The sequence below is a fragment of the Mesorhizobium sp. P171375 genome, assembly GCF_057786075.1.
This window is the reverse complement of the sequence record NZ_JBYNWF010000001.1, coordinates 2,261,985-2,377,327: the sequence shown is the minus strand read 5'-3', so window position 1 is coordinate 2,377,327 and position 115,343 is coordinate 2,261,985. Positions and strand designations below refer to the sequence as shown.

Below are 115,343 nucleotides of genomic sequence, written 5' to 3'. Positions count from 1 at the left end.
GGAAGTGCTGGTGCCTGGGCCTGAGCTCGCGCTGCGCCGCACGGCCGACATCGATCTCATCGGCAACGAGTTCGGCTTCGGCCGCGAGTTGTTCGCCGGCTTCCGCCAGTTGGTCGGCCGCGCCGATCATGGCGCCAGCGCTTTCGGCACGGCCTGACGCATTGTTGCCTCGTATATGAAAAAGGGCGGCTGGTGGCCGCCCTTTTTGCATTCGTGCGAACGATCCTATTGCACCGTGAGCTCGGCTCGCTCGCCGGCCTTGACCGTTACGGTGCCTTCCTTCGAACTGTTGTCCGACTTCTCCGAGACGACTGCATAATCGCCGGCCGCTATCGCCGCCTGATACTTCTGATCGTAGGCGTAGCCAAGTGACTTGCGATTGCCGTTGATGTCCTTCTTGGCCTCGAAAATCTCGATCTTCGATGCGCCGGGCGCGGTGATTGCCAATACACCGGCGTTCATGGCGACCTTCACATCGTCGAACTCGCCGACCTTGACGGTGAACGGCTGCTCGACGACGGCGAGGTCGACCGTCGTGATCAACACGTAGTCATCGGGCGGCAGATCGAACTTGCTGTCTGGACCATAGGCATAGGTCACTTCTTGCCGCGTTCCGTCGATCTTCTTTTTCGCCTTGAGCACCTTGAAGCCGATGCCGGAACCGTCGGCCTTGTCGCCGCCGGCGACATAGTAGGCATTGACAACGACATGTCCGACGCCGGCGATCATGTCCTTTTCCACGGTCTTGCCGGCAGCGAGCGGGATTGTTTCGCTTACCACGCCCTGCCCGATCGTGACTGTCACCTTCTCGTCGCCGGCCGGCAACACGACTTTCGTGGTTCCGTAATAGGTCGCCGGATTGTCAGCGCCCGGATAGTCGACCACCACAGCCGCGCCATCGACGACATCCGCCCCCGCGCTGGGACGCGGATGGATGATCAGCGTGCCAGCGTTCAGCGTGAACAATGGGCTGTAGACCTGGCCTGCCTCGATCTTGAGCTTTTGTTCGGTCTTGGCCTCGCCGTCACGCGCGACGATGATGTAGTCGCCCGGCTCCAGATTGCCCTTGTAGGCCCCGTATTCGGTGGTGACGTTGTCTCCACGCGTGCCGTCGGATTTTGCCTTGTAGATTTCCCAGGCATTGCCGTCGGTAACCGGATCACCGCCTTCTGCAAGCACCAAGGTCGGCAGTAGGTTGAATTCCGGCTTGGCCGGTTCGGGCGCCGGTGCCGGAGCAGGCGCCGGAGCGGGTTCAGGCGCTGGTGCTGGGGCCGCGACGGTTTCGACCAGCGCTTCCTGCAGCGCCTGCTCGTCCGAAGCCTGGATGTATTTTCCGCCGGTGTTGTCGGCCAGGCATGCGATCTGCTTGCCTTCGTCGGCGGTCAGGCCGAAGCCGACGACATCGGCGGTGAAGTCGACGCCTGACGCTTCCAGCTCCTTGCCAAGCGCGCACGGGTCACCTTCGCAGGTTTCAAGCCCGTCGGTGATGAGAACGACGGTCGCCTTGTCCTCGGTGTATCTCAAGGCCTCAGCCGCCTGCTTGACGGCAGCGGTCAGCGGCGTCTTGCCGAGGAACTTCAGGCTGTCGGCAGCGGCCGAAATGGCGCTTGCCGAGCCGGCCTGTGGCGGCACGATCAGCTCGATGTCCTCGCAGCTGCCCTTCTCGCGATGGCCATAGGCCATGAAGCCGATCTCATCGTCGGCCGGAACCGACTGCAGCACGGTTCTGAGCGATTCGCGCGCGATTTCGAGCTTCGGCTTGCCGTCGATCTGGGCCCACATCGAGCCTGAAGCGTCAAGGATGATGATGACCTTGTTCGCGGCAAAGCCGAGCGACGTCATCGACAAAAGGAGCAGCGCCGCAGCGACGCTCCGCAAAAGTCCCGCCATTGGAATCTCCTTGAGGCCGCCCTCTGGTCCGCGCCGGAAGCTATTTGACGGCGCGTTCGGACACAAGCCTAGAGCGTGTCACGAACGGTTGCAGTGTAACAGGATCGGCCCCGGGCCAAGGCCTGTTCCGAGGCTGGCTCAGCACCGCATCAGTAGGTGGTGCGCCGCTCCTCGGAAGGCGGACGGCCGAACTGCAGCCGGTAGCTCTGCGCGAAATAGGAGTGCGAGGTGAAGCCGGTGGCGATCGCCACATCGAGGATCGGCATGTTGGTCTGGCGCAGCAATTCGCGCGCCCGCTCGAGCCTGAGCCGCATGTAATAGCGGCCGGGCGTGACGCTCAGATGGCGCAGGAACAGCCGCTCGACCTGGCGCACCGACAGGCCCGCCGATTTGGCGAGCTGCACCGCCGACAGCGGCTCGTCGAGATGGTCCGCCATCAGTTCGACGATGCGCCTGAGCTTTTCCGACTTGCCGGTGAGATCACGTTCCGGCCCGACGCGCTGGCGGTCTCCGGCAGAGCGGATGCGCTCATGCTGGAACTGGTTGGCGACGCCATTGGCGAGGTTCGAGCCGAAATCGCCGCGCACGATCTCCAGCATCAGGTCGATCGAGGTAGTGCCGCCGGCGCAGGTGTAGCGCTTGCGGTCGATCTCGAAGACATTGCCGGTGCAGTTGATATCGGGAAAGCGCTCTACGAAGCCGGCGCGGTTTTCCCAATGGATGGTGCAGCGATAGCCTTCGAGCTGGCCGGCTTCGGCCAGGAGATAAGAGCCGACCGACAGCGCGCCCAGCGCGTTGCCGCGCCGGCCCCAGCTGCGCAGCGCCGCCAGCACCTTGCTCTTGCCGGGGAATTCGATAGACAAGCCCACCGACACGAACAGGATGTCGACCGGCGGCAGGTCGGCGACGGCGTAGTCGATCTTGAGCGGCAGACCGTTGGAGGCCATGACCGGATCACCGTCGGCCGAGACGGTGGTCCAGCCGTAAAAATCGCGGCCGAGCAGGCGGTTGGCCGAGCGGAAAGTGTCGATCGCCGCGGCCAGCGAAAACATCGAAAACTTGTCGACCAGCAGGAACGCGAATTGCCGGCCGCCTTGAACGGGATCATCCATGACCGGCCGTTCAGAGGGAATACTGGGGTTCGGCAAAGAAGCTGCTTTCTGGGTCAGAAGGAAGGCCGCTTCAAGCCGGCCGCAAGGTAGGCTGAGGCTAACGTATTGGCCATCAGCATGGCAATGGTCATCGGTCCGACACCGCCGGGCACCGGGGTGATGGCGCCAGCCACCTTCGCCGCCTCGGCATAGGCGACATCGCCGACGAGGCGGGTTTTGCCTTCGCCCTTCTCGGGTGCCGGAACGCGATTGATCCCGACATCAATCACTGTGGCGCCCGGCTTGACCCATTCGCCCTTGACCATTTCAGGCCGGCCGACGGCAGCCACCAATATGTCGGCGGCACGGGCCAGCGCCGGCAGGTCCTTGGTGCGGCTATGGGCGATGGTGACGGTGCAGTTGGCGGCAAGCAGCAAATTGGCCATCGGCTTGCCGACGATGTTGGAGCGGCCGACGACCACGGCATTGAGGCCGGAAAGGTCCTTCCCGCGCACGCGTTCGATCAAAAGCATCGAGCCCGCAGGCGTGCAGGGCACGAAGGCGGTTTCGAGCTCGCCGGTGCCGAGCTTGCCGACATTGATGAAGTGGAAGCCGTCGACATCCTTTTGCGGCGCGATGGCCTGAATGATCTTGCCGGCATCGATATGGACGGGAAGCGGCAGCTGCACCAGGATGCCGTTGACGGCCGGATCGGCGTTGAGCTCGCCGATGATCTTCAGCAATGCCTCTTCGGACGTGTCGGCCGGCAGCGTGTGCTGGAGCGAATGAAAGCCGCATTCCTTGGCGGTGCGCGACTTGGAGGCGACGTAGACCTGGCTTGCCGGATCCTCGCCGACGATGACCACCGCCAGGCCGGGCTTGGCCTTGCCCTTGGCGATCAGTTCCGAGGTCAAGGCCTTGACCTTCTGAACCACGTCTTCGGCGACGATCTTTCCGTCAATCACTTCGGTCATGAACCATCCTCGACATCATTCCAGCCAGGGCGCGGCGCGCGCCTTGAACGTTGTTTCGTGCATGTCGTTGTTCCAAACGTTCCGCGCGTTCGGGTCAAGCCCGACGGCAGCGCTTTTTGAGCGCCATGCTGCGCGGCATTTTCACGAAATTTGAGCCAGGCAATCCCGTCAAAGCGCCGTCAGATGCCGCTAACTCGAAACCGGCAGTTTTTATTCCGTGCTGACGAGCTCAGAAATAGCGGCGACGCGAACGGTTTTCGGTGAGCTCGCGCACCGCCTCCCGAAATTCGCGCAGACCGGCGCGGATATCGTCGATTTGCGCCTGCTGGTCGTCCGGCGACGCCTCGGCCGGCTGCGGAGAAGACCAACTCTCGTGCGCTGTCGGCATCGGCTGGGCCTGCGAATAGGCGTAGTCAGCCGGCTGACCGGGTTGCGCGTAGCTGGTCTGCTGCTCATAGGCGTGCGGAGCCTCGTGCCGGAAGTCCGGCTGACGATACGGCTCCTGCGCCGGCCTTGCATATTCAGCGGCGGGTTGGGCGCGGTAGGTCTCGACGGGCCGTTCCCCTGACGTCCTGCTGCCTGCCGTTGCTTTGCGCACAGCCGAGAACAGTCCACCGAACAGACCTGGGCCGCGGGCGGTGGGAGCGGTCTCGACCGGCAACACCGGAGGTGCTGCTGGCGGCGCCACAGGCAGCGGCGCGCGGTAGGACTTGTCTTCGAGGGGTGGCCGTCGCTCGTCCATTCTGTCGCGCGAACGCGAGCCGGTGGCGTCGCGCAGGCTTGCGAAGGCGCCGCGCATGGCGCCGAGACCGATGCCGGAAGCTAGGCCTAGCAGCAGGCCGGCAAGCGCGATCACAGCCCGCGACGGCCCGTTGGGTTCGAGTGGCGGTTGCGCTTTGGTCAGCACGTTGATGTTGGTGGTGTTGATGTTCTGCTGTTCGCCGGTCTCCTTGGCGCGCAGAAGATACTGTTCGTAGACCGAGCGCTTGGCGGTAGCATCGCGCTCCAGTTCGCGCAGGCTGACCAGATCGCTGTTGACGTCGCCGCTCTGGACCTTTGCCTGGGCCAGGCGGGAAGCGAGATCCTGCTCGAGCTGGACCGAGCGCTTCAAGTCGACCTGCAGCGACGAGGCAATGCGGCGCAGTTCCCCGGCGATCCGCTCGCGTGAGCCGTCAAGCTGGGCGTTGAGCGCCTGGTATTCGGGATGACGCGGCCCCAGACGCACGGCGGCGCGGTCGGCCTCCTGCTTCAACGCCGCATATTGCGCGCGCAGTTCGCTCATCGTGTTGGAATTGATTTCTTCCGGCAAGGTGCCGTTGATAACCGAATTGACGTCCAGCGAACGCGCCGACGCGGCGCGGGCATTGAGTTCCAGCGTGCGAGCCCGGGTGACGGAGAGCTGCTCGTTGAGCTTCAGCATCTGGTCGTCGCTGATCAGATGACCCTGCGCGTCGACGAGATCGTGCGTGGCCCTGAAATCCTCGACCTTGCGCTCGGCCGTCTCGACATCCTTGCGCAGGTCATCGAGCTTGGCCGTCAGCTGGTCCGTCGCGCGTCCGGCCATCCCGAACTGGTATTGGGCCGCCTCCTGCTGGAAAACGTCCCTCGTCGTGTTGGCGATCTCCGCCGACTTGTCGGCACTTTGGGTGGTGGCGCTGATGGAAACGACAAAGCTCTTGCCGCTGCGTTCGACCGACAGGCTCTTGGCCAGATTGCCAACCGCCAGCGCCTGGCGGCGCACTTCGCCGGCACCGCCAGGTCCATCCTGGCGCGACAGTATCGAGCGGATGAGCGACATGACGCCAAGGCCACCGGGCCCCTGTCCGTTGAACTCCGGATCGTCGACGAGATTGAGATCGGCGACGACCTTGTCGAGGACCTTGCCTGATGTCACCATCTTGATACGGGTTTCGACAACGGCCAGCGCCGCGTCGGGCTGCCCGACAGGTTGGGTGAGATCGTTGTCGGACAGCTTCAGGTCACCTGGCTCGATGACCATCTGCGTGGTGGCTTCGTATTTCTTCGGCGTCGAGACGGCAACGGCAACGCCAAGCACCGTTCCCAGTATCGTTGTCGAGACGATCAACAGCTTGGACCGGGTGATGCCGCGGACGACCTGCAGCGGATCGATCAGCGGCTTCCATTCCTGATCGTCGTCATCGTCGCGGTCCAGCCGTTGCGTGTCGCCGGCATAGCGGGGCTCGTAGGCGGCGCGAGAGCGATCGAACCCCCGGGCAGGCTCTTGACGCCGAACAGGCTCCTCGGCCGCGCCGGCTCTCGGATAGCGGACGGCTTCGTCTTGTTGAGACCATGTGCTGGCGGCCGAAGTGGACTCGCCGGCGGCCTGGAACTGCGGCGGCTCGGGCGGTGACGCTGGCGCGGGATTCGACCGCGCCTCGCGCTGCGAGCGGGCGATCCGGTGACGCGTGGCGGCGTCCTCGCGCCATGACGGATCGGCCCGGTCACCGATGGAGACCGGCGATGCATCCGCCGCCTCGTCGCCGCGCACAGCTTTGCCGAGCGCCAGGAGGGAGCGCTCGCGCCTCCAGTCTTCACGGTTTTCCCTGTCGACCATTGTCTTGAAACTTACCCTTGGCGGCTTGGGAGCGGCGGTCGGCCAATCGTTAAGGCACGCTAAACAGGCATGGGAAACAAAAGGTTAATTTCCTTGGCCCGAAGCCGAAGTTTCTCGCTTCTGCCGCACATTGTCGAGAGCGTGAAAGGGTGGTCAGAACCGCACGTTAAACTTTCCGGCCTATGCCTTCCTCGACATGATGCAGGCCAGCGACGACACGCAAAGGCGGACACTCGCCCGGATCGGTACCTTCGTGGCCGAACGACGAGGGCTGGTCCGCGACTATCTCTCAGCGATCAGCGGCGCCGGCGGGCGGCTGGTGTTCTCGCTCGCCTATTTCATCGCGCTCGCCAACACGCTGTCGATCGCCGAGTTCGGCATGTTCGCGACCGCTTCCGCCGCCGGCGTCATGCTGTCGCGCATCCTCGCCTTCGGCTTCATTTCGGCGCTCTACCGTACCGCCACCATCCGTCCCAACCTGATCGGCACCTTCACCGCCGGCTTCCTGCTGCTTGGCGCGGTGTCCTTGCCGTTGCTGACGGCGGCCTCCTGGGGTGTCTACCTGATCTTCTTCGCCAGCACCGTGCCCCTGGCCGTCTTTGCCGCAATCGTCTTTGCCGAAGCGCTTTTGTGGCGGCCGGTCGAGGTGGTGCTGATCGTCAACAACGGGCTTGGCAAATTCGGCCGCGCCGCCGTGCTGTCGATCGTGACCACGGCGTTCCGCGCGCTCGGCGCGGTGCTGTTCATGCTGTCGGGGCAACACAGCGTCTGGGTGTGGTCGTTGTTCTATATCGGCGCCAACGCCGCCTCGCTGCTGCTCGCCTTCGGTTTCTACTATCCGCGCCAGCGGCTCAGGCTGCGCACTGAGCTCTATCTCAGGCGGCTTGCCGATTCGATCTATGTCGCCGGCGCCGAAGTGCTGTTCTACCTGCAGTCGGAATTCGACAAGCTGCTCGTGCTGGCGATCGGCGGTCCGCATCTGGCCGGCATCTATGCCATCATCATGCGGCTGGTCGATCTGACCGCAATCCCGATCCGCACCTTCTCGATGATGCTGGTGCAGCGCATGATGCGGGCGCCGGAACTGTTGTCGCGACTGCGGGTCAAGAGCGGCATCGAAGCCGGCGTGTTCCTGGTGTCGACACTGGCGCTGGCGGCGCTCGGCATCGTGCTGCATTTCTTTCCCAATGCTCTGGGCCGGAACGTCGCCGAGGCCGCACCGCTGGTGGCATTGGCGATCGGCGTACCGGGACTGCGCAACCTGGTCGAATACCAGGCCGAGCTTCTGTTCGCGCGCGGGCAGACCGCGATCCGCGCACTCAATCTCGGCCTGCTGGCCGGGCTGAAGGCGGTGCTGTTGACCTATGTGCTGACCACGATCGCCGACACGCCCACTCTGGTGCTGTCGCTCAATGTCGTCTTCCTGCTGCTCTATCTCGCCTCGGCACTGCTGACCTACTCGGCGATGCGCAAGCCGGCGAAGGCTATCTAGGTGTTTGATCCCAGACTTTAACGGTGTGATGTTTTCCTCGGGCTGGAAGGAGGTACCATGGGCCGGGTTCTGTATCGGCGCGCCACGGGATACGAGCAATGACATCGTCGTACATCTCCCTAATCCCTAAGTTAGCCTGATATCCTGTGTGCCGTGCCGCCGCCTTGCGGCTAGCGACGATTCGCGCGAATGTTGTCTCTGGATTGGCCGACTTGAGACGCTGACCGGATTGGTCCATGCCGCTTGACATCGATACCCGGTTTCTCTGCCTGGCGGATTTTGAACCGGCGGCGCGGGAGCTACTGCCGCACGCGGTTTACGAGTTCATTGCCGCCGGTGCTGGCGAAGAAATCACCAAGCGTGACAATGAAGCCGCATTCGACCGCATCCGGTTAAGGCCGCGTGTGCTGCGCGATATGACAACACTTGATACCGGGATCACGCTTTTCAGGCAGAGTCTGCCGCATCCGATCATCCTGGCCCCGATAGCGTACCAGCGGCTGGCGCATCCGGAAGGCGAGGTGGCCGCGGCGCGCGGCGCTGGAATGGCGGAAGCGGTGTTCACTCTGGGAACCACGGCGACGGCGGCGATCGAGGATTGCGCGGCGGCGAGCCAGTCTCCAGTCTGGTTCCTGCTCTATTGGCAAAGCGATCGCGGTTTCAATGGCGAACTCGTATCGCGCATGGCGGCCCTCGGCGCAAAGGCGATCAGCGTGACGGTCGACATGCCAACGCCAGGCGATCGACGCAGGCAGTTCCGGGCAGGATTCAAAATTCCCGACAGCCTCGCAACGCCATACTTCAAGGACCGGAACACCGGCGTGCTCAAAGTTGGCACGGCGCAGCGGCGGGCCATGCCGACCTGGGCGGATATTGCCTGGCTGCGTTCGCTGACAACCCTGCCGCTTATCCTGAAGGGCATTCTCGATCCTGACGACGCCGAGCAGGCGATCGGAACCGGTGCCGATGCCATAGTCGTCTCGAACCACGGCTCGCGTAACCTCGACACCCTGCCGGCGACCATCGACGCCCTGCCCGCCATCGCAGAGCGGGTGGCCGGGCGGATTCCCATCATCCTCGACGGCGGCGTGAGGCGTGGCACCGACGTTTTGAAGGCAATTGCCCTTGGGGCAAGCGCAGTCATGATTGGCCGCCCCTATGTCTACGCACTGACGACGGATGGTGCCGAGGGCGTAGCCCATTGCGTCAACCTGCTTCGCCGGGACTTCGAGATGGCAATGGCGCTAACCGGCCGGGCGCGCATCGGCGAGATCGACCGGTCGGTAATCTGGTGAAGCCCGGACCTATTCCTCGGCCAAGCTCAGCCCTCCTCCCAGTCCGAGGAAAACATCCCGCCACTAAGGGCCGGGATCAAACACCTAGGTACGTCGTCCCTGATCGAGCCCGATCAGACGGCGGATGCGGCCGATATCTGTGCCGATAAAGGACTGCATGCCGATCGCCACCTGCTCCGGCGCCATGGCGGCGACAAAGCCTCGGAATTCGTCATCCGACAGCGCCTCGCCGGTCCAGTGCACGCGGCAGAATTCTTCCGCGCCGTGGAAATGGCCGGCACCTTGCAGCACATCGTCGACATAGCGGCCGTAGATCATGCATTCGGAGAAGCGGCGCGCCGAGCCGATGACTTCGACCCAGTCGCGACCATGGACCTTCTCGATCTCGGCGCACATCGCCACCACCGTCTGCCGGCGCCAGGCAATCAGCGTCGAAATATAGTCGTGCGTCGAAATCCTCGACGGATCGATGCCGAGCGCCGAAGCCGCATTGCGCGACCAGATGCGCTGCTCATCATGACCCTCGCTCGACAGCACGCCGTCGCGCCGGAACAGCCGCACTTTGCCGTCATGCCAGAAGACGCTCAGATCGAACGGCTTGACGAACGCGACGTCGGAATCGCAGAAGACCAGCACGTCTTCCCTCGCATGTGCAGCGATGGCGATGCGGCGCAGCTGCTGCACATGCCAACCGCGCAGCGGCTGGGTCTTGAAGCTTAGCCAGATGCGGCGGCGAAACAGGCTCATCGGATCGTCGAACACACGCAGCCAGCGCGGCAGCAGGTCGCGTTCGTCGACGACGGTGCGGCGGCTGTTTTGCAACTGGCGAAACAGCGCCAAGTCGCGATGCTCAACCAGTATGTAGTGATGCGCCACGCCGGAGACATGGCTGTCGAGGGTCTCGCAAAGAAGACGGCAGCGCTCGAAGTCCGGCGCATAGCTGGCGGTCACCACCGCCGCTGTCGGCGTCTGCGGCAGGATACCTGTGTCGGCTGCCGGGCTCGGAACGAAGCGGCTGTTCACCGCAGCTCTCCGGCAGGCCTGGGTCGATGCGAGAATTTCTGCTTGACGACACGCCACAGGAACACGGGATTGCCGACGACGTAGCGGCGCCACAGCCGGCCCGGCTCGATGCACAGGCGGAACAGCCATTCGAGCCTCAGCCGGCGCATCCACAGCGGCGCCCGCGGCACGGAGCCCGAGAGGAAGTCGAGCAGCGCGCCGACGGCGATCGGCAGCGTGCAGTGGCGAGCATCGATATGACGGGCGATCCACAATTCCTGGCGCGGCACGCCCATGGCGACAAGCAGCACGTCAGGCCGCAACGCCTCGATGCGGTCGACGATTGCCTGCTCTTCGGCGGGCGAGAAATAGCCGTCATGGATGACGACGAATTTGTGCTGCACGGCCAGCGCAGCCAGTTTGATCGACGCCGCCTCGGCATTGGCGCGGGTGGCGCCAAGCAGCCCGACGGTCAGCGGCCTTGCCGATGCCTGCAGAAAGGCCGGAATGAAATCCGTGCCGTTGAGATTGTCCGGGAATGGCGCACCGTAGAGCAGCTTTGCCGCCAGATCGACGCCGACGCCGTCGGGCAGGATGAGGAAATCGTCGAGCGCTTCGGCAAAGACCGGATCGGTATAGGCGATGTTGGCATTGTGAGCGTTGAGAAAACTGACCTTGGTGAAGCGGCGCTCGGCAATCAGCCGGGCCAGCAGGGCGATCGCGTCATCCCAGCGGATGGCGACGACCGAAATGCCGAGGATCGTCTTCAGCGTATCGAGCCCAAGGGCGGCGCGGGCGGTGTGCATGTTCATGCAAACACCTCCTGGCCGACCGATCCGAGCCTTTCCAGGCCGAGCCTGATGGCGGCATCGAGCGCCTTCATTTGACTGCGATGGAAGGCGCCGCCGTCGACATCCCTGACGTCAACCGCCGCTGCTTCCAAAGCGTCGGCGAAGGCGGCCGGATCATCCGACACCACGCAATTGGACGGGCGATGGTCGATGCCGCGCAGCGAGCGGCTGGTAGCGACCGACGGCAGGCCGAGCTCGAAGGTTTCGATGGTCTTGAGCTGCACGCCGCTGCCGGCGGTGCTGATCAGCGGGATGACGGCGGCGCCGCGCACGAAAGCCTGCGCGTCGGGCACGCGGCCGACGAATTCGACCCCGGGATGCGCGGAGATGATGTCGGATGGTATGTTACCGGCGATCCTGATGCGAAAATTCCGGCGAAGATGCGGCACGACCTTTTCCAGGAACCAGTCGAGACCGATGCGGTTCGGCTGCCAGGTCCAGGTGCCGATCAGCGCCGCGTCGCAATCGATGATGCGCGGCTTTCCCGGCTTCGGCGCCGTGGCCGTGGTCACCAGCGGCAACACCGCCGAGCGGTCATCGGAGGCAACGCCGAGTGCGGCGCGGTCTTCCTCGGCCAGCGTGAAGACGAAGCGAGCCCGGCGGCAGAGCCGCTCCTCCATGATCTTGAGGAGCCTCGCCTCGCGGGCAAACAGCAGGCGCTGGAAGCGACTGTTTGCAGCCGCCGCGTTCTCCCTGGCCGAAGCATGTTCGACATTGTGGGCGACGAAGATCGATGGGCGGTCGGCGAACAGTTTTTCAAAGGCGCCAGCGAACTGGACGGAATTCAGGACATAGCCGTCGAAAGGGCCGGCACGTTCGATGGCGGCGCGGACTTCGCTGTCGGAAACCGCGCGCAGCTTCACGGAAGCGAAGGTGAGTCCTGACAGCATCGCCTTGCCGAGCCAGGCGAGCTTCCGCATCGCCGATGCGCTTTCCGTGCGCACATCGACGGCGCCGAGCACGATGGTGTTTTCGGGGTCGCTTGCCGCCTTGCCCGGCCAGATAAAGCCGATGACGGTGACGCGCACGCCGGCGCGCCGCAAGGCGGCGATGATCGCAGCATTGGCGATCTCATAGCCCGAGGCGAGTGCGCCGTCGGGCACGATCGATGTGGCGAACAGCAGATGCATCTCACCTATCCAGGCGTCAGCCACTATCAAAGCTGGGTGAACCCTTGATTAAGTCACGCAACGCAACAGATGAAAGGCACCGATCAGCAGGCTCGCTGCGAAAGGTGATTAACGAAACGTTATCATCGCGGTGCTATCGGAAGCCAGATTTAATACATGCGGCTGGAGCGGATGATCCCTTTGCCATCGGATGGTTCGGTATCGATCGCGGGACGCTCTCCGGAGCTCGCCGCCGACACCATCGAAGCCGTCGTCACGCTGCCGACCTTCAAGCGGCCGCAACTGCTCCTGGAAACGCTGGCGTCGCTGAAGGCGCAAACGACTGCCAGGCGTTTTGCCGTCATCGTCATCGAGAACGAAGCCGATGCGCGTGAAGGCGCCAAGGCGGCAGTGCCGCTGTTCGAGCGCGGCGATATGACGGGCATGGTCATCATCGCGCATGAGCGCGGCAACTGCAGCGCCTACAATGCCGGCTGGCAGACCGCGATCCTGCATTTTCCGGACTTCAGGCATTTGCTGGTCATCGACGATGACGAGATCGCCGACGCCGACTGGCTGGAGCGGATGTGCAATGCGTCGGAGACACTCGGCGCCGACATTGTCGGCGGGCCGCAAGTACCGGTGTTTGCCAATCCGGCCCATGCGAAATGGGCCGAGCACCCGGTGTTTGCGCCGCCCTATCGCGAAACTGACCGCGTTGCGGCGCTCTATTCCTCGGGCAATCTTCTGGTCGGGCGCAACGTGCTCACCACCATGGGGCCGCCCTTCCTCGACCTCCGCTTCAATTTCATGGGCGGCGGCGATTCCGACTTCCTCAGCCGGTCGGCGCAGAAAGGTTTCGTGCTTGGCTGGTGCGCCGAGGCCAGGGTGCGCGAAGGCGTTCCGGCCAGGCGCGTCGAGGCCGACTGGATCCGCGCCCGATCCTTGCGCAACGGCGTGATCTCGACGCTGGTCGAGAAGAAGAAACGCTCCGGCACACCGTTGGCCGGCGTCAAGGTGTTTGCTAAAAGTCTGGCGCTGCTTGCCGCCTCGCCGCTGCGCGGTGCGCTCAAACTGGCGCGGACAGGCTCCCTGTCGACAGCGCTCTACCCCGTCTATGTCGCGCTCGGCCGCGTGCTTGCCGAATTCGGATACGCCAATGAGCAATACAGGCAGCCTGAGAAGAACTGACGAGTTGCTGCTGGGCGGCATCGTCACCCGCGACGGCGTGGCGACGGCGATTGCCGCGCTGTTGTTTGCCGTCATCATCGTGTCGTTCCGGCCGTTCCAGCCGGCGGGTGCTGAACTGACCGGCGACGGCGGCGACATCGTCAACCAGCTCGGCTTCAGTTCGCTCGGCGCCATTTCGATCTTCTCACTGCTGACGTTCGCCGACCCCAAGGTGGTGCGCTCGCTGCTCAGCCCGTCCTGGATCCTGATGCTCGGCTTTTTCATGCTTTCGGTCGTCAACGCGACCGACCCGTCCTCGGCGATGCGCGCGGCCTTCTTCACGCTGCTTGGCGTCTTGACGATAGCGACGGTCCTGGTGCTGCCGCGCGACGCCGACAGTTTTTCGAAAGTCATCATCTTCTGCGCGGTCGTCGTTATCGGCCTGTCCTATATCGGCCTCATCGTTTTTCCGCATGAAGCCCTGCACACGGCCGATTCGCAGGAGCCCGAACATGCCGGCCTGTGGCGCGGCGTCTTCGCCCACAAGAACATCGCCGGGCCGATCATGGCCTGCTTCAGTTTTGCCGGTCTCTATCTCTTCCGGCGCGGCCAGACATTCTGGGGCGTGGCGATCTTCGGCGCGGCGATGGTCTTCATGCTGCGCACCGGCTCCAAGACGACGGCCGGCCTGGTGCCGTTCTCGATCCTGATCGTGGTGCTGCCCGGCCTGATCGGCATGCGGTTCGGCACGCCGATCCTGTTTGCGCTGGCGATCATCGCCACGGCGGTCGGCACGCTCGGCATCGTCTTCATCCCACCGGTCAAGGAGCTGGCGGCAACCTACTTCCCCGACCTCACCTATACAGGGCGCACGACGCTGTGGGAGTTCTCGGGTGAGATGCTGGCGAAGAAGCCGTGGACCGGCTACGGCTATGAAAGTTTTTGGGGCACGCCGCTGCTGCTCAGCCAGGACCAGCCTTTCGACCGGCCCTGGGACATCAGGACCATCGTGCACGGCCATGACGGCTATCTCGACATCGCCGTGCTGATGGGCATTCCGGCGCTTTGTGTGGCCGTCTACACCTTCCTGATCGCGCCGCTGGGCGACTACATGCGCATCCCGCCGCGCAAGGAGAACATCTATCTCGGTGATTTCTTCATGATGGTGGTGCTGTTCACGGCGCTGAACGCCTTTCTCGAAAGCTTCTTTTTTCATCGCGGCGACCCGGTCTGGCTGTTCTTCGTGCTCGGCGTGCTTGGCCTGAGGCAAGTGTCGCTGCGGCCGATCGCGGTGCGCCGGCGACCTTGACCGGCTGGCCTGATCAAGCCAGCCTTGAGGGTCTTCCCCGCCCGTCGGTGAGCGTTTAAGGAGAAGCCTGTCTCGGAGGCTCTCAATGACGATCAGGCTAGTTCTCGCCGGCTGCGGCAATATGGGTTACGCCATGCTGGCGGGCTGGCTGAAATCCGGCAAGCTTGCGCCGCATGCCGTGTTCGTGGTCGAGCCCAATGCCGAGTTGCGCAAGCGCGCCGAGCATCTTGGCTGCGGTGTCGCTGCTGATGCCAACGGTATCCCGGCCGATGCGGAGCCCGACCTCGTCGTCATCGCGGTGAAGCCGCAAGTGATCCGCGACGTCACCGCTGCCTACAAGCGTTTCGCCGACGGCAGGACCACCTTCGTCAGCATCGCCGCCGGCACGCCGGTCGCCACGTTCGAACACATCCTCGGCCATCTCGCGCCGATCATCCGCTGCATGCCGAACACGCCGGCCGCGATCGGCAAAGGCATGATGGTGGTCTATTCCAACCCGCTGGTGACCGACGATGTCAGGCGTTTCGTCGCCGAGCTGCTGTCGGCGAGCGGGGTGGTGACGACGATCGACGATGAAGGCCTGATGGATGCGGTGACGGCGGTTTCGGGTTCCGGTCCGGCCTATATCTTCCACTTCATCGAAGCGTTGACGGTTGCCGCAGAGAAGGCCGGGCTGCCGACCGACACCGCCAGGCTGCTGGCCATGCAGACCGTCTATGGCGCCGCAGCACTCGCCGCCGAAAGCGGCGAGGAGCCCGGCGTGTTGCGCCAGCAGGTCACCAGCCCCAACGGCACGACAGCCGCAGCACTTGCGGTGCTGATGGGCGAAGACCGGCTGACGAAGCTGCTGACCGAGGCGGTGGAAGCGGCGCGGCTGCGGTCGGTTGAACTCGGGAAGTAGAGCTCAGGCCAGATCGGTGTGGGAAAAGTCTTTCCCTTTGTAGAGCAAGGGCATCCCACGGCGTTTTGCCGATGCATATGACAGGCAGTCGGCGAGATTGAGCTGGGCCGGGTGGCCGCGACCTTTGCCATAGTCCGAAAAAGCCTGGATCGCGAGCTTGGCATCACCACTTTCGATCGGAACCACCTCGATTGCGGCCTCGCGCAGGAAGCCTTCTATCGCCCTTTCGGCGAAGAGCGGCTCCACCACCAACTTCGATGAAAGGCGCATAGCCGCTTCGAGTACTACCAGCGGAGATGTTATCCGTATCGAGGACTGCTCGATCCGACGACTCCACTCGGCAGCGTCTTCCTCGCCCGCGAGGACAGCGATCACCACCGAGGTGTCGATGAACATCAGGAATGTCCCCACATCTCGTCGATCTCATCCTTGGTCAAATCTCTGCCGCCGCTTCCCGCTTTGGCCCTTAGGTCGTTCGAGATGGCGGCCAGCCGCTCAGAAAGTGGAATCTGTTCGCGTTCGCGCTGTAGCTCGGATTCAAGCGCTTCGATCACCGCCTCGGTCATTGAAATCTTTCGCTTTTCGGCGAGTTGACGGGCGAGGTCACGGGCGCGCGGGTCTCTGATCTGGAGATTCATTTAGAAGCCTCCGTTTTGCTGTCACTACAATATAGGGAATTTGTCATGACAAGGCCAGCCTAGCCTGTAATGCAATCTCAGCCCCCATAAAGCATCTCATCCTGTAGCCGCCGCAAGGCGTATAGCCTCGTCGTCTGGTCGGGCGTTGCATTATCCGTGGTCAGCAATTCGCCCTTCCTGACCGGTTTCAGCACCTTGCCACCCTCGAGCAAGCCGACCGGCACGGCGCGGTGGGCGCGCGCCTCTTCAGCCGTCATGGTCCAGGAACGGTAGCAGGTCTCGCCAATGGCATCGAACGTTTCGCCAGCGGCGAGATCGCGCTTGGCGACCGCGCAGACTTCGGCGACCGGCTTCGGCAGCGGCACCATGTCGGGCCGGCCATAGAGCATGATGCGCGCCGCGGTCAGCGGCACTTCCAGCGAGGTCAAATGATAGGGTCGGAAAAAGCTGTAATAGGGGCCGTGGCCGATATGCAGATCGTCCATGCGCTCGACGATGCGCGGATGCGTGGCCTCGACGATGACGAAGACGCCGGGCGCCACGCCCTTGCCGATCGTGTAATCGACCACGCCCTTCTTCGACAGGATACCGCCATCGGCGCGTGGAATGAGCACCTTTGCCAGTTGGTCGCGGTCGGCCTTGGGGCCGTGCATGCCAGGCACATCGGGCACCAGTCCGGTGGCGTTGGCGATGGCGCACATCTCGACCATGGTTTTCGAGCCGTCGACGAACTCGACCAGCATGCGCGGGTTCATGTTGCGGCGGATCGCTTCCTCGCGATAGTCGTCCGGCACGGCATCGTGGTTGAGCGGGTTGTTCTTGCCCTTGCCAGCCGAGACGATGGTGTAGCCGAGCGCCGAGGCGAACTCGATCAGCTCCATGCAGCTCGACGGCTCGTCGCCGGCGCCGACCGAATAGACGACACCGAGCCGGTCGGCCTGCTGCTTGAGATAACAGCCGATGGTGACATCGGCCTCGACGTTCATCATCACCAGATGCTTGCCATGCTCCATTGCCTTGAGGTCGAAATCTGCGGCGACACCGGGCCTTCCCGTGGCGTCGATGACGACGTCGATCAGCGGATTGGTGACCAGCGTCTCGTTCGAGGTGATGGCGATCTTCCCCGACTCGATCGCGGTGGTGACTTTCGATGCCGTGTCGGCCTCGACCGCCATCGCTTCGTCGCCGTACGCGATGCGGATGGCGTCACGCGCGGTGTGCGGGCGGCGCGTCGAGATGGCGCAGATCGAAATGCCCGGCATCAGCATGCCTTGCGTGACCAGATCGGTGCCCATTTCGCCGGAGCCGATGACGCCGATGCGCACCGGCTTGCCCTCGGCGGCGCGCCTGGCGAGATCGCGGGCCAGTCCGGTCAGGGCAACATTGGTCATGCAAGCGTGTCCACGGCTTCTTGATTTGCAGGCGGGAATAGCAGGGAACGGCCCTGCTTTGCCAACGAAACCGGCGGACTGCGGCAATTTCTCGAACAATAAGCTTGGCCGGCCAGGTTAACCCACTCCTGAAGCCGGATGGCCAAGCGTCCCTTCAAACCACCCTGATGTAGCTCGTCATTCCCGATTTCTGATGCTCGATGATGTGGCAATGCAGCAGCCAGTCGCCGGGATTATCGGCGACGAAGCCGAGCTGAATCTTCTCATTGGGTTGGATAAGATAGGTGTCGGAAATGACCGGCTGTACCTGGCGCGTCGACGACGACAGCACCTTGAAGCTCATGCCGTGCAGATGGATCGGATGCGATTGCGGCGTCAGATTCTCCATGTCGATGACATAGCTTTTGCCGAGCTTCAACTCGGCCAAGGGTGCGGTCGGGTCCGGTGTGTCGCCGGGCCACGGCACCTTGTTGATGGCCCAGAAACTGTAGCCGAGCGAGCCGCATACGCCGTCGCTCGGCACGTTTTCCGCCGTGGCGCTGAGCGAGAGCGCAATATGCCTGGCGCTGGTGAGGTCCACCTTTGCCACCGGATTGGCTTCCAGCGGCGGGAGGTCGCGCAGGTCGCGCTTGAGCGAGCTGCCGGTGCTGCGCAAGGTGGCGAGCGTCTTGGGCTTGGTGCCCCTGACATCGCCCAGATTGACGATGGCGCCCTCCTGGTCGGGCATGCGAATGGCGAGGTCTATGCGCTGTCCCGGTCCAAGCAGCAAGGCATCGGGCGAAAAACGTTGCGGCACCGGATTGCCGTCGAGCGCGATGACCGCGGCCTCGGCGCCCTCGACGCGAAAGGCGTAGATGCGGGTGACGTCGGTGATGGCGACGCGCAGGCGCACCAGCCCGCCGGCCGGCGCGTCGAATTGCGGCTGGTCGAGCCAGTTGGCGGTGCGCACCGTGCCATAGGTTCCGGTTTTTGCGGCATCGCGCGGGCGGAACTGCTGGATGAACTGGGCGTCGTCACCGAGCCGCCAGTCGCGCAGATTGACGACCGCCTCGGCGTCGAATTTCGGATCGTTGGGATTCTCGACCACGATCACGCCGGTCAGGCCGTGGCCCATCTGCTCCAGCGTGTTGCAATGCGGGTGATACCAGAAGGTGCCGGCATCGGGCGGCGTGAAGGCGTAGTCGAAATGATCGCCGGTATAGACGTAGGGCTGAACCAGGAAGGGGACGCCGTCCATCTTGTTTGGAACGCGAATGCCGTGCCAGTGGATGGTCGTCGGATCGTCGATGGCGTTGACAAGGCGCGCGGCGAAGGGTTCGCCCTTTTTCATCCTGAGCACCGGAGGCATTCCGGCTTCACCATAAGTCAGCACGTCCCGGGTCTCGCCGACATCCATGAACTTCGCCTGGATCTTTGCCGTCTTGAGCACCACCGGCTCCGGAGCGGCCGCGGCCCAGCCGCCGAGCCTGGCCATCGCCGCAAAACCGACCCCGCCGACGCCGGCTACCGCGGCTGTTTTTAGAAGCCTGCGGCGGGTGAGTACGGTCATCTAGCGCTCCAACTGAACATAGTCGCGCCAGTGTCCTGGATGGTGACGGCAACCGGCGCAAGTGCCGATACTGCCACATCGCTTCCCTGTCATGCCATGGCGAGCCGATGACATTTGCTTGCGCTATAGCGTTAACGCCGGCGTCACGCCCATTCGTCCGCTCACCGGAGCCCGGCACCTCCAGTTTCAGTGCAGTTCGGCGAGCAGCGCCTGCGCTTCGGCGAGGTTCTTTTCCGATCCACCGGCGAGATCGTCCATCTTCTTGTCGCGGAAGATGCCGAGCGCCTCCTGACAAGCGGCGATGGCTTCCTCGGCCATCGCTTTGTCCTTGCGGGCCGCGCCCAGATCGACCAGCACGTCGCACAGGCTGTCCTGCGTGAAAGCGACAGCCGGCACCGAATTGATCTTCTTTTGCACCATGATCGCTTCACGCAGGACCAACACCGCCTCCTCGAAATGAGCGACGTTGTTTTCGGCGCGACCGGCCATGGTCAAGGCATAGCCCATCTCGTTGCGAATATTGGCCCAGCGTTCTGGATCGCGGTCGCGGCCGATCTGGTCGGCCAGCGCCCGCACGGCGCCGGCTGGCTTTCAGCTTGCGAGCGGATACTGTTCAGCATGGCCGCCGGATAATGCAATTCAGGCTTGACGGCTTTCTTAGGGGAGGGTTTGCAATGACAACGGATTACACGCCGAAATTCGACCTTGCCGGCAAGGTCGTGCTGGTCACCGGGGCCTCACGCGGCATCGGCCGCGCCTGTGCGCTGGCCTGCGCCGGCTCTGGCGCCGACATGATCGTGGGCGTGCGCAGCAAGGCCGACGGGGCCGAGCTTGTCGCCGAGATCGAGCGCATCGGCCGGCGAGCGCTTGCCGTGCATATGGATGCGACCGATCTTGCCACCGTGCGCAAGGCGGTCGCCGAGGCGCATACCGCCTTCGGCCGCATCGACGTTCTGGTCAACAATGTCGGGCTCGGGCCGGAAAACCTGGCCGAGAACGTCACCGAGGACGATTTCGACCTGACGGTGAACGTCAACCTCAAGGGCACCTTCTTCACCACCCAGGCAGTGGCAAAGCTGATGATTGCGCAGAAAGGTGGGCGCATCATCAACATCAGCTCGCAGGCTGGCACGGTGACGCTGAAGGGCGAGGCCATCTACTGCATGAGCAAGGCGGCGATAAACCATCTGACCCGCTGCCTGGCCGCCGAATGGGCGCAGCACGGCATCGCCGTCAACAGCGTGGCGCCGACCTTCATCTGGACCGATGGCACGCGGCCCTCGCTGGCCGAGCCGGAGTTCCACGCCCATGTGCTCGGCCACATTCCGCTCGGCCGCATCGGCGACCCGATCGACGTTGCCGGAACCGTGGTGTTCCTGGCCTCGCCGGCGGCATCGCTGATCACCGGCGCCAACATCCTGGTCGATGGTGGCTGGTCGGTGGCTTAGAGCGCCCGGCATCCGCGCCGCGGTCAAAAGCGCGGCAGGCGCGCCGGCGGAATGGATGGCGCCATTGGCGACGGCGACCAGGCCCACAGGTGGAAGCGGCCTTCGCGCCGGTGCTATCTCTTCGACATCGTCGAACGCAAAAGCGTCTGCATATGCACCGGAAGGTCAAGTTCGCCGCGGGCCTCTATCTCCAGGAGATATCGAGCCTTGGCCAAGCGGTCGCCTTCTCCAGCCGCGGGATAAGCGCAGATGGCCAGCAACGCCTTCTCCTCATCCCGGCTCGCTCTTTCGCGGTCTGAGCGATCAGCGCGCACGTCGCGAACGACCTTGCCGAAGGCAACGTAAGCTGCCCGGTGGGTTTCGATCAGCCCTTGCAGGTGATTGGACGATTGCTGTTCCTGTGGCGATGGCTTTGCGACGGCGGCTCTCGCCACAATGGTCGACGAGACAACGGCGCCACCCGAATGAAACAGCAAGGCGCGGCGATTGATCCTGGACGTGACACTATCTCCTCTTCATCGCAATGGCAGGCGCAACGTGGTGCGGCGAGCACCATCGGCACCGTAACACGACGGTCTGCGCGTTTTTGTCAGGATGGTAAAATGGCCACGCGGCGCTGAGGCCGTTGGGCCGCTCGCCTCGGCTTGCAATGGCCTCCGGCGCCACGCGCCGGAGGTTGGAATGCCGGAGGTCGGACATGATCGTCACCTCCGCCGGCGGCCTCGCCGGTGCGGTGTTCTTATTTGATCACGATCGTCGCGTTCGGGATTTTGACGCCGTTGCTGCCCGGGAAGGACGCGCCAAGAAACGCCTTCGAATGGCTTTGCCCGACGCTGTCCGGGCCTTTAATGTTATCCATGACACGAAGCGCGGTATTGTTACGGGTATAATGTGGATCGCATCTATTTGACCGACGATGCGGCCGGGGCCGACGCCAGGCCGTGGCAGAGCATCGCCGACAGCCTTGCCGGCGACTGGACGGTCCGCCGCACGGTGATCGATTTCCTTGCCGGTGCGACATACAATTTCACCGGCAACGCCGTGGTGACCGCGGATGCATTCACCGAGCGCGGCGTCATGCAAATCGGCGCTCATGCGATGCCGGCGAGCCGGGCCTACCGGCTTGAGCGGCGCGACCGTTCGATCCGGATTCTTCGTGCCGACGCCAGCGACTTCATCGAGCTCGAGCCGAAGGCAACACAGATCGTCCAGCATCATTGCGGCGCCGATGTCTATGCCGGGCGCTTCTTGTTTCGCGGCCCCGACGAATGGGCCGAGGCGTGGCGGGTCAAAGGGCCGCGCAAGAACTACGCGAGCCTCAGCCGGTTTCGTCGCCTAGATGCCGGGGATGTTGAGCGCGAAACCTCTTCCAGGTAATTGATAAAGACCCGGACTTTCGCAGGCAGGAATGTCCGACTGAGATAGATTGCGTAGGGGCTGAAGCCGGTCATGCTCCAGCCTTCCAGGATCGGTACCAGTCGGCCTGGATCACGAATGGCTGTTCTGGGACAACCAGGACCTGATGAACCAGCTTGGCCTAGGCAAGTAGATTTCGAGGTCATGACCTCGTAGATCCAGCCGGAAAGGCCCCATGCGTCGGGTTGAACGTCCCTCAAGAAACCCCGGCTCTGCCGGGGTTTCGCTTAATGGAAAACAGACAGGCTTGCCGCCGTTCAGCTTAGCGGTCGGCTTCAACCGTCTGCGCAAGGCAGCACAGCGGCGGTCAGGCCATCTTTGCCATTATCTTGGCCATATCTGCCGCATCGAACGCTCTCAATGTCTGCGTTCTGATGTTGCCTAGCGATGCGATCGATAAGGCTAGTGCGGTCGCAGCAATGTCGTCGTCGGCTTCGGCAATCGCCACAACATCATGTTGACCAAGCGTCCACAACAGGGTGTGAACCTTGATGCCGTTCTTGCTGGCCATCGCCTTGAAGGCCTCAGCACGTTTCTGAGTATCCTTTATGCTCTTGATACCTTGATCTGTGAAATTTGACAGCAATACGTAATAAGCCATTTGTTCCTCCCATGGTGGGAGCGGGCGGGCACTCACGGCGCGTCCGCCGTCTCCCGGACCTACGATAACACGAGTCAGGTGCGCGAACCACTTGCGGCAAGGAAGGCCATGACCGCCGCTGGATGGTCGCGACTGCCCCTGGAAGTTTCTTCGGCGCGGCGGTCAGCTCGGAGGGGCGTTCGAAGTTAGGTCCTTCCCGCCATGGCAGGGCGAAGGTCCTTCAGAATGACCGGCCGACCGTAGCAGCGACCGTCGCGGAATAAGAAATACCGATTGGCTCCGGGCCATGACGCTTGCAACCATTTGTTACGAATTTTGCAACAGACGGTGGGCGCAAGGCCTTGCAAATCAAGGGCTTCAATGATTTCAAGGAGATAGGATGGTGCTGCGAGAGAGGATTGAACTCTCGACCTCTCCCTTACCAAGGGAGTGCTCTACCACTGAGCTACCGCAGCCGCTGATGGCGGGGCTTCTGCCATATCGAACCGACAAGCGCAAGGCATCTGTGAAAGGCTTTGCCAGACAAGTTTCGCTGACATGCCGGCGCCACAATGCTAGCTATCCCAGAACGGCAAGCCTGCCAGTCACGGGTGGGACGGGACGATGAACGACAAGACAATTCCACCGAAAAGGGCCGATCCGGCAAAAAAGAGCGGCACGGACCGCAAGGACCGCCTGGCAGAGCAGTTGCGCGCCAATCTCATGAAGCGCAAGGCGCAGGCGCGTTCACGGCGCAACGGCGACGCTGACAAGCAGCGCGCCCGCGACACTGACAAGCAGCGCGCCGGCGACGCCGACCAGCGGACGGAAGGCCTGGCGGCTGCTGAAAAAATGCACAAGGACTAACCAAAAGCCGCCACACTGGCCCGCCACCTTGGCCAAAAGGGCAGGAAATCCTATTTCTTGAACCAAGCCGGCCAATGGTCTAGACGGGCCGATACTCAAACTGACGAAAACCGGCCTTTCGGGCCGAGGGGACATTCTCTCATGGATCGCATCAGAATTGTCGGCGGCAACAAGCTCGCCGGAAGCATTCCGATTTCGGGCGCGAAAAACGCGGCCCTGCCGCTGATGATCGCGTCGCTGCTGACCGACGACACGCTGACGCTGGAAAATGTGCCGCATCTGGCCGATGTCGAGCAGCTGACCCGCATCCTCGGCAATCACGGCGTCGATTATTCGGTCAACGGTCGCCGCGAAAAGCAGAATGAGGGCTATTCGCGCACCATCAATTTCTCGGCCCGCAACATCGTCGACACGACCGCGCCTTACGAGCTGGTGTCGAAAATGCGGGCGTCGTTCTGGGTGATCGGCCCGCTGCTGGCCCGCATGGGCGAGGCCAAAGTGTCGTTGCCGGGCGGTTGCGCCATCGGCACGCGGCCGGTCGATCTGTTCCTTGAAGGCCTGCAGGCGCTGGGCGCCGACATCGATGTCGACACCGGCTATGTCCTGGCCAAGACCAGGAATGGCCGCCTTGTCGGCAACCGCTATATCTTCCCGAAAGTGTCGGTCGGCGCCACCCATGTGCTGATGATGGCGGCGTCGCTGGCCAAGGGCGAGACGGTGCTGGAAAACGCCGCCTGCGAGCCCGAGATCGTCAACCTCGCCGAATGCCTCAACGCCATGGGCGCAAAAATTTCCGGCGCGGGCACGCCTGTTATCACCATCGACGGCGTCGAATCGCTGTCGGGCGCGCGCGTGCGCGTCATCCCCGACCGCATCGAGACCGGCACCTATGCCATGGCGGTGGCCATGACCGGCGGCGACGTGGTGCTGGAAGGCGCGCGCGCCGATCTGCTGCAGACCGCGCTCGACGTCATTGCGCAGACCGGCGCCGAGATCACGCCGACCAATTCCGGCATTCGTGTGCGGCGCAACGGCGCCGGCATTGCGCCGGTCGACGTGACCACGGCGCCCTTCCCGGCCTTCCCGACTGACCTGCAGGCACAGTTCATGGGCCTGATGACCATGGCCAAGGGCAAGTCGCGTATCACCGAGACCATTTTCGAAAACCGCTTCATGCATGTGCAGGAACTGGCCCGCCTCGGCGCCCACATCACGCTGTCGGGCCAGACGGCGATCGTCGACGGCGTCGCCAAGCTGAAGGGCGCGCCTGTCATGGCGACCGATCTGCGCGCCTCGGTGTCGCTGGTCATTGCCGGCCTCGCGGCCGAAGGCGAGACCACGGTCAACCGCGTCTACCACCTCGACCGCGGTTTTGAGCGGCTGGAAGAAAAACTGTCCAACTGCGGCGCGGTGATCGAGCGGATTTCGGCGTAAACCTCGCAAGGTCGGCGCCGCCCCTCATCTGCCTGCCGGCATCTTCTCCCCGTATAGTGACGGGGGAGAAGGGGCTGGTTGCGATGTCGGCTCCTCTGCTGCAACGCAGAAAGTTGGCGAAATCCTTCGGGGCAGCGTCCTTCTCCCCGTCCCTATACGGCGAGAAGGCCCCGCAGGGCGATGAGGGGGCAGCGCAAACCGAAGCTATTGGCGCGGTTGCACGGATCGCCAAGACCGCCTAACAGAAGGCTTCAGACCAACCTTAGGCACAAAATCCGCATGGCAGCCCTCAAACTCATTGCGCTCGACGATCAGGATCTGAGCATCGTCTCGGCCCATGTTCAGGACGCCGTGATGAAGGTTTCGGACCTCGAATATTTGCCTTCGGCCAAGCGTTTCCTGCTGACCATGAGCCGCTTCGTCTGGGAGGCGAAGTCCGGGCTGTTCAGACAGCACAATGAACGGCGCCAGGCGGTGCTGCATTTCGACCGCGTGCTCGGCGCCAAGACCAACGGCATCGCCCGCGACCGACCGGCTGAGGTGCTGTCGCTGCTGGCGATCAGCTTTGTCGAGATCAGCAAGCCCGCCGGCATCGTTGAGCTGGTCTTCTCCGGCGGCGGCACGATCATGCTCGACGTCGAGTGCATCGAGGCGCGGCTTGCCGACATAGGCGGCGCCTGGGAAGCCACCTCGCGTCCGGTGCACAGGGGCTAAGGCATGATCCCAAAAGGTGGGTACCGGTTTTTGGAAAAGATCATGCTCCAACAAAGGGTTAGATCATGGTGAGATTTCAACCAAATCTCATCATGATCTAGACGCAGCCGATGGCCATCACGCTCCGCCAGTCCGACGCCGGTTTCGAACAGCGTTTCGCCGCCTTCCTGACCACCAAGCGGGAGGTGTCGGAGGACGTCGACACCGCAGTACGCGCCATTATTGCGCGGGTTCGCGCCGAGGGCGATGCGGCGCTGATCGACTATTCGAGGAAATTCGATCGCGCCGAGCTCGACAGGCTCGGTATCGCCGTGTCGAAGGAAGATATCGCTCAGGCCTACAAGCAAGCCGATCCGCAGACGGTCGAGGCGCTGAAATTCGCCAGTGACCGCATCCGATCCCATCACGAACGGCAAATGCCCAGGGACGACCGCTACACCGATGCCGCCGGCGTCGAGCTAGGCTCACGTTGGACGGCGATCGAGGCGGTCGGGCTCTACGTGCCGGGCGGCACGGCGAGCTATCCGAGCTCGGTGCTGATGAACGCCGTACCGGCCAAGGTGGCCGGCGTCGAGCGCATCGTCATCGTGGTGCCGGCGCCGGGCGGCGTCATCAACCCGCTGGTGCTGGTGGCGGCCAACATTTCAGGCGTCTCGGAAATCTACCGCGTCGGTGGCGCGCAGGCGATCGCAGCGCTTGCCCATGGTACCGAAACAATAAAGCCGGTCGCCAAGATCGTTGGACCCGGCAATGCCTATGTCGCCGCGGCCAAGCGCCAGGTGTTCGGCACGGTTGGCATCGACATGATCGCCGGCCCGTCGGAAGTGCTGGTGGTGGCCGACGGCAGCAACGATCCCGACTGGATCGCCGCGGACTTGCTTGCCCAAGCCGAGCATGACGTGTCGGCGCAATCGATCCTGATCACCGACGATCCCGCGTTTGGCAAAGCCGTCGAACAGGCGGTTGAGCGCCAGCTGCAAAGTTTGCCGCGCGCAGAGACGGCTGCAGCCAGCTGGCGCGATTTCGGCGCGGTGATCCTGGTGGACACAATCGAGGCCTCGCTGCCGCTGGTCGACCGCATCGCCGCCGAACATGTCGAGTTGGCCATCGACGACGCCGAGGGTTTTCTCGCCAGGATGCGCAATGCAGGTGCGGTGTTTCTGGGCCGTCATACGCCCGAAGTCATCGGCGACTATGTCGGCGGCTCCAATCACGTGCTGCCGACGGCGCGTTCGGCGCGTTTCTCGTCGGGCCTGTCGGTGCTCGATTTCGTCAAGCGCACCTCGATCCTGAAGCTCGGGCCGGAGCAACTCAGAGCACTTGCGCCGGCGGCCATCGCGCTGGCCAAGGCGGAAGGCCTCGACGCGCATGGCCGCTCCGTCGCCATCCGGCTGAACATGTAGGCCACCATGTCGGACTACGATCGAACCCGCGCCAAGTTGATCGATGTCGAACTCGACGAATCGATCGGCCGTTCGACGCCCGACGTCGAACATGAGCGCGCGGTGGCGATCTTCGACCTGATCGAGGAAAACAGCTTTCAGCCGGTCAATGATGACGGCGCTGGTCCCTACCGGCTGAAATTGTCGCTGGCCGAATCCCGGCTGGTGTTTGCGGTCGCCCGCGAGGATGGCGCTGCCGTTGTCACCCACATCCTGTCGCTGACCCCGCTCAGACGCATCGTCAAAGACTATTACCTGATCTGCGAAAGCTATTACGACGCCATCCGCTCCTCGACGCCGAGCCATATCGAGGCGATCGACATGGGCCGGCGCGGCCTGCACAATGAAGGCTCGCAGACGCTGATGGACCGGCTGGCCGGCAAGATCGACATCGACTTCGACACAGCGCGGCGGCTGTTCACGCTGGTATGCGTGCTGCATTGGCGAGGCTGAACTGCCTGCCGCTCTGCCCCGTTCGATCCTGTTTTTGTGCGGCATGAATGCCGTGCGCTCGCCGATGGCCGAGCAGCTGGCGCGGCGCATGCTGCCGCCGGCCACTTTCGTTGCCTCTGCCGGCGTGCACAGGGGCGAGCGCGACCCGTTCGTCGATGCGGTGCTGGCCGAAGAAGGGCTGACGCTGGGCGAGCGCCAGCCGAAAGCAATGGACGATCTCGAGGACGACTATTTCGACCTGATCGTTACGCTGGCGCCGGAAGCGCACCACGCCGCGCTCGAACTCACCCGCTCGCTTGCCGTCGACGTTGAGTACTGGCCGATGCCGGACCCGACCGGTGTCGGGGGCAGGCGCGAGCAGATCATGGCCAGCTACCGCGACGTCCGCGAGCGGCTGAAAACGCGGATTAGCCGACGTTTTTTGCTTCCGGAAGCAAAAAACGCGGCGGATTAATGGATGTCGCTCAAAAGTGGTCCCGGTTTTGAGACAACGACATGCATAACAAAAGCTTAGATCGCGTCGCATATGACGCAATCTAAGCGTGTTCACAAGCGGACGATTATCATATAGGTTCCGCCGAAATTCCGGCCTGGGCACTCCAGGACGCCGGAACTGCAATCCAAGCAAAGGTATCGAATGCCGAAGGAAGAAGTCCTCGAGTTTCCGGGTGTCGTGACGGAATTGTTGCCCAACGCGATGTTCAGGGTGAAGCTCGAAAACGAACACGAAATCATCGCCCATACGGCCGGCCGCATGCGCAAGAACCGCATCCGCGTGCTGACCGGTGACAAGGTCCTGGTCGAGATGACGCCCTATGACCTGACCAAGGGCCGCATCACCTATCGTTTCAAGTAAGAATTAGATCCGGACCGCGATGAGCATTTTGCAGAAGCTGGTGCTTGCCTCGGGTTCACCGCGCCGGATCGAGTTGTTGCAGCAGGCCGGCATCGAGCCGGACCGCGTGCTGCCGGCCGATGTCGACGAGACGCCGCTGCGCGCCGAGCATCCGCGCTCGCTGGCCAAGCGGCTGTCGACGGAAAAAGCCGAGAAGGCGCTGGCTTCGCTGAAAAGTGAGGAAGACTATGCGCCGGGGTTCGTGCTGGCCGCCGATACGGTGGTCGCGGTCGGGCGTCGCATCCTGCCCAAAGCCGAGACGCTGGATGACGCCGCCAATTGCCTTGGGCTGTTGTCGGGCCGTTCGCACCGGGTCTATTCCGGCATCTGCCTGATCACGCCGGGCGGCAAACTGCGCCAAAGGCTGGTTGAATCCAGGGTTCGCTTCAAGCGGCTGCCGCGCGAGGAGATCGACGCCTACGTCGCGTCGGGCGAATGGCGCGGCAAGGCGGGCGGCTATGCCGTGCAGGGTCTCGCCGGTTCCTTCGTCGTCAAGCTGGTCGGCTCCTACACCAACATCGTCGGCCTGCCGCTCTACGAGACGGTGGCGCTGCTTTCCGGTGAAGGCTTCAAGGTCCACACCAACTGGCACACCGCGCGGCCATGAGCCTGGACGACAAGGTCACGCCGCTGCGCCCGAAGCGCCCCTGCCCCGAATGCGGCAAGCCATCGGCGCGCGAGACCTATCCCTTCTGCTCGAAGCGCTGCAAGGACATCGACCTCAACCGCTGGCTGAAGGGCGCCTATGTCATCACCGCGCGTGATGATGAGGAGAAGAGCGACGAGCCGAAGTAGGGTTTGCGCGGCGCCGGCCGCGACAATTTCACTTGGCCGACCTTGCGCGATTGCTGCTTTGCCGACGCCTATCGAGCCCCGTCACCTATCCGCGACAATTGCCCCGGAAAATCGGCGCTTAGGCGCTGGACAGGCCGGATTCCCGTGCTATAACCCACGCGCTTTCAAGGGGCGCCCACGGTGCTTTCCTGAAATCCGGCCAACGATATCTCGTTTGCCGGCGAGGCCCAGATAGCTCAGTTGGTAGAGCAGCGGACTGAAAATCCGCGTGTCGGTGGTTCGAATCCGCCTCTGGGCACCATCCCCTCTTCTCCCGACACTCCCTTTCGCCGAACCTTCTACGCTGCAATTTCTGCAAGCGACTGGAATTGTTAATCTTTTGCAGTCGCCTTGCGCAATTAAGCGGGACAGGGAGCGCTTCGGGCGCATTTGGTCCAACGAGGCGGGGGGATGGTATTTCCGTTGGTATTCGACATCCTGATGGTATCGAAACAGCCAGCCAAGAGAGACCTGACGAATGCCCCTCTCCGACGTGAAATGTCGAAACGCCCGCCCTGCTTCCAAACTCGTGAAATTGTCTGACGGGGGCGGGCTGCAGCTATGGGTACAGCCCACGGGCTCTCGCCTCTGGCGGCTCGCCTACCGCTTTGACGGCAAGCAGAAACTGCTCGCGCTGGGCAGCTATCCCCTTATCTCTCTCGCCGAGGCACGGGAGGCGCGCGATGATGCTAAAAGGCTCCTGCTAGCTGGCGTCGACCCTGGAAAGGAACGCAGCTTGCGGAAGGCCGATTCGGCAAAGGACTCCTTTCGCTCAATCGCGGAGGAATATGTCGACAAGCTAAAGAAGGAGGGACGTGCCGACCGGACGATCAGCAAGGTCAAATGGCTGCTCGACTTTGCCTACCCGATAATCGGCGACAAGTGCATTCGGGAGATCGATACGGCCAGCATCCTTACCGCCCTCCGTCGCGTCGAGGTTCGCGGTCGATATGAGTCGGCCAGGCGACTGCGCTCCACCATCGGCAGCGTGTTTCGATACGCGATCGCGACCGCACGCGCCGAGACAGATCCGACCTTCGCCCTCAGAGGCGCACTCATCAGTCCGAAGGTAACGTCTCGCGCCGCGATTACCGATCCGAAGGCCTTGGGCGGTTTGCTGAGGGCGATCCATGCATTTGACGGACAGCCTACAACCCGAGCCGGTCTGAAGCTGATAGCGCTGCTGTTTCCCCGCCCCGGCGAGCTTCGCGCCGCTGAATGGGAAGAGTTCGATTTTGAAAGCTCGGTGTGGACGATCCCTGAAGCACGCATGAAAATGCGACGGCCGCACCGCATACCCCTATCAAAGCAAGCGATCAGCGTCCTGACTTCACTGAGAGGAATCTCTGGTGATGGATCGCTGCTGTTTCCCAGTGTTCGATCGGCTTCGCGTCCGATTTCCGACAATACGCTTAACGCCGCACTGCGTCGTATGGGTTATAGCAAGGAAGAAGCTACCGCGCATGGTTTTCGAGCAACGGCATCAACTCTGCTGAACGAATGCGGCAAGTGGCATCCGGACGCGATAGAGCGGCAGCTGGCCCACATTGAGAACAACGACGTTCGGCGCGCCTACGCCCGGGCAGAGCATTGGGACGAGCGCGTCAAGATGATGCAGTGGTGGGCCGATTATCTGGATGAACTCAAGAGCAAAAACCTGATGAGGTCGCCCTCACAGCCGTGATGCGCGGTCGGGTAACGCCAGGTCGCATCAACGTGACGATCCGCTCTTATGCGCCCGCATTCGGTCGCCGATTCGACTTCGAAGGCTGTGATTGGCCAACATATGGAATTGACCGGCCCCGGTCACGCGCAACGACGGCGACAAGGGTTGACAATCAGCCTCCGGCCGTTGGTCACTGTCGACGCCGAGCACGTGCGCCTTGTGGAAGGCCTATGTGGCGCGGCACTGCCGAGCCAAGGCCAGATAGCGAAGATCGGCTCAGGACTCAGAAGCAGGACCCGACGGAACGATGATGACTTGCGACGTGAGATAGGAAAGGTTTCCGCGCTTCGTTAGGACAGGCTTTTTATAGGTCTTTTTCATACGGTGGCTCCCTCCCGTTCCCACCGAAGGTGCTTTGGGGCCATCAAGTTGTCAAGCTGATCTAAAATGCCCGCCACCCTCGGCAGCGGGCTTTGCGAAACGGCTAGAGAGTGCGTAGCCGTACAGCGATGCTTACGGTGCGGCTTGCCGACATACCCGCCGGTGGTCTCGCCCGCTACCAGGCTCTGCTACAACGGAGTGGTGGTCGGTAGCAGCTAGGTGCACCGCCGCCGTCGTTCGCAAGCGGATGCAAGCAGATGTGGATCGGATGTGAAAATCCAGCATGCGCGCTGATATCATGGCCGATGCTGCCCGCAAGGGCTGGAAAGATGGGCCTGAATTGATCGTCACCGGCTCAAAGAGACGTGCTGAAACTCCCATTAATCCACGTCGGTTACGAGGTACCGATCGGTCGCCGCCGGTCACGCAACGAAAAGAAGGAACCCTGCCTTGGTCAACGAAGCCCGCTGGCTTGCGCCAGCGGGCGATTTAGGACTAGCTGCTCGTCAGCAACCTTCCGTCGTCGTTTTCATCTGACCAGGAGCTGCAGATTTTGCCTCGGTGTCCTGCTGGCCGGGTGCGGCCTGTTTGGCGCTACCGCTCTGTTGACCCGGCGCGCAGTCCTTGGCCGAATTCGAGTTCGTTCCACTCGTGGTGGTCGAATCCGTTCCCTGGTCAGTCGTCGTTCCTTGGTCAGTCGTAGTGCTCGGCATCGTCGTGGTTGTCGTTGTCGATGATCCGCCTGTGGTTGTGGTGGTCGATTGTGCAACGGCGAACCCAGTTGACAATGCCGCAATGGTTGCGGCGAAAAGAAGCCGTTTCATGATTAACTCCAAATTGAACGCCCCTTCGGTCACCTAACATCGCAGCGTAACGACGGTTCCAAGAAAATCAGGGCGAGTTAAAAAGGCCGAGTTACCTGGCAGCGGGCAGAAGTGATCAATGCCTGGGCTCTGAAGTCTGCCTATCGCATCCTCTCTTCGGGGAAGAGGGCGTGGACAAATACCGATACGACAATCGTTCTCATCGCTGACGAAAGCGAACCGGTGCCAAGCATATCCCTGTTCCCGGCCTGACCGGTCTCGCCATCACATCGCGTCGCTCTTACACCTCATGGAGCCGATTGATCGGCTCGATCTGATTTTTGCTTCAGTGTCTCGTCTTTTGCGCAACTTACGCTGCAAGGTTCGGAGCATGATGCGCTGGATAGGTTCCCGCCATCTTGTTTGCCATCGCTACGCTCGCCACGCGCGCTGGCTTCCTGGCGAGCGCTTCGCAAATCGCTTCCGCGTCCACCGCATCATTCTTTCCGCGCTTCACATAGGGCTTCATAAAAGACGGTGGCATCAGGCGGACTTCATGGCCGATCTCCGTCAATTCTCGAGCCAATGATGCGATGTACCGCACGCCTCCCCAGAACTTGCGATCAGCGCAGTGCCTTGCGCACAACAACGTCTCCAGACGCGTCGACGGCGTGAGCTTGAAAAATGCGATTGGCCAGATCAAGGCCCACGGTTGTAATCTGCATGGCGGATAGCTCCTTGGCTCGGGGTTGCCTGACAGCAAACTCACTGTGGCATTGTGATGCCGGGAGCGGGAGCCATCCAGCTCTGCTTTCAGGCAGTGGCGAAGTTGACCTCTATGACCGTCATGCGGCGCGAAGCAGACGTCTGGCAGTGGAACTGCGAACGTCGTTTTCGGGTCAGGGCTCAGCCTTCAATTCCATTAAGGTCCGAATCCGGTCGTTTGAATTTTACAGCTGCGATCACCGCGGAAGTCACCGGCGTTTTAGTGGCTCCCCGCTGCAGGCTGTATAGTGAGCCGCCCTTGACGTTTATATGCTGCCCAAGCCTCGGCGGGCACTGCCGAATCCGCCCGGGTCAGCCAGTCCGCGCGCTCAGCCTCGGTAAGGGAATCCACGACTGCATACCGGCCATTTCGGCAGCAGTGGGATTCCGGATCAGTTCGGCTGCCATTTTCCTATTCTCGCATAAGAGTCGAGTGCCGGAGGCCTGGAACTATTCAGAACGGCCATAAGCCGGCCAAAAAAACCACATTTCGCTACCTCACTGCATGAGATTCGGCTCATCGACGCTGCAAAGGGGTACTTTGCATCGATTGCAGCCGATCTTAGTAGCGCTTTCGATCATATGAGGTGACGCCCTGCTGTTTTTGATCTCAACGTCGCAATTCCAGTGCCAAGCGCAATTGATCCATTGCTGGACAGCCGCACGCGGTTAGCAAAAAGCCCTGCCGCTCCATTTGCGGCAGCGGCAGGCGCTGGTTGGCTCGGGCGTTGGAAACCCGGCGGCAGGTCCAACCTGTAGAGTGCGCTATTGTTCCAGCCTGTTTTGGCGCATGAGACCTTTGCGCGATTGCCCTAAGACCTTGGCCCCCTACCTGCTTGTCTAGGAGCCTCGCCGGGCGCGGCCATGCGATCGTTGGGGTCTTTGGTTGCTCGGATTGCAAGGCCGCAGGCCGCGACCGAAGCCCGGTGTTCTTCACATGCCCTCCTGATTACGAAGGCCTCCAGGCGAAGCGCAATCGAGACAGAAAGCCGACGTTCGATCGAAGGGAACATTAGCGGCTTCTAACAGTTGATGCTTGCGTCAGGCGGTGCCCCCGTCGCCTGCCGAAAATCAGGCCTCGGAGAGGGAGCTTCCTACACCAGGAGAGAGATCATGAACAATATCATTTGGATCGTTGGAGCGATTGTCATCGTGTTGGCGATATTGAGCTTCTTCGGACTCCGATAGGTGGCGGCAAGCCGACCACAACCTGCGTCGTCAGCGTTCGAAAAGCCGTTCTGGCGCACCGTGCTGACCACCAAAGACAAGGCCCGAAGCACAGGCGCTTGAACAAGCGATGGTTCAGGAGTTCAGGACGGCGTAAAGGCCCAGGTCAAAGAGATCACGCCGAAGCCGCTGAAGGTGCGACGCTAGAGTCAATCAGCGCTGCTGTGCTGGCGCCATTTATTGAGCAATTGGCTTCAGGGCCTGACGCTTTCCCCACTGCAAAACGACGAGCCCCGCTTACGTGGTTCTCTATTTGCTGGAATTCTGTTGGCCGGTCGCCAAGCTCCTGCCTGCTTGCTCGATCACCTCGCGGCATTGCCCAACTTCGATTCGCAAGAAACCCGCAATCCGGGTAGGGGCGATCATCTCATTGGTTCGACCGGCGATGGATTAACCTATTAGGCTAAACTCCCCACCTGCCATGCGATCCAAACTTCAGCAGGACGAAGGCCTCCTCGTCGTCGCGCTGCTTGCCACCGAACGCTGCTGCAACGCTCGCGATGAAGGCGCCGATAACCATCGACAATGCGCCTATAAGCGCGAAGGATGCAGTGGCTTTCCTTGCTGTATCAGCCGCCTGCTTGGCCTTGACTTTGGCATCGTCGACTTTGGCGATCACCGCATCCACTCGGGTCTTCGCATCGGCGTCCGACAGGCCTGTGCGGGCGGCGACGAGTTGCGCCAGATAGGCCTTGTCCTCAGGCGATACCTCGCCATTTGCCGCCCCCGCTAGCAGGATGCCCGTTGCTTGGTCCGCAGCCGTGGAGCCGTTCTGTTCATTGGCAGGCGCTGCGGCGGGGTTCGCCGCCCGGAACAGAGAATCTACAAAATAGCCGGTCCATATGCCAGAAGATGGGGCATCTGTCGCTACCGCATTGGCGGCTGCCGTCGTTGCCCCCATCGCGGCGCCTGACGCCACTGAGGATGCAGCCTGCACACCCGTGCCCAGCGCCGCTGAAAGAGCTGAGCCGAGCACGCCGGCGACAAGCAACGTTGCCAGCGCCCACGCAAGGAAACCGTGTGCGGTGTCACGAAAATAGACTTCGTCGGTGTGGACATTTACCCACTTGGTGCGCAGCTGACCGGTGAGATAGCCGCCTATGCCAGCTGATAGCCATTGAACAATGACAAGCCAGGCCGCCGCCGAAACCGCGAAGGTCGTGGTCGAAGCGCTCGATCCGGTCCAGGGCGAAACCATGGTCAGTCCTAGACCCGAGCCGACCAGCATCAGGATCACCGTGAGCGTCGAGGCCGCGAAAGCGCCCGCGACGATCGGCGCCCAGCTGACAGCCGATGAGGATGATTCAGGGACCGGCGTGATGTCTGTCGATGAAAGCTCGGTTCCCATTTTCACCCCCTACCGCGCAAAAAGCATAATCAGAATGATGATTGGGATTGGAACCCCGAGCAACCAAAGCAAAATACCTCGGCCCATATCGACCTCCTTTAAGGTGCTGAGACGAAGTAACAATTCTCTATGAAGGCTTTCGTTCCATAGCTACTGAGAAGGCACAGATGCGACTGGTCTAGGCGCGTGACTTACTCGACTGGCGGCGAGCGACATCCCTGACGCCTGCCTCATGGTGGCTCACCTGTACACTAAACGAGCGTCCCTTGGCACCGCCGAGCCAGCAGACCGCCTACTAGAGGGCTTTCGGCGATTTCTTCGGCCCTTTGACTTTGATAGGAAATGTCGCGTCGCCTTTGTTGCCCGAAATGACCCGCGGATTGGCGCTAGCGAGTTGGGCGGCTTTGCGCGGCCCCTGTGCTCTTCAATGATTTCGGCGCTCTTCTCGGAACTGCCGCAATCGCTGCGCTGCAAGCGCTCGGCGCCTGACCAACGCGGCCGAAAACTCAAACAGGAGACATTCCAGTCGTTTGTAGACCAGTCGTTTATACTGCATGATCATGCCCTTCATCTCTCGGGACCGCCCCGGCGCTTTGGTCGCCGAGGCGGTTGGGTAGATGATCAATCAAGCTGCCTTCTGTCGGCTTCACCGAGGGCAGTCAATGCCTCGTCGGTGGCCTTCTCCTCCTCGAGTGTCGCATTTAGAAGCGCCGCCACGTCATCCTTGCCGAGCGTGGTAGCCCAAGCAATCAGGGTTCCATACCTGGCGATCTCGTAGTGCTCCACGACTTGCGCGGCACCGACCAGTCCCGCATCGAGCGAAGTCGAACCCTTGTATTCCTCGAGAATTTCAGATCCTTCCTCCAGGATGCCGTCGATCGCCGGGCAAGTTTTGCCGCGGGCGGCGACGCCGAGGATATCGAAGACTTCCTCCAGACGTTCGACCTGTCCCTCGGTTTCGGCGAGGTGGTTCTCGAATGCCGCCGAGAGCTGCTCTTCGTATGCGCCTTTGGCCATCTTCGGCAGGGCTTTCAGATTTTTCTTCTCGGCATAGTAGATGTCTTTGAGACCATCGAGGAAAAGGTCCTCCAGGTCCTTGTTGTTGCCATTGGCTTTTTTGGCAGTAGGCATGTGCCGGTCTTCTCTGTTGAAAATTGCCGTCGCGAGCATTTTCTAAACTCGGAAACCTGGGCCCGGTTCCGGCATGATGGGGATGAGCGGGTGCATATGCAACCAGATTACCTCTGAATGGTTTTTTGCTATGATTTTGAGCAGGGCCAGCTTCGACCTCAGTCCAAAGGTAGCCCGTTTCATGGACGTATCGGTTTCGCGAACTGCAGACGACAACATCAAAGCCGGCAAAAGCGGCTTGCTGCTTGTCTCGGACAACTATGACGCTTTCGCTGTGCGTGTGCTTACGGCAAGGAGCGCTTTGCGTACCCTCGACCTCATGTGCTACCTTTGGCACGATGACCACACCGGTCGCTTGCTGCTCCAGGAGGTTTTTCGGGCGGCTGAACGCGGCGTGCGGGTGCGCATGCTCCTTGACGACGTCAATCCGCGCAAAAACGATTCTGCATATCTAGCGTTAAACAATCATCCCAACATCGAATTGAGGCTGTTCAATCCGAGCGGTATCAGGCGCGGCCGGATCATGCGTGGCGTGGAAGTGCTCTTACGGCTTTTTGCACTGACGCGACGTATGCACAACAAGGCTTGGATCGCCGACGACAAGTTCGCCATCGTTGGCGGTCGAAATCTTGGCGATGCCTATTTCGATGCGGCGGAGACCAATTTCCGGGATCTCGACATGCTGCTCCTTGGCCCTGCGGTACAGCAAACCGTGCAGATATTCGATGCGTTCTGGGCTTGCGAGGAATCAAAGCCAATCGAAGCACTCGGTTCAGGGACCGAGCATAAGCAAGCTAGCCTGTTTGAAGGAAGCGATCCCGAAACCGAGTCAAGATTCTTGAACGGCATCGGCGAGCGGGGCTCAATCGCAGAGTTTATTGCGGCCAGCAACGAGGTTCATTGGGTGAAAGGAGTGCGGGTGATTTCCGATCCGCCGGAGAAGGTTCGTGGCTGGAGACGTCGCAGCTGGTTGATCAAGAAGTTGCTTCCCGTCATTCAATCGACGCGCCAATGTCTGGAAATTGTCTCTCCTTATTTCATCCCCGGCAAAAGGGGTTCCGCCATCTTGGTGGACCTTATCGTCAGCGGGGTTGACGTTTCGGTTCTGACCAATTCCCTGGCCGCTACAGATGTCGCCGCCGTCCATGGCGCTTACGCAAACTATCGCAAGCGGCTGCTGAGGAATGGCGTCAAAATTTTTGAGCTCCAGCCGTTCAGCCGGCAGCCGGCGATCTCGGTATTTGGGTCAAAGGGCGCCAGCTTGCACACGAAAGCTTTCACCGTTGACGAAAAGACCGGTTTCGTCGGCTCCTTCAATTTCGATCCACGGTCAGTGTCCTTGAATTCGGAAATGGGCGTGCTTTTTGAGGATGAGAAATTGGTGGCGAAGCTGCGGAATCAGTTCCAATCAGAGATATCTCCGGAAGCGAGCTATCGGCTCGAACTGAAACACAATGTTCTACACTGGCATGGTTGCTATGAAGGCAAGCTCCGAGACTATACCAGTGAACCAGAAGCCGGATTGTTTCGCCGTATCCTGGCGGTCTGCGTCCGTCACCTGCCGATTGAATCTCAACTCTAGCCATCCCAGATCTCGATATTGCCGAGGACCAGTTGGTCAGGGAATTGCCGTCATTGGGTCCCGTCAGCAAAAATGCAACGCCGAGCTGTCCCCGGGTCAGCCAGTCGACAGTACTGGCCTCGCCATCTCGAACATGTGTCCGCGTACCCGGTATGCTTCCTCGAGTCACATTCGAGCGATACTCAATCGCGGCTTGTCCGGCTTGGAAATGATGACGCCCATAAAGACAGTGACCCAGTCGCGCCTAGCGTGCCACCCCCAACGAGAAGGGCAATGCGCTTCCCGTGATTGTGAGTATCGGCCGCCCTGCGGGTGATCTCAATCGAGGGACGCCGCAAGCCTGCTGTCCACACACCAACGCGACCATCCACTTTGAACCCAACAGCGGCCGTTCATCAAACGCCGATACAGATCTCCAACCGCCGGAAATGATACTGACCGTCGAAAACGCCACAACTCGACGCCAAATCGTAGGCCCGCATTGTCAGATTTCCTGGAGAGAAAGTTGACCGCGTTCGGCGGGAAGCTGCCGTTCTGCAGCCGACCCCATTTCCGTCATTCAAGCTGCCGATGGCCGGTTCCGAAACCGGCCATCTACCCGGCCCGGAGCCGGGGCGCTATTAGAGCGAGAATCCCGTGGGCAGTGTGCGGTCCGTCCATTTCGCCGGCATTAGTCCGTGGATCCGCTATCCCCGCCCGACTTTAACCTCCACAACCTTCCTCTCCATAGATCCGGGACAAGCCCTTGATGCGCGTCGCGATCGCGTCGACGAGGCGACCAACGATCTCATGGATGATCCCCTCCTGGCGAAGCTCTTGGGCGCACTCCGATGCCATATCGGGCATCACCGCGAGCTGATGGCGGATCGTCCGCACCGTGTACTCGCTGCCAACCTTTGCTGAGGACGCACAGCGCCCCCAGTGGCGCGGCATGATCTCCTCGATGGGATAGACTCTGTCGATCTTCATCGCCAGTTTAAGGTCGCGCATCTCAGATTGGATCTCTCCCCCGAGGTGCGGCAGAATGGAGGAGATGTCGTAGAGCGGAGCTAGGCGGGCCTCGCCCTGGGCACCGAGCAGCATCGAGTAGTTCTTTGCATGCGCGTCCGTGCCGGCGATGATCCAGTTGAAGACGTTCGCGGCCATGAAGATCTGACGGTCTTGGACGGGGTCGAGGGAGGCCGACAGCACCTTTCTGGAGATCGTCGTGATACCTGGCCCACCCTGGTTCTCGTACTTGAGCGTCGGCATCACCGACAGGGCCTGGCACATGTCCTCCTGATGGATGCGGATGGTCTTGCCGTCGATGTTGCGGCGGTCGTAGCGCTCGATAACGATCGCCTTTTCGCCTGCGAAGTCGAGAACCTGGCTATGTGCAGCGTCCATGCCGAGCTTGGATGCAAGCTGCAGGCAGAAATGCTCGTTCTCGGTATGCCCGTGCAAGTGCGGCAAAGGCGGCTTGAAGATGTGTGTCGTGGGCGTGTCGCCTAGAGGGATCCCCCAGCGATTGCTGCCCTTGTCGAAATGGAACGCCGTCTTTGCCTGCGCACCAGCGAGACTGAACTGACCAGGATCGCCGATTCGCCGGGTCGCTGCACCATCCTTGCGCAGGTCGCGCAGGCGGTCGCCGATCTGCGCCTCGGTGAGCAACTCCACGTTCTCGCCGCGGGAAACCTGGTCGCCACGAGGAAGGAACTGGACGGCGCCGGCGCAGTCGCGACCGACATTCTTGAGCAGGGCAAACGGGTTTCGCGCGGAGACCTGGAACCTCTGCGCCCATCTGGCGAGGGTCTGCTCATTATCCGGCAGCAGACCCCAGAGGAATGCCTCGACGACCTTGCCCTCGTATGTCCTGGTGATCGTCGGCATGGACAGGGAGAGCGGGATCGCCACCCGGCCCTCCATCCATGCCTGGTGATAGGAGAACGAAAGCTTGCCGCCCTGCAGGTGGTGGAGCCACCCAACCGGTCTGCCAGCGATATAGACGTCGAGGGTGTCGATGGGGTTCACCATGATCATCGTCACCTAGAGCTTGTAGGGAATCTCGTCGTCGTCATCGTCGACATGCCGTTCATCGGCATTATGATGATGATCAGCAGCCAACGTCGGCGCCGGCGGGATCTGAAAGTCCAGCTCCACACCAAGCGTGGTCAGCGCCAGCAGCACGTTGCCGATCTCGGCGCTGGGCTTGCCGTTCTCGATCCACGACACCCACGTCTGCGTGGTGTTGATCATCTTGGCCAAGGCAGCCTGGGACAGGCCGCGCCGGGTGCGGGCCTCCTTGATCAGGATACCAATGTCGCGAGCTGTTCTGATCTTCATGGCCTATACGATTTCTGCATGAGCTAGCCCGATATAGGACCGTATATGACGGGTGTCAATATACGTTTGTATATCAATTTACCGCTATATAGGTTCCCATATCGGCAGTCCCCATATACGAGCCGATATAAACTTATTGCGCCATGCAAACATTTTCGGCATGTGCGATCAAACCTTTCGACACGGTACCAAGACCGCGCGCTGGTCGAGAACTGGAACGACCTTGTTTGGGCCGTTAGCGGTCCGTCCGGTTTCGGGGTTTGAGTATCACCAAGCTGCCGTTGGGCTCTCCAGCCCCCTGCGCCGCCGCAAGGACTAGCCTACAGTCTGAACCAAATGATTGAGATCCTCGGCCAGGGCCAAGGCCTCGCGACCATAGGTGCCAATTCCTGGCTCACGCGCGGTCGGAACTGATGCACCAAACATGGATTTTATCTCGGTGAACATTCGGCTGTGAGCAGGGGTATGAACCACTACGGCAGTGTGAGCCACCAGCGCCACTACCGGCGCTGCCTTATGTTTAGCGGCGAAGATTGGCTCTAAAGCTACCGCCTCGTTTTCGTAGAATGGTTGCAAGATTTGCCCAATCTGGGCGTTCACGGCCCACTGAGCAACCGTTGAATTTGGGAAAGCTCCCGTGGATCGGAGGAGAGGATGATCAAGAACATTCTTCATGTTCACGACCACCATAGCTTTGTCGCAACTGGCTCGCTCGATCTGTTGGCAGGCCTTCTCAATATTTGCGCGACGATTCTTTGCGGCAGTTGTCGGCTTAGCAACGTCAGCGAGTGTCTTGATCGCAAATGCCCATCGAGTCCCGTCTGTCGCAGTGGCAATGACATCAGGGTTCTGCCCACCAGATGATTCGAATGGATCGTCGAGTTCCACTTCCATGCCGGCCAATATGCAAAGGCAGCCCCAGTAGAGCTCAATTACCTTGTCGGCAGAACCATGCTCGCGAGGGACATCGTTTTTCCGGTCCCAACGCGCGTTGGCCGCATTCTGTCCTGTGTAGTAGACCGATGCGAGGAGCCTGAGGTGCGCTTGAATGGAGGGCCGCGCCTGCGGGATGTTGTCCCACACCATTACAACCTTGGCAGCCAAGTCGTGGATACCTGCTCCAGCGACATACATTTCAGAGATGCGGATCGTTCGGATCGCCGGGAGTTGCCAAGTTCTCAATAACCTCCCATAGGGAGGTAACTCCGGCCTCAACGCCCTCTAACGGAGCTGCGCTGAATCCTAGTTCGCGAAAGATCTCTAACAAGCGTTCAGCTTTGTCAGCGGCATCTCTAACCTTTACGTAGGTCATCTCATTCCTCTTATCTGTCGCCGAGGTTGTGCGCCTGAAGCAAGTCGTTGGTAACTGCCCATCGGCGCGACAGATTCCTCCCCGCCCCGCCCTGCGAGCCGAACCAGCCCTACTGGAATATTCTCTCAGTCACTACCTCTGTTTTGCCATCTCGATCCGGGTGCCGCGCTCCGGGATAGTCGCAAGGTCGGCATTAGGTTCGGCCCGCGAGCTACTGGGGCACGAGCTTCGAAAATGTCATGGTCACCGCAGACCGTTCGCCGACTGCCAAAACCGGAACCTAACTGAAGGATGAGGGTGAAAGGCCCGGCGCGCATGTCCCCTCTGGGACTGCAGACACTCCCCAAGCGGCGCGAAAGGTACGACGATTACTTGGGCTCGAAACGTTGCCAACGATCCCGACTCCGTCGCGCATCTGTTGCCAGCCGTTCACGTGGCAAGGTGGATTCGTAGAAGCAACACTGTCTGTTCGACCGGAAGGCACGTTATCTGTTGGTAAGGCTTACGCGCTACTCAATTGTGCTTGCGATTGCTTGACTGACCATGAAATGGGCACTCATTTGGACGCATGGCTTACGACTTCTCTAGTTTGTCCCACAATGAGTTTGAGGATCTGGCCCGCGATCTTATAGGTCGCGAGATCGACAAGCGTTTCGAGGCCTTTGCGGAGGGGCCGGACGACGCGATGGACGGACGCCACGCCCTCGCCGACGGCGATATTGTGCTGCAGGCGAAGCATTATTACCGATCGGGCTTTTCAGCGCTTAAATCGAAGATGAAGAACGAGCGCGCGGCCATCTACGGGCTGGCACCCACGCGTTACATCCTCGTCACGTCCGCCTCGCTCACGCCGAAAAACAAGACGGTCTTGGCTGAGATCATCGGGCCTGCGCTGCAAAGCCCTGGCGACATATTCGGGCCTGGCGACCTCAATGCGCTGCTGCGCAAATATTCGGATGTCGAGAAAGCTCATCAGAAGCTTTGGGCGCAAAGCACGCCTGTTCTGAAATTGGTGATCAAGGAAGCGTTCGACGAAGCGCTAGCAAAGCCGGGACCTGTCCCTCCGGTCCTCGCGAATCTGCTGCCGACAGTGCAAGGGCCCGCACTATGCGCGGCTGCCGAGCCAGCGAAGCGCGACACGATATTTCTGCTCAAGTCCTCGCCGATCGACGACGAATTTGTGCTGTGGCTGGCTCCAAAGCTTGAGGCAGAAGGCTATCGGTTTTTCGCCGACATCCTGACGCTGCAGCCGGGCGACAAATGGCGGCGGCAGGTGAATCAGGCACTGCAGTATCGAGCGGTGAAAGTCCTCCTCGTGTGGCGTGACGCGACGCTCGCCGACCAGCACTTGCAGGACGATCTCGACATCGCGCTGGAAGTGGCGAAGGAAATCGACGATCCACGCTTCATCATCCCGTTGCGTCTCGAACAGGGGAAAAAGGTAAAAGGCCTCGGCGACGCGATGCCCGTCGATTTCGTCCGTGGGTGGGGAGAAGGCGTCGACGGTCTTCTGGATGCCCTTCAAAGACAGAAGGTTCCGCGATCCGGTGGTCCAGCCGTGATCGATCCGAACTGGGAAATCTTTCGTCGGCGCGGCGCGGTCCCGCTCATCAACCAAGCCGAGCGCCTGACATCGAACTGGCTTCGCGCCGCGGAGGCGCCCGACGTCATCCGCTACTACGAGAGCATTGGAGCGATCGACAGCCGATCGCTTGATCGAGCGGTCGAGCAGTTCAAGTATCCATGCACCCTGCAGAGCGCCGGCTTCATCACCTTCGCGGACCAGACCGAAGTCGACATGGCGTTCGCATCCGCTGGCCGTTTTCGGATGAAGCACGAAGTCCCGTTGCTGGATTTCGTCAACAACGGTTTCCCGAAGCTTGGTATCGAGCGTCAGGTGGCATCCAACGTCGTCATTGCGATGATTAAGCAGGCTTGGTTCGCGTTCTGCAGGGAGAAGGGCTTCGTCGAGTATCACTATTCCAACGCGATTGGTTTCCACGCGTCGGCCGCGCAGGTGCGGACCGGTCAACGCATCCCCTGGGGCAGGCAAGGGGATCAACGATCCTCGATGCTGCGCAATGTGGCGAAGGGACATATCTGGCAGTTTGGCGTCACCGCGATGCCCTATTTCTGGCCGTTCTGGCATCTGAAGCTGAAGGCGCGGGTGTTGTTCTCCGTAGACAACAACACGCCGGCCGGGCTCGATGTTGAAGATGCCAAGAAACTGCATCGATTGCGCCGTAGCGTCTGCAAAGGATGGCGCAACAAGCAATGGCACGGCCGCATGCTTGCGTTTCTCGAGCTCCTGTCCGGCGAAAGTCCAAATATCCGCCTGACGCTCGCGCGGGATGCCGAGCTCGTGATCGATGCAGCGCCGATGCTGTTCACGTCCCCGGTTAGTACAGCACTTCCCGATGTTCTCGATGCCGAGGAAGAGGAGGCCGACATCAGCACCTTGGGTCGTCCGGAGAATGATGACGAGGCCGACGCATGAAGTTTCCCGAGAAATCGCTCCAAGTCGAACACTTCAGTGAGCCGTTGCTGGAGTTCGCCTACGCGCAGCGCAGTCCTCATCCAAAAGACGGCCTGTTTCTCTACGGACCCCATGCCAAGGCGAAGAAGACCCGTGAAATCCGTGTCGGTGTGGTCGGCACAAGCGACGGCATTGCGCATTTTCGCACCTGGGCGCGCCAAATGAAGACCGTCGTTCTGGTTCCACCGCCCGGAAAGGGCGAGAAGGCCGATCGCCTGCACCTGGCGAACTTCCCCGGTCTCGAGGAGGCCTTCGGGATATCTTTCGATCCGGATGAATGTAGTGCGCTATCCATCCAGCTGAAGGATATCGATCGCGCCACGCGCATGTTCAATCTGAACGAAGCCGTCGACAAGGTCGCACGACTCTACATCGATCGGGTCAAGCAGCATCGCCGCAACGACGAGCGATCGGTCGATGTCTGGGTCCTTGTCCTGCCGGATATCGTCTATGAGCGCTGCCGGCCCCAATCTAAGCGGGCGGGTCTTGCTATGGAACTGGGTGATTTCAAGAAGCGGCAGAAGGCAAAAGAAAACCTGCCGCTGTTGTCTGCCATGGGTGCGATCGATCAGTCCGATGAGGCGATCTTTGAGGACGTCCCGGACTTTCATCGCAGGATCAAGGCCGAGTTCCTCAGGATCGCGCCGACCCAGTTGGTTCGTGAGACGACGCTCGCGCCTGGTGCCTTCCTTAACAAGGCCAACTATCCCGTTCGCAAAACTCAAGACGCGGCGACGGTCGCATGGAATCTCGCAACGGGGCTCTACTATAAAACGCAGCCGAAACCGCCATGGCGCCTAGCCGATGTGCGGCCTGGCGTTTGCTACATCGGCATGGTCTACAAGAGTCTGCCAAACGATCCTGACGGGCACGCGTGCTGCGCGGCGCAGATGTTCCTCAATGAGGGTGACGGCGTCATTTTCCGCGGCGCCAATGGACCGTGGAAGACTGGGGACTACGAGTATCATCTCAAGGCGCCAGCGGCGAAGGGCTTGCTTGAACTCGTGCTAAAAACCTACAGCGAAGAGCATGGCGGCCCGCCGAAGGAGCTGTTCATTCACGGTCAAACTTATTTCAACGATGAAGAGTGGGATGCCTTCGTCGCGGCCGCGCCGAAGGAGACAAATGTCGTCGGCGTGAGGATCCGACCCACGGGTGGCGAGACCAAACTGTTTCGCGATGGCGACTACCCGGTGCTCCGTGGCACAGCGCTGGTGCTCGACAATCAGACGGCCTACCTGTGGACAACAGGCTACGTACCGCAGCTCGACACTTACATTGGGCCCGAAACGCCGAATCCGCTGCACATCACGGTGATGCGATCCAAGAATCCCAAACCGAAAATCAGCACCGTCCTCGAAGACATCATGGGGCTGACCAAGATCAACTACAATTCGTGCAACTTCAACGATGGGCTGCCTGTCACGGTTCGTTTTGCCCGTATGGTCGGCGATGTCCTGACAATGGGGTCGGCCAAGGGTCAGGAGCGCCAGCCGTTCAAGTTCTATGTTTGACCCCAATACTGGGGTAGCCTTGTCTTGCGGGCCGCCTCACTTGATGTCTGTTGACTATCGAGGTCGGACCTGCATCACGCGTAGCCTTATCCGCCGGACGGAAAGTGAGCAACTTATCGCCGCCAACGCGATCGAAAGCTTGTTCGCCCATGGGGTTCGGTAACATTATGGACGGCGCAATGCTGAGTACTTCCGCAACAGATTCTGAGATATTTCGACGCGCTACCGGGAAGCAAAAGCCGAAGCTCAGCAGCCCCTCCGCACTTGCATTCAATGTGGGGGAATGGAGGTCCTTGCTCGACGACGATACGCGTTTGACGACCCGGGATATTACCATCGCGACGACTGCCCTCATCGTAGGCACCAACATATCTTTGCTGCGCCAAAAGATCATCGACGGTTTGTTCGACGAGCTCTCGGAAGCGCAAATCGTATCCTTCGCTGTGGCCGATGCGAACAGAGCTTTCTCGATCCTTCGAGAGAAGAATTTCGAGATGATCGAACGCACTGGCGCCGTCGGGGGCGTGTTCCACGGCCCGGGTACCACCCTTCGCAAATTAGACCTAGGCCCAAGCACGGCTCCGACGACTGCCGAGGACATGAACACGACGGTAGTCGACACGATCCCTCATTGGTTCGCTCAAGCTAGAAAGCAGTCGGGAGCGCCTGATCATTCGAACTACAATTTCAACCTAGCAGGCGCCCGGGCACAATGGGGGATGTCTCTCGAGCACGCGTTGACCGACGTGTGGCAGCAGGTGCTCTGGGAGCCTTGGGTACTGTCCTCTGAACAGGCCGATTGGAAGGTCGGCCCACCGGACCAGCGATCGCATTCCTTATGGCGGGCTTGGGCACTTCGCGATCAAGTCAATCTGGTCCAGCGCACGATGCTGTCACGTCATGACGAGGAGGCACTAGGGAAGCCACCGGCCCCACTGGTTCGCCAGACAGCCACAGGGATCGAAACGATGGAGGAGCGGATGCGACCTCTGCTCGGCGATCCCACATTGTGGCAGACCAAGGGGCACCTGAGTGCAATAGAATTGCTCGATCGGTCTTACCTCGGTCCATTTCTGGACCAAGCACTGTCTCCCAACAACCCTGGAATGACGCCGCGGCTGCTGACCTTGGTACTTGGTGTTCTTCAGGACCTTGCGGAATTCGCTCTTCCTGAGCGGGCTGATGTCGAGTACCGCAGTCAAGCCGATATCGATCGGCTCCGCTGTGCATTTGCAGCCGCTGATCTGAAGTCATTCATTAGCCGAGCCCTAGAGATCGACGAAGGACTTGCTTCCGCATGCTTAACGCAATTGACCTCGGATGCTTTCGGTCCACTGAACCCACTGTTCCGTGATGGGTTGTGGCACCGTCCGCTTATCTCGAACCAGGACGGGACGGAACTATACATGCTCCTTGGTTCCTTGCTCTGGGGTGCGCCTGTAAGACGCGTGGAAAGGTGGCTGAAGGGTGCCGAGCAGGACGCCGACCTGTCTGAAACGCCAACCGGAAAGGCGCACGAAATCTCGGTGCGCGAACGAATCCAGTCAGCTTTGCGCTCAAATCCCTTGTTGAGCGAGGTATCCAGCGACGTCACCTTGGTGTCAGTCAAGGAGGGCGAGGATATCGATGCGCTCGTGCGAATCGGGAAAACCATCCTCGTCATGGAGGTGAAATGCTTTCTGGCCCCAGCCGAACCCGTGGAGCGACACAACTATGTCCACAAGCTAGAAAGCGCATGTGAACAGGCACGACGCAAGGCGCAATGGCTCAGCGAAGATCACTCCAGAATCCCTGCCATGCTCCGCCGGACGGCTCTCGAGGCGCCTAGGTTCGTGCCGCTGGTAGTGGTTAATCAGAGCAGTGGCTCATCTTGTCGGTTCGGCAGTACTGTGGTCATCGACGAGCACTTCCTGGTACTCTACCTGTCTGGAGGCTCGTATGTTTCAGCCGCTGCCTTGGACTTCAAGAATCCAGGCCGTACCGGCTTCGCAACTCGAGTTCTTTACCAAACGGCGAAGGAAGGCGAGAATGCCATTCCAGACCTTTTCGAGAGCCACCCCGGTCTTGCGAATTTCGTCGACGCGATGATTTGGGAAACTCGCGAGCTACCCCTGCACGGCGGCAACAAGATCTTGATGTATTCCTCTCTGCTCGATCCCGACCGGTACATCGCAGGTCTGCCGGCAGTTCATACTCTCGAGTAGACCCGACCTGTTTGCATACTGGCAGCTTTCAGGAAATCGATTTGATCGGCCGAATGGCTGAAACGAGGCGCAAAGCGGACGCGAAGGCCGGCGCTTGGAATGTCGATTAGACTAGCTAAGGTAAAACATCGAAACGGCACGGTATGTCAGCAACGCATCAAATAAAGTCCAATCTCATCCGAGATTATGAATCGCTACGCCAGGCACAACAGTCTTGGCGATCTCGCACAGGTGCTGATGATGCGTGAGGTAGATTACCTGACCGGCACTCGCCATCTCTCCAAACAACCGGAAAACCTCCTCTGACCGGAAATGGTCGAAGGTTTCCATGATGTCGTCGGCAATGAAGGGCACGGAGGGCCGAAACTGAGCGAACTCGTAATATCCTGCAAGCCGCAGGGCCAGATAAAGCTGAAAACGCGCGCCCTTCGACAGCGCGTCCGCGACCTTGGACTGCCCGTCCCGCTGCAATGCGATGAGCACTTCTCCCCCTTCACGGGTTGCGTTGTCAGGCCAGAGTACTGGCCGCGCGTCATGAGGGCGAATGCGTCCGACGCGCGCTCCATCATCCCAGAGCGATGACGCTCACGGTAGACGCGCAAAGCATTGCCAGCCGACATTATTCCCAATTTCAGCTCGATATAGCGGACGGCCTTTTCCTCGATTTCCAGAAGGACGGTGCGCGGTTCGGCATCTAAGCGGGCAACAGCACTATCGCCGCCAATAGCGTCCAGCTTGTCGGTCGCGCGCGACTGCCGAATGAGCTGATGCTGTATTGCCTCGTCAGAAGCGCGAAGCCGTTGCTCGGCCTCAGCCTTCTCGATTGCGAGACTGTCGAGATCGACGGCATCCAATATCGAACGCGCCTGCTCGAAGCCTTCCACCGCGAGCTCGGACGAAACCTGTTCCTCAAGCTCGGCCACGGCAGTGCGCAGGCGATCCCTGTCGCGCAGCAGTTCGTCGCGTTGCACGACCTCCGCCAGTGTGGCCACGCCAAAGACGCTCAGGACCTCGTTCTTGCGGCGCTCATGCGCCGAAATCTCGGCATCGAGGATCTCACGCCCATCCTCCAAGCGCTGCAGGTCAATGACGAGGCTTGCCTTGGCCTCGCGCATGCGCTCGGCGCGCTCCAGGCGCTCGGCAAGTCGAATCGCCAGCTGTTCCGGTTCGTCGTCGTCGGCCGCCTCGTCCGCTTCGGCTGCAACGGCGGTAACGTCGACCAGGAAATTGTTCCTGTCGGCCTCCATCTTCTCGATACGGAGTTGCATGGCGCCGCGGTCTTGAAGACATTTGGACAGTTCAGCCAATTGATCGAGGACGCCGCCGACGCCGGGCGCCGAGATGCCGCTCTCGAGCCATGTCCCCTTGAGCGCTTCGGCAACGCCGGTTAGCCATTCCTCCTCTCGCCGCTCAGCGACTTCGATGGCTCGGCGTCTGGCGGCCAAGTCATCTTGCCTTGCGCTAACGGTCTTGAGCGCCTCGGTGCGCTCAGCGTCCACTTTGAATTGCCTTTCAAGGAACAGCTCTGCCACGGCCATGACCGTCTCCAGGCTGTCACCAAGATCTGAACCGACGCCGACACTCGCCAGCGCACCGCTCAGCTCCAGGCGTATTCGCCCTTCCTCATCAACCGAGCGCTCGGTCTTCTTGCGGGAAAGCTCGATCTCCTCCCAGGCCGCGAGCGCATCGATCCGGGCAGCAATGCGATCCTCGATCAGTTCGATCAGCTGGTCGGGGGATGTTTCCTGGCACGGTCCGAGCAGCTCTCTGGCAGCCGTGCGTATTTCCAGGAGCAAAGTCTCCCGATCTGAGCCGTTGCCGGCAAGTTGGTCGCGCGCATGCGCGATGGTGGCCGCGGTTTCTGCGAGGTTGCGGTTTGTCGTGCGAATCTCGACCAGTTCCCGGGCGTTGGCCAAACGGCCTGCGCCGACACTGTCGTCTCGGGCCAGCGTTGCCGCGAAATCATCCGCCGTTTCCCCAGTCAGGTCATTGCGATGCCTTGCCCAGGCCTCGTCGCGGGCACGCCGAATAACGTCGGCCGTATCATCGTCGGTGACATCGACGGAGGCACGAAGGGCTTCCAGCCGCGCCGAAAGCAACTCGTAATTGCCCTGGTGCTCGGCAAGACGATCGGAAAGGACGCCCCTGCCCTTCCCCAGCTCCGCTGCCAGCGCCTTCCATGCGCCAAGCTGCGAAGCACTGGGAATGGCGACCCTGGCCACTGCCTGAGCATCGCCCGACCAGGGGTGCAAACGCGCGATCGCGGCCTGCCATCGGATTGCACCGGCATCCGCGGCCTCGCGTGCCGCCTTGGTCTCTCTCATGTACCCGCTGGCCTTTGCCGTAGACAAAGCCGAAACCAGCCTCGCCCTGGCAGGCTCGGGCACCGCCCGCTCTTCGCCGACCCGCTCGCGTGCCGCCTGGAGCGCATCAGCAGCGGCCGCAGCCTCCTCGCGCGCGACGCGCACGCTGGTAACGATCCCGGATCGCTGGTCGACCATAGTGCGCACCGCGCCAATGGTTGCAGCAGGCAAGAGCAGGTTGGCAGGGTGTGGCTCGGAGGACCTGCCAAGAGCGGCAAGGCAGGTCGCCATGGCATTGTCGAGGATTTGCAGCTCCGTCCTGCGACTTGGCAGGTCGAGGCCGGCCGAGACGTGGCGCACCTTGCGGTCGGCCAGGCCGCGAACCCGTTCGGAGATCGCAAGGATCACCGCGTCCACATCGACCGAGGCGATTTTCGTCGTCACCCGCTCGAGCTCGTCCCCACTCGCGGATAGCCGCGTTCTCAGACTGGCGTCGGTCTCGATCATATCCGCGATGCTGCCCGTCCAGGTCCGAAACGGGGAAGCGATCTCAGGCAACTCGGCTAGTTGGGCTTCCTTACGTCGGATATCAGCAAGGATCGGGATCGCGCGAAGATACTTCGCGATGATATCGAGCCGAGCCGACAGCACCGACCGTTCGGCGATGCTGCGGTTGTATTTTTCTGTCGCGTCCAGACGCTCTGTCTCGAGAGCTTCGAATGTCGACGCCAAGGTGTCCATCGCCTCCTTCCTGGACTTCAGTTCGGCAAACCGCTTCTTGAGCAGCGCAAGCTCGGTTCCGTGTGCCTGCTTGCGATAGAGCCTGTCTGCTTCGGCCTCGAGCACGCTCAGTGTATCGCTTGCGTGCCCGAGGCCGGCGCTGGCCGTGAACAGCAGCTTGCCCAAGTCGCCGCGCGATTCCAGGATTGATTTTCCACCTGCTTCCAGCGTTTCGTCGTCCAACGAGAACATGGTCTCGTATGCATAGCGAGATAGCCCGGCGAGATGTGCTGATATCGCCATTTCGCTGACTGGTTGGCCATTCGCGTTCAACAATGAGTTGGTGCGCTGTTTCGTGCGTGTGAACGTGTGCTCCGCGCCGCCGAGTTCGAGCACCCCGCCGATGCGCATTGCGCTGTATTCATGCAGGAAATTGTAACGGCTGCGTTCCTCGATGCCGAACAGCAGATCGAGATAGCCGGAAAGCGCGGTCGACTTGCCGGCCTCGTTCAGGCCGAAGACGATATGCAGGTCGGGACCGGATTCCGGTTTCGGCCCGAAGTTGATCGCTCTGTCGGTGAACTTGCCATAACGGATGAGATCAAGTCGCCGGAGCCTCATTGTGATCCACCGGCCTTGAGGCGGGCGGTGACCAGGTCGGCGCCGTTGGCAAGCACCCTGTCGAGGAACAACTCCAACTCAGCCTCGTCCTTACCCGCGAAATCGCGCCCGTCCGGCGGAAGATCCGCGATCATCTTTTGGACCAACGCCCTCGCCTCGGCACGGAAAGCTTCCGAGCTGGCATCGGTGCGCATGGATTGAGCCAGTTCGAAAATCGGATCGGCGACGCCCTCGGATGTTTCGGCTGCGGATGGAGCAACGTTAAGCTCGAGCTTCTCCACCCAGGTGTCTCCCGTCTGTTCCGCGACCTGCTCGGCTTCTGCGAGCAGCAGGTCGCGGTCACGGATCAGCGCCCAGGATAGAGGTGACGCCCCGGTCAGGCCGAGACGGACCACAGCATGACGGGACCTGACGGAGGCACGCAAACTTTCGAGCGTGGAGCGGACATGCTCGACGAGTTCAGACCATTCCACCATCCCGGTCAGGTCGATGCTCACCCGTTCGAATTGCGCGATACTGGTCAGCCGTTCTTCGATCTCAATGGTGCGGTCGTCACGTATCGTCACCAGGGTGACGGATTTCTCTCCGGCCTCGTTGATGTCCCTGCCCTGCGGAATTCCTGGCATCACCACGGTGCTTACCCCAGGATGGACTTGGCGGACATGGATGTGCCCGAGCGCCCAGTACTCGAAGCCATGACTGTGCAGGTCGGCGACGTTGCAGGGTGCGTAGACGTTGTGGCCGGGCGATCCGGCCAGGCTCGTATGCATGATGCCGACATTGACCGCACCTTCACGCGGAGCTGGATACTTGGGAAGCAGGCTGTCCGGTGCCTTGGGGCTGGCAAAGCTCAAGCCATGGAACATGACGTCGAGCCCGCCAGCTGTCTGCTGCACTGACTGGGGACGGCCACCGAAGATCGTGACCGTGTCCGGGAACACGAGCTGTCTCGATATCCGCGATAGCGCGTCATGATTGCCACGGATCTTGAAAACCTTGATGCCGGCCTGGTGAAGTCGTGTCATCTGTGTGGCCAGGAAGCGGGCGGTTTTCATCGACGTCTGATCGCCATCATAGAGATCGCCGGCAATGACCAAGGCATCGACACGTTCCGCAAGGCAGAGATCGACGATCGAGACAAACGCCTGGCGACTGGCGTCTCCGACGAGTTCGGCAAGGTCGCCGTTTCGCATCGCCAGCGAACGCAGTGGCGAGTCGAGATGGATGTCGGCGGTGTGAACGAATCGGAATGCCATCGAGAAGTCTCCGCCCACGAACATACCGATGTTCAATCGCGGCAAGGTAGGAGAATTTCACATCACGCTGAGTTGGCTTTCTACCGCGTTGGGGTGTGATTGCTGAAACTCAGCCGAGCTTGGCAAGGGCAAGACATGAGACTTAGGTTCAGGTATCACAAAATGACAGTCGGCATGTACTAGGCGCTCAAGTGTTGGGCACAGGAAATATTATCGTCTGGCTTGTTGGAGATTGACTTTGTACCCGATTACTTATCGGAATGACGGTTGATCGGGGGAGACAAATTGACAGAGGACGTGCAAGCACCACCGCCGTCTCAGGTGACGGTTTGGGATGAGCTGGAGATTTGGGCGAAGGATTTCTCGCCCTGGCAAAAGCTGACACTTGCTTGGGCGGTGCGTTATGGCGTTCTTACAGCTGAGCAGATCGAGCAGGTCTATAGCGTGTTCCTGCATGGGTTCGGACTTGGGAACGAACCAAGCCCAAAGCTTGAGATTCCAACAACAATAACCGGCAAAGCGAGCGGGCTAGCCTCCCAAAACTTGCGAATTCGTGACGTCAGCGGCGTAAATGCGCTGACCCCATCCGCCGAGCTGGTTTTTTCGCCCCAACTGACGCTCATCTATGGTGGAAATGGTGCTGGAAAAAGCGGCTTTGCGCGCATCCTGACGAATGTGTGTTTCAGCAGAACTCGGCTTCATTCCCGACATTTATGATGATACCGCTCCAAGAAAAGCCTCGGCCACCATTGTCTTGGTCGATCACGCTGGCAACGAAATCCCACTCGTCTTCGATGGAACGACGGAGCATGCCGAGCTGAAGAGGTCTTTTGCAGTTTTCGACAGTTCGGTGGCGGGAAAGCATTTGTCCGACTCGGGACCTCTTGGCTTCAAGCCGGCAGGTTTTGACGTATTTCCCGAGATGGCAAGGGTGTATGGTCTGTTGGCTCAGAAGCTGGCCGCCGCCCTGGATGTGCGACCAAAGCAAAATCGCTTCGTAAACGCTTTCATCGGAAACGTAACGGCCGCTTCGGCGGCGGTTGCTGCACTGGGGCCAAAGACCGACCTGGTGGCTCTACGGAAGCTAGCCGAGTACGGCAAGGACGAAGATGCCCGACTTGAGGAAATCCAGCGTTTGACGTTGGAATTGCAGTCCACCTCGCCGGAGGAGAGCATTCGACGTTAAAGCAGGTACGCGCAGGTCTTTCGCAGACTGAGCGGGATGGGGCAAAAAGCCTACTTAGGGAATTCAACGACACTGCCAAGAAAGTAGCGGCAACCCGAAGGACTATCCCATGGTCGCTCCGAACTATTCGGCCGCCCGATCAGCGCTGGCAAAATCGTTAGGTTTGGGAAGGAAGGCTGCTCCGGCCAAGAAACCTACCTAAAGCGTAAAGCGAAAGCCTGATCTCAAATGATGCGAAACGCTCGCTCGGACCGGCGGCAACGCGGTCAGGATCAAGAACCTAGCGTGCTCCAAAACGACACCAAGCGCTAACCGTTGTCCAGTGTGGAAGATGATTGCCTTCGTGGTTTCTCCGACGCGCCGGCGCCCGGCAGACCTTCCTTTCTGGCCTTGGCAAACGCCCGGTCGCCTTCCAGGAACCCGACCAGCATAAAGGGGATCAGTTCCGCCACCGTTTCGGACTCGCCATAGGTCTCACGGTAAAGAGCGGCATAGTCGTTGAGTGCTTGGCTCAAGTCGGCGCCAACGGTGATGGTGATCTTCGAAGGTGTCCGGTCCGGAAGTTTTCCGAGTTTCAGGTTAGCCATGAAGTCCTCCTGTTCACCCCGTGTATGGCCGCAACACGAGGTCCTTGTGCACGATGACGCGCAACGGCCAACCAGGGCGCACGGTGATCGTGGGTTGGACGTTCAGGTTCTTTTCAGTGATCCGTTGGCCCGCTTGACTGACGTTCTGCTGGGTGGATTCACGAATTGCCTTGACCAAGTCGCTTTCATTTTCCCCAAAGCTCAACTCGGTACCAACCCCCAGCAATGTGGCCACCGCGACGCCCTTGATCAACTGCCAAGTATGGAAATCCACCTTGTCCTCGAGCCCGGCATAGCCGGCCGCGTCGGTCACGGGCAGATTGTCGATTTCGGTAGAGGAGCCGTCCGGCATCACGATGCGTTGCCACACCAACAGAGCGCGCCTTTGCCCAAAGGCTACAACGCTGTCGTAGGTGCCGATCAGCCGTGAGCCCTGCGGGATGAGCAGGATGCTGCCGGTGACGCTGTCGTGCACATTCTCGGTGATCTGGGCGACGACAAGGCCGGGCAGATCGGAATTGATGCCGGTGATCAGGCTTGCAGCGATCACGCTACCGGCCATGATCTGATAGGGCGAAGCCGGCGTCTGCAGTGCATGCGGGTTGTAGATCCCGCCGGTGTTCCGTTGATCGATGAAATCGAGCTTGCGCTGTTGATTGTTCTGGTCGCCCTCGGCCGGCGCGACGGAAGCTCGCTGGCCTTCGGTATCTGGCTGCGGAGACGCCGTCTCGAAAGGCGAACGTCCGCCCTGCCCATTGCCAAAAGCTTCCGTCTGCTGGGGCCGGTTTTCGATGCGGAAGAGGACTTGCGACTCGCGCGCCTCAATCGCTTGTTGTGCAAGCCGCTGCGCCTCGGCGGAAACGTCTTGCCCAGGTGCGATGCCAAGCTGGCGCTGGTGCTCGAGAATAGGACGGCCGAGATCCCCGGGCAGCGGCGGTCCAAGCACCGGAGCCTTCGGCTTGCTCCCGGAATAGTCCTTGGGCAGCGATTCAAGTCCCTCGGCGGTCGGGTTGCGGTCGGTGCTGTAAAGCTCTTCAGCCTGCTGCTTCAGGCGCAGTGCCGGCCCCTGCAGCGCCATCATCGTGACGCCAAAGATGGTGGCGGAGCCAACAGCTGCGATCGCGACGATTATGCCGCGCTTGAAGCGCACGGCCCGGCGCGGTGAGGCCCGCAGCTGCAGCTGTTCGGGATCGAGTTTGGGCGGAACATTTGGGCGGGACGTGTCGGTCATGAGCCTCCCCTCACCTGCCAAAACGCGAAAAGAGCGATATCCGCCGCGGCAGTTGCCGTCCGTCGGTCCTGGTGATGCGCACCACCTGCTGCTGCTTGGCGCCGAGACGGAGTTCAGCCGCGGCAAAGAGGCGCTCGACGATGTAGTAGTTGCCGTGCATCCGATAGTTGACGAGCTGGTTGTCCCCGTCAGCACCGACGATGAAGAGCGGTGGCGCCTCGCCCTGATCAATGCGCTTCGGGAACTCTATGTAGACCTTGCTGCCATCATCGAAGGCGCGCGTCGGTCTCCACGGCGGCGTGTCGCCGGTGATCGAATAGCGGAAGCGGATGTTTTCGAGTGCTACGTTCGAGGCCGCGGGCATTTCAGCCTCTGCCTGAGCATTGCGCCGCCGAAGCGCCACGAGTTGGTCTTCGCTGTAAATCCAGGAGAGCGCCGCCATGGCAGTTTTCTCAGTGCTTTGAAGCTGCAGGTGATAGGATCGCCTGTCCGTCGTGATGACCAGATTGGTGGCAAGCCCCGGCGCGAATGGCTTCACCAGCACATGAGTGCGCTGGTCATCGCCTGAGCCACTAACGGTGTCACCGATCACCCAACGGACCGTATCGCCGGCTGAGACCGAGGTCAGCTTCTCGCCCCGCTGCAATGAGATATCGGTGACGCGCTCCGGCGCGGCGTAGAGCTGGTAGAGCGCGCCGTCGGCAAAGGGGTAAACCTGCACCGCATTGACATAGCCAAACTTGGTGGGTTGTTGCGTCGCCGCCTTGTTGGCATCGGCGACCTGTTCTTCCGGCGAGCGCTTATCTGGGCCGGGCTTGCCGGGTGCGGGCATCAACTGACCAGGCAACGGTAACGGTTTCGGCACTTCCACGACCTTGACCGGCTTCTCCGGCGCCTTCTCGATCGCGGCTGGTTTGAAGTCCTCGTGGTCATAGGAAATCTGAGGCGGCGGCACTGGCTTCGAGGCACAGGCCGAAAGAACCGCAGCAGACGCCGACAGGATCAAGGCAGCACGAAGCAATGGGGCTCTATTTGTCATTGGCGGGCTCCTTAGGGGAAACGGGGGTTGGCGCGGCGCTGTCGAGCTCGCGCGACCAGTCGATGGCGTTGATGAAGACGCCGAGCGGGTTCTTGCGCAGCTGCTCGGTTGTCCTAGGCGGGCGGATGAGGATGGTGAGGATCCCGATCCAGCGCGTCGTGCTGGCGAGGCTGCCGCGCTCGAACACCTGCTCGGTCCATTTGACCTGGAACGAGCTGTCGGAAGCCCTGACCACGCTGGTCACCTGCACTGACACGCTGCGCGTGCCGATTTGGCCGAAAGGGTCGTTCGCCTTGGCATATTCGTTGAGGAAGAGCGCCGCTCGGTCGGTGGCAAAGTCGTAGGCCGACAGCCAATTCTGCCGCACCAGAACCGCATCGGTGGAAACCGAACGGACATTCTGGATGAAGCGGCTGAGATGCCAGGCGATCTGGGCATCGTCGGGCTGGTAGTTTTGGACTGCCGGCGCGACCGCGTGCGCCTCGCCAAAGCGGTCGACCTCGACGACATAAGGCACGACGCGGCCCTGCATCGACTGCCACAGAAGCCCACCGGAAAGCCCCGTCGTCAGAGCCAGGCAGCCAAAGGCCATGAAGCGCCAGTTCTTGGCCTGGACGCGCGCCGTGCCGATGCGCTCATCCCAGAGTTGGCTGGCCTTCTGGTAGGGTGTTACGGGTTCGGGCGTCTTTCCATAACGCTGAACGGGTCGCTTGAAGAGCATCTAGTCTTCCTTGTCATTGAGGGAGGGATTGGCGCCGCTTCCGCCCCGATCTCCATCGCGCACCGCCTGCGTGGCAGCATTGCGATGGGCGCGTGCGGTCTGTTCGGAACGCAGACGCCTTGCCCAGACCGGCGCGGGGTCAGAGGCTGCAGCGGGCGAGGTTCCTGTCTTTGACGCGGTCGGCATGCCGCCGGTCGCGGTCCAGCCGGCATCGCGACCGGCGTCGGCACTACGGCGGAATGGTTCTGCTGCGGATCGCATTCCCCGCATCGCGGCGCCGCTAGCGGCACTCGCAACCCCATGCAGCCCAGCAGCTACCCCGGACAGCCCGGACTCGGGCGATGTCGCGCGCCCCGTTTGCCAAGCGACGGTGGCAGCGGACCCCATGGCGGCGCCGGCACGGACTGCGGCGAGGCCGCCGCCTGTTGCCATGCGCGCGCCGGCAAACGCAGCGCCTCCGGCAACGAGCGTTGATCCAGCTGCGGCCGCCGTTGTTCCAAGTGCCGCGCCGGCGCCAAGCTGCGGCGCGCCGGAAACAAGACCCGAGGCAATCCCGGGGCCGAAAATGCCGAGCCCAAGCAGCGCCAGCGCACCCAGCACCTGAGACATTGCCGCCGCCAGGTCCGGCTCCTGGCCCTGCAGGGCGGAAGCGAACTCGCCAAAGAGCGTGGAGCCGATGCCGACGATGACGGCAAGCACCATCACCTTGATGCCCGACGAAATCACATTGCCGAGCACGCGCTCGGCCAGAAACGCCGAACGGTTCCAGAGCGCGAAGGGCACCAGGACGAAGCCGGCCAGCGTGGTGAGCTTGAACTCGAGGATGGTGATGAAGAGCTGGATGGAAAGAATGAAGAAGGCGATGAGGACCAGGAACCAGGCCAGAAGCAGCACGAAGATGGTGAGCGCGTTACCGAAGATCTCGGGGAAGCCTACTAGCTGGCTCGCTTGATTGAGGAGCGGCCAGGCGCCCTCGAAGCCGGCCGCGGCAATGCGGCCTGGCCGCAGGAGACTGTCGGCGGACAGGTTGCCGGCCGATGCGTTGATGCCGAGACCGGCAAAGGAGCGGTAAATTATGTCGGCGAGGTTCTTGAAATTGTTCAGGACGAAGGCGAAGGCGCCGACATAGAGCACTTTGCGAACAAGCCGGCCGAGAATGTTGGGCTCGCCGCCGAACGCCCAGACCAAGCCCGCGAGCGTGATGTCAATGCCGATCAGAATGGTGGTGAGAAAGGCGACGTCGCCCGAAAGCAGACCGAACCCACTGTCAATGTAGCGGGTAAAGGTCTCCATGAAGCGATCGATGACTCCGAGGTCGTTCATGTCGCCGCCTTCCTCGTTGTCTTGAAGAACTGCCGCTCAGTTGCCGGGATAAGCCGTGCCGGTGCCCAGGAAACGCTTCGTCGTCTCGCGAGCGGCTTCCTCAGACTGCGCCTTGCGCGCCGCATCCTCGGCTTCGGCCCGGAACTGGGTCGCAAGCAGCGTCTGGATCTGCATCTGCTGCTTGGTCGAAAGCGCGATCAGCTGATTGGTAGCCTGGCTTGCCTCGAGGGCACCTGCCGCGCCCTGACTGCGATTGACGAGATCGGTAAGCAGGTCGCCATCGGCCTGCACGTTCTCGACGATCTGCGACTGCGCGCTCATGGTCTGGCGGAACGCCTGCATGGCGCTCTGCCAGCGCTCGCGCGCGGCGCTCGCCACATCGCTGACCTTGATGGTGGCGTCGTAGCTTTCCGGATATTGCTGGCGCCACTGGTCCTGCAGCTTGTCGAGATCGAAGCTCAGGCCGCTCGCCTGGGTCATCAGACCGTCAATCCGTTGGAGCGAGCCGGTAAGCTGGCCCACGGAAGAGAAATCCAGGCGCTGAAGGTTGCGCGCCATGTTCTGCAGCATGGTCGCCTGGTTCTGAAGCGACTGGATTTGGTTGTTGATCTGCTCCAATGCGCGTGCTGCCGACAGCACATTCTGCGTATAGTTGGACGGGTCAAACACGATGAGCGCATAGGCCGGCTGGACGTAGTCAGCCATCGGTTTGGCAATCAGGGAAACGGTGACCAGGCTAGTAAAAAGGCGGCGTCCGATCATGACGATTGCTCCTTGTTAGGTTGAGGAAATTGCTGGAGAAGCTCGGCAGCCCAATCCAGGCCGCGCGCACTGAAGAAACGGGCGGCAAAGCTGCCCTGCCCTTCTTCGGAAAGAATATTGTCGATCAGGGTCTGCGCGGCCGGGTCGGAGGCGCCGCAAAGCGCAAGAGCGATCGGGCCTAGCCCGAGCTCGAAGAGGCGATTGCCGCGGCGCGACTGCAGATAGTAGTGGCGCTTCGGCGTGGCGCGGGCGACCAATTCGATCTGTCGCTCATTAAGACCGAAGCGCTCATAGGCTGCCCGTGCCTGCGGCTCCACCGCACGATCATTGGGGAGAAAAATGCGCTGCGGGCAGCTCTCGATGATTGCGGGTGCGATAGAAGAGCCGGCGATGTCGGCAAGCGACTGCGTCGCGAAGATGACGGAGACGTTTTTCTTACGCAGCACCTTAAGCCATTCGCGGATGCGGGCGGCAAAGAGCGGGTTGTCGAGATAGACCCAGGCCTCGTCGAGCATGAGCAGCGTCGGCCGCCCGTCAAACCGGTCCTCAAGACGATGGAACAGATAGGTGAGCACAGGCAGCACAGCGCCTTGGCTGTGCATCAGCTCCTGGGTTTCGAAACACTGCACATCCGAGATGGCCAGCCGGTCGTCATCGGCATCGAGCAGTCGGCCGAATGGTCCGTCGAGCGTGTAGGGCATCAATGCCGATTTGAGCGCATTGGACTGAAGCAGGACCGACAGGCCAGTCAGCGTGCGTTCCTGCGCCGGCGCGGTGGCGAGGCTGGTGAGCGCCGACCAGATTGCCTCCTTCACCTCCGGGGTGACGGTGACATTCTCGTGGGCAATGAGGCCGGCGATCCATTCGGCCGCCCAGCTCTGTGTGGCCGGGTCGTCGATGTGGCGCAGCGGCTGGAAAGCAAGCGCACCATTCGCACCCAACGCATGGTGGTCGCCGCCCATGGCAAGCGCGGCGGCGCGGGCCGAATTGCCTTTGTCGAAGACATAGATTTGCGCGCCAGCGTAGCGCCGGAACTGCAAAGCGATCAGGGCAAGCAGAACCGACTTGCCGGCACCGGTCGGCCCGACAATCAGCATGTGGCCGACATCGCCGATATGGGTCGAAAGCCGAAACGGCGTCGAGCCGCTGGTTTCGGCGAAAAGAAGCGGCGGAGCGTGATCGCCGGTGACCTCGGCAAGGTGCTCGTTCTCCGCTGGACCTGCCCACACGGACGACAGCGGCACGAGATGGGCAAGGTTAAGCGTGTGAACGAGCGGCTGGCGAACGTTGGCGTAGACATGACCCGGCAATGAACCAAGCCACGCTTCGACGGCATTGATGCTTTCGCGAATGGTGGTGAAGCCGAGCCCGTTGACGATCCGTTCGACGGCGCGAAGCTTTTCCGCGGCGGCTTTACGGTTCTGATCCCACACCGTCACCGTTGTGGTGAGATAGCCGAAGCCGACATGATCGCCGCCCAATGCCTGCAGTGCTGCATCGGCATCGAGCGCCTTGTTGTCGGCGTCGCTGTCGACGAGAGGCACCGGTTCGTTGGTCACCACCTCGCGCAGAATAGCCGCGATCGATTTGCGCTTGGCAAACCACTGCCGGCGGAGCCGAGTCAGCGTCTTCGTGGCTTCCGCCTTGTCGAGTGGAATGAAGCGCGTCACCCAGCGATAGGCGAAATCCTGGTTATTGAGCGCATCAAGGATTCCTGGCCGGGTGACGTTCGGAAAGCCGAGAACTGTGAGCGTGCGCAGATGCTGCTCGCCCAGCATCGGCTCTAGGCCGCCGGTCAGCGGCGCGTCAACCAGGACGCCGTCGAGATACATTGGCGTTTCCGGCACGGCGACCGGATGACGGCGTGTCGAGATCGTGCCGTGCAGGTACGTCAGGGTCTCGGCATCGTCGAGCGCGCGCACCTCGGGCACGAAGCCCGAAAGAAGATCGAGAACGCGGTCAGTCTCGTCTCGGAACCGGGCAAGCTCCTGGCGCCAGTCTCTTTCCCCTCCCAAGTCATGCGAGTCGACGAGAGCACTTTCCGCGCGCGCTTGGCCATCGGGCCCGGGCATGAAGACCAAGGTCAGATGATAGATGCTCTCGAAATGCGCGACCTTGCCCTCGAAGGCCGCGCGCCGTTCCTCATCGATCAGCCATGAGGCAGCATCGGGAAGGGCCGAGCTCGCATAGCCCAGCGCTTCGATGCGCTCGGCCTCGAAGAATAATGCCCAGCCAGAGCCGAGCCTTCTCAGCGCATTGTTTGCCCGCGCGCATATGCCGATGAGTTCGGCCTCCGTCGCGCTTTCAAGGTCGGGGCCACGAAACCGCAATGTCCGTTGGAAGCTGCCATCCTTGTTGAGCACGATGCCGGGCGCGACGAGTGCTGCCCAGGGCAGATGGTCGGCAAGCCGGTCGGCTTTGCCGCGGTATTCGGAAAGCTTCAGCATGCAAGCCAGCCCTTTTGACGAAGATGACGGACAAGCACGCTGGCAAAATCCGGATCACGCCGTGCGGCAAAGACCGCGAGCGTGTGGCCGGCGATCCAGAGGATCAGACCGGCAATCCACTGCTGCAGGCCTAGGCCGATGGCGGCGGCCACCGTGCCATTGAGGATCGCCACCGCCCGCGGCGCGCCGCCGAGCAGGATCGGCTCGGTGAGCGCCCGATGGACCAGAACCTCGAAGCCTTCGATATGCTGCTCTCCGGTGCTCATCAGACGACTGCCCCGCCGCCAAAGGAGAAGAAGGAAAGAAAGAAGCTCGAGGCCGCGAAGGCGATCGACAGGCCGAAGACGATCTGGATCAGCCGGCGGAAACCGCCCGCCGTGTCGCCGAACGCAAGGGTAAGGCCAGTGGTTATGATGATGATCACGGCAACGATCTTGGCCACCGGCCCCTGCACCGATTCCAGGATCTGCTGAAGCGGCTGTTCCCACGGCATGCCGGAGCCGGCAGCGTGAGCCTGGGCCGTGAGAAGAAGCGCGACGGCGGCGGACGAAAGAAAGCAAATTTTCTTGCGCATGAGATGACCTTTCAAAGCTGCTGGAGTTGCGGAAGAGTGAGCTGGCCAACGGCGTAGTCGCCACTGCCGTCGAGACCCGTGACCTCGGCGATCGCGTCAACCCGGCGCGCGGGTCCTCTTCCGGCAATAAAGATGACCAAGTCGACGGCATCGGCGATCAGCCGGCGGGGAACGGTGACAACGGCTTCCTGGGCGAGCTGCTCAATACGATAGAGTGCGGAGCGTGCCGAATTGGCGTGAACGGTGGCAATGCCGCCGGGATGTCCGGTGTTCCATGCCTTCAGCAAATCGAGCGCTTCCGCGCCTCTGACTTCGCCGACGATGATGCGGTCGGGCCTCAGCCGTAAGGTCGAGCGTACGAGATCGGCGAGTGTGATGGAGCCCCGCCTCGTCCTCATGGCAACGCAGTCCTTGGCCGCGCATTGCAGCTCGCGGGTGTCCTCAATCAGGATCACCCGCTCATCGCATTCGGCGACTTCTGCCAGTAGAGCATTGGTAAGTGTCGTTTTGCCCGACGATGTGCCGCCGGCGACCAGGATGTTGCGCCGCTCGCGCACTGCCTTCCTCAGGGCATCAGCCTGCAGCGGGAGCATGACGCGATCGGCGACGTAGTTGGCCAGCGTGTAGAGTTTTGCCGCCGGTTTGCGGATGGCGAAGCATGGCGCCAGCACGACCGGCGGTAGCAGACCCTCGAAACGCTCGCCTGAGGGTAGTTCGGCACTGACGATTGGGTTGTCCGCATGCGCCTCGGCGCGCACGTGAGAGGCAACGAGGCGGACGATGCGTTCGGCCTCGGAAGGATGCATATGCACGCCGGTATCGACCCGGCCTTCTCCCAACCGGTCGAGCCGCAGCGCGCCGTCGGGGTTGACCATCACCTCGATGACGGTCGGATCGGCAAGGGCCTCGGTGATCGCGTGGCCCATGGCTGTGCGCAGCATGGCGCGGCGGCGGTGGTCGGCTGCGGGATGAGAGCTCATCCTTCGCCTCCATTGCCATTGCCGTTGCCAAGCGAGCGCTTCCCGGAGGCGATCTGGCGACCGACCTGCTCGACGAATTTGTCAAAGCGCTCTTGGGCAATCGCCTGTGTCGCCCGATCCGGGACCGGCGTGTGGGAATGAAGCGTAATCGAAAAGCGTATGAAGAGTGCGAGGCTCTCCAGGATCACCTCGACATCGGTTCGGATATGGTCGAGGTCGCGAGAAAGACGGTCGAGACGCCTGCCATAACGATTGTCGAGTTCGTTCTCGCCACGCCGCTCGATGAAGGCCTCGACCGCTTTCGCAACGATCGCCGATTTTGTGGTCGACGGGTTGCGGCTCAGCGTTTCCAGCTTCTCGCTTAACGCGGGTTCGAGCAGAAACTGGTGGCGAATGCGATGGGGCTTCATGGGGCTCGTTCCGACTGGCCGGCGCTGATGCGCCGGCGGCGGCAACGAACATCGCCGATATCTGAAAAATCGCTTATGGGCGTTATCTACGCTGAGATACGCCTGAGCTGCGAAAGCGCTTAGAAGCCGGGGATGATGTCCTTGTCGTCGCCCCTTCCCTCGTTGATACCGTAGGCGCTGGCTGCGGTGGAAACCCGGTCCATGACGCGCTTGTCTGCGAGTGCCTCGGCGTCATCGTCCGCCAGATTGAAGAGGTCGTCTTGATCAGGCTCCTGAGAGACGACGACGTGGTCTTCAGGCAGGCCGGGATGACGCTGCTGTTGCACGCCGCCGTCTTCTTCGATTGCCGCGCCGGCGTTTTCGTCATCTGCAGCGAGACGGCGGTCAACACTGCGGACTAGTCCGCTCCAATCGTCGGGGCGCGACGCAGGACAGTCCGCGTACAGACCGTCGCGCAACACCGGCGCCGGCAGCACCCGTTCGGTGAAATTCTGGTCCTCGTAGTAGCGGAGCTTGTTCGCACGGATCGGCGGCAATCCTGATATCAGCACCAGCTCGTCCGAAGGCGGCAATTGCATCACCTCGCCTGGTGTCAACAGCGGTCGCGCAGTTTCCTGGCGGCTCACCATGACGTGCGAAAGCCAGGGTGCCAGCCGATGGCCGGCATAGTTGCGCATGGATCTGAGTTCCGTCGCTGTACCGAGCGCGTCCGAGATGCGTTTGGCCGTGCGCTCGTCATTGGAAGAAAAGGCAATCCGCACATGGCAATTGTCGAGAATGGCGTTGTTCTCGCCATAGGCCTTGGAGATCTGGTTCAAGGATTGAGCGATCAGATAGGCGCGGATGCCGTAGCCTGCCATGAAGGCAAGCGCGGTCTCGAAGAAATCGAGGCGTCCGAGCGCCGGGAATTCGTCGAGCATCATGAGGAGTTGATGCCTGCGGCTCTTCTTCGGGTCACCCTCCAGGCGCTCAGTCAGCCTGCGGCCGATTTGATTGAGCACCAGTCTCACCAGCGGCTTGGTGCGCGAGATGTCCGACGGCGGCACGACCAGATAGAGCGACATCGGCCGCTCGGCATCCATCAGGTCCGCAATGCGCCAGTCGCAGGCCGATGTTGCCGCGGCCACGGTCGGATCACGATAGAGACCGAGAAACGACATGGCGGTCGAGAGAACGCCTGAGCGCTCGTTCTCTGATTTGTTAAGCACCTCGCGAGCCGCCGAGGCCACGACGGGATGGACCCGAGGTTTGTCCGCCGTGCCGAGGTGGTTGGTGGTCATCATCCGCAGCAGTGTCGTGGCAAACGAGCGTTGCGGATCCGACAGGAAAGTGGCGACGCGGGCGAGCGTCTTTTCTTCTTCGGCGTAGAGCACGTGCAAGATGGCCCCGACCAAGAGTGAATGACTAGTCTTCTCCCAATGATTCCGCCGCTCCAGCGCGCCTTCCGGATCGACGAGAATGTCGGCGATGTTCTGAACGTCGCGGACCTCATCTGAGCCCCTGCGCACTTCCAGCAGCGGGTTGTACCGCGCCGACCTTGGATCAGTCGGGTTGAACAAAAGGGAGTACGAGAACATCGACCGCCAGCCGGAGGTCAGCTGCCAGTTCTCGCCCTTGATGTCGTGAATGACGGCCGAGCCGGTCCAGGAAAGAAGAGTTGGAACGACCAATCCGACGCCCTTGCCCGAACGTGTCGGCGCAAAGGCCATGACGTGTTCCGGCCCGTCATGGCGCAGATAGTGATCCTTCAGCTTGCCGAGGAAAACACCGGCTGGTCGAAACAGCCCTGCCTTCTCGATCTCCCAAGACACGGCCCATCGCGACGAGCCATAAGTGGTGACTAGGCCGCGCTGCCGCGCACGCCAGAGGGAGCCAGCGATGGCGGCCGCGCAGCCCATGAAGCCTGTGGTGGCCGCAAGCATCCCGGCCGTGTCGAAGACCTCGGGCGCGTATGCGTCGAAATGGAACCACCACTCGAACAGTTGCCACGGCTTGTAGATCGGCCATCCGGCTGCGACAAACCATGGGGGTCCGAGTTGCGGCTGATAATCTAAAGTTTGGGCGCACCATTGAGTCGCTGTCCATACGCCGAGAATGACGATGGCGAACACAACGACTATCTGACCGACAAGGAGCTTCGTCGGTGTCATGGGCGCAGCCTCCGAGTTTTGTTAAACGGAAGCAGGATGGCGTGACGTTTCAGAATATTGAAGATACCCAATATACGCGCCCGTGCGATGCAGTGAACGTTGCAGGCTTAGAAGATTGGGGGCGCCAAGAAATGTCATCGCGAAGGCACGAGCGAATGACTTGTATGGGGCCGTGTATGGACGGCTCTCCGTTGGCAAGGGATTCTTTGAGCGTTGCCGTTGCTGGTTGGTGCGGCCATGTATCCGACCTGTAGGTGCGGCCTATCATGTGCCGCTGGCCATAATGCCATTCGCGCGTCTCAGGTCCCGATCGTAAGCTCGCACTCAAGGTGCACGGCCCCAGTGGGTTTTCCTGATCCGGCGGTATCAACCGGCTTTGTGCATTAGCTCCTGTCCGCCCTTTCCAACCTCGTCAGCGATCGCTCGCCTTATCTTGTTCTATGCGATGACCGGCTCCCTGTAGCGCTCGCCGTTCGTCATCAGTGCCCAGACCATCCGGGCGGTCTTGTTGGCCAACGCAACCGCCGCAACCTTGGCTGTTCGCCGCGCCATCAACTGCACGAGCCATGGCCTCCTGGTACCGTTGCGCTCGGCATAGCGGATGACCGCCATCGCACCCACCACGAGCAACTGCCGCAAGTAGCGATTGCCGGCCTTGGAGATACTGCCGAGCCTCTCCTTCCCCCCGCTCGAGTGCTGCTTCGGCACGAGTCCGATCCATGCCGATAGACAGCGCCCCGACTTGAACGCATGCGCATCGGCGACCGTAGCCACGAATGCACTTGCCAGCAGCGGGCCGACGCCTGGGATTTCCATCAACCTGCGACCAAGCTCGGTCTCACGCGCATTCGCCCGAACCCTACGATCGTTTTCGAGGATCTGTTTCTTCACGACCCTGAGCTGCGCCTCAAGCGAGGCATAGCCGCGCGTCAGCTGGTATCCTGGTCTCGTTCTCGTCGTTGACGACCACGAGCAGTTGCTCAATCCCATTCCGCCCGATCGGCGCTACGATCCCGAACTCGGATAGGTGTGCCCGCAACGCGTTGGATATCTGCGTGCGCTGGCGGTTGAGCATCAACCGGACCCGGTGCAGCCATCATCACACTTTGCTGCTCGGGTGATTTCGCAGGCACGAAGCGCATGGTCGGCCGAGTGACCGCCTCGCAGATCGCCTCTGCATCTGGGGCATCATTCTTCTGCCGCTTCAGATAAGGCTTCACATATTGTGCCGGCAGTAACCTCACATCGTGACCACGTGCGATTAGCTCGCGAGCCCAATAATGCGACGAGCTGCAGGCTTCGATACCGACCAGGCAACGTGGCAGGCTCTCGAAGAATGCCATCACGCGCCCACGCGTCAGCTTCCTGCGAACGACAACCTCACTCGCCGCATCCACCCCGTGGATTTGAAACACTGACTTCGCAATATCCAGACCAATCGTCGTAACGTTGCCCATCATAGATCTCCTCCAGCTTCTGGCCCAACGATCATACCGCAGGGCGGGAGGAGAGCCGTCCACCGCATCATCTGCCGACTGTCCGGTTCTGGCCGAGAAACTCAGAAAGCCGCCGTTCGGCACCCGACCCCAAGTCAGCCCTTCGGTTTGATCATGTCGTCGCCCGAAACTTGCCGTTCGTTCGATTCCAATAGTGGACTGAGTTAGGAGCACTTCGAGACCGATCTCGGCCGAGAATCGTATCGGCTGTTGGGAGTATATTTCGACTCTTGCAGCGGCCCAAAGCAATACCCATCCCCCAATTCAATGCAGAAGTATGAGGTCAATCAAGCAATCTCTAAGGCCAAGCGGAAACTGAGTTGAGGGTGTCAACTATCTCTGCAAAATGATCGGCCGAATCCCTAGCCTTCGCAAGATGAGCACCGCGAACGCCATCGCTAGAATTACAGTAGAAGATCGGCTTCTTGGCGTCCATAGAATATGGAACAAGGCTGTGAAGATTTGGGATCAAACCCAGTTTATAATCATCATCGTGCCAAACCTGTACTTGATTCAGAGGAGTAAGCTTTTCGATAATGTTTGCGCGAATCGCAGGCTCGAGTTCGTTCCCGTAAATTTGCCAACCTTCCGTCATCCCAACAGCATTTGAACGTACGTTATGCTGTTGAACGACGTAGCCAAGGTAGCTCGGTCTCCCCTTGGGGATAGAGAGAGTGGGGTCCTTCCATGCGGTATTAGTTTGATCCCACTCTTTCCGCCATCCGACCAGCTTGTTGCCGAGGTTTTCCGTTCCTTGAATGGAAAACAGGTCGGGAGCCAGAGGCGTGATGAAGTAATCCGCCGAGGCTAGAACAGCTCGGTTCAGCGCGCCCAGGTTGGGACCGAGATCCAACAGCACCAAGTCTGCGCGGACTTTCTCGCTAGCCCATTGAATGTAGCGATGGATTGCAGATTGAGCTCGCACCGCAGGCTCGTTGCCACCTCGTGCAGCACTCCAGGTGTCGCCCAATGTGTCTTCAAAATCGCTGAGTCGAAGATCCCCCGGCACGAGATACAGCTTGCCCTGAGCGTGTGGAACCGGACTAGGCTGTCTCTGGCGAATGTCGCCGATGCCTCGTGCGACACGCTCAATGGCTCGGTAGATACTGTTTCCCTCCGTGCCCCACGATTGTCGAATAGCAGTGTCGCTCAAGCAATATGCACTCAGGTTACATTGACTGTCGCAATCGACCATCAGGACGGTGAGCCCGCGCGCGGCGAGAAGATGCCCAACATGATACATGTAGGTCGTTTTTCCGACACCGCCTTTGTTATTGAAAATCGCAATGCTCTTAGTCATTTGAAATTCCTTTTGTTCGTGATGACCATAAGCGGCCCACGGTCGGTTCGCCACAGATATGAAATTAATCTTCCTCGAATTGCGGTACAAATGTGGAATGTCCTCAGGCCTCCGCATAAGAGCAGTCAAGGTCGTGCATTGGGAATGCCAGCAATTCGTTGAATTTTACGGTTCTCCTCGATGTGCTTAAACGGCTAAAACGTCGCATGCCCAGCTCAAGAGCTGTCCGTCCGCTTCCCACCCCACAATTGTCGAAGCTACCCGGTATTCCACGTGTCGGCGCGAGTCCCTATCTCCGGTCGGGCGACCACATCGCGAATCCTGATCTTGACCAGGTCACAACCGCGAAGCTTGCTGTCGATTGCTAGATCGAATAGCGCACGGTCCCGAACGCGTCTCTTGCGATCGAGGAAAAAGCGAATTGCCCAGATCTGCTTCTGGTTGAACGGACGCTTGGTGACGACCCTCTTTCCGGCATTCCAAGCTGCGCGCTCGCGACTGGCATCATCGAATTGAGAATGGCCCATGTGAGTTCTCCTCGGCCTTGATTGGCCGAGAGAGAACGTCGCACGACACTACCGCTCAGGGGCCGTAACCTGAATGGCAGCTTCGAGAGCAGATGCCGATAAAAGCTGCCATGGGACCTAAGATCGGAACAGGGCGGGCCCGATAGAGGGCCTTATCAGGACGAAGCGATCTCTTCGCCTAAAAACGCTGTGGACTTCTGTAGTCGTATCGCCGCCGAATGCTGCAACGTGATAGAAGAGCCAAATGTTCAATGTTTTTGCCAGACTAGTCTTCACAAGCACGGCCCTCGCCCCGGTCGGATTGACCTATGCTTGGGTTGCGTGGGTTGAATGTGCGCCCCAGACGGCAAAATTCATCCTGACAGGCTGCCTAATCCTTTGTGTCCTATGCGTCGGGATTCTCTGGAGCGCTAAACGCTCACTGCCCGCGTCTAAATTCAAAGCAGCGTCAATCGAGGCTGCGGACCATGAGAACACCGCGTTTCTCCTCCTCTATGTAATGCCGCTATTCACGTCGCAATTCAACACACTAGATTGGAAACTCTGGGTGCCAACTGTCGCAATCTTTGGCGTGATAACCGCCACTGGGTACAACTACCATTTCAACCCCTTGCTTGGCTTGCTTGGGTGGCACTTCTACAAAGTCCAATCTGCTGAAGGGGTGACTTTCGTGCTGATAACGAAGAAACATCTTCGCACTGCCGCCACGGAATTGCAGGTAGGCCAGCTCACAGAATACATTCTGCTCGATCTGGGGGGAAAATAAATGACTCAACTCTACGCCGTATGCCGTCCGGCCGAGATAGCCGAAGTCAGACACATTCAATTGGCCAATCCGCTGCAGGCCCAACTAAACGGGGTGTTCGAAAACCAAGAAGCTCAATTCATGGCCGGCATCGCCAACGAAATTGCATTCACGGGCGATTGGATTCCAGACAGCGAGGATGTGCTCTTCATCCAAAGCTTGCCAGAGGCACAAGCGCTGCTAGCTGCAGCGGACCAGAACGCGGTCGCACTTCCCGTACTCGATGTCGCCAATTTTCAAGATCAATCCGTCAAGGGCTTATTCGCCGTCCTCGGCAATGGCCCAAATCGGCGGCTCTTGATCCAGAACTTTGGCCCGCAACAGGTGCTATCTAATCGTTTCGCGTTTTTATATGAGGGCGATGTTTTTCGACGGCTCGTCGAACCGGCATTCTCACTGGATAATAAATTGGTAGCAACCGTCGACGCGATAGGACTGGTCCGGTTCAAGAGTTACTCCATGTTACGGCGCGTCCTCGATATGTCCCCTGTCTTCCGAGACGCAACCGATCCTGAGCTAGCTGCATTTTGCGGCCACGCTAGCCTCGCCATCGGGGATGCTGCGGCGTTCGTAGCCGGAGCTGATGAAGGTATCCGAAAGCACGTTCTTGCAATCACGAAGACCAACGTTCTTGGAAATCACCCGGTCGCAAATATTCAGGCGCAGGCAGTGGCTATAGGATTTCCAATCGCCGTAAATGCAGGCCGTATCGAGATACCAGCCGATCGAAAAGGCGCAAAGGCTCTATTCAGTTTCCTACTGAATAAGGTCTATCTCGGGCCTATCGACCAACAGCTCTTCATAACCAATTCAAACCGACCTCTGGCCTAGCCCAATGAGTTGGGAAACGAGGGCTGCGAATAACCTGCTCCCGCTCAGTTGGGACAAGGGCAGCCTTTCGCAAGCTCTTCGCGAGTGGCGCTACACTGGTGACTACCATGACCTCGAAGCGCCCTCCGCTAACTGTGAACTCTGTGATCATCCCGACATCCGCTACCAATTCGAAATCCGCAATTTGCATACGGCCGCAAGGCTGCTGATCGGATCTGAATGCATTCATCGCTTTGGTATAGCTGCGACCGACGAAGAAGGCCGCACCTTAGACGCGCTCGCCACTCGTAAGAAGGTCGATCGAGATCGGCGACAACTTGTCGAGGACGCGCGCCGCAGGCGATTAGTAAGCGCGCTTGTGGCGCTGGCGAACGTTGAACCCAATTTCGATGTTCATTCCTTTATAGACTATTTGCAGACGCGGGGTGCATTCACCCCCAAACAACTGGCGACCGTTCTCTGGAGGTTAAGAAAGAAAGGCGTCGTGCACAGCCCTCAAGACTTCAAGCTCACGATCCGCCGAGGCCGGGAAAAAGCGCAACTTTTGTCCCTGAAGGACTGGGAAATGGCGCTCGTTAAGCCGTGCCTCACGACCGAACAGTCAGCCTACCTCGAGAAAGTTGCTCATCGAAGGAGTGGCCTCGACCATCTGCTTGACTAAGCCAAATTGCCGCTCCGGAAGCGTATAGATTCGATCTCGCAAACACCGATCTCTGAGTTGTGCGCCTTCACAGGTATCGGTATGCGTCAAAGGAAAGCTAACATTACCGCAGTTCATGCGGCGTCTTGCGATTGGCTTGAATTCTGGCCACCACAATATGGTATTTTACCTTAGATCCATCCGGCACCTTTTGCTCCACACTGATCTGTTCGGAAATGTGCGGTTGATGGCCTTTCCGATCCGTGAGATCTAGCACCAGGAGGAAACCGAAACAGACACCGGTCGTCAGATAGCCCGTCGCCTGGCCGGCATACCGCTCCGCAAGTTCCGCATTGTTGAGCACGTTGTCGTCCCTCTTCACCTCCACGATCGACTTGACGCCACGATATTCGAGAGCGATGTCAGCGCGACCGCCACCGGAGTCACGGGCTTCGGCTCGGAACGACGGTGCGTCCGACATCGTGAGGAACTTCAGGAAATCTAGTTGAAGGTCGTGTTCGACCGGCAGATCGGCGCCGCGCCGAAACACGTACTCAGCAGACGGGTCGGTACTCCTGCCAACGTTGGCGCGAAAATCGAGAAAACGCACAATGAGCGTACACATGTGTTCCAGCAGCGCTCGGGGATGGTCGCGCTGGTAATCGGGATTGTCCGAGAGCTTCTCAATAACGGCGGCCCACAGCTCTGCCACTTGCCGATTGCGATCCATCCCCACGTCGAACTGCGCTGCGGTCATGGCGGCTGTAGCTGCGTCGAGGCCGGCTTTCTTGAGGACATCGACCAGCCAGCCTTCAGTCGATTCGTCAAAAGGGCTGCGATGGATAGCTCCGGCCAGTGAATGTTGCACCGTGTCGCGTAGTTGTCCGACATTCGGAGCGAGATCGCTATCAACGTTCTCGGCGAGCCATTGATTTAAGGTCTGCAGATAGTATCGCCGCTTCTGCAGCGATTGGACGAGTGCCTTTCGTCCGAGAATATCGGCGCCGTGGCCATCGGATCGAGAGAACACGCTCTCACTCGCAAAAAAGATCGATAGCAACTCGTCCTCGATCACAATGGCCGCTTGCAGCCAGGTGTCCTTTGTGAACGTGTGAGCAGCCATGGCTAACTTCGTGGCCATCGACAGCCAGTGAAAACGCTCGCGCGATGGCGCCCCGAGCCATGACTGGGCGGAGTGGCGATCGACGGCAAAGGCTGAGTACTCGATGGCTGCCCTACGAAGTTTAGGCAAATCCAACGCAAGATCGGAGTGCAGTCCTCTGTTCTGCACATCGATCAGAACAGACGTACAGATATCATACAGCGCAGCATCCGAACGTCCTTCGCTCGCCGCCAGGGAACGGCGAAACCAACCCTGCGCCGCCGTCAAGGCTGACATGAGCGCGTCCTGCGTTCTGGCCAGCAACCCGTCTTGCAAGCGATCAAGTCCGAGCTCAAGGGTAGCTTCGTCTGCTGCCTCGCCCACATGCGCCAGGTTGGAGAGAAGGTCTCGGAAGTCGTCATCGGGGTATCGACGCAGAATGGTGCCCGTGACCTTGGCGACGTGACGCAGATAGGCCCCGTCGTCGTCTGTCGTGACGTCCAGAAGATACGACTGCAGGCGCCTGACCAAACTGTGGTCGCCCTGCACTACGACAAGCGCGCCGCGCAACGCCTGCGATCGCATCCAGCTATGTTCAGACCGGGGCTCGAAACGGCGGCGGAAGATTTCCCACGCACTGCGCCCGAGAGCCTGCGGTATTGTGGGCAGTTCGTCGAGGCAGTCGACCATTTCCGCAACAGAGGTGGCGTCATCCTCTCGCTCGAGTATCCGCAGCAGCGCGCGCTGAACGGCGGCCGCGGTCACCCAGCGGGTCATCCAGCAGAACGCGTCTGCGCGCGCGGTTTCGGAAGACAGGGCCTCAATCGCGGCCAGCAATTCGTTCTCTTGAGCCGTTCCCGGGTCTAGGATGGGCGTGCCTTCCGTCGTCAGGAGCTCGAATCTGTCTTCCATCGCCGACCACTCAGAAGAGGTACTTATCCCCCTTAGCGTGTAGCCGATGATCAATAGACACAACCGCCTCCACCGCGCTGCGAGCAATGGTGCCGAGAATGATCTGAACGCCTCCGATGTCCTTCGCAGCAGAGGCAACGCTGTCCAGCATCTGCTCGAAGTCCTCGTTCACGACCTCTTCCGACGCAGGCGAGTCGATAATCAGCAAGCCTGGATGCCGGCCATGCCCGCGACGCTTGGCCACCTCCACAGCCGCCAGCGAGGTCGCGATCTTAATGCGCAATTTCTCGCCCATCGTAAGGTTGCTGAAATAGATATCGGCGCCGCCTTGGTGGACCTTCAGCCTCCCACCGCCGTCGAGGTGCATGCTGGTGATGTGGGAAACACCGAACTTCTTCGTGAGGGACATCACCGAATCAGCGATCTCTGTCAGAACGTCCGACTGCATAGAGGTCATCAGCGTCTTACTGGCGTCAGTAGCGGCACGAAGGATCTTGAGTTCGCTCTGCGTCTCGGTGTCGTCGTTGGCAGGCGATTGCAGTGAGGCGACTAGTTCCCGAAGCTGCTCGGCCCGGGCCTCCAACTGCACAACGATGAGTTCGGGGTCGGTCGGCAACGTTGAGATGGCGTCCTGAAGGTTTCGCATCCTGTTCATTCCGGTGCGGAGGCGTTCGGTCGCCTCCCTTGCTGTCTTCTCGCTGGCTTTGAACTTGGCTTTGGCGATCTGGAGAGACGAAGCCAGTTCCTCAACCAGGATCTGCGCGTACTGGATGCGATCGCTATCCAGATCGTTTTCGTGGACCGGCAAGTCGTTCTTGCACAAGGCGCAGGTGTTGTGGTCTGCGTGCTGAACCGCAGGCGCGGCCTCCTCGAACGCTGCCTCGCAGGCAGGGCAGCAAGTCGGGTTGAGCTGACGGAACGAGTATCCTGCCGACCGCTCGTCCTCGAGCTGCTTGAGCCTTCGCCGCGCGTTGTCGTAGCTGACTGTGACGGCCGCGACGGTCGCCGTGTCCGTCTCTAAGGCTATTCGAGCGGTCTCGACCACCTTCCTATCGGTCACGGTCTCCTCATCGAGGCGCGCCAGTTCCAGCCTTTTTGCGCTGCGGTCATCGGTGCCACGAGCCTCCTTCGCTTTGGCGAGTTGGCCCTCAACCTCGATAAGCCTGCTATCGAGCACTACGCTCACGCCAGAATGGTTCGGCCTATCGGCCAGTGCCTGCTCGAGCTGCTTCTGCGCGGTTAACGCAGCACTATAGGTAGAGACCCACGGCAACCCTATGAACAGTTGGAGCAGGCGAAGCGGGAGCCCGTCTATGGGCAGATCGCCGAACAGTGCCTTCGGCTCAGTAGAACTCGACAGGAAGAACGTCGAAGCTATCAGAGGCCAGCCATGGGGATGACCGCCGGTATTCTTGTTGTGGGCATAAATCACCGGGAAATCTAGTTCTTCCATCATCAGGTGCTCGGTCTGAGACTTCAGCCCGTCTCCAGCGTCACCTTCATAGAGCGTGATCCACTGACCGTCGCTGACACTCCGGCTCAGCGTGGCCTTGCCCTCCGCCGCCTTCTCCTCGCCGGCAGGCTTGCGCAGCTCCATGCGATGCAGGACTTCATCGACACAATACCGGACTTCGATGGTTTCCAGCCACTTCCAAACGTCGGGCTTCACCCGACCGGGAAAGTCGCCGCGGATAGCTGCGTTGAGTAGGTGCAGGATGGATGACTTTCCTCGCAGATTGCGCTCGGACATCACGGCCCAGATGCCGATCCCTAGGTCTGACCAGGACAGATGAAACGGTCCGTCGCGCTCGGATTCGGCTCGAACACCCGTCAACTTGATGCCGTCGAAGCGAAGGCTCTTGGCGCGCGGCGGAGTAGTCTGCGCGCGAATGCCATACTTGAGCAACGCGCTTCGAACATCCGACTCCGGACTGGTGCTATCCTCGGCTATGGCTCTTATCCAGCCGTACTCGGTCGACTCGATGATCCGTTCCTTGCTCATGGTTCCAATCCGGCGAATTTGGTCAGACGCTGTTCGACCTGCTCTTGGATAGTCGGTATCACGTCGCCCTGGATGGTGCTTCCATATTGCGGGTGCTCATACTGCCATTCCTTTAGGGCGGAGCCGCTCTTGCCGCTGGCGACTCGCATTACCAACGCTAATCGGTCGCGATACCACGCCAACTCCGGGTAATCCTGAACGCACTTTTCCAGAAACGAGATCGCCTTTGGTAATATAAGGTACTCGTACCGACGAATTTTGCCGTCGTCACCGGCGAGTTGCATCGGTCTCGCTAAGCCGTAGTAGCTCAGCATTGCAAGGGCGTCCTCGACGTTCTGATAGGCGCCGTGCCGCCAGCGGACCATCCGCACCAGTCTGATGGAAGGCTCGTCGTTGATGAAGATGCGCTGAACTGCCTCTAGCAGTTCGGGTTCGCGGGTCTCCTCATAGAGATCCAGCAGGGCGTCACCCAAATAGTCAGGATAACGGACGAGGAAGTCCATTGCCATCAAGCGCTTCTCAGCTCGAAAAACGCTCACGACCTCCTCTGTAGGCCTGTCGACATCTTCACTTCCCGCAACCAAGATGAAAAGCAGCCTGAGCGCGTCGCGATGTCTATAGCTCGGCTCAAGCGATATTCGGAAAGGCGTCCCAGCTTCACCCTCTGGCTCCTTTCCTTCGACGTAAACATCCATATCAGAAGTGCCCCCCAACGCAGGGACCACGATATCTCAAACGGTTTAATTCCGCTAATCTGGTCAGGCACTACTTCGGCGTATTCTGAAGTAGGTGAGGAAATGGTGGAAATAGCGACATCGGCTATCATGCCGGTTCGGCTACGGTTCTTTCAGACCTCTCGATTTGCGCTTCAATTTTCGCCCGGGTGGTTTTGGTGGCAAGGTACTCAACCAATTCTGCAGCGTGGTTTTCGCAGCCCTTTGCCTGCTTTCGAAGAAGCGAGACGTGGTCAGAAAGTTCTTCCGTTGTGCAGAGGCCTATTGGAACCAGAGACCGTTCGCCGTTCCGAAGCACAGGATACGATTTGACTAAGCGAGTATGGCCAGGAAGGACCATCTGAGGGGACGCAGGATCGTCGCTCATGCCCACGCGCTTCAACATACGTGTAACGACACCCACAAGTTCTTTCTTGGCAAATGCTCTGTAGAAGTCGGCATGCGGGCCTGTCAGAGGTTTACTTTTGAATATCTCCTCAACGATTTCGCTTGGCTGCGCGATCTGGCCAGCCTCCATCCGTTGCCCGATGAGTTTATGCAGCTCAGACAGAAGCGCAGAGTCTTTGGCCATGACTTCTATCCCATCAATTGTTGAATGGTGAAGCTGGTAAAGCCTAAACGGCCGTCAATCCGTTCGTAGGGCCACAGCATCCAAACTAGACGTGAATCACTGGTAAGTTGAGTGGGCATCATCCGCCGATTCTAAGATTTGTCAAAGTCGTTGTCCTGACTTTGTTCGAATTTGCAGGTGACACGACACAGGCGAACCTCAGGCGGCTGCCGGGACAATGCCGCAACTGATAGATCGCCGGCCACGAAGCTATCGAACTCTCAAACCTGCAGCGCTACGTGTTGGCAGGTCAGGCGGAGGTCGGCCTCTCTAAGGCGGCCCTTGCAACCAACGCCCTTCGGTCCACCGCCCTTGATGCTCCACCGCTTGTGCGGGCCCCCGTCAATTCCTTCGTAGCTCGGGTGGCTACGGCGATGGCTGTGCCGTTTGGGCCGCTCGCCGCGTTTGTTGGCCAGCCCCTCCGTTCCTTTTATCAGCAGGCTATCTGCGGCGGGTTCCAGCTTAGCGATGGAAGTCGTCTCGTTCGAACCGTGGTTCCGATGGCCTTTCAATCAGCGCTTGCCGGGATCATGCTTGCCGCAGACCTGGTCAAGCATAGTGCGGGTTTTCCGATGAGTCCGACGACCAGCACTCGCGTGAATCTACTGCGCCCCCTTGGTTCTTACCTCCATGATCGAAAGCCAAAGATTCCAGCGGCCGCCGCATCTGCAGCGATGAGGATTTCGTTGCCGCCTACAGGCTGAAATACGGCTGTGCCGTTGAACAGCTGAGCAACGGGTCCGCCTAAAAAGATCTGAAGTCTTCGTTACCGCGGACGGCGCGCTGTCAAGCGCTCACCGATGTTTTCGACCAGGATCGAGTGCCTGATGAGAGTGCGGGGCGGATACTATGACACGCTCGGCCCGCTGCTTTGTCAATGTTAGGCCCAGAACCCACGACAGAGATCCTTGAGCGACGGCTCGCCGTTTAACTTTTTTTGTACTGTTATCTACGTTCGACCATATTCGTCGTCGAAGCGAACGATATCATCCTCGGCGAGATAATCGCCGCTCTGCACTTCAATGATAACCAGGTCAATTCTGCCTGGGTTCTCGAGCCGATGCTTATGGCCGCAGGGGATGTAAGTAGATTCGTTTGTCCCCAGGAACAACTCCTGCTCGCCATTGACGATTTTGGCGGAGCCGCTGACCACGACCCAGTGCTCCGAACGATGATAGTGCATCTGCAGGCTCAACTGGCGACCGGGCTTCACCTCGATGCGTTTGATCTTGAAGCGCTCGCCTTCCTCCAGAACCGTATAGGTACCCCAGGGCCGGTGTACCGTGCTATGGACCAGATGAGCTTCATGTCCCGAAGCCTTGAGGCCCTCGAAGAGCTTCTTAACGTCCTGAACGCGGTCGCGGGATGTGACAAGCAAAGCGTCCGGGGAATCCACGATCACCAGATCGCTTACGCCCACCGTGCCGATGACGCGCTTGTCGGAGCTCACATATGTGCCGGTCGTGTCGACCATGTGCACATCGCCGCGTATCCTGTTCCCGCTTTCGTCGGGGGCGATCAAATCGGCCATTGCGTTCCAAGATCCGATGTCGTTCCAATCCATGTCGCAGGGAATCACGGCAAGTCTGTTAGTCTTCTCCATGACAGCGTGGTCGAGCGAGATTCGCGGCGCGGAACCGAAATGCTCAGGCGCGAGTTCGATTTTGGCAAAGCCTTGGCATTGACTGGCGCGGCCGTTCTCATAGCTGTCGGCGACGGCCTGGAGCACCTCGGGACAATGCAAAACCATCTCGTCGAGCATGGTTTGCGCACTGAAGCAGAAGATGCCGGCGTTCCAGAAGAAGCGTTGAGACGCGACATAGGCTTTGGCTGTCTCCAGATTCGGTTTTTCAACGAAACGGACGACGTTCTCACCATCTGCTTCGATGTAGCCGAATGCGGTGTCCGGTCTGGTTGGGGTGACGCCCAATGTGGCGATCCGCCCGAGCTTCGCATGTTCCATGGCCAGGCCCATGACGTCTAGAAACGCAGGCAGGTTGCTAATCAGGTGATCGGCCGGGAAGACGCACAGGATCGCGTCAGGGCCTTGCGTTGCCCTCGCATGGATCGCGGCTGCAGCCACGGCGGCGGCCGTATCCCGAGCTTCGGGCTCGAGCAGAAAGGTGCGTGGCAGGACCACGGAATCCAGTTCGTCAAATTCGTCCTTGGTCAGGAAGAGGTGGTCCCCGGATGTCACAGCGACGAGTTCCACGACACCTTCTATCGAAGCGGCGCGCAGCACAGTCTGCTGAATGAGAGAATATCCATCCGCCACTTTGAGGAAAGGTTTGGGGTGCGATTGCCTTGAGGCGGGCCATAGCCGCGATCCGGCTCCGCCGCTGATGATCACGGGAATGACTTTCATACCAACCTCAATTTCGTCTCTGGAGTGATCGCCCGCGTTCTTTCGAGCGTCAGCGTCACGATCGCCGTCGCTCTGGCTTGTCTGCGGCCCCCGCGTAACAGCGAAGTTCTGGCGCGTTGCAGGCGGCGTCAGATGACGACGGTATCGGTAATGTACGACGCCTCCACTGGCGTCGGTGAGAAATGCGCATTCAACTATGCCTGTTGGTTGCGTCTGCCGAATTGCGCAGGTGGCGGGTCTTAACTGAGATCAGAGACTTGGCTGCCTTCTATCAAAGTCAAACGACTTGGCTCTTTCAGATCGAATTCAATTACCCGTGGTGCGAAAAGGCGTGCATATCGTGTAAAGGCGCTCGTCGGGGGAAACCGAATTACGGTATCGCAGCGCCCGAGAAGATACATCTCAACGAGGGCGGAAATTCCGCCGTCAATCCCGAGTGCTGCAGTGTGTAAGGGGCCACCTTGATTGGATCCGAAGTGCTTCGGGACAGTGAGCAGATCGGGAAACCTGGCCGACAGAAGATCCAGTATCCGCGCGCTGTCCGTGCATAAGAACAGCCGCACAGGCCTCGGGTGCGGTAACGCCTTAGCCTTGTCAATTGCAGCGCACACTTGCCGAACGGCGAGCTCCGGATCGGCCCAGTAGGGCGCATGCTCCATGATGTCTTCACCGTTACCGTGCCGAACATGAATCCCGATGATGCTGTGCCCCTCAAAACATTCCTGATAAATGGCATCTATGCGGGCTTGAATTTCTGGCCGAGGCTGGACACTCTGGAACACCTGCCGCTCTGCATCCTCATCGCACCGCCACATCAGACAAGCGTCACACACTACTGTGTTCGCTTCGACATCGTGTTCGGCCTGAAAGAGCTCGCCCAACTCGTCGCGCTCTTGGAAAATCTGCTCATCTGGCCGGTAAAGGCACTCGATCGCCGGCCTGTTCCACCACTCCGGGAAGAATGGACCAGGGAAGGAAACGTCGTTGATCCGGTCGTCGGAAATAGCCGGCACGCCAGCGATGTCATTGATCGGCTGGAAGAACACCGGAAACGCATTTGTGAAGGGTTGGTCGAGGTAGCAGGCCCCCCGCCAGTCGATGACTAGAGTTCGTTCCGACCGCTGCGCGTAGCGCCAAGCGGCCGCCAATGACCACAGACAATCACCGAACCCCGTACGCCTCCGAGAGACGACGAACCGGCGCTTTTCCAATCCACTAACATGCATTTTCGGAAATCTCGTTCAGAGAGGAGGTTGCATCCGGTTTGGAATCCTTAGTAGACACGTAGACCCGACGCCGGGCGCTTGGCAGAGGCCGGGCCATAGGGCAGAAGAGCTCACTCAGCACTGCCCACTAATCCCGTGACGCTCGCACGGCTTGAAGCCGATGCCCTCGCTTCCGGTTCAGCCTTCTCTACTGGGCCTCCGCGGCATGTGTAAAATCTATTGAGTGGATGCCGGCCATCCATGCGTTGGATGCCATGATGAAGGGGCTCGGCTGACGCGGGCCCGGCCAATAGAGCCGAAACAGCCGGGGAACGCTGCGAGACTGCCTGCCGGAGCAAATCGTTCCGTCGACGCCACACGCCAAGGGTGCAAGGCTGCATACAGCAACCGTCCCGGGCGAGATGAGGCCGACAGCTCGACGCGCCTGGAACCAGCTGATCGACAGAATCTGCAGTCTGCTCCCAAAGTTCTGCACGACCTGTGCCGGATGCTGTGGTGAGGGCTCGCGGCCACGAACTTTGTCCTCGCCCCGAACGGAAGCTCGGGACCTACAACTCCGGGCCGGCGATGCGCCCCGGCTGCTCGGTCAGACCATCCATTCTGTGGATGCACTTTATCCAAACAATCGATTTCACTGATCCAAACAATTCCCATTAGAAGACGCTGAAGCAAGAAAGAAGGGCGTCCTCACTCGCTGATAGATGAGCAAATCAGCTGCAAGGTGCTTGGAGTACAGTCGCTCGCGGCGTGAGCTGAGCGGCACTCTGACCGCATGTACGAATCCCAGTTAGCGGCGCAACTCTATTTTGCTGTGACTCCAAGCAAGAGCAGGTGTGCTCGGCTGGCAGACTGTCAATGACGAGCTTCGCGCCGCATCTGTCGAAGTGCTCCATAGGGCACGGGGCGGGCCGCACATTGTGTCGGCGTGGCGAGCCGGAGCCGAAACTTTAAACTTTAGATAGAGCAGGAATAGAATGGGCGATAGCAGAAAAGTTGCTCTTATTACGGGCATAACTGGACAGGATGGTGCATATCTTGCCCGTCTTCTTCTCAAAAAAGGCTACATCGTTCATGGGATTAAGCGACGTTCCTCTTCCTTCAACACGGGTCGTATCGAAGACCTCTACCAAGACCCGCACGAATCCGATCCGCGCCTGATCTTGCATTACGGTGACCTCACTGATTCGACTAACCTCATCCGCGTGGTTCAGGAATCTCAGCCAGACGAAATTTACAACTTGGCTGCTCAGAGCCATGTGCAGGTGTCGTTCGAAACACCTGAATACACAGCAAACGCGGACGGTATCGGTACATTGCGACTTCTTGAGGCGATTCGCCTCCTCGGTCTGACGGACAAGACCCGCTTCTATCAAGCCTCGACTTCGGAGCTATACGGCCTCGTGCAGTCCGTACCGCAGAACGAAACGACGCCCTTTTATCCGCGCAGCCCTTACGCCGCCGCCAAGCTCTACGCCTACTGGATGGTCGTCAATTATCGCGAGGGCTATGGTATGCACGCTTCCAACGGCATTCTTTTTAATCACGAAAGCCCCCTTCGTGGCGAAACTTTTGTGACGCGCAAGATCAGCCGCGCTGCCGCTGCTATCTACCTGGGCAAGCAGGACAAGCTTTATCTCGGCAATCTCGATGCTCAACGCGATTGGGGCCATGCGCGTGAGTACGTGCGAGGTATGTGGATGATGATACAGCAGGATCAACCGGATGATTACGTGCTGGCTACGGGCAAAACGACTCCTGTCCGCCAATTCGTCGAGTGGGCTTTCGAAGATATCGGCGTCGAGATCGAATGGCGTGGCAAGGGTGTCGGCGAAAAGGGCTATGATGTAGCGAGCGGCAGATGCCTAGTCCAAGTGGACCCACGGTACTTCCGCCCCACGGAAGTCGATCTTCTCCTGGGTGACGCTACCAAGGCGAAGGAGAAGCTCGGCTGGGTGCATGAGACATCCGTGCGCGAGCTTGCTGCGGAAATGGTGCGCGAAGACCTGAAGGTCATGCAGACATCTGTAGTCATGAAGGAAGCGTAATGTATGATCTGAACGGAAAAACCGTGTGGGTCGCTGGCCACAAAGGTATGGTGGGCAGCGCTGTTGTACGCCGACTCGCGTCTGAAGACTGCAAAGTTGTGGCCGCCCCTCGGGGAGAGCTAGACCTCAAGCGACAGACCGAGGTTGAAAACTTCGTGGCAGTGATGAAACCGGACGCTATCATTATGGCGGCGGCAAAGGTAGGTGGTATTCTCGCGAACGCCACCTATCCGGTCGACTTTCTTTACGACAATCTGATGATCGAGGCCAATATCTTCGCGGCAGCCCACGAAAACAATGTCGACCGCGTCCTCTTCCTCGGCTCGTCTTGCATCTATCCGAAGATGGCACCACAGCCCATTCCTGAAAGCGCGCTTTTGACCGGGCCACTAGAGCGCACCAACGAATGCTACGCCGTCGCCAAGATCACCGGCATCAAAATGGCTCAAGCCTATCGCCAGCAATACGGCCGCGACTACATCTCCGCTATGCCGACGAATCTCTACGGGCCAGGCGACAATTATGACTTGCAGTCAAGCCACGTCATCCCAGCGCTGATCCGGAAAGCGCATGAAGCTAAGCTCATAAGTGATAAGCAAATCACCATCTGGGGCACGGGCACACCACGTCGGGAATTCATGCACGTCGACGACTGCGCCGACGCATTAGTCTTCCTTCTGAAGAACTACTCTGACCATGATCACGTCAATCTCGGCTGCGGACAGGACATCACGATCCTAGAGCTGACTAGAATGATCTGCCGTGTAGTCGGATTTACTGGGGAGATTGCGCATGATCACTCTAGACCTGACGGTACACCGCGAAAGCTGATGAGCGTCGACAAGCTGCGCACTTTGGGATGGGCAGCAAAGATCACTCTCATGGAAGGCATCGAGAGTGTCTATCATGCATTTCTAAACGGGAGCTACACCGAACGGCGGTAGATAAGAGGATTTGCTGCGTCTCAGGCCTGTACGCGCTTTCGGGACCCAGAGCTAATGTAGACTGAGACAATCACTCGATGGCGATAGCGCTCATGTGAGCCAGCCGCGAGGAGCCCCGCCGGACCCGGACCCCATCCGCTCCAACCTCGTCGCCGTGAAGGTCACGGTGCGCTGCCCACGCCGACGCCGACTCACAAGGGTAACCGTCGATAACCGAACGCGTCTACGGTAACCGAATGTACTTCTTGTTCTCGTCCGAGGGATCTGTCGATGGGCATTCCGGACGAGCCAAAGTTTGAGCATGTTACCTTCAAAACCCGGTTAGCAACGTCGGATTTGGTATGAAATTCGGAACAAGTGGATTACGGGGCCTGGCGACAGAATTGGCAGGAGCCGCCTCTGCCCTATATGCAACGGCATTCGCGACATTCCTGCTGGAATCCGGCCTGGCCAGAATTGGCGACGAGATACTCATAGGGCGCGACTTTCGCGCCTCGAGTCCGGCCATCGCCGCCGTCTGTGCGGCGGCACTGTCCGCGCTCGGCTTCATCGTAGTCGATTGCGGCGCAGTCCCCACCCCTGCCCTGGCACTGTATGCTCAGGCGCGTAAGAGTGGTTGTTTGATGATCACAGGCTCGCACATTCCGGCCGACCGTAATGGAATAAAATTCTATCGACCCGACGGTGAGATCGACAAGGGTGATGAGCGGGAGATAACGCGCATCGCCTTGCAGCTGGAGAAGCGCGGATACGTCCTTGAAGGTGCTGTTGCACGTCGGCAGCACCGGGAGGCCGAATGCAAGGCCTTTTTCACGGCGCGCAATCGAAAGCTTATGGAGATTAATGCTCTAAAGGGCTTAACGGTGGGCGTATATCAGCACAGCACAGTCGCGCGCGATCTCTTGGTTGACATTCTCTCATATCACTGTGCGACGGTCGTAACCCTGGGACGTTCGGAAGGTTTCATTCCTGTCGACACTGAAGCGGTCTCTGACGAGACTGCTCAACAGTTCAAGCTCTGGGCCAAAGAGCATCGGCTTGATGCGGTCGTCTCGGCAGATGGCGATGGTGACCGCCCACTGGTAGCTGACGACCACGGAGACCCCCTTCGCGGTGATTTGTTAGGCCTGATTACGGCGAACTTCCTGCAAGCGAAGGCAGTCGTCACGCCGGTCACATCAAACTCTGGTATCGAGACCGCAGGTTCTTTTAAAGTCGTGCGTACCAAGGTTGGATCGCCATTTGTTATTGCTGCCATGCTCGATTTGGTTGCGTCGGGTCACGAGCGCGTGGTTGGTTTCGAAGCAAACGGTGGTTTGTTGACCGGCACGGACTTTGACCCGAACGGAACTAAACTGCCAGCGCTACCTACACGCGACAGTTTTCTCCCCATCCTCGCGGCACTTTCCCTTGTTAATACAAGTGGGCAGCCACTGTCAGAGATTGGCAGTTCCTTTCAATTGCCGGCAGCGGCGGCGGATCGCTTGGAAAATTTTTCCGTCGAAAGCAGCACTCGCCTCATGACATACCTTCGTACAGCGGAAACTAACATTGCCGCCTTCGTCGGGTCGATTGGAGTGGTAAGCAAGGTTAGCGATGTTGACGGACTTCGTATCACTCTCGCGGATAAGCGTGTCTTGCATTTGCGTCCATCCGGAAATGCCCCGGAAATGCGGTGCTACGTCGAAGCCGAAAATCGGGAGGACGCGGAGCTTTTGCTCCGGACTGGATTGGATCGAATTCGTAATTGGACGCAAGGCTAAATAAAAGCCGCCTCCCTGCGTATTCCAGGTGACCCTGGGGGTCGCACAAGCTACTCAAGCGCGATCAGAACGTCCACAGTGTCCCGGCCCTGTCCGCTTTGAAGCGAACCGGAACGCCCGTGGAAACAGCCGATCCGTACCAGCCACGGAGCATCCGTTAGCTCATGGTCAAGGCAGCGCCTTCCGGAAGCGAACAGCCGGTCCCGCACTGACCGCCTGCGCCGCATGTACGATGGCGTTGGTGTCCAGGCCGTGGTGACGGTATAGGTCCGCAATAGTCCCCGTCTGGCCGAACTGCTCGACCCCGAGCGCCTTCACGCGATGCCCGTTAACCCCACCGAGCCACGCGAGCGTCGCCGGGTGGCCGTCGATCACGGTGACGATGCCGCAGTCACGCGATAGCGGCGCGAGCAGCCGCTCGATATGACTCAGGGCGCCAATCGCGCCACGCTGCCGGGCACGTTCCGCCGCCTGCCAGCCCGCATTAAGCCGGTCCGCGGAGGTGATCGCGAGCAGCCCGACATCGCGCCTGTCCTCCGCCAGAAGACCCGTCGCGGCAATCGCCTCCGGCGCGACGACGCCTTGATAAGCAATGACGACACTCGCGTTGGGCCCAGGCGGACGCAGCCAATAGGCGCCATTGACGATGTCCCGCGCGAGCGCCGGGTTCATGTCGCGCAGCGGCTGCTCGAGCGGCCGGGTTGACAGGCGAAGATAGACCGATCCTCCGGTCTGATCACGCAGCCACGTCGTCTCATCCGGATCCCCCTCGCCATTACGTTGCATGTAATCGAAGGCAAAGCGCATGATCACGGACAGTTCGTCGACGAAGGCCGGTTCGAAGGCGCAAAGCCCATCCTGCGCCATGCCGATCAATGGGGTGCCGATCGACTGGTGTGCCCCGCCCTCGGGCGCCAGCGTCACGCCCGAGGGCGTTGCGACCAGCATGAAGCGCGCATCCTGATAGCAGGCGTAGTTTAGCTGGTCGGCCGATCGGTAGATGAAGGGATCATAGACTGTCCCGATCGGCAGCAGGCGCACGCCATTGATCGAGTGCGAGAGACCGAGTGCCCCGAGCATGATCATCAGGTTCGACTCGGCGATCCCGAGCTCGAGGTGCTGCCCCTTCGGCCCAAATTCCCAGGTAAAGGTCGACGGAATGCGTTCGGCCTTGAAGGTGTCCGCCATGGTCTCCCGGGCGAAAAGGCCGCGCCGGTTGACCCAGCCACCGAGATTGGTCGAGACCGTCACATCGGGCGAGGTGGTGACAATGCGGTCGGCAAGCAGACTGCGCTCGCGTGCGATGTCGTTCAGGATCTGGCCGAAGCCCATCTGGGTCGAGAGCGGCTTGCCGGGCTGCCCCGGTGACGGAAGGGTTTCAGGCACCGGCACCGACGGCGCAGACAGCCTCCTACGCCCCTCACTGAAGAACGGCGCCTTTGCGAAGAAGGCGTCAAGTTCCGCTTCCGGCAAGGTGGCGGCCGCCCATTTGTCCCACTCCTCACCCCGCTTTACGCCCATTTGCAGGCGGTAGTCTTCCATCTGCGTGGGCGTCATCTGCCCCGCGTGGTTGTCCTTGTGTCCGGCAAGCGGCAGACCGTAGCCCTTGATGGTGTAACAGATGAAGCAGACGGGACGGTCATGCCTGGACGCCGCCTCGAAGGCTTCGAGGAGGCTCGGCATGTCATGCCCGCCAAGGTTCGTCATCAACGCCTGCAACTCGTCGTCGGAGCGGCGTTCGATCAGAGTGGTGACCGGCCCTTGGTCTCCGATCTCGTCGAGCAGCCGCTTGCGCCAGGCAGCACCCCCTTGGAAGGTCAGCGCCGAATAGAGCTGGTTCGGACAGCGCTCTATCCACTCGAGCAGCTTCTCGCCCCCCGGCTCGGCAAAGGCAGCCTCTTGCAGAGCGCCGTGGCGCAGGACCATCACGTCCCAGCCGAAGTTGCGAAAAATCTGCTCGAAACGCTGCCAGAGGCCCTCCCGGATCACGGCGTCGAGCGACTGGCGATTGTAGTCGACCACCCACCAGCAGTTCCTGAGCCCGTGCTTCCAGCCTTCGATCAGGGCCTCGTAGATGTTGCCCTCATCCATCTCGGCGTCGCCGATCAGGCTGACCATTCGGCCCTCGGCACGCTCCTTCATCCAGCCGTGACCCGAGACGTAGTCCTGCACCAGCGACGAGAACAGCGTCTGAGCAACGCCGAGACCCACCGACCCGGTCGAGAAGTCGACATCGTCGACATCCTTCGTCCGCGAAGGGTAGCTCTGCGCGCCCTTGTAGCCGCGGAAGTTCATGAGCTTTTCGTGGGTCTGGTTGCCCGCCAGATACTGAAGTGCATGGAAGATCGGCGCCGCATGGGGTTTGACCGCCACCCGATCCTGCGGGCGCAGGACCGAACCGTAGAGCGCGGTCATGATGGTACTCAGCGACGCGGACGAGGCCTGATGCCCCCCGACCTTGATCTCATCGCCCTCGCGGACGTGGTTGGCGTGGTGGATCGTCCAGGCTGCGAGCCAGGAGACGCAGCGCTCGATCTCGTTCAGATATTCCAGTTTCCTCGTCATTCAGTTTCCCGCAAATCAGCTGCCGGTCTCACAGGACCCCCGCCCAAATGGTCAAAGATCGAGTTTCAACACACCTGTCGCGCGCGACACACAGGGGATGAAGCGGTGGCCGCGTGCCTCCTTGGACAGGACGGCATCCCGATGGATCGGCTGTCCCCCCAGCATTGCGCATTCGCAGGTCCCGCACACCCCGTTCTCACACGAGGCCATCAACGGCACACCGGCCGCACGCAAGGCGGCCAGTGCCGTGGTCTCAGCCGAAACCTCAACCACCCTGCCCTCAGCCAGTTCTATGACGAACGGTTCCGGTGGCGCGCCATCAAACTCGGGAGGCTGGAAAGTTTCGAAATGAACAGTACCCTCGGGCCAGTGTTGAGCCGCGCGCCCCACAACCGCCATGAAGCCAGGCGGTCCGCAGTAGTATGTCTGCGCGTCGTCCGAACGGTTCGCCAGCAGCGCGGCGATGTTCTGCCGGGTCTGAGGCTCGTCGTCGAAATGGATCCGCACATTGCCGCCAGGAAGATCGCTCCCGATCGCCGCCAAGAGTGGCGTGAGCGCCCGGCTGCGGGTGAAATAGTGCAACTCGAAGGGCTTGGCCTGCCGGGTGAGCGCGCGCGCCATGGCCAGAATCGGGGTGATCCCGATTCCCCCTGCCAGCAGCAAATTCGGCCCCTCGCCTGGCTTGAGCGCAAAATGGTTGCGTGGCGCGGAGACAGGCAGTGTGGAGCCGACGGCAATGGTTTCGTGGATCCACGCCGAGCCGCCACGGCCGTCATTCTCGCGCTTCACCGCGATGGTGTAGCGGCCAAGCTCGGTCGGGTCGCCGCAAAGTGAATACTGACGCACCTTCCCTTCAGGCAGATGGACGTCGACGTGAGAACCCGCTTCGAACGCCGGCAGCACAGGTTTGCGTGGGTGTTTCAGGTCGATGACCAGCACGTCGCCCGGCTCCTTGCGGGCGGCGGTCACGGTCAGCTTCATGATGATGCGCGGCGAGGCCATGGCGTTTCACTCGTCGATGGGCAAGATCAGATCACCGGGGCGGATCACGCCCCCGACCTCGATTGTGCAGTTCAGGCCGGAGCGGTTCAGAAGCCCCTCGTAGAGACCCGGAAGCCCGAGCAACTCCTCGATATACTTGCACGGCACATTCATCCGGGCGGCCCTGAGAATCGTTTCCCCGACCCGGAAGCGTTTGCCGACAAGATGGCTAAGCGGAACGCCTCGTGTCGTCAGATTGCGCCGGTGATCTTCGGGTGCGAGTTTGGCCTTGAAGCCCGGAATTCTGGGTTCGCCCTGCGCGATGGCGTCCAAGACTTCAGCTTCGATCAGCGTCACTTCGCGAACGTCAGGACGCGCGGAATAGGTCCCCGTCCCCAGGTAGTAGCGGTCTCCGACAACGCCTTGGCCGGCAATAAGCTGCGCCTGCGCCAGCTCCTCCATTTCATAGGAGGCGGCAGGCGCGATATGGACGTGAAGCAGCTTTCCTCGCCAGGTCATCATCGCTCTCGGAAATTCGTCTCGTGGAAACCTGCTGCAAAACTGGCCTGATCAACAGCGCCAGTTGCATGGCATTTTCCCGGTCCAGTTGGCTGTCTGGAAAGAAATACGGGGGGCCCTCGGACCGTTTTCAGCGCCAGCTTTCGGCGTCGCCCCGGCTCAGTTGTTCCGCGCCGGCATCGCGTCTTGCACCTGCTTGACAACCTCTCGCAGGACCTCAACGCCCTTCCCGATCTGCCGAATGCTCAAGGCGGCATAGCCCATGACAAGTCCGACGCGATCGGTGCGGCCTTCGTCCGATGGCCGTTCGTAGAGCGGCGAGATCAGGTGTAGCCCCAGGCCAGCGTCGCGGGCGGATTCGACCAAGGCCGTTTCCCGCGATCGTGGCAGGTCATTGAACCAAACCGCGACGTGCAGTCCCGCATCTGCTCCCTGGACAGTGATGCGATCCCCGAAGCTGTGCTGCAAGGCACCCAACAACGTTTCCCGACGCTCGCCGTTCAGCCTGCGCACACGGCGCACATGGCTTTCGTAGCCGCCGCTCTCGATCAACGATGCCAGCGCTTCCTGTTCAGCGACCGGCGAATGCCGGTCTGCGAATTGTTTGGCGGTTGCGAAGACCTCCTGCAATTCGGGCGGGACGACGAGGTAGCCGATGCGCAGCATCGGCGAGAGCGTTTTGGAGATCGTGCCGAGGTAGATGACAGCCCCGTGGTCCTCGAGACTGTGCAGCGGAGGGACCGGATTGATGTCGTAGCGATATTCGCTGTCGTAGTCGTCCTCGATCACATAGGCGTTGTTGTGCCGCGCCCATTTCAGAAGCTGATGGCGGCGCGCGATCGGCATGACGCCGCCCAGCGGAAACTGATGCGATGGCGTCACATAAGCCAGTCGTGCTCCGATCCCCGCCAGCAACTCGGTCCTCATCCCGTCTTCGTCGACGATGACCGGGATGGGTGAGGCACCCGTACTGGCAAAGACCTGACGCGCCATCCTGTAGCACGGATCCTCGATGACGAAACGGTCGGCGGGATCGAGAAGCAGGCGCGCGCACAGATCAAGGCCCTGCTGCGAACCGTTCACAACTATGATCTGGTCGAGGTCGCAGCTCAGGGTCCGGGCGCGCCAGAGATAGCCCTGAAGCGCCTGGCGAAGCCGGCGCGAGCCGCGAGGATCGTCATAGGCAAGACGCAGCGGGCGCTGCCCCATCGCCTCGTTCATCGCGCGTTTCCAGACCAATGAAGGGAAATCCGACGGCGCGAGGTCGCCATAGCGGAACTCGACCTTCAGCCCAGTCGGCAGATAATCTGGCCAGGGTGACGTCGCGCGCAGCCGCTCGCCATATGCGGACAGGTGGATTGGGCCGACCCGTTGCGCGTGAGTGCGCCCCGTCCCATGGCCCATCAACGAAGACGCAACGCGAGGTCGTGCGCCTTGACGGACTTCGATGAAACCCTCCGCAGCCAGTTGCTCATAGGCGACCGTCACCGTGGTTCGCGAAACGCCGAGGTCATTTGCCAGGGCCCGGGAGGATGGCAACTGACTGCCGGTTTCGTAGACGCCGCCGAGGATTTGCTCGCGAAGGGCTTCGTATATCTGGCGTGCACCCATCGCGTGCGAGCGCGCTGCAGACCCGGCACTTGAAGACTGGACCATCTCTTTCATCGCCAACTGGATATTTCACATTGGCCAGGTTGCCGTCAATCTTTGGAACCCCAAGAGAGATCGCAGAGGCCGAATGACCAGCTCCCATCAATCCGAAACCGATGCTCCCACGGGGTCGCTCAACCGCACCAGCCCCGGATTTGCCACCCGGGCGATCCATCATGGCTACGATCCGGCCGGCTTTTCCAATGCCGTCCAGCCGCCAGTGTTCCTGACGTCAACCTATGGGTTCGAAAGCGTGGCAGCAAACGATGCCGCCGCCGCCCTTGGTGGAAGGCTCTATGCGCGCGAATACAATCCCACGACCGAGATCCTCGAGCAGCGGCTCGCGAATCTGGAAGGAGCCGAGGCGGGGCTGGTTGTTGCCTCGGGGATGGCGGCCTTCGGCACTCTGATCCTGTCGCTCCTGTCCCAGGGCGATGAACTCATCGTCCACAAGACGCTTTATGCGAACACGCTTGCCATGGTCGAACAGGCGGTCCCCCGCTTCGGCATCAAGGTCGTCGCGGTCGATCTGTCAAATCCCCACAATCTCGATGCTGCGATCACCGAGCGGACGCGGCTGGTTTTCTTCGAGACGCCGGTGAATCCGCTGAGCCGCATCCTCGACATAGCGGCAATTGCAGAGCGCGCTCACGCGCGCGGTGTAAGGGTTGCAGTCGACAGCACCTTCGCCTCGCCCGCGCTCCAGCGACCGCTTGAGCACGGGGCGGACATCGTGCTCCATTCGATGACCAAGTACATCAATGGTCATGGCGATGCCCTTGGCGGGGCGCTTCTCGGCGACGCCCAAACGCTCCGTACGCTGCATGAAACGGGCCTGCGCTACATCACCGGCGCAGCGCTCTCGCCCCTGTCAGCTTTCCTAATCCTGCGCGGTCTCAAGACGCTGACGCTGCGTATGGAACGGCACAGCGCCACAGCCCTTGCGGTGGCTCGGGCGCTGGAAGCGCACCCGGCGGTGGCATTTGTGAGTTATCCGTTCCTCGACTCGCACCCTGATCAGGTGACGGCGCGAAAACAGATGTCCAACGGATCGGGCATGTTGGCCTTTGGCCTCCACGCTGGATACGAAGGAGCGCGCCGGATGATGGACCGGCTCAACCTGATCATTCGCGCCGTCAGCCTCGGCGATGCCGACAGCCTCATCTATCATCCAGCAAGCCTCACCCGTGCTCGGCAGCCGATCCGCAAGGATGCCCATTTGGCCGATGGAGTCGGCGAGGATCTCATGCGTCTCTCGGTGGGGCTTGAAGACGCTGATGACCTGATCGCCGATCTGCGGCGGGCTTTGGACGTCTTGTAATGACCTGGCGTGCGGCCATCTCTGCGCTCACACATAGATCTGGAGCCTTGCCATGGCATTCCTGAGCGGTCTTTCCGCGTTCCCCATCACCCCGACCAATCGTGACGGCCGCGTCGATAGCGTTGCCTTGCGCAGGCTGATTGCTCGGCTTGGCATTGCTCAGGTCGATTCCATCGGTCTTCTCGGCAGCACCGGCACATACATCTATCTGTCGCGCGAGCAACGGCGGCGGGCGCTCTCCGAGACCTTGGACCAAACGGCGGGGCAAATCCCGGTCGTGGTGGGTGTGGGCGCGCTGCGCACCGATGAAGCCGTGGGGCTCGCGCAAGACGCCAAGGCCCTTGGAGCAGCTGCGGGTTTGCTTGCCGCCGCCTCCTACACCCCGCTTACTGATGACGAGGTGTTCGATCATTTCTCCACTGTGGCGCGCGAAAGTGGCCTGCCGATCGTCGTCTACGACAATCCAGGAACGACGCATTTCCATTTCAGTCCACCCCTTGTCAGCCGCCTGGCAAAGGTGGCTGGGATTGTCGCCATCAAGAATCCGACAGACAAAAGCGATGCGATCAAGAACCACCTGACCGCCCAGAGGCGCACACTGCCGGAAGGGTTCTCGATTGGCTACAGCGGCGACTGGAACGCCGCCGAGGCCATGATCGCCGGCGCCGACACATGGTACAGCGTCCTCGCGGGCATCCTGCCCGAGGTCTGCATGACGATCGTCACAGCGGCGCAACAGGGCGATGCGGCCGAAGCGCGACGGATCAATGCCGCGCTGGTCCCGATCTGGAGCGTCTTCAAGGAGTTCTCGAGCCTTCGCGTCGTCTATGCACTCGCTGAATTGCTCGACATTTGCAGTGCCGAACCCCCGCGTCCCATCCTGCCTCTGCCCCCAGCAGCGAAGCGCCAGATCGCCGCCGCGTTGAAAGGTTTGCCATCGGATGCCAGCCGGTGAACAGCAAACCCCGTTCGGCAAGTGAAAGGTATTTACCCGCTCATTTCGAGAACTGATCGAAAACAACGCACTCGGCGTGCTGATAGCCATGGCTGGAGCGGTCTCGACGCCAATCACACCCCCTTCGAACTCGACAATCGACTGCGGAGGTACAGACTGCGCAGGGCACTCCGCCCATGCCGCACCGTTCGCCTTCAAACTAGGAATCGGTGGTTTATCCATTGGAATGGCATCGAGCCGGCGCTTTACTTCCGGCCCGGTGCGCGCATTGAAGCCGGTGCCAATGCCGCCGGCGAACACCAGATTTCCGTCCTCGACATTCGCCAGAGCACGCTTCCCGACCGCCGTAACTGTTGTCGGGTTCGCAGCCGATGACGATGAACTCATCACTCAGCACGCATTTTGTCTCACCCATTCTTGGCGCCGGCCGGATCGATATGGACTGACACGCAGCTTGGAGACGATGCCCTCGAGGCCGAACTGGGAGACTTGCGCGAGAATGTCGCTGCCGCCGCTGATCTCGTCGCTCAGAACGATGCCGTTTGGCGGCGTCTCAGCAGGTTAACTAGCGCTTTGCGCCGATCGACGAGTGGCCGATCGCGAAGACCCTCGCCGTCGATCTTGAGCAGGTCGAAGCCGGCAAGCATGGTCCTGACGTCTCCCGCCGCGGCCAAGAGCCCGCTGAAGACTTGGAATGCGCGACAAGCCTTCTGGTCAACGACGAACGCCTCACCGTCTATTATCGCGTCCGAGGCGCCGAGCTCGGCCACCGCCCGGGACGATAGCCGGAAACCTGAGGGTCCAGTCGTGGAGGTTGCGGGTCGAGGTAGGCCCCCATCGATAGTAGTCCCATTTCATTTCGTGTAGCCAATCAGGGCCCTGCCGGACGCGGCCGACCAGCGGTCGATGTTCGCGACGACCCGAATGTCCAGTCTCGTGTAACCCAGCCTAAAGCGGCCTGTCCGCCCAAAAAATGACATTCAGTTGCCTCCAGCCTTTCGACACGACCCACTTCACGATCTCGTAACTCGCCAACCTAGCGGCTTGTTGCTTGAGCTGCGCGTTCCTACGGTGTGGTCGCTAGGCCTCAGCAACAAGAGCTCGGTTGCCAGGCGGGCGGAGGCTCAACGAGATAGCCAGCTCAGGACAAGGAGAGCAAGCAATGGTCGCTTTTACCCTCAATGGCGAGGCGCGAACACTCGACGTCGATCCAGAGATGCCGCTGCTCTGGGCGGTCCGTGACGTCATCGGACTCACGGGAACGAAATTCGGTTGCGGGCTTGCCCAGTGCGGCGCTTGCACGGTTCACGTTAACGGCATGCCGACGCGCTCGTGCCAGACCGCAGTCGGCGACATCGAAGGAGCCTCGATCACCACCATTGAGGGTGTGTCGGGCAAGATAGGCGAAACGGTCCAGGCCGTGTGGGCCGAGTTCGACGTACCTCAATGCGGCTATTGCCAGTCTGGCCAGATCATGTCGGCCGTGGCCCTCCTTACAGAAACGCCTAAGCCGACGGACGATGATATTGATTCGGCGATGAGCGGCAACCTCTGCCGCTGCGCCACCTATCATCGCATCCGCGCGGCCATCCACGAGACCGCCAACCGGCTGGAGACTTGAGGCATGTCGCAGTTTCTCTCGAAGCATACTGCCGTGCGGCCCACGCGCCGCTGGTTCCTCGTCGGCGCGGGCGTCACCACCGGCGGCCTCGCAGTGGGCTACCGGCCAGTGCTGGCCGCGCCCGACATCGCACAAACGACCCCTGCAAAGGTTCAGGCGAACCCCTTCCAGACCTATGTCGAGATCACAAAGGAGAACCGAATCATCATCCACTCCTCGCAGTTCGAGATGGGACAAGGCTCCTATTTCGGCATCGCCACCCTGGTTATGGAAGAGCTCGACGGCGACTGGGCGCAGGTGGACGTGGTCGGCGGATACGGCAATACCGCGTTCTACGGCAATCTCGCCTGGGGCGGGGCCGCACAGGCAACTGGTGGCTCCACGTCGATGGGCTCGTCGTGGGAACGCTACCGCAAGGCGGGTGCTGCCGCACGGGCCTTGCTGGTGGCGGCCGCGGCGCAGCGGTGGGACGTGCCAGCCGGCGAGATCAAAGTCGCTTCCGGGGTCGTGTCGCACGCCTCAGGGATGCAGGCGCGCTACGGTGACCTGGCTGAAGCCGCAGCGGGAATGCCGGTTCCCGACGACGTGCCGCTAAAGCCGCGCGACAAGTGGGCCCAGATCGGATCGGACAGCCTCAAGCGCTACGATTCCGCCGGCAAGACCAACGGCGCGCAGACCTACACGATCGACCTCATGATGGAGGGACTCCAGACGGCCGTTATGATCCATCCGCCGAAGTTCGGCGCCGAGATCGAGAGCTTCGACGCAACCAAGGCCAAGGCACTCGACGGCATTGTCGATGTCGTCCAGACGCCGCGAGGCATTGCCGTGGTTGGCAGGGACACCTGGACGGCGCTGAAGGGCCGCAACCTCGTCGAGGTGACCTGGAACGAGGAGAAGGCCGAAGAGCGCGGCACGGCCGAGATCATGGCCGAATACAACAAGGCAGCAGACGATCTGGGCGCGGCCACCGCGCGCGACGACGGTAACACTCCCGCAGCGTTCGCCAGTGCTGAGAAAATCATCGAGGGGCACTACGAATTCCCCTATCTTGTCCATGCTTCGATCGAGCCACTCAACGCGGCCGCCCGAATCAACGAAGACGGCACCATCGACGTCTGGGGCGGACACCAGATGCCCGACCTTTATCAGGCGGCTGCCGCTCAGGTAGGCGGCACCACGCCGGACAAGGTGAGGCTGCACGTGATGAAGACCGGCGGCAGTTTCGGCCGCCGCGCGGTCTTGGATGCAGATGTCATTATCGAAGCTGTTTCCACAGCGCGTGCGCTGGGACGCGGCAAGCCAGTGAAGGTGCAGTGGACCCGCGAGAATGACATGCGGGGTGGGCGGTACCGGCCGGCCTATGTGCACGCAGTCAAGGCGGGGCTCGACAAGAAAGGCAATGTCGTCGCTCTCCATGACCACATCGTGGGCCAATCGGTCTTGGGCGGTTCGACCTCTGCGGCGATGATCAAGAACGGCATCGATCCAACCTCCGTAGAGGGCGCCACCAACCTGCCCTATGCGATCCCGAACCTGAAGGTCGAGCTGACCACCACGGACGTGAACATCCCGGTGCTGTGGTGGCGTTCGGTAGGCTCCACCCACACCGCTTACGCGGTGGAAACCCTGATCGATGAGCTCGCCGCCGCTGCGAACCGTGATCCGGTCGACTTCCGCTTGTCAATGCTCGGTCACCATCCACGGCATGCCGCCGTGCTTAAAGTGGCTGCTGAGAAGGCAGGCTGGGACAAGCCTCTGCCGGAAGGCCGTTTCCGCGGCGTGGCCCTGCATGAAAGCCTCTCGACCTATGTCGCCGATGTGGTGGAGCTCACCCTCGACGATGAAAATGGTTTCAAGGTCGACCGCGTCGTCTGCGCGGTAGATTGCGGCACCGCGATAAATCCTGACCAGATTCGCGCTCAGATGGAGGGCGGTATCGGATTCGGGCTAGGTGCGATCCTCCAGGAGGAGCTGACCCTGAAGGGCGGTGTCGTAGACCAAGAGAACTACGATACCTATACACCGCTCAGGATCGAGCAGATGCCGCGAGTCGAGGTGCACATTGTGCCGTCCGAGGAGCCGCCCACGGGAGTTGGTGAGCCAGGTGTGCCGCCGATCGGCCCGGCCGTCGCCAACGCGCTACGGGCGGCGACGGGCAAGACTATCCGCAAGCTGCCGATTATAAAGAACATGTCAGGAATGACACCATGAAACAGCCGCGATGAAGATCGCGCCGTTTTCGAACGCCTCCTGACAGGCGCTCATTTCCATGGGTCAAATTCCGGCGGCTGCCCGCTCCAATATCCGGTTTGGAGACGGCACCCCGTGTTCTGAACGACCACAGACGGGCCTTGGCGCCGGTTCCACTGAAGAACCGCTTTCGAGACGCAAACGCGTCCACTCCATGAAGAGCACAACCGTATAGCACCAGGAAGGCTAGCTACCTCCATCGCTTCGGAGACCCAGGAACCCTCAGAAAACCGAACCTCCCGAGCTCAGAGGCGCTCGTGATCACAATCGCGCTGGTGCGTGGATCATTGTTCAAGGGTTTGTCAATAGGCAGGCGAGATGGCCGATCGACATGATCTTCGCCCGATGCCCTACAAACACAATGCCAGCCGCTGTCACGGAGTCGCGAAGACGAAGGCAATGAGGGTCGACGCCGATACTCATCGCTTGGTTGACAGAGCGCTTGGAATGCCATGCGCTTCACATCGGAGTAGCCATCCGGGAAGCCTGAAGCGCTTTGAAAACGCATGTGCTGCGGCTGTTATTCATAGCGTGGATGACTTTGATCAAAACAATCGATTTCATCACTCTTCCGGAATCGTGCATGGACAAAAAAGAGCCTCACGCACCAATCACACGCTGCTCTATCGCGTGACGAAAGCTGCCTTAGGAATAATCCAAAGGAGAAAATCTTCGATGCGCCCTGACGTGCAGTGGAGGTCGTGCCGAGAAAGTGAGTTGCAACTGGCCGACAATGTCGGGCGGTGCGACCATGGTCGCTTCGGAGAATGAAATCGGGCCAGTTCACGGGGGCGGTACTGTTATTCGTCGACGGCCGCCCTTCCCAAGAACAGGCGGCATCGCAAGTTGGTTCTGCCGATGAAAACGACATCGCCGGATACATGTCAGCAGCCGCTCAGGATTGGATGATCCAGCCAAGCTCTCGGCGTGATGGCACTGTAGGCGGCACAGTCGAAGCATCTCATTGACCGTTTATGAGGCTTTCTTCGATGCCGCTGATGCCTGACGGGCGGTCGCAGCTGCAGCGACAACACGGCCTATTTAGTTGGAAACAGTCGAGGTAAGCCAATTTGGCTTCCCGTTACTATTTGGAGAAAGAAATGCTGTGCCTAGGAATCAGCGGCGGACTTGACCAAGTCCATGAAAACCGATTCGAGCGTCCGAACGCCTTTATGCACGATGGCGCCGCGGTGCTCGTCCGAGACGGAAAGGTGATAGCCGCCGTAGAAGAGGAACGCCTCAATCGAATCAAGCACTCGAACAAGCTGCCAAGTGGTTCGATTCAATACTGTCTCTCGACGGCCGGGGTTCAGCTCAGCGACATTGATCGTGTCGCGGTCTACGCCAGCGAGCCCTATGCCAACGCCATGCTTGAAGGTATGTCCGCTTCCCAACCGGACATTCTCTCCACTCCGTTGGATGCTAAAATGTTGGTGCAGAACCTGTTAGCGCGTGAGTTCGGCACTAAGTTGGACAGTTCGCGTATTTCATTCGTAGGTCATCATCAGGCGCACGCCGTGAGCGCCTTTGCAATGTCGGGCTTCGAACAAAGTCTCATTCTAGCGATTGATGGCTGTGGTGATTTCCTGTCGGGCCTTGTGGCGGTAGGGTCTGGCACAGAAATTACGCAAATCGAGGCTTTCCCGGAGGACAATTCTCTTGGGCTGTTTTATCTCGAGACGATCCGCTGTCTCGGCTACGGCATGTTCGACGAGTATAAGGTAATGGGACTCGCGCCCTATGGCGACCCCGCTCCCTATCGCGAGCTCTTCGAGCAGTTCTACGAGCTCTCCGCCAACGGTGGCTACCGTGTTCACCTCGACCGCATCGGTCCGGCGTTGCTCCGCAACATCGAGATCAGGCGAAAGGGAATGCCTTTCACCCAGCAGCATCGAGATGTGAGTGCGTCACTGCAGGAAGCGCTTGAGCGGATCGTGTTCCACATTCTCCGGCACCACCGTGAGGCCACCGGCATGAAGCGGTTGTGTCTGGCGGGAGGGGTAGCCCACAACTGCACGATGAACGGCAAGCTGCTGTATTCAGGGCTTTTCGAAGACATCTTCGTGCAACCCGCGTCTCACGACGCTGGCTGCGCATTGGGAGCTGCGCTGATAGTCTCTAACGAGATGGGCCGCCCCGCGCCGCGTGAGCGACTGCAGGAGGTCTATTGGGGTCCTGATCTCGGGAGCGACCGCGCCGTGGAACAGGAACTGAACGCATGGTCCGGACATCTCGAGGTTGAACGCTCTTATGACGTAGCGAGCAGTGCAGCCCACTGGATCACCAACGGCGCCGTGATCGGCTGGGTGCAGGGTCGTTCGGAGTTTGGGCCACGTGCGCTGGGCAACCGCAGCATTCTTGCCGACCCTCGGCCCGCTGCAAACAAGGACCGGATCAATGCCATGGTCAAGAAGCGCGAAGGCTATCGGCCTTTCGCACCATCTGTGCTGGAAGAGGATGCGAGCGAATTTTTCGACCTCCCGGACGGTAAACACGAATTTCCATTCATGAATTTCGTCGTTCGCGTGCGTGACTCAAAGCGCGCCTTGTTGGGTGCCATTACGCACGTCGACGGTACGGCTCGGCTGCAAACAGTATCGCGCGATGCCAACCCCGCTTACTGGGAGGTCATCAATGCGTTCAAGAAGCGGACAGGCACTCCAATTCTGCTCAATACGTCCTTTAACAACAATGCTGAACCGATCGTGGATACGGTTGCAGACGCGATTGCCACATTTTTGACGACAGAGCTGGATGGACTTGTGGTCGGGCCCTTCCTGGTAAAAAAACGGGCTGCAACGCTGCAGGATTGGACTGCGCTTTCGATTTCATTGCCTCCCTCAGTCTCCCTCCATCAAACCCGTGCTTACACAGCGCGAGATCATCAGGAGACTGTCTGCGAGATTATTCCGAACCACTCCAGCATTGACAGTGTGCGAATTTCAAACGACCTGTTTAATCTGCTGATGCGGATTGAGGGCGAAGCCGTGTTAAGCGATCACCTCAATATAATTGCGCCGGATCAAGCTGAGCATGAAGCTCTGATGGAGGACCTGCGAAGACTGTGGGAGCAGCGCCTGGTTCGGCTGCATCCCTCACAAGCCGCTCGGATGGATCATGGGTCCGATCAAACGCCGGACCAGCCTAATAGGCTATCAATGTGATAGAGATGCCGCTCAAGCTCGGCCAATCAATAGTGTTCATCGACCCGCCTGCGAGCTCACCGCTGTGATTAGGGGGGTCGAGGTCGCCCTGGTCAGTATGCTTAGGAATGCTAGGGTCTGGCCTCGATATTGACCGGACTTCTGTGTCGAGAGGTCCAGCCCGCAGAACTTTAGAAACTGGCGATGATGACCTAAGCGGCGAAGATCGCCGGCTTCGGCAATGACGGTCAATGCCTTGATCGGTCCGATGCCCGGGATTTGTCGCAGGAGCTGATAATCCTGGCTGTGCCGCAGCAGATCGTCGGCCTGTGCTTCGATCTCATTGCGGTGCCGGATCAGGCTGCGTGCTTCGTCAATGACCATCCGGAACATGCGAATGGCAGGCGCATCAAGTGGCAGCGGCAATCCGATCGATGGGCGCGCCGTCTCGAAAATATCCATCAGAATCTGTGTCTTGCTGACCTTGCGGCCGACGACATCCCAAGCTGCTGCCACAAACTCCTCCTTCGTCAGCGCCGTGATGCTTGCTGGGGTCGAAAAGGGCTCGCAGCGGATCATGGTAGACCTGCGTCGCCTGGATCCTGAGCATGTGTAGGATCACCTGGGCATCGATCTTCTTGCCGAATACGACGCCGAAGGCCTTAAGAAGCCCAGGCATCTGTTCTCGATTTTGCCTACTAGGCTGACGAGAAGGTCGCGTGCCGACAGCAGCACCCGCACGACACAGGTGCCGTGGCTCTTGGTGCGAACCTGCTTAAACCATCCGGTCCGTCCGATCTGGCAAGGCCCGCCGCTCGTCGGGGTCCGATTTGTTCGGCATCATCGAGAGGGCGGCGCTTGACACGATCGGAAGTCCGCGCTTCGTTAACTCGTTCCAGAGCCAGACCGCAAGCGGTCACGGCTCCATGCCGATCCGCTCCGTCTCCGCAGTTCACAGTCCCGCCCGCATCTCCCGGTCGGGCCCGGGTAGCCATTGCGCTGCAAGGCGGGTCTGATCGCTAGGACGGCGCCCGCCACCATCTCCATCATCGGTTCGGCGACATAGCCAATCATCTCCCGTAAGAGAAGTGCTTTCAGGCAAGTTCCGCAGGTTCAAGGAGATCGTTGACGGCGCCGCCACTTGGGAGCTGCGTCGAGTGCATGGTCGAGCTTGCCGCCCAAGGTACGTGGCTTCGAAACGCGTGCGATTGCGCCTCATTCAAGACCGGTAGCGGGTGGTCGCCGACATACAACGGGGCGCAGGCGACTGAAACGAACCCGTCGGCTACTACGGAGCAATCCTGCCGCCTGACCAGGCGCGTGGGAAAGTATCACAACGGTGACCACAGCGTCGCTTCAGGCCGTCAAAAGATATTGCCGTGCGTCAAGGCGGGCTAGGTGACCCGTCGGAGGCCGGCACCAGCGGCTTTGTCCGGACAAGACAAATGCTATTGGGATTTGGCCGCCGCAGCCGCGAGCATCGCTTCTCCCATCGCAATGGCCCCTTGGGCACGCAGCATTTCACCAGGGTTCTGAATGTCGCGCACCTCTTTGTTCTGGCTGAGTTTTGATTTTCCAACCAGGCCGGTGATCTCGATCTCCAGGGCGACGATTGCCTTGACCATCGTGTCGATGAAGTCCCTCGGCGCGTCGCCCATCTTCCATGGGACCGGCTGCGAGGTTTCTTGCATATGAGTGAGCTTCGCCACGTTGCGGCGCACATACCGCTCATCATCCCGGACAGTGATGCGTCCGTGGGCATGGACGACGAGATAGTTCCACGTCGGCACCTGCTTGTGGAATTCATGCTTGCTTGGATACCAGTTCGGCTAGATGTAAGCGTCGGCCGCACGGAAGATTACGAGAACCTCATCGCCATTGGCGACTTCCTCCCAGACTGGGTTCTTGCGAGCGACATGGCAATTGAGAACGCCCTTGTCTCCCTTCGAGCGGTCAAGCTCGAAGGGGAGGTGGTTCGCGTCCAGTGTGCCTTTGCTTTGGGTGACGAGGATACCAAGCGGGTGTTTCTCGATAAGCTCGAACAGGGCGTTCTGATCAGGGACGGCAAAATGAGGCGGAACGTACAACGGTTTATCTCCTGTCGCGAATGTGCGGTTGCTAGTAATCGGCGGAGCCTTACGGAACGGGCTCCTGAATCTTCGCTGCCGTCGACGAGTGCCCCGGATCTCGGTGTCCACCACGCTCAAGAACCGCCATCGAGAAATGGGCGGGCACATCAGATGCCGCCGCGTATGCGTGCGGTTGATCAGTGACAAGCCGCGCACTCTCGCCTTCGCTTAAAATTACCACATGGGTACCTACCACAACGCTCAGGGCACCCTGACTGACCGAGATCAGCTCGCGCGTATCCGGACTATGAGCATCTGCGGAAAACACGTCGCCCGGCATCATGACCCAGCTCCACAATTCGAACATCGTGCGCCCCGAGGTCGATGAATGAAGTTGTGCAAAGCTTCCCTTGGCGCTTGTCCAAAGCATCCTCGTCTCCGTCCGCTCAATAGGGAGGCGAACTATGGAAGGATCGTCATTCAGCAAATCGGCCACGGAGAGCGAAAACGCCCCCGCCAGTCGGCAAAGTATGCCGATACTAGGGTTCGCCTTGCCTTGCTCGAGCGAGACGACGGTTCCCTTGGACAAGCCGCTCAGTTTTGCCAGTCGATCCAGGGTCAGATTTTGGTCGCGCCTCAAGTCTCGGATTCGAACCGCTATCGCTTTGCCAAGCACCTGCTCGGAACCCATCGCTGTCGTAACATCGGTCATTATGTTGACTTAGGACCTCGGCTCACCTATTGCGGTCAGTATAATGACCGGGGCGAAATTGCAACTGCCCGTTAGGAAGGAAATAACCGATGCGTTTTGAGACGAAGGCGATCCACTGCGGCCGAGGGGTCGACGCGTCCACGGGGGCCGTATCCATGCCGCTGCACACCAGCACGACGTTCGAACGCGGTGTCAACGGGTCATTTCCGTCCGGCTTCGAATACACAAGGGATGGAAATCCTACACGCAATGCGTTCGAGACGGCCATGGCGACGCTTGAGGGAGGGGAAGACGGCATCGCCTTCGCTTCGGGCATGGCCGCAATCGCTGCAGTTTTCGAGAGCCATCCGTCGGCGGGTCGGATCGTTCTGCCGGATGACATGTATTTCGGCATTCGTTCGCTGATCGAAGAGACCGACATTGGGTCTCGCTTCGACTTTGCCCCAGTCGACATGCGCGATTTGGACGCTTTGCGCGCCGCGGTGACATCGAAGCGGACTGGCCTCGTCTGGATCGAGACGCCGTCAAACCCGATGATCCGCGTTGTCGACATTGCGGCCATCTGCGCAATCGCGCACGAGGCAAACGCCTTGGCGGTGGTGGACAATACGTGGGCTACCCCAGTGCTTCAACTGCCACTCGAAATCGGGGCAGACGCGGTGATGCACTCGGCGACAAAGTACATTGGCGGCCACTCGGATTTGATGGCCGGTGTCGTCATTGTCCCAAACGGGTCACCCCTCGGTCGCCCATTGCGGATGGTCCAGAAACACAAGGGCAGCGTCGCAGCGCCCTTCGACTGTTGGCTGGCGTTGCGGGGCCTGCAGACATTGCCGGTCCGCATGCGCGCCCATTGCGAAGGCGCCCAGAAAGTGGCCGAGGCCCTGGCGTCTCATCCGCGCGTCGAAAAAGTGCTCTTTCCTGGTCTGCAAACTGATCCGGGACACGATCTTGCTACGCGGCAAATGAGCCATTACGGAGCGATGCTATCCTTTATCGTCGAGGGCGGAGCCGATGCTGCAATGGCCGTGGCCGGCCGCCTGAAGATTGTTGTCCGGGCGACAAGCCTTGGCGGGACGCATTCTCTGATTGAGCATCGCGCATCCGTTGAAGGTGCGAAGTCCAAAGCGCCAGGCGGATTGCTGCGAATTTCTGTAGGGCTTGAACATCCTCAGGACATTATCGATGACCTGATGCAGGCCCTAGGCGAAACCTGCAAAGCGGGAGTCCAATGACGGGTGCAAGAACTCTGGCGCCGCTTTACGTGACGGCTGGCGCAGCCGACGATCGGCAGAACAATGTTCCTGCTGAGTAGAACGCACGTCCTCTGGTGAACCGCTACCGCCGTGTCGCATTGTCTCGGGCGTGGTGGTCGCCTGGGTGATGAACGTCTTCGGGTTTCCGGACGATGGCCACGCGCTCGACCGGATAGCGGAAATACCCAGATTTGCCGTTGACCTACTGCTGCTCGACCTCGTCGGAGATCGCGGTCAACAGATGGGATAGATGTGCTGGCACTACGGCAGTTTGACAAGCCGGCCATCGGGGCGCTAGCACCGTCCAAAGCCAAGAGTCGCAGGGCAGAACTGACCGCACCCAGCGGGCTGCGGGACCCATCAGCTAACGGCCAGGTTGGTACCTCAAGGCGCATCAGCACCATGGATGTCACATTGTCCTTGTTGCGAGCGCGATTTCGGAACTTCGTTGTGACGCAGTCTGTGCACAGAGCGCACCGCTGTAAGCAAATGAGCGGACGAACGACACCCAGTGGAGGAGAGAAGTGATGCGGCGTCAAGATCCTCCGCGCTTTGCGGCAAACACACTGATCCCTCTTCACAACCCGGTCTTTCGTTCTATCTGGACAGCCACGCAGATATCCAGCCTTGGCTGGCTGGTGCAGAGCGTGGCTATAAGCTGGCTCATGGCGACGATTTCAGCCTCCGATCTAATGGTTGCGCTCGTACAGGCTGCATCGACACTGCCCGCGTTCTTCTTGTCGATCCTTGCTGGAGCCATTGCAGACAGCTTCAGCCGCCGCGGCGTGATGCTTGCCGGACACTGCCTTATCGCACTGGCATCCACGGCGCTGGCACTCGCTGTGGGACTGGGCTTTGTTAGTCCATGGCTGATCCTGGGACTGAGTTTCTTGGCCGGATGCGGCTTTGCCTTGAACGATCCAGCATGGCACGCGTCGGTAGGCGATATCCTGGAAAAGCGCGACATACCCGCCGCAGTGACGCTGATGTCGGTGGGCTACAACGTGGTTCGGAGCATAGGACCGGCGCTGGGCGGTGTAATCTTAGCTTTGCTAGGCCCCCTTACGGCTTTCGCCCTCGCTGCGCTGAGTGACTTGGTCCCGTTGAGCGCTGTTCTGCGCTCAAAGTGGCAAGTTCGCTTTTCGCCTCTTCCGCGCGAGCGGATGACTACGGCCATTCATGATGGCATGCGATTCACGGCAATATCCTCAGAGATCAGAGTGGCGATTGTGCGTGCAACCCTATTCGGGCTGTCAAGCATCTCGATCCTTGCTCTGCTCCCCCTCCTGGTTCGCGACCAGCTGGCGGGAGGGCCAATTGTTTACGGGGTGCTATTGGCTGGCTTCGGCACAGGCGCCTTCATAGCCGGCATTGGCAGCAGCTACTTGAGACGCATTACGTCCCAGAACCGATTGATCACGCTCGCATCCGTTGCTTGCGCAACGTGTTGCCTTTTGATGGCCCTCACATCGTCGGTGGCTGTGGCGGCGATCGCGCTTGCAATCGGTGGCGCTGGCTGGGTTGTCACCTGGACCGGAACCGACGTGTGTGTGCAGTTGGCAAGCCCAAGGTGGGTCGTTGGTCGGACCCTGTCCATCTATTACGCCCTGACCTACGGCGGCATGGCAGCGGGCAGCTGGGTCTGGGGTGCTGTCGCGCAGTACTATTCGCTGACGTGGGCTTTGGAAGGTGCTGCAGCGGCACTGTTGCTGGTCGCGGCTGTGGGAAAGCTATTGCCAGTGCGGCTATGGGAGGAATTGGATCAAGCGGCCGTCGACTTCAGGCCACCAGAACTGGCCCTCCCTTTGAAACCCAGGAGCGGTCCGATCGTGATCAAGGTGGAGTACTCGATACCCGAGGAGAGTATCGATGAATTTCTGAGCTGCATGCGCGAAAGGCGGCGCGTTCAGAGCCGCGCCGGTGCGCGGGACTGGACCCTCCAGCGCGACCTTCAGAAGTCGACGCTTTGGACCGAGACATTCCGCACGCCGACATGGACGGACTATCTTCGTCTAAACCATCGGCTGACGGTGAATGACAGGGAGGTAGGCGAGCGCCTTGCCGCTCTGCACATGGGTGATTCTCCGCCTCGCATCTCACTTTCAATCGAGCGGTCGACAAGCCCCGCCCCCGGCAGCCAAGTCCAGCCTGTGCCTTTTGTATCGCGCCCGTGAGATAACCAAACTTGTCTGGGCTTGGACACGGAACGAGCTACTCCTTGATTTGTCGAGCCTGCCCGGATTGCAAATCGTTCCGGCCGGTTAGGCGAGCATGAGAATTCGCGCGGCAATTATGTCAATCACGGGTCCCATGTTCAGCCCGCCCCCCCTCTGCCGCCAGATCGGCTTGAGCACGGATTCAGGTCGCCCGTTCTTTGCATAGCGGCGGGCAACGAATAGCAAGGGGGCGGAGGGTATCCCCGTCTGCGAAGCGGGCAGAGGAGGAATCCGCAAGGCGGGTTGCTGGGGAGGGGTCGCGCGCCTCTTTCCGCCTCACTTAGAAAACGTGCGGCCAAGCACGTTCATGTCGGCCGTGGGCGGCCGCAACAATTGCCTACAAGGCGCAAGCGTCGTCACATATTAAGCGTAGCCGCGCGACAACCATCCGTGGTCACGCGCAATCCTGCGAATTGTCAAGCGGAGACAACGATCGCGGCACCAAGCAAAGTGGCGAACCCGATTCTGCTCGGGAGATCCCAAAGCTCTCCGAACCCTATTAGATCCATGAAGCGAAACACGGCGCCCTGAAGCAGGTAAAGCAGCAGTGTGCTCTGACCAAGCTCCACCGCAACAAAGCGAGCTACGCGAGTTGAATGGCCAACTCTCCAGCATAGGAACATAAGCTGCATTGTGACTGCAGAAGTTGCTACGGAGCCAATGAACATCAGCAACACTTGTCTCGCCGACTCTCCATCGTAGATCGAAACGAGATTGTTGTAGACGTAAGTCTCCCTTCCCCAAACAAGAAAGCACACTCACGGCGTGCCGAGCAGCTTGGCCAAGGAGCCGCACTGGGGCCTCCGGAGTGAGTGTTATCGCTCAAGCAGCCACGTCGGCGCGGCCTAAAATCTTCGATGAGCGCGTCAGGAGAGCGTCGATCTCCACATTTCTTCCAGGAGATCGTCCCCACATCATCATGGCCACGGCTCTAACGGGCTGGTGCCCTCCCTTTCCCGTTTTTTGTCTCGATGCTCGGTTGCGCCGCCCGCCGGGGCAAGGCAAAAAAATCGTCGAGGCTGAGCCCCCACTGCGGCTTCGGCGAAATATTCATCCACGGGTTCGCATCACCGCGGGCAGCGGGCGAGTTCGTCGATAGGAGTGCGGATGGAAGTAGGCGATGCACATCGTCACCAGCGGCTCAGATTGTGTGAGGTCCACGGCTCGCTGGTTTCCGCCGACGACGGCGCGGACGGCATCGGTATGCGCAGAGCGGGTCCGTCGGCTTGGCGTCAGTTTCGGGGCAAGGGGCTATTGCTGGTCGCGCGGCGCTGAGTTGGGCGGAAGGATCGACGGCGCAACCCGGGGCTCCCGCGCGACGAGCAGGTTTTTTTCCCGGTCTGACCTGGCCTCGACTCCAGATGTCGCGATGACCGACGTGGCCGGCGCGATTGAACGGGTCTCATGCCCAAAGCTGCCTCGGTGCCCAGTAGCGGCACCGCATGACCCACCCGGCGCTGCTCGAAGTAAACCGCGGCCAGCCAACATCCGAAGGTGCGCCAGACCCGATGTCGCGGCGGCCTGATGGCTCCGGCGCCGTGCCGCGGCAGAAAGCTGCCGATCTCGTCTGGCATGGTCGCTGACCGCATCGTCACCCGGGACCATCGCAGCGACTTTTCTCCGTTACAAAGTCCCCGCGGGACGGACTGCCAGTTCACGCCAGGGCCAACAGCACCCGCAGGGGCGACCGCCGCGTCTGCCGGTCCTGCGAGTAGAATAAGATCGGGAAGTGCGGCTTCATCCTCGATGCCAGAGCTCGCTTCGCCGTACCGCGGCCGCCATAGCCCCTTGCGCTATCACGAGTCAGCCCACCTTTCTAGCTGGCAGCCATCGGGAGCCGATCCGCAACCACAGGGCGGCACCTGTCGGCCCGGCTTCCGTGTCAACGCAGAACATGATGCATATTCCCAGCGCTTTTTGACAGAGCGAACTACAAAATGCAGAACACTGACTCTCCGCCAAATGAATGCTGCGAGCAAGCAGCAGGCGGAGGAACTCCGTCTGGGCTGAGTACCTGTTTCAACGTGAACAAATAAATTGTAGCCAGTTCACGAAACGCCAGGCCCGCTCCTCTGCCGTCCGATCGTCCAGGAAATCCCCTCGGCGCGCACCACGCCAGACACCTCCTTGCCGATATGATGCTCAAGCACCGGCCGCCAGGGCACCAGCGTGAATTCGCGCGATTTCTCGATGACAGCGTATTTTCCGCCGGCGAGCTCGACGCAGCGGCGCAGCGTACCGTCTATTCGATTGCCATGCTGCGCTTCAGAATACGAGAGCCCGAGTTCGTCCGAGAGCTGACTGGCAACACGGTTCAGCTCTCGTTGGCGCAGCATTGAAAGCATGTTGGCGCGATAGATGACCCGATCCTGCGCATCATGGGCAAGACCTTGCGCGATCAGCCACTGCTGTCGGCGGGCCTGGACCTGACGTACTTCTCGACCGAAGCCAGAGTCGCGCAAGGACTCAGGGTGGGCTGATACCAGCTCCTGGTCGATCCAGGTGGCGCCGTCAAAGCCTACTTGGCTCTCCAGCGGCATTGATGAGAGCTTGTCGACGACAACAGGCTGGGCCCTCGCTCGTTGACGCTCGTAATCCGCGACGCGGTTGAGATGGTCGGGCGCGACTGTCCATGTGCCGTCCGGCTCGCGCTCGACGCCACCGGTCGCACGGCGGATCGCCTCCAGTCGCCGCACGTGCGTTTCGGCAAAGCGTTCGGTGGCCGAGGGGTCATGCTTGAGATGGATATCGATGCTGTAGCGCCCGTCGTTGACCGTGGCGATGCCGGCAATTGTGCGGTCGACTTTTCTTGGCCCGGTGTCCCTCGGCCTGATCCGCACTATGCAGCCTTCTGGTGTCGGTTGGGTGGCCTCGCCTTTGCCGATATCAAAATAGTGGCTTTTGCCGTCCACGCCGTCGACGACGAGGTAATGGCGGTCAGTGATTTCGTCGGCCAGCCCGCGCCCGACGACACGTCCGACCACGGTTTGGGCCGACCCGTCGGATCGATCGTGGATAAGATAGTCGGCGGCACTGCGGACGAGCCCCTTGCCGGTCAGCTCGCGATGGATGGTCTTGACAATGTCGCCGCGCTCGCCGATGCGGCGTAGCGTGGCTTCGAGCTCATCCTCCAGGCGCCAGCGACCCGAAGGCATCTCCTCGGCAAGGCCCATCCGCTCGAGCTTGCGCAGGCGGCCCTGGTGCAGCGTCTGGCGAAAGGTGTCTCGGCTGGCTGGTGAGACATGCCCCTCGTCGCGCATGCGCATCAGCTGCCGGTCGATGCTGGTGAAGCGTTCCTGCTCCATCTCCTGGCGCAAGCGCTGCTCGATCTCGCGGTCGGTGCGCGGGCCAAGGTCGAGGCTAACCAGTTCGGCTGCGCGCTCGCGCAGGCCAGAGGAGATGTAGTCCCGCGCGATGACGAGGTTTTCGCCGTGATCGTCCCTGCCGCGCACGATGATGTGGGTGTGAGGATGGCCGGTGTTGAAATGGTCGACGGCCACCCAGTCTAGCCTGGTGCCGAGGTCTTCTTCCATTTGCGCCATGAGGCGCCGGGTGAGCAGCTTCAGGTCATCATACTCGATACCGTCTTCAGGGGCGACGATGAAGCGGAACTGATGACGGTCACCGTTCGCGCGATCGAGAAAGGCCCTGCCGTCCGCGTGGTCTTTGTCGGCAGCGTAGAGCTCGCCACGCTCGCCTTCCCGGGTGACGCCGTCGCGCTGGAGGTAGCGGAGGTGCGCACGAGCTCCGTCGACTCCCTTGCCGGCCAGCTTGACGATGCGTGCCTTGACGACTGCGCGCCGCTGCCGAAACGCCGCGTGGCGGTCGCGTGCTCTAAGAACGGCGGCAGCAGCCCCGCCGCGCCCCACCCGGCTTCCGATGAAGCGGCTGCCGCGTCCGCTCCTGCCGCCTGCTCGGTTGACCGCGGCCTGGACCTGGCCAGCGTAGCGTTTGCCCGCCTTCGAGCCGCGCGAGCCAATTTTGCCGAGCCTCGGCGTGAATTCGTCATCCTGCATGCGGCCTCCGATGAACCAGCAGCAAAATCAGAGGCTTGCGCGCCAGACCCTCCTGGACCCGCAGGCAACCTCCTGGGAAAACGATGTGCAGACAAACACTTCGCCGCCTCAGGAGGCGATGCCTTTATCTTGCCTTCCGCGGACCTGCCTCCCTGCCCCCCCGCCCGAACCGCGGTAGCCGCTGCCCTCACCTGCGATCCGGCCGGCCTGACCTTGCTCGCTCCGATCCGAGCGGCACCAGGAGTTGGCCATTCGGGCCGGTCACGGAAACACCGTTTCGGAGGAAAAACAGCGACTGCCCGGAAGGGATTCCCGGCGCGCTTTTGGAACGGGATTTGTCGGTGAGCGCGTCCATATCAGCGGCCGAAATGCCCGCCGCCTTGACCTCTTCCAGATACGAAACCGTCTCGCTGGGCAGTGGCCGCCCACGCTGCAAATGCTGTTCGTAGCGCTCCGGCCCGGCGTTATAGGCTGCAAACAGGCCTGGAAATCCGAAGCGGTCATACATGGCGCGCAGATAGGCAGTGCCTGCCAGAATGTTGTCGCGAGGGTCGTGCGGGGCGGCTCCCAGGCCAAGCTCTGCGCGCAACTCCTCGTAGGTGCCTGGCATCACCTGCATCAGGCCAATGGCACCGGCGCTCGACGTGACCGGCCGTCCATTGAGCCTTGTCTGCCCCCGGCTTTCGGCATCCATGACGGCATAAATCCAAGTCTGTGGAATGCTGAAACGCCGGCTTGCTTCGGCTACGAAGGGCTGCCATCTTGCAAGCTGCGGACTATGGGAGATGACGACCGGCTTCGTGTTGGTCGCCGCGGAACAGGAGCATGGTGCGAGAGACACCATGCCCAGCATCAGGAGGGTCACTCGGTCCATAGCGGCACGAGCCTCCCGATGATATTTTCGGTCGGCACCGGCCCGAAATAGCGGCTGTCGAACGAGCGATTTTTGTCGCTGCCGAGTAGGAAAACCTCGGCAGCGGCGAGCTTTCGGCAGGCATTCCACCAAGGCAGCGGACGGTGCTGCGTGTCGGTTGCAAGCCGGCGCGCGACAATCTCGCCGCCGATGATGATGGCGTCGCCGAAGGCGCAGACATGCTCGCCAGCCAGCGCGGCAAGGTGCTTGACCAGCGGCACGTTGCTGGGCAGATAGAAGCGTTCGGCGGCCAGATAGACGACCGGTTTTGGCGGGCGGACGAGTACGAGATCACCAAGAGCCGGCGATCCGGACGCGACGCGATAGAGGCCGACCGGCGCACTCGCCGAGGCGTTCCAGACCAGCCAGGGCGATGGTTTGCCGAAGGCGGCGAAGCCGATCAGGGCAAGGCCCATCGTGGCCATGGCGATCGTCTTGCGCGCCCGAATGCGCCGCAGATGGCTGCCGATCAGATGGATGGTGGGACGCCGGCTCATGAGCGGCCTCCCTCGCCGGCCGAGCCGGAATCGTGCCCGCCGTCCTCGGGCCCGGTCTCCTGCGCGTGCCCCTTCGACCAATCGTCGAGTTCGTCGATGTGATAGCGGACATAGCGGCCGTGCTTGCGGAATTGCGGGCCGCCGCCTTTGAGGCGCATCTTCTCCAGCGTGCGCTGGGACAGCCCGATATAGAAGGCCGCCTGCGCGGTATTGAGAAACGGACTGCCCTTCTTGGCGCGGGCTGCGCGTTCGTTTTCGTCGTCCATGATGATCCTCGTTTCGCTACGGACAAGCCAAGGCGAGGATCGGCGAGCGAGATCGTTTTGGGGACGGGCGAAGAGTGGGGGGCGAGTTTTCGCCGCCCCCTTCGGCGGCCTCACGGGTCCTGAGAGAGGACCCCGCGCCGGTGGCGGCGCGGGGCTTTCCGGATCGGCCGGTTAGTCGACCGGGTTCCAGATGATGGCGTAAGTGTCGTCGTCATCCTGGCCGGCGGCGCGGCCGAGATTGGCGTAGAGCTTGCGGGGGCCAAACTCGGGGGCGGCAATCGACAGGCTCACATAGTCCTTGCCGGAGGTCTCGCCGGTGCGGATCCAGCCCGCACCCACTTCGACCCCTTGCGTCAGCACCCGGAAGTCGGGATGGGTGTCGGCGCTCTTTGCCTGATTGGGCACGATATCGATGTCGGCGCGGACGCTGAGCGTCTTGAGCTGGCCCTTGTAGCCGCCGTTTTCCTGTTTGGTGACGTATCCGATCGCGGTCATTTCCAGTCTCCTCTTGGTGCTCGCAAGGGACCATTCCCCTGCGATGGCGGACCGTGATGGGCGCGTCCGGACCGCCGGAACCGGGACGGCCGCAGCGATAGCGGAGGACCCGCGCGGGCAGCTTTTTGAAGCGAAGCGGCGCGAGGAAGCCGCCGCAGGCGGCGGGGAAAAAAGCTGCCGGCGAGGGTTTCGGGCGGGCCTGATCCGCCCATAGGTCGACAAGCCAGCCGCAGGGAATGGTCCCCGAGACACAATGGAGACAGGTGGCGCGATCGGTGACACAAGAAGCCGGCTGCAATGCAGAGCGCCGGCTGCGCGGGCTCTGTCGGCAACCGGATCGGACAATTGGCCCCATGGGCCTTTGGCGCCTCAGCAAGCAACCCGGCGCGGTGCGGGGCTGCCGAAATGGGGCGAACTGGCGTCGGAATTTCTCGCGCGCGGCACTGGCTCGACAAGACGCCCAATCGGCAGCCGGCGTGGCCCGTAGCGGCGCGCGCGACCTGAGCGGCGGTAATCGAGAGAACCGCCGCTCGGGCCCTGATCGACTATTCGCGCACGAACAGCGGCTGCACTTGTGTCCACTGATCGGCGGTGCGGAGCCGCTGCGGCTGGTGTAGCTTTCGGCCGGGAATTTCATCCAGCGCGGCAGCCAGGTCTCGACCCAGGGGCGGCCATTCTCGCCCGCCAGGAAGTCGCGGATGATGTTCTTTTGCGTCTTGACCTTCTCGGCGACATTGCCGTCCGCGACCAGCTTGCCGCCGACGTCGGCCAGCATCGAATTGGCGATTTCCTTGTCGCGCAAGAGGTCGAAGAAGGCATCGTCCGGTTGCCACCATATGCCCATGTCGACGTTCAGGTGGTTGCCGAGCGCCTCGACGACGGCGCTGCCGGCTGCAAGCGTCTCGGCCATGACAAGGGTGAGAACGCGCATGACATCGTCGTCGCAGAGCGCCAAGAGGCGCGCGAACACGCCGGCGATAGCAACGGCGTCGCCATTGCCGCCGGCGACCAAGCTATCCTCATCCGGTGATCCGAGCAGGGCCAATACCTCGCGCCGCTTTTTGCCGAATGCGGCTTCAGCCTTGCAGCCGGCAAGGCTGGCAGTTACCGTCTCGTTGGCTGCGCGCTGCGGCTCAGGCCGCACCTGCCACAGGCCCGAACCGGTGATGGCGTGCGCCACCACGAGGCGCAGCGCCACGGCGGGATGGTCGAGCATGGCCGCGCGCACGGCGGCATGGCGATGCAGATCGATATAGTTGTGCATCGGGCCGGTGACTTCGGGCGCGGCAGCTTGGCGGCTGTTTCTTCTTGCTCGCCGCCCTCGCGGGCGCGGCGGGCTTCCTTGCGTGACAGCCAGCCCTCGTGACACTCGACCTCGCCGCGATGCGAGACAGTGATGACGATCTTGCCGCCCTTCTTCTTCGGGGTCTTCTCGTGGTCCCATGCGTGGAAATACTGGCCCGGTTCCAGCGCACAACCTCGCTCCAGCCCTCGTTGAGATAGGTGTCGCGTTTGGTGGCAATCGCTTCGTTCTGCTTTTGCCAGAACAGGTCGGCATCGGCGAAATAGCTGTCCTCGCCGAACAGGTCCGAGGTGATCAGGCCGGGATACTCCTCGATGGCAAACAGTGCCACCTTGGTGGAAATCGACTGGCCGCCGAACAGCCATTGCTTCAATTGATAGCCACGCGGCGCGTATTGATCGGGATCGGCACAGAGTGCCAGCCAGTCCTTCTGCTGCGCCTTGGAAGACATGGTGAGATGGCGCACCGGCTCGGTGTCGATCTCCTCGCGCGGATAGGCTTCGCGGATTTTGGGCAAGAGGTCGCCAAGCGCCAGAATGCGTTTGACCTTGAGATCAGCGATGCCGAAGGTCACAGCGATGTCGAGAACGGTGCGGCCTTGCCTGACAAGCCGCGAAACGTCTCCCATTGCCATACTTCGTCAGGATCGAGGCGGGCGAGGTTTTCGATCAGAGAAGCTTCCAGCGCATCGGCGTCGTCACCGTCCTCCATGATGGCGCAGGGCAAGGGATCGCCTTCACCGCGCTCGTCGGCAAGCGATTTCGCGGCGAAATAGCGCCGCCTGCCGGCGACGATCTCGAAGGTTTCCGGCTGGCCGTTCGGCCCTACAAGGAGTGGCACCAGCACGCCGCGCGCACGCACGCAGGGCA

At 60.7% G+C, this 115,343-nt stretch carries 95 protein-coding genes, 2 tRNA genes and 6 pseudogenes (1 of these 103 only partly in view); 42 read left to right on the top strand and 61 right to left on the bottom strand.

Features of this window, described 5'->3' with window-relative positions; genetic code table 11:
- Window positions 1–157: the final stretch of a phosphogluconate dehydratase gene (gene edd / locus ACYHH6_RS11305; protein WP_352592807.1), read on the top strand. Its footprint begins 1,667 nt before the window's first position; only the last 157 of its 1,824 coding nucleotides appear in the window; its start codon lies off the left edge, out of view; the stop codon is at window positions 155–157.
- Between the two features lie 68 nt (window positions 158–225).
- Here the strand turns inward: edd and ACYHH6_RS11300 are convergent, their stop codons facing one another.
- From ACYHH6_RS11300 to ACYHH6_RS11285, 4 genes are all read right to left on the bottom strand, one after another.
- Complete coding sequence (locus tag ACYHH6_RS11300) at window positions 226–1,890, bottom strand: vWA domain-containing protein (protein ID WP_352592810.1); 1,665 nt, start codon at window positions 1,888–1,890, stop codon at window positions 226–228.
- A gap of 149 nt (window positions 1,891–2,039) precedes the next feature.
- Complete coding sequence (locus ACYHH6_RS11295; RefSeq protein WP_112561945.1) at window positions 2,040–3,002, bottom strand: GlxA family transcriptional regulator; 963 nt, start codon at window positions 3,000–3,002, stop codon at window positions 2,040–2,042.
- Between the two features lie 53 nt (window positions 3,003–3,055).
- Window positions 3,056–3,955: a bifunctional methylenetetrahydrofolate dehydrogenase/methenyltetrahydrofolate cyclohydrolase FolD gene (gene folD, locus ACYHH6_RS11290; protein ID WP_352592813.1), complete on the bottom strand. Its 900-nt coding sequence runs from the start codon at window positions 3,953–3,955 to the stop codon at window positions 3,056–3,058.
- 229 nt (window positions 3,956–4,184) lie between these two features.
- Window positions 4,185–6,530, bottom strand: coding sequence for a GumC family protein (locus tag ACYHH6_RS11285; protein ID WP_352592815.1), 2,346 nt, complete (start codon window positions 6,528–6,530; stop codon window positions 4,185–4,187).
- Between the two features lie 196 nt (window positions 6,531–6,726).
- Here ACYHH6_RS11285 and ACYHH6_RS11280 point away from each other — a divergent pair, with 196 nt between their 5' ends.
- The gene (locus ACYHH6_RS11280) at window positions 6,727–8,022 is read left to right on the top strand and encodes a lipopolysaccharide biosynthesis protein (RefSeq protein ID WP_352592818.1); all 1,296 of its coding nucleotides are present in this window, start codon (window positions 6,727–6,729) and stop codon (window positions 8,020–8,022) included.
- Between the two features lie 236 nt (window positions 8,023–8,258).
- The gene (locus tag ACYHH6_RS11275; RefSeq protein ID WP_352592821.1) at window positions 8,259–9,317 is read left to right on the top strand and encodes an alpha-hydroxy acid oxidase; all 1,059 of its coding nucleotides are present in this window, start codon (window positions 8,259–8,261) and stop codon (window positions 9,315–9,317) included.
- An 84-nt stretch (window positions 9,318–9,401) separates the two neighbouring features.
- Here ACYHH6_RS11275 and ACYHH6_RS11270 read toward each other — a convergent pair whose 3' ends face one another.
- Genes ACYHH6_RS11270 through ACYHH6_RS11260 form a run of 3 tightly spaced genes read right to left on the bottom strand, consistent with a single transcriptional unit; the run spans window position 9,402 to window position 12,300 of the window.
- Window positions 9,402–10,340 carry a DUF6492 family protein gene (locus ACYHH6_RS11270; protein ID WP_352592824.1) on the bottom strand — a complete coding sequence of 313 codons (939 nt, stop codon included), beginning with the start codon at window positions 10,338–10,340 and terminating at the stop codon, window positions 9,402–9,404.
- Complete coding sequence (locus ACYHH6_RS11265; RefSeq protein WP_352592827.1) at window positions 10,337–11,131, bottom strand: WecB/TagA/CpsF family glycosyltransferase; 795 nt, start codon at window positions 11,129–11,131, stop codon at window positions 10,337–10,339. Before ACYHH6_RS11265 ends, ACYHH6_RS11270 begins: the two co-directional genes overlap by 4 nt.
- Window positions 11,128–12,300: a glycosyltransferase gene (locus ACYHH6_RS11260; protein ID WP_352592833.1), complete on the bottom strand. Its 1,173-nt coding sequence runs from the start codon at window positions 12,298–12,300 to the stop codon at window positions 11,128–11,130. Before ACYHH6_RS11260 ends, ACYHH6_RS11265 begins: the two co-directional genes overlap by 4 nt.
- 171 nt (window positions 12,301–12,471) lie before the next feature.
- Here ACYHH6_RS11260 and ACYHH6_RS11255 point away from each other — a divergent pair, with 171 nt between their 5' ends.
- The 3 genes from ACYHH6_RS11255 (at window position 12,472) to proC (ending at window position 15,659) form a co-directional block, all read left to right on the top strand.
- Window positions 12,472–13,470, top strand: coding sequence for a glycosyltransferase family 2 protein (locus ACYHH6_RS11255; protein WP_352592836.1), 999 nt, complete (start codon window positions 12,472–12,474; stop codon window positions 13,468–13,470).
- Window positions 13,439–14,758: an O-antigen ligase family protein gene (locus ACYHH6_RS11250; RefSeq protein ID WP_352592839.1), complete on the top strand. Its 1,320-nt coding sequence runs from the start codon at window positions 13,439–13,441 to the stop codon at window positions 14,756–14,758. Before ACYHH6_RS11255 ends, ACYHH6_RS11250 begins: the two co-directional genes overlap by 32 nt.
- 85 nt (window positions 14,759–14,843) lie before the next feature.
- Entirely contained in the window at window positions 14,844–15,659 is an 816-nt protein-coding gene (gene proC, locus ACYHH6_RS11245) for a pyrroline-5-carboxylate reductase (RefSeq protein ID WP_352592842.1), read from the top strand.
- Window positions 15,660–15,662: 3 nt separating this feature from the next.
- Here the strand turns inward: proC and ACYHH6_RS11240 are convergent, their stop codons facing one another.
- The 5 genes from ACYHH6_RS11240 to ACYHH6_RS11220 form a co-directional block, all read right to left on the bottom strand.
- A complete protein-coding gene (locus ACYHH6_RS11240) occupies window positions 15,663–16,055 on the bottom strand; it encodes a type II toxin-antitoxin system VapC family toxin (RefSeq protein ID WP_352592845.1) in 393 nt (130 codons plus the stop codon).
- Window positions 16,055–16,297 (bottom strand): type II toxin-antitoxin system VapB family antitoxin, encoded by a 243-nt coding sequence (locus ACYHH6_RS11235; protein WP_112561935.1) that lies wholly within the window; start codon window positions 16,295–16,297, stop codon window positions 16,055–16,057. Before ACYHH6_RS11235 ends, ACYHH6_RS11240 begins: the two co-directional genes overlap by 1 nt.
- Window positions 16,298–16,374: 77 nt before the next feature.
- A complete protein-coding gene (locus tag ACYHH6_RS11230) occupies window positions 16,375–17,688 on the bottom strand; it encodes an NAD(P)H-dependent oxidoreductase (protein WP_352592848.1) in 1,314 nt (437 codons plus the stop codon).
- Between the two features lie 154 nt (window positions 17,689–17,842).
- Window positions 17,843–19,237: a multicopper oxidase family protein gene (locus ACYHH6_RS11225; protein ID WP_352592851.1), complete on the bottom strand. Its 1,395-nt coding sequence runs from the start codon at window positions 19,235–19,237 to the stop codon at window positions 17,843–17,845.
- Window positions 19,238–19,423: 186 nt separating this feature from the next.
- Window positions 19,424–19,813: a hypothetical protein gene (locus ACYHH6_RS11220; protein WP_352592854.1), complete on the bottom strand. Its 390-nt coding sequence runs from the start codon at window positions 19,811–19,813 to the stop codon at window positions 19,424–19,426.
- Window positions 19,814–19,911: 98 nt separating this feature from the next.
- On the opposite strand from ACYHH6_RS11220, the gene ACYHH6_RS11215 reads away from it, so the two are divergent.
- Window positions 19,912–20,685, top strand: coding sequence for an SDR family NAD(P)-dependent oxidoreductase (locus ACYHH6_RS11215; protein WP_352592857.1), 774 nt, complete (start codon window positions 19,912–19,914; stop codon window positions 20,683–20,685).
- A gap of 113 nt (window positions 20,686–20,798) precedes the next feature.
- Here ACYHH6_RS11215 and ACYHH6_RS11210 read toward each other — a convergent pair whose 3' ends face one another.
- Window positions 20,799–21,161, bottom strand: a complete 363-nt coding sequence (locus ACYHH6_RS11210) for a hypothetical protein (RefSeq protein WP_352592860.1) — start codon at window positions 21,159–21,161, stop codon at window positions 20,799–20,801.
- Window positions 21,162–21,382: 221 nt separating this feature from the next.
- Here ACYHH6_RS11210 and ACYHH6_RS11205 point away from each other — a divergent pair, with 221 nt between their 5' ends.
- Window positions 21,383–21,595 carry a hypothetical protein gene (locus ACYHH6_RS11205; RefSeq protein ID WP_352592863.1) on the top strand — a complete coding sequence of 71 codons (213 nt, stop codon included), beginning with the start codon at window positions 21,383–21,385 and terminating at the stop codon, window positions 21,593–21,595.
- Window positions 21,577–22,062 (top strand): DUF6314 family protein, encoded by a 486-nt coding sequence (locus ACYHH6_RS11200; protein WP_352592866.1) that lies wholly within the window; start codon window positions 21,577–21,579, stop codon window positions 22,060–22,062. Before ACYHH6_RS11205 ends, ACYHH6_RS11200 begins: the two co-directional genes overlap by 19 nt.
- A 346-nt stretch (window positions 22,063–22,408) precedes the next feature.
- Here ACYHH6_RS11200 and ACYHH6_RS11195 read toward each other — a convergent pair whose 3' ends face one another.
- Window positions 22,409–22,702, bottom strand: coding sequence for a GYD domain-containing protein (locus ACYHH6_RS11195; RefSeq protein WP_142869763.1), 294 nt, complete (start codon window positions 22,700–22,702; stop codon window positions 22,409–22,411).
- Window positions 22,703–23,082: 380 nt separating this feature from the next.
- Window positions 23,083–23,157: transfer RNA gene (locus ACYHH6_RS11190), tRNA-Thr, on the bottom strand.
- Window positions 23,158–23,305: 148 nt separating this feature from the next.
- Here ACYHH6_RS11190 and ACYHH6_RS11185 point away from each other — a divergent pair.
- The 12 genes from ACYHH6_RS11185 (at window position 23,306) to ACYHH6_RS11130 (ending at window position 32,228) form a co-directional block, all read left to right on the top strand.
- A complete protein-coding gene (locus ACYHH6_RS11185) occupies window positions 23,306–23,548 on the top strand; it encodes a hypothetical protein (protein WP_352592870.1) in 243 nt (80 codons plus the stop codon).
- Window positions 23,549–23,689: 141 nt separating this feature from the next.
- Window positions 23,690–24,982 (top strand): UDP-N-acetylglucosamine 1-carboxyvinyltransferase, encoded by a 1,293-nt coding sequence (murA, locus tag ACYHH6_RS11180; protein WP_352592873.1) that lies wholly within the window; start codon window positions 23,690–23,692, stop codon window positions 24,980–24,982.
- 279 nt (window positions 24,983–25,261) lie between these two features.
- Window positions 25,262–25,696 carry a DUF2948 family protein gene (locus tag ACYHH6_RS11175; protein ID WP_352592876.1) on the top strand — a complete coding sequence of 145 codons (435 nt, stop codon included), beginning with the start codon at window positions 25,262–25,264 and terminating at the stop codon, window positions 25,694–25,696.
- Between the two features lie 110 nt (window positions 25,697–25,806).
- Entirely contained in the window at window positions 25,807–27,099 is a 1,293-nt protein-coding gene (gene hisD, locus ACYHH6_RS11170) for a histidinol dehydrogenase (RefSeq protein WP_352592879.1), read from the top strand.
- Window positions 27,100–27,105: 6 nt separating this feature from the next.
- The gene (locus ACYHH6_RS11165; RefSeq protein WP_192252203.1) at window positions 27,106–27,591 is read left to right on the top strand and encodes a UPF0262 family protein; all 486 of its coding nucleotides are present in this window, start codon (window positions 27,106–27,108) and stop codon (window positions 27,589–27,591) included.
- A gap of 43 nt (window positions 27,592–27,634) precedes the next feature.
- Window positions 27,635–28,045, top strand: a complete 411-nt coding sequence (locus ACYHH6_RS11160) for an arsenate-mycothiol transferase ArsC (protein WP_435053476.1) — start codon at window positions 27,635–27,637, stop codon at window positions 28,043–28,045.
- Window positions 28,046–28,228: 183 nt separating this feature from the next.
- Complete coding sequence (infA, locus tag ACYHH6_RS11155; protein ID WP_006200926.1) at window positions 28,229–28,447, top strand: translation initiation factor IF-1; 219 nt, start codon at window positions 28,229–28,231, stop codon at window positions 28,445–28,447.
- Window positions 28,448–28,466: 19 nt separating this feature from the next.
- Complete coding sequence (locus ACYHH6_RS11150; protein WP_112561910.1) at window positions 28,467–29,093, top strand: Maf-like protein; 627 nt, start codon at window positions 28,467–28,469, stop codon at window positions 29,091–29,093.
- A complete protein-coding gene (yacG, locus tag ACYHH6_RS11145; protein WP_352592887.1) occupies window positions 29,090–29,281 on the top strand; it encodes a DNA gyrase inhibitor YacG in 192 nt (63 codons plus the stop codon). The genes ACYHH6_RS11150 and yacG overlap by 4 nt, the downstream gene beginning before the upstream one ends.
- 225 nt (window positions 29,282–29,506) lie before the next feature.
- Window positions 29,507–29,582 (top strand) — tRNA-Phe (locus ACYHH6_RS11140).
- Window positions 29,583–29,798: 216 nt separating this feature from the next.
- Window positions 29,799–31,004 carry a tyrosine-type recombinase/integrase gene (locus ACYHH6_RS11135; protein WP_352593676.1) on the top strand — a complete coding sequence of 402 codons (1,206 nt, stop codon included), beginning with the start codon at window positions 29,799–29,801 and terminating at the stop codon, window positions 31,002–31,004.
- A 987-nt stretch (window positions 31,005–31,991) separates the two neighbouring features.
- Complete coding sequence (locus ACYHH6_RS11130) at window positions 31,992–32,228, top strand: hypothetical protein (protein ID WP_352593687.1); 237 nt, start codon at window positions 31,992–31,994, stop codon at window positions 32,226–32,228.
- 354 nt (window positions 32,229–32,582) lie between these two features.
- On the opposite strand, the pseudogene ACYHH6_RS11125 reads toward ACYHH6_RS11130, so the two are convergent.
- The 3 genes and pseudogenes from ACYHH6_RS11125 to ACYHH6_RS11115 form a co-directional block, all read right to left on the bottom strand.
- Window positions 32,583–32,895: pseudogene (locus ACYHH6_RS11125) on the bottom strand (IS110 family transposase); the annotation flags it as partial.
- A gap of 1,670 nt (window positions 32,896–34,565) precedes the next feature.
- Entirely contained in the window at window positions 34,566–35,510 is a 945-nt protein-coding gene (locus tag ACYHH6_RS11120; RefSeq protein WP_488473652.1) for a hypothetical protein, read from the bottom strand.
- A 621-nt stretch (window positions 35,511–36,131) separates the two neighbouring features.
- Window positions 36,132–36,641, bottom strand: a complete 510-nt coding sequence (locus ACYHH6_RS11115; protein ID WP_488473748.1) for a YciE/YciF ferroxidase family protein — start codon at window positions 36,639–36,641, stop codon at window positions 36,132–36,134.
- Between the two features lie 181 nt (window positions 36,642–36,822).
- Between ACYHH6_RS11115 and ACYHH6_RS11110 the strand changes: the two genes are divergently transcribed.
- Window positions 36,823–38,223, top strand: a complete 1,401-nt coding sequence (locus ACYHH6_RS11110) for a phospholipase D-like domain-containing protein (RefSeq protein ID WP_488473651.1) — start codon at window positions 36,823–36,825, stop codon at window positions 38,221–38,223.
- A 702-nt stretch (window positions 38,224–38,925) separates the two neighbouring features.
- Here ACYHH6_RS11110 and ACYHH6_RS11105 read toward each other — a convergent pair.
- The 4 genes from ACYHH6_RS11105 to ACYHH6_RS11090 form a co-directional block, all read right to left on the bottom strand.
- Window positions 38,926–40,236 (bottom strand): type II toxin-antitoxin system HipA family toxin, encoded by a 1,311-nt coding sequence (locus ACYHH6_RS11105; protein WP_352553770.1) that lies wholly within the window; start codon window positions 40,234–40,236, stop codon window positions 38,926–38,928.
- Window positions 40,237–40,248: 12 nt separating this feature from the next.
- Window positions 40,249–40,545 (bottom strand): helix-turn-helix domain-containing protein, encoded by a 297-nt coding sequence (locus ACYHH6_RS11100; protein WP_023795665.1) that lies wholly within the window; start codon window positions 40,543–40,545, stop codon window positions 40,249–40,251.
- A gap of 315 nt (window positions 40,546–40,860) precedes the next feature.
- The gene (locus ACYHH6_RS11095) at window positions 40,861–41,649 is read right to left on the bottom strand and encodes a hypothetical protein (RefSeq protein WP_352590841.1); all 789 of its coding nucleotides are present in this window, start codon (window positions 41,647–41,649) and stop codon (window positions 40,861–40,863) included.
- A 31-nt stretch (window positions 41,650–41,680) separates the two neighbouring features.
- The gene (locus ACYHH6_RS11090; protein ID WP_352590838.1) at window positions 41,681–41,857 is read right to left on the bottom strand and encodes a hypothetical protein; all 177 of its coding nucleotides are present in this window, start codon (window positions 41,855–41,857) and stop codon (window positions 41,681–41,683) included.
- 568 nt (window positions 41,858–42,425) lie between these two features.
- Here ACYHH6_RS11090 and ACYHH6_RS11085 point away from each other — a divergent pair.
- The 3 genes from ACYHH6_RS11085 (at window position 42,426) to ACYHH6_RS11075 (ending at window position 48,111) form a co-directional block, all read left to right on the top strand.
- Window positions 42,426–44,354: a toll/interleukin-1 receptor domain-containing protein gene (locus ACYHH6_RS11085; protein WP_352590835.1), complete on the top strand. Its 1,929-nt coding sequence runs from the start codon at window positions 42,426–42,428 to the stop codon at window positions 44,352–44,354.
- A complete protein-coding gene (locus ACYHH6_RS11080) occupies window positions 44,351–45,907 on the top strand; it encodes an argonaute/piwi family protein (RefSeq protein WP_352590832.1) in 1,557 nt (518 codons plus the stop codon). The genes ACYHH6_RS11085 and ACYHH6_RS11080 overlap by 4 nt, the downstream gene beginning before the upstream one ends.
- Window positions 45,908–46,200: 293 nt before the next feature.
- Window positions 46,201–48,111 (top strand): hypothetical protein, encoded by a 1,911-nt coding sequence (locus ACYHH6_RS11075; protein WP_352590829.1) that lies wholly within the window; start codon window positions 46,201–46,203, stop codon window positions 48,109–48,111.
- 254 nt (window positions 48,112–48,365) lie between these two features.
- Here the strand turns inward: ACYHH6_RS11075 and ACYHH6_RS11070 are convergent, their stop codons facing one another.
- Window positions 48,366–51,755: an AAA family ATPase gene (locus tag ACYHH6_RS11070; protein WP_352590826.1), complete on the bottom strand. Its 3,390-nt coding sequence runs from the start codon at window positions 51,753–51,755 to the stop codon at window positions 48,366–48,368.
- Window positions 51,752–53,011, bottom strand: a complete 1,260-nt coding sequence (locus tag ACYHH6_RS11065) for a metallophosphoesterase family protein (RefSeq protein WP_352590823.1) — start codon at window positions 53,009–53,011, stop codon at window positions 51,752–51,754. The genes ACYHH6_RS11070 and ACYHH6_RS11065 overlap by 4 nt, the downstream gene beginning before the upstream one ends.
- Before the next feature lie 285 nt (window positions 53,012–53,296).
- Between ACYHH6_RS11065 and ACYHH6_RS11060 the strand changes: the two genes are divergently transcribed.
- The 3 genes and pseudogenes from ACYHH6_RS11060 to ACYHH6_RS11050 all read left to right on the top strand — a co-directional run.
- Window positions 53,297–53,728 (top strand): hypothetical protein, encoded by a 432-nt coding sequence (locus tag ACYHH6_RS11060; RefSeq protein WP_352590820.1) that lies wholly within the window; start codon window positions 53,297–53,299, stop codon window positions 53,726–53,728.
- Window positions 53,685–54,197, top strand: a complete 513-nt coding sequence (locus tag ACYHH6_RS11055) for a hypothetical protein (RefSeq protein WP_352590817.1) — start codon at window positions 53,685–53,687, stop codon at window positions 54,195–54,197. The genes ACYHH6_RS11060 and ACYHH6_RS11055 overlap by 44 nt, the downstream gene beginning before the upstream one ends.
- A gap of 88 nt (window positions 54,198–54,285) precedes the next feature.
- A pseudogene (locus tag ACYHH6_RS11050) lies at window positions 54,286–54,399 on the top strand (MucR family transcriptional regulator); the annotation flags it as partial.
- A 106-nt stretch (window positions 54,400–54,505) separates the two neighbouring features.
- Here the strand turns inward: ACYHH6_RS11050 and ACYHH6_RS11045 are convergent.
- The 15 genes and pseudogenes from ACYHH6_RS11045 to ACYHH6_RS10975 form a co-directional block, all read right to left on the bottom strand.
- Window positions 54,506–54,784 (bottom strand): DUF2274 domain-containing protein, encoded by a 279-nt coding sequence (locus tag ACYHH6_RS11045; protein WP_023689356.1) that lies wholly within the window; start codon window positions 54,782–54,784, stop codon window positions 54,506–54,508.
- Window positions 54,785–54,797: 13 nt separating this feature from the next.
- Window positions 54,798–56,015 carry a TraB/TrbI/VirB10 family type IV secretion system protein gene (locus ACYHH6_RS11040; protein ID WP_023729046.1) on the bottom strand — a complete coding sequence of 406 codons (1,218 nt, stop codon included), beginning with the start codon at window positions 56,013–56,015 and terminating at the stop codon, window positions 54,798–54,800.
- A gap of 10 nt (window positions 56,016–56,025) precedes the next feature.
- The gene (trbG, locus tag ACYHH6_RS11035; protein ID WP_352590813.1) at window positions 56,026–57,054 is read right to left on the bottom strand and encodes a P-type conjugative transfer protein TrbG; all 1,029 of its coding nucleotides are present in this window, start codon (window positions 57,052–57,054) and stop codon (window positions 56,026–56,028) included.
- On the bottom strand, window positions 57,044–57,775 hold the full coding sequence (gene trbF / locus ACYHH6_RS11030) for a conjugal transfer protein TrbF (protein WP_023724108.1): 732 nt from the start codon (window positions 57,773–57,775) through the stop codon (window positions 57,044–57,046). Before trbF ends, trbG begins: the two co-directional genes overlap by 11 nt.
- Window positions 57,776–59,098: a P-type conjugative transfer protein TrbL gene (gene trbL / locus ACYHH6_RS11025; RefSeq protein WP_023776467.1), complete on the bottom strand. Its 1,323-nt coding sequence runs from the start codon at window positions 59,096–59,098 to the stop codon at window positions 57,776–57,778. It lies immediately after the preceding gene.
- A gap of 36 nt (window positions 59,099–59,134) precedes the next feature.
- Window positions 59,135–59,860 (bottom strand): P-type conjugative transfer protein TrbJ, encoded by a 726-nt coding sequence (gene trbJ / locus ACYHH6_RS11020; RefSeq protein ID WP_023669263.1) that lies wholly within the window; start codon window positions 59,858–59,860, stop codon window positions 59,135–59,137.
- Window positions 59,857–62,307, bottom strand: a complete 2,451-nt coding sequence (trbE, locus tag ACYHH6_RS11015; protein ID WP_023711817.1) for a conjugal transfer protein TrbE — start codon at window positions 62,305–62,307, stop codon at window positions 59,857–59,859. The genes trbJ and trbE overlap by 4 nt, the downstream gene beginning before the upstream one ends.
- A complete protein-coding gene (locus ACYHH6_RS11010; protein WP_023689361.1) occupies window positions 62,301–62,573 on the bottom strand; it encodes a VirB3 family type IV secretion system protein in 273 nt (90 codons plus the stop codon). Before ACYHH6_RS11010 ends, trbE begins: the two co-directional genes overlap by 7 nt.
- On the bottom strand, window positions 62,573–62,881 hold the full coding sequence (locus ACYHH6_RS11005) for a TrbC/VirB2 family type IV secretion system protein (protein WP_023711818.1): 309 nt from the start codon (window positions 62,879–62,881) through the stop codon (window positions 62,573–62,575). Before ACYHH6_RS11005 ends, ACYHH6_RS11010 begins: the two co-directional genes overlap by 1 nt.
- An 11-nt stretch (window positions 62,882–62,892) precedes the next feature.
- On the bottom strand, window positions 62,893–63,861 hold the full coding sequence (gene trbB, locus ACYHH6_RS11000; RefSeq protein ID WP_023711819.1) for a P-type conjugative transfer ATPase TrbB: 969 nt from the start codon (window positions 63,859–63,861) through the stop codon (window positions 62,893–62,895).
- Window positions 63,858–64,271, bottom strand: coding sequence for a hypothetical protein (locus ACYHH6_RS10995; protein ID WP_023711820.1), 414 nt, complete (start codon window positions 64,269–64,271; stop codon window positions 63,858–63,860). Before ACYHH6_RS10995 ends, trbB begins: the two co-directional genes overlap by 4 nt.
- Window positions 64,272–64,390: 119 nt before the next feature.
- Window positions 64,391–66,421, bottom strand: a complete 2,031-nt coding sequence (locus tag ACYHH6_RS10990; protein ID WP_352590807.1) for a conjugal transfer protein TraG — start codon at window positions 66,419–66,421, stop codon at window positions 64,391–64,393.
- A gap of 438 nt (window positions 66,422–66,859) precedes the next feature.
- Window positions 66,860–67,878 (bottom strand): annotated as a pseudogene (locus ACYHH6_RS10985) (IS110 family RNA-guided transposase).
- Window positions 67,879–68,215: 337 nt separating this feature from the next.
- A complete protein-coding gene (locus ACYHH6_RS10980; RefSeq protein ID WP_023711822.1) occupies window positions 68,216–69,217 on the bottom strand; it encodes a ParA family protein in 1,002 nt (333 codons plus the stop codon).
- A gap of 257 nt (window positions 69,218–69,474) precedes the next feature.
- Window positions 69,475–69,744, bottom strand: coding sequence for a site-specific integrase (locus ACYHH6_RS10975; RefSeq protein WP_023806689.1), 270 nt, complete (start codon window positions 69,742–69,744; stop codon window positions 69,475–69,477).
- A gap of 244 nt (window positions 69,745–69,988) precedes the next feature.
- Between ACYHH6_RS10975 and ACYHH6_RS10970 the strand changes: the two genes are divergently transcribed.
- The 3 genes from ACYHH6_RS10970 to ACYHH6_RS10960 are packed head-to-tail and all read left to right on the top strand — an operon-like array spanning window position 69,989 to window position 72,041.
- Window positions 69,989–70,510 carry a hypothetical protein gene (locus tag ACYHH6_RS10970; protein WP_352590804.1) on the top strand — a complete coding sequence of 174 codons (522 nt, stop codon included), beginning with the start codon at window positions 69,989–69,991 and terminating at the stop codon, window positions 70,508–70,510.
- On the top strand, window positions 70,511–71,380 hold the full coding sequence (locus ACYHH6_RS10965; protein ID WP_023711824.1) for a hypothetical protein: 870 nt from the start codon (window positions 70,511–70,513) through the stop codon (window positions 71,378–71,380). It abuts the gene before it with no gap.
- Between the two features lie 4 nt (window positions 71,381–71,384).
- On the top strand, window positions 71,385–72,041 hold the full coding sequence (locus tag ACYHH6_RS10960; RefSeq protein WP_023711825.1) for a hypothetical protein: 657 nt from the start codon (window positions 71,385–71,387) through the stop codon (window positions 72,039–72,041).
- Window positions 72,042–72,144: 103 nt separating this feature from the next.
- On the opposite strand, the gene ACYHH6_RS10955 is transcribed toward ACYHH6_RS10960, so the two are convergent.
- The 6 genes from ACYHH6_RS10955 to ACYHH6_RS10930 all read right to left on the bottom strand — a co-directional run bounded on the left by ACYHH6_RS10955 (window position 72,145) and on the right by ACYHH6_RS10930 (window position 80,971).
- Complete coding sequence (locus tag ACYHH6_RS10955) at window positions 72,145–74,034, bottom strand: hypothetical protein (RefSeq protein ID WP_023711826.1); 1,890 nt, start codon at window positions 74,032–74,034, stop codon at window positions 72,145–72,147.
- Between the two features lie 10 nt (window positions 74,035–74,044).
- The gene (locus ACYHH6_RS10950; protein ID WP_352590800.1) at window positions 74,045–76,036 is read right to left on the bottom strand and encodes an ATP-binding protein; all 1,992 of its coding nucleotides are present in this window, start codon (window positions 76,034–76,036) and stop codon (window positions 74,045–74,047) included.
- A complete protein-coding gene (locus ACYHH6_RS10945) occupies window positions 76,033–76,731 on the bottom strand; it encodes a hypothetical protein (RefSeq protein WP_352590797.1) in 699 nt (232 codons plus the stop codon). The genes ACYHH6_RS10950 and ACYHH6_RS10945 overlap by 4 nt, the downstream gene beginning before the upstream one ends.
- Window positions 76,732–76,858: 127 nt before the next feature.
- On the bottom strand, window positions 76,859–77,341 hold the full coding sequence (locus ACYHH6_RS10940) for a hypothetical protein (RefSeq protein ID WP_023711829.1): 483 nt from the start codon (window positions 77,339–77,341) through the stop codon (window positions 76,859–76,861).
- A 988-nt stretch (window positions 77,342–78,329) separates the two neighbouring features.
- Window positions 78,330–79,745 carry a mannose-1-phosphate guanylyltransferase/mannose-6-phosphate isomerase gene (locus ACYHH6_RS10935; protein ID WP_023711831.1) on the bottom strand — a complete coding sequence of 472 codons (1,416 nt, stop codon included), beginning with the start codon at window positions 79,743–79,745 and terminating at the stop codon, window positions 78,330–78,332.
- Between the two features lie 239 nt (window positions 79,746–79,984).
- Window positions 79,985–80,971, bottom strand: a complete 987-nt coding sequence (locus ACYHH6_RS10930; protein ID WP_352590793.1) for a nodulation protein NodZ — start codon at window positions 80,969–80,971, stop codon at window positions 79,985–79,987.
- Between the two features lie 974 nt (window positions 80,972–81,945).
- Here ACYHH6_RS10930 and gmd point away from each other — a divergent pair.
- The 3 genes from gmd (at window position 81,946) to ACYHH6_RS10915 (ending at window position 85,723) form a co-directional block, all read left to right on the top strand.
- Window positions 81,946–83,016 (top strand): GDP-mannose 4,6-dehydratase, encoded by a 1,071-nt coding sequence (gene gmd, locus ACYHH6_RS10925; protein ID WP_023692482.1) that lies wholly within the window; start codon window positions 81,946–81,948, stop codon window positions 83,014–83,016.
- Window positions 83,016–83,960: a GDP-L-fucose synthase gene (gene fcl / locus ACYHH6_RS10920; protein ID WP_023689384.1), complete on the top strand. Its 945-nt coding sequence runs from the start codon at window positions 83,016–83,018 to the stop codon at window positions 83,958–83,960. Before gmd ends, fcl begins: the two co-directional genes overlap by 1 nt.
- A gap of 341 nt (window positions 83,961–84,301) precedes the next feature.
- On the top strand, window positions 84,302–85,723 hold the full coding sequence (locus ACYHH6_RS10915) for a phosphomannomutase (protein ID WP_352499330.1): 1,422 nt from the start codon (window positions 84,302–84,304) through the stop codon (window positions 85,721–85,723).
- 168 nt (window positions 85,724–85,891) lie between these two features.
- Here ACYHH6_RS10915 and ACYHH6_RS10910 read toward each other — a convergent pair whose 3' ends face one another.
- From ACYHH6_RS10910 to pdxR, 4 genes are all read right to left on the bottom strand, one after another.
- The gene (locus ACYHH6_RS10910) at window positions 85,892–88,288 is read right to left on the bottom strand and encodes a transketolase (protein WP_023772714.1); all 2,397 of its coding nucleotides are present in this window, start codon (window positions 88,286–88,288) and stop codon (window positions 85,892–85,894) included.
- Window positions 88,289–88,339: 51 nt separating this feature from the next.
- Window positions 88,340–89,290, bottom strand: a complete 951-nt coding sequence (locus ACYHH6_RS10905; protein WP_023822548.1) for a PDR/VanB family oxidoreductase — start codon at window positions 89,288–89,290, stop codon at window positions 88,340–88,342.
- Window positions 89,291–89,296: 6 nt separating this feature from the next.
- Window positions 89,297–89,788 carry an MOSC domain-containing protein gene (locus tag ACYHH6_RS10900; protein WP_023704114.1) on the bottom strand — a complete coding sequence of 164 codons (492 nt, stop codon included), beginning with the start codon at window positions 89,786–89,788 and terminating at the stop codon, window positions 89,297–89,299.
- 159 nt (window positions 89,789–89,947) lie between these two features.
- Entirely contained in the window at window positions 89,948–91,453 is a 1,506-nt protein-coding gene (gene pdxR, locus ACYHH6_RS10895) for a MocR-like pyridoxine biosynthesis transcription factor PdxR (protein ID WP_023697829.1), read from the bottom strand.
- Window positions 91,454–91,526: 73 nt separating this feature from the next.
- Between pdxR and ACYHH6_RS10890 the strand changes: the two genes are divergently transcribed.
- The gene (locus tag ACYHH6_RS10890; protein ID WP_023806678.1) at window positions 91,527–92,759 is read left to right on the top strand and encodes a trans-sulfuration enzyme family protein; all 1,233 of its coding nucleotides are present in this window, start codon (window positions 91,527–91,529) and stop codon (window positions 92,757–92,759) included.
- Between the two features lie 52 nt (window positions 92,760–92,811).
- Complete coding sequence (locus tag ACYHH6_RS10885; RefSeq protein WP_352590787.1) at window positions 92,812–93,714, top strand: dihydrodipicolinate synthase family protein; 903 nt, start codon at window positions 92,812–92,814, stop codon at window positions 93,712–93,714.
- Between the two features lie 527 nt (window positions 93,715–94,241).
- Here ACYHH6_RS10885 and ACYHH6_RS10880 read toward each other — a convergent pair.
- Window positions 94,242–94,484 carry an ATP-dependent DNA ligase gene (locus tag ACYHH6_RS10880; protein WP_352590784.1) on the bottom strand — a complete coding sequence of 81 codons (243 nt, stop codon included), beginning with the start codon at window positions 94,482–94,484 and terminating at the stop codon, window positions 94,242–94,244.
- 392 nt (window positions 94,485–94,876) lie between these two features.
- On the opposite strand from ACYHH6_RS10880, the gene ACYHH6_RS10875 reads away from it, so the two are divergent.
- The 3 genes from ACYHH6_RS10875 to ACYHH6_RS10865 all read left to right on the top strand — a co-directional run bounded on the left by ACYHH6_RS10875 (window position 94,877) and on the right by ACYHH6_RS10865 (window position 100,752).
- Window positions 94,877–95,335 (top strand): (2Fe-2S)-binding protein, encoded by a 459-nt coding sequence (locus ACYHH6_RS10875; protein WP_023689394.1) that lies wholly within the window; start codon window positions 94,877–94,879, stop codon window positions 95,333–95,335.
- A 3-nt stretch (window positions 95,336–95,338) separates the two neighbouring features.
- Window positions 95,339–97,549: a xanthine dehydrogenase family protein molybdopterin-binding subunit gene (locus ACYHH6_RS10870; RefSeq protein ID WP_352590781.1), complete on the top strand. Its 2,211-nt coding sequence runs from the start codon at window positions 95,339–95,341 to the stop codon at window positions 97,547–97,549.
- Between the two features lie 1,139 nt (window positions 97,550–98,688).
- Entirely contained in the window at window positions 98,689–100,752 is a 2,064-nt protein-coding gene (locus tag ACYHH6_RS10865) for a carbamoyltransferase family protein (RefSeq protein WP_352590846.1), read from the top strand.
- Between the two features lie 114 nt (window positions 100,753–100,866).
- On the opposite strand, the pseudogene ACYHH6_RS10860 reads toward ACYHH6_RS10865, so the two are convergent.
- The 3 genes and pseudogenes from ACYHH6_RS10860 to ACYHH6_RS10850 all read right to left on the bottom strand — a co-directional run.
- Window positions 100,867–101,362 (bottom strand): annotated as a pseudogene (locus ACYHH6_RS10860) (transposase); the annotation flags it as partial.
- 817 nt (window positions 101,363–102,179) lie between these two features.
- Window positions 102,180–102,818: pseudogene (locus tag ACYHH6_RS10855) on the bottom strand (FMN-binding negative transcriptional regulator).
- Between the two features lie 49 nt (window positions 102,819–102,867).
- Window positions 102,868–103,512 carry a helix-turn-helix domain-containing protein gene (locus ACYHH6_RS10850; RefSeq protein WP_352590778.1) on the bottom strand — a complete coding sequence of 215 codons (645 nt, stop codon included), beginning with the start codon at window positions 103,510–103,512 and terminating at the stop codon, window positions 102,868–102,870.
- 89 nt (window positions 103,513–103,601) lie between these two features.
- Between ACYHH6_RS10850 and ACYHH6_RS10845 the strand changes: the two genes are divergently transcribed.
- Both ACYHH6_RS10845 and ACYHH6_RS10840 read left to right on the top strand, forming a co-directional pair.
- A complete protein-coding gene (locus ACYHH6_RS10845) occupies window positions 103,602–104,747 on the top strand; it encodes a trans-sulfuration enzyme family protein (RefSeq protein WP_352590775.1) in 1,146 nt (381 codons plus the stop codon).
- Between the two features lie 548 nt (window positions 104,748–105,295).
- The gene (locus ACYHH6_RS10840) at window positions 105,296–106,942 is read left to right on the top strand and encodes an MFS transporter (RefSeq protein ID WP_488500427.1); all 1,647 of its coding nucleotides are present in this window, start codon (window positions 105,296–105,298) and stop codon (window positions 106,940–106,942) included.
- A gap of 405 nt (window positions 106,943–107,347) precedes the next feature.
- Here ACYHH6_RS10840 and ACYHH6_RS10835 read toward each other — a convergent pair.
- From ACYHH6_RS10835 to ACYHH6_RS10810, 6 genes and pseudogenes are all read right to left on the bottom strand, one after another.
- Window positions 107,348–107,742, bottom strand: a pseudogene (locus tag ACYHH6_RS10835) (nodulation factor fucose acetyltransferase NolL); the annotation flags it as partial.
- Between the two features lie 1,290 nt (window positions 107,743–109,032).
- Window positions 109,033–111,000: a relaxase/mobilization nuclease RlxS gene (gene rlxS, locus ACYHH6_RS10830; RefSeq protein WP_352590770.1), complete on the bottom strand. Its 1,968-nt coding sequence runs from the start codon at window positions 110,998–111,000 to the stop codon at window positions 109,033–109,035.
- A gap of 187 nt (window positions 111,001–111,187) precedes the next feature.
- On the bottom strand, window positions 111,188–111,844 hold the full coding sequence (locus ACYHH6_RS10825) for a lytic transglycosylase domain-containing protein (protein WP_348626517.1): 657 nt from the start codon (window positions 111,842–111,844) through the stop codon (window positions 111,188–111,190).
- Window positions 111,845–111,861: 17 nt separating this feature from the next.
- Complete coding sequence (locus tag ACYHH6_RS10820; RefSeq protein WP_023697819.1) at window positions 111,862–112,410, bottom strand: S26 family signal peptidase; 549 nt, start codon at window positions 112,408–112,410, stop codon at window positions 111,862–111,864.
- Window positions 112,407–112,676 carry a helix-turn-helix transcriptional regulator gene (locus tag ACYHH6_RS10815; protein ID WP_023672373.1) on the bottom strand — a complete coding sequence of 90 codons (270 nt, stop codon included), beginning with the start codon at window positions 112,674–112,676 and terminating at the stop codon, window positions 112,407–112,409. Before ACYHH6_RS10815 ends, ACYHH6_RS10820 begins: the two co-directional genes overlap by 4 nt.
- Before the next feature lie 171 nt (window positions 112,677–112,847).
- The gene (locus ACYHH6_RS10810) at window positions 112,848–113,171 is read right to left on the bottom strand and encodes a DUF736 domain-containing protein (RefSeq protein WP_023672372.1); all 324 of its coding nucleotides are present in this window, start codon (window positions 113,169–113,171) and stop codon (window positions 112,848–112,850) included.
- 709 nt (window positions 113,172–113,880) lie between these two features.
- On the opposite strand from ACYHH6_RS10810, the gene ACYHH6_RS10805 reads away from it, so the two are divergent.
- Window positions 113,881–114,201: a hypothetical protein gene (locus ACYHH6_RS10805; RefSeq protein WP_023697817.1), complete on the top strand. Its 321-nt coding sequence runs from the start codon at window positions 113,881–113,883 to the stop codon at window positions 114,199–114,201.
- Between the two features lie 103 nt (window positions 114,202–114,304).
- Here ACYHH6_RS10805 and ACYHH6_RS10800 read toward each other — a convergent pair whose 3' ends face one another.
- Window positions 114,305–115,102: a hypothetical protein gene (locus ACYHH6_RS10800; protein ID WP_352590766.1), complete on the bottom strand. Its 798-nt coding sequence runs from the start codon at window positions 115,100–115,102 to the stop codon at window positions 114,305–114,307.
- Window positions 115,045–115,314, bottom strand: coding sequence for a ParB/RepB/Spo0J family partition protein (locus tag ACYHH6_RS10795; RefSeq protein WP_352590764.1), 270 nt, complete (start codon window positions 115,312–115,314; stop codon window positions 115,045–115,047). Before ACYHH6_RS10795 ends, ACYHH6_RS10800 begins: the two co-directional genes overlap by 58 nt.
- Window positions 115,315–115,343: the final 29 nt, after the last annotated feature.

Coding starts and splice junctions, on each gene's coding strand:
- ACYHH6_RS11300 (WP_352592810.1), bottom strand. CDS start 1,890: ATGGCGGGACTTTTGCGGAGCGTCGCTGCGGCGCTGCTCCTTTTGTCG.
- ACYHH6_RS11295 (WP_112561945.1), bottom strand. CDS start 3,002: ATGGATGATCCCGTTCAAGGCGGCCGGCAATTCGCGTTCCTGCTGGTC.
- folD (WP_352592813.1), bottom strand. CDS start 3,955: ATGACCGAAGTGATTGACGGAAAGATCGTCGCCGAAGACGTGGTTCAG.
- ACYHH6_RS11285 (WP_352592815.1), bottom strand. CDS start 6,530: ATGGTCGACAGGGAAAACCGTGAAGACTGGAGGCGCGAGCGCTCCCTC.
- ACYHH6_RS11280 (WP_352592818.1), top strand. CDS start 6,727: ATGATGCAGGCCAGCGACGACACGCAAAGGCGGACACTCGCCCGGATC.
- ACYHH6_RS11275 (WP_352592821.1), top strand. CDS start 8,259: ATGCCGCTTGACATCGATACCCGGTTTCTCTGCCTGGCGGATTTTGAA.
- ACYHH6_RS11265 (WP_352592827.1), bottom strand. CDS start 11,131: ATGAACATGCACACCGCCCGCGCCGCCCTTGGGCTCGATACGCTGAAG.
- ACYHH6_RS11260 (WP_352592833.1), bottom strand. CDS start 12,300: ATGCATCTGCTGTTCGCCACATCGATCGTGCCCGACGGCGCACTCGCC.
- ACYHH6_RS11255 (WP_352592836.1), top strand. CDS start 12,472: ATGATCCCTTTGCCATCGGATGGTTCGGTATCGATCGCGGGACGCTCT.
- ACYHH6_RS11250 (WP_352592839.1), top strand. CDS start 13,439: ATGAGCAATACAGGCAGCCTGAGAAGAACTGACGAGTTGCTGCTGGGC.
- proC (WP_352592842.1), top strand. CDS start 14,844: ATGACGATCAGGCTAGTTCTCGCCGGCTGCGGCAATATGGGTTACGCC.
- ACYHH6_RS11240 (WP_352592845.1), bottom strand. CDS start 16,055: ATGTTCATCGACACCTCGGTGGTGATCGCTGTCCTCGCGGGCGAGGAA.
- ACYHH6_RS11235 (WP_112561935.1), bottom strand. CDS start 16,297: ATGAATCTCCAGATCAGAGACCCGCGCGCCCGTGACCTCGCCCGTCAA.
- ACYHH6_RS11230 (WP_352592848.1), bottom strand. CDS start 17,688: ATGACCAATGTTGCCCTGACCGGACTGGCCCGCGATCTCGCCAGGCGC.
- ACYHH6_RS11225 (WP_352592851.1), bottom strand. CDS start 19,237: ATGACCGTACTCACCCGCCGCAGGCTTCTAAAAACAGCCGCGGTAGCC.
- ACYHH6_RS11215 (WP_352592857.1), top strand. CDS start 19,912: ATGACAACGGATTACACGCCGAAATTCGACCTTGCCGGCAAGGTCGTG.
- ACYHH6_RS11205 (WP_352592863.1), top strand. CDS start 21,383: ATGATCGTCACCTCCGCCGGCGGCCTCGCCGGTGCGGTGTTCTTATTT.
- ACYHH6_RS11195 (WP_142869763.1), bottom strand. CDS start 22,702: ATGGCTTATTACGTATTGCTGTCAAATTTCACAGATCAAGGTATCAAG.
- ACYHH6_RS11185 (WP_352592870.1), top strand. CDS start 23,306: ATGAACGACAAGACAATTCCACCGAAAAGGGCCGATCCGGCAAAAAAG.
- murA (WP_352592873.1), top strand. CDS start 23,690: ATGGATCGCATCAGAATTGTCGGCGGCAACAAGCTCGCCGGAAGCATT.
- ACYHH6_RS11175 (WP_352592876.1), top strand. CDS start 25,262: ATGGCAGCCCTCAAACTCATTGCGCTCGACGATCAGGATCTGAGCATC.
- hisD (WP_352592879.1), top strand. CDS start 25,807: ATGGCCATCACGCTCCGCCAGTCCGACGCCGGTTTCGAACAGCGTTTC.
- ACYHH6_RS11165 (WP_192252203.1), top strand. CDS start 27,106: ATGTCGGACTACGATCGAACCCGCGCCAAGTTGATCGATGTCGAACTC.
- ACYHH6_RS11160 (WP_435053476.1), top strand. CDS start 27,635: ATGAATGCCGTGCGCTCGCCGATGGCCGAGCAGCTGGCGCGGCGCATG.
- infA (WP_006200926.1), top strand. CDS start 28,229: ATGCCGAAGGAAGAAGTCCTCGAGTTTCCGGGTGTCGTGACGGAATTG.
- ACYHH6_RS11150 (WP_112561910.1), top strand. CDS start 28,467: ATGAGCATTTTGCAGAAGCTGGTGCTTGCCTCGGGTTCACCGCGCCGG.
- yacG (WP_352592887.1), top strand. CDS start 29,090: ATGAGCCTGGACGACAAGGTCACGCCGCTGCGCCCGAAGCGCCCCTGC.
- ACYHH6_RS11135 (WP_352593676.1), top strand. CDS start 29,799: ATGCCCCTCTCCGACGTGAAATGTCGAAACGCCCGCCCTGCTTCCAAA.
- ACYHH6_RS11120 (WP_488473652.1), bottom strand. CDS start 35,510: ATGGGAACCGAGCTTTCATCGACAGACATCACGCCGGTCCCTGAATCA.
- ACYHH6_RS11115 (WP_488473748.1), bottom strand. CDS start 36,641: ATGCCTACTGCCAAAAAAGCCAATGGCAACAACAAGGACCTGGAGGAC.
- ACYHH6_RS11110 (WP_488473651.1), top strand. CDS start 36,823: ATGGACGTATCGGTTTCGCGAACTGCAGACGACAACATCAAAGCCGGC.
- ACYHH6_RS11105 (WP_352553770.1), bottom strand. CDS start 40,236: ATGGTGAACCCCATCGACACCCTCGACGTCTATATCGCTGGCAGACCG.
- ACYHH6_RS11100 (WP_023795665.1), bottom strand. CDS start 40,545: ATGAAGATCAGAACAGCTCGCGACATTGGTATCCTGATCAAGGAGGCC.
- ACYHH6_RS11090 (WP_352590838.1), bottom strand. CDS start 41,857: ATGACCTACGTAAAGGTTAGAGATGCCGCTGACAAAGCTGAACGCTTG.
- ACYHH6_RS11085 (WP_352590835.1), top strand. CDS start 42,426: ATGGCTTACGACTTCTCTAGTTTGTCCCACAATGAGTTTGAGGATCTG.
- ACYHH6_RS11080 (WP_352590832.1), top strand. CDS start 44,351: ATGAAGTTTCCCGAGAAATCGCTCCAAGTCGAACACTTCAGTGAGCCG.
- ACYHH6_RS11070 (WP_352590826.1), bottom strand. CDS start 51,755: ATGAGGCTCCGGCGACTTGATCTCATCCGTTATGGCAAGTTCACCGAC.
- ACYHH6_RS11065 (WP_352590823.1), bottom strand. CDS start 53,011: ATGGCATTCCGATTCGTTCACACCGCCGACATCCATCTCGACTCGCCA.
- ACYHH6_RS11055 (WP_352590817.1), top strand. CDS start 53,685: ATGTGTGTTTCAGCAGAACTCGGCTTCATTCCCGACATTTATGATGAT.
- ACYHH6_RS11045 (WP_023689356.1), bottom strand. CDS start 54,784: ATGGCTAACCTGAAACTCGGAAAACTTCCGGACCGGACACCTTCGAAG.
- ACYHH6_RS11040 (WP_023729046.1), bottom strand. CDS start 56,015: ATGACCGACACGTCCCGCCCAAATGTTCCGCCCAAACTCGATCCCGAA.
- trbG (WP_352590813.1), bottom strand. CDS start 57,054: ATGACAAATAGAGCCCCATTGCTTCGTGCTGCCTTGATCCTGTCGGCG.
- trbF (WP_023724108.1), bottom strand. CDS start 57,775: ATGCTCTTCAAGCGACCCGTTCAGCGTTATGGAAAGACGCCCGAACCC.
- trbL (WP_023776467.1), bottom strand. CDS start 59,098: ATGAACGACCTCGGAGTCATCGATCGCTTCATGGAGACCTTTACCCGC.
- trbJ (WP_023669263.1), bottom strand. CDS start 59,860: ATGATCGGACGCCGCCTTTTTACTAGCCTGGTCACCGTTTCCCTGATT.
- trbE (WP_023711817.1), bottom strand. CDS start 62,307: ATGCTGAAGCTTTCCGAATACCGCGGCAAAGCCGACCGGCTTGCCGAC.
- ACYHH6_RS11010 (WP_023689361.1), bottom strand. CDS start 62,573: ATGAGCACCGGAGAGCAGCATATCGAAGGCTTCGAGGTTCTGGTCCAT.
- ACYHH6_RS11005 (WP_023711818.1), bottom strand. CDS start 62,881: ATGCGCAAGAAAATTTGCTTTCTTTCGTCCGCCGCCGTCGCGCTTCTT.
- trbB (WP_023711819.1), bottom strand. CDS start 63,861: ATGAGCTCTCATCCCGCAGCCGACCACCGCCGCCGCGCCATGCTGCGC.
- ACYHH6_RS10995 (WP_023711820.1), bottom strand. CDS start 64,271: ATGAAGCCCCATCGCATTCGCCACCAGTTTCTGCTCGAACCCGCGTTA.
- ACYHH6_RS10990 (WP_352590807.1), bottom strand. CDS start 66,421: ATGACACCGACGAAGCTCCTTGTCGGTCAGATAGTCGTTGTGTTCGCC.
- ACYHH6_RS10980 (WP_023711822.1), bottom strand. CDS start 69,217: ATGACTAAGAGCATTGCGATTTTCAATAACAAAGGCGGTGTCGGAAAA.
- ACYHH6_RS10975 (WP_023806689.1), bottom strand. CDS start 69,744: ATGGGCCATTCTCAATTCGATGATGCCAGTCGCGAGCGCGCAGCTTGG.
- ACYHH6_RS10970 (WP_352590804.1), top strand. CDS start 69,989: ATGTTCAATGTTTTTGCCAGACTAGTCTTCACAAGCACGGCCCTCGCC.
- ACYHH6_RS10965 (WP_023711824.1), top strand. CDS start 70,511: ATGACTCAACTCTACGCCGTATGCCGTCCGGCCGAGATAGCCGAAGTC.
- ACYHH6_RS10960 (WP_023711825.1), top strand. CDS start 71,385: ATGAGTTGGGAAACGAGGGCTGCGAATAACCTGCTCCCGCTCAGTTGG.
- ACYHH6_RS10955 (WP_023711826.1), bottom strand. CDS start 74,034: ATGGAAGACAGATTCGAGCTCCTGACGACGGAAGGCACGCCCATCCTA.
- ACYHH6_RS10950 (WP_352590800.1), bottom strand. CDS start 76,036: ATGAGCAAGGAACGGATCATCGAGTCGACCGAGTACGGCTGGATAAGA.
- ACYHH6_RS10945 (WP_352590797.1), bottom strand. CDS start 76,731: ATGGATGTTTACGTCGAAGGAAAGGAGCCAGAGGGTGAAGCTGGGACG.
- ACYHH6_RS10940 (WP_023711829.1), bottom strand. CDS start 77,341: ATGGCCAAAGACTCTGCGCTTCTGTCTGAGCTGCATAAACTCATCGGG.
- ACYHH6_RS10935 (WP_023711831.1), bottom strand. CDS start 79,745: ATGAAAGTCATTCCCGTGATCATCAGCGGCGGAGCCGGATCGCGGCTA.
- ACYHH6_RS10930 (WP_352590793.1), bottom strand. CDS start 80,971: ATGCATGTTAGTGGATTGGAAAAGCGCCGGTTCGTCGTCTCTCGGAGG.
- gmd (WP_023692482.1), top strand. CDS start 81,946: ATGGGCGATAGCAGAAAAGTTGCTCTTATTACGGGCATAACTGGACAG.
- fcl (WP_023689384.1), top strand. CDS start 83,016: ATGTATGATCTGAACGGAAAAACCGTGTGGGTCGCTGGCCACAAAGGT.
- ACYHH6_RS10915 (WP_352499330.1), top strand. CDS start 84,302: ATGAAATTCGGAACAAGTGGATTACGGGGCCTGGCGACAGAATTGGCA.
- ACYHH6_RS10910 (WP_023772714.1), bottom strand. CDS start 88,288: ATGACGAGGAAACTGGAATATCTGAACGAGATCGAGCGCTGCGTCTCC.
- ACYHH6_RS10905 (WP_023822548.1), bottom strand. CDS start 89,290: ATGGCCTCGCCGCGCATCATCATGAAGCTGACCGTGACCGCCGCCCGC.
- ACYHH6_RS10900 (WP_023704114.1), bottom strand. CDS start 89,788: ATGACCTGGCGAGGAAAGCTGCTTCACGTCCATATCGCGCCTGCCGCC.
- pdxR (WP_023697829.1), bottom strand. CDS start 91,453: ATGAAAGAGATGGTCCAGTCTTCAAGTGCCGGGTCTGCAGCGCGCTCG.
- ACYHH6_RS10890 (WP_023806678.1), top strand. CDS start 91,527: ATGACCAGCTCCCATCAATCCGAAACCGATGCTCCCACGGGGTCGCTC.
- ACYHH6_RS10885 (WP_352590787.1), top strand. CDS start 92,812: ATGGCATTCCTGAGCGGTCTTTCCGCGTTCCCCATCACCCCGACCAAT.
- ACYHH6_RS10875 (WP_023689394.1), top strand. CDS start 94,877: ATGGTCGCTTTTACCCTCAATGGCGAGGCGCGAACACTCGACGTCGAT.
- ACYHH6_RS10870 (WP_352590781.1), top strand. CDS start 95,339: ATGTCGCAGTTTCTCTCGAAGCATACTGCCGTGCGGCCCACGCGCCGC.
- ACYHH6_RS10865 (WP_352590846.1), top strand. CDS start 98,689: ATGCTGTGCCTAGGAATCAGCGGCGGACTTGACCAAGTCCATGAAAAC.
- ACYHH6_RS10850 (WP_352590778.1), bottom strand. CDS start 103,512: ATGACCGATGTTACGACAGCGATGGGTTCCGAGCAGGTGCTTGGCAAA.
- ACYHH6_RS10845 (WP_352590775.1), top strand. CDS start 103,602: ATGCGTTTTGAGACGAAGGCGATCCACTGCGGCCGAGGGGTCGACGCG.
- ACYHH6_RS10840 (WP_488500427.1), top strand. CDS start 105,296: ATGCGGCGTCAAGATCCTCCGCGCTTTGCGGCAAACACACTGATCCCT.
- rlxS (WP_352590770.1), bottom strand. CDS start 111,000: ATGCAGGATGACGAATTCACGCCGAGGCTCGGCAAAATTGGCTCGCGC.
- ACYHH6_RS10825 (WP_348626517.1), bottom strand. CDS start 111,844: ATGGTGTCTCTCGCACCATGCTCCTGTTCCGCGGCGACCAACACGAAG.
- ACYHH6_RS10820 (WP_023697819.1), bottom strand. CDS start 112,410: ATGAGCCGGCGTCCCACCATCCATCTGATCGGCAGCCATCTGCGGCGC.
- ACYHH6_RS10815 (WP_023672373.1), bottom strand. CDS start 112,676: ATGGACGACGAAAACGAACGCGCAGCCCGCGCCAAGAAGGGCAGTCCG.
- ACYHH6_RS10810 (WP_023672372.1), bottom strand. CDS start 113,171: ATGACCGCGATCGGATACGTCACCAAACAGGAAAACGGCGGCTACAAG.
- ACYHH6_RS10800 (WP_352590766.1), bottom strand. CDS start 115,102: ATGGGAGACGTTTCGCGGCTTGTCAGGCAAGGCCGCACCGTTCTCGAC.